This is a genomic window from Streptococcus mitis (assembly GCF_000722695.1).
GTDB lineage: Bacteria > Bacillota > Bacilli > Lactobacillales > Streptococcaceae > Streptococcus > Streptococcus mitis_O.
The window spans coordinates 576,189-691,531 of the sequence record NZ_JPFU01000013.1 but is presented as its reverse complement, the minus strand read 5'-3'; the positions used below and the strand labels follow the sequence as shown (position 1 = coordinate 691,531).

The 115,343-nt window shown below is 40.3% G+C and carries 89 protein-coding genes and 4 pseudogenes (2 of these 93 cut by a window edge); 79 read left to right on the top strand and 14 right to left on the bottom strand.

Features of this window, described 5'->3' with window-relative positions:
- The 3 genes from gatC to SK629_RS08480 form a co-directional block, all read right to left on the bottom strand.
- A protein-coding gene (gene gatC, locus SK629_RS08490) for an Asp-tRNA(Asn)/Glu-tRNA(Gln) amidotransferase subunit GatC (protein WP_000705419.1) crosses the window boundary here: on the bottom strand, nt 1-251 show its 5' portion. It extends 52 nt beyond the left edge of the window; the window shows 251 of its 303 coding nt (coding positions 1-251); it begins with the start codon at nt 249-251; the stop codon falls past the left edge of the window.
- A 381-nt stretch (nt 252-632) separates the two neighbouring features.
- Nucleotides 633-878, bottom strand: coding sequence for a DUF4160 domain-containing protein (locus tag SK629_RS08485; RefSeq protein WP_042901444.1), 246 nt, complete (start codon nt 876-878; stop codon nt 633-635).
- The gene (locus tag SK629_RS08480) at nt 871-1,122 is read right to left on the bottom strand and encodes a hypothetical protein (protein WP_042901443.1); all 252 of its coding nucleotides are present in this window, start codon (nt 1,120-1,122) and stop codon (nt 871-873) included. Before SK629_RS08480 ends, SK629_RS08485 begins: the two co-directional genes overlap by 8 nt.
- Nucleotides 1,123-1,345: 223 nt before the next feature.
- Between SK629_RS08480 and SK629_RS08475 the strand changes: the two genes are divergently transcribed.
- From SK629_RS08475 to asp5, 19 genes and pseudogenes are all read left to right on the top strand, one after another.
- Nucleotides 1,346-2,890: a peptide chain release factor 3 gene (locus tag SK629_RS08475; RefSeq protein WP_042901442.1), complete on the top strand. Its 1,545-nt coding sequence runs from the start codon at nt 1,346-1,348 to the stop codon at nt 2,888-2,890.
- Nucleotides 2,891-3,282: 392 nt separating this feature from the next.
- Nucleotides 3,283-4,494: a glycosyltransferase gene (locus tag SK629_RS08470; protein ID WP_042901440.1), complete on the top strand. Its 1,212-nt coding sequence runs from the start codon at nt 3,283-3,285 to the stop codon at nt 4,492-4,494.
- Between the two features lie 103 nt (nt 4,495-4,597).
- Nucleotides 4,598-5,875 (top strand): glycosyltransferase family 8 protein, encoded by a 1,278-nt coding sequence (locus SK629_RS08465; RefSeq protein ID WP_042901439.1) that lies wholly within the window; start codon nt 4,598-4,600, stop codon nt 5,873-5,875.
- 940 nt (nt 5,876-6,815) lie between these two features.
- Nucleotides 6,816-19,214 (top strand): accessory Sec-dependent serine-rich glycoprotein adhesin, encoded by a 12,399-nt coding sequence (locus tag SK629_RS08460; RefSeq protein ID WP_042901438.1) that lies wholly within the window; start codon nt 6,816-6,818, stop codon nt 19,212-19,214.
- Nucleotides 19,215-19,553: 339 nt separating this feature from the next.
- Nucleotides 19,554-20,726, top strand: a complete 1,173-nt coding sequence (locus SK629_RS08455; RefSeq protein ID WP_042901437.1) for a glycosyltransferase — start codon at nt 19,554-19,556, stop codon at nt 20,724-20,726.
- Nucleotides 20,727-20,779: 53 nt separating this feature from the next.
- A complete protein-coding gene (locus SK629_RS11020) occupies nt 20,780-22,066 on the top strand; it encodes a hypothetical protein (RefSeq protein WP_050492366.1) in 1,287 nt (428 codons plus the stop codon).
- Nucleotides 22,067-23,530 (top strand): glycosyltransferase, encoded by a 1,464-nt coding sequence (locus SK629_RS08445; protein WP_042901436.1) that lies wholly within the window; start codon nt 22,067-22,069, stop codon nt 23,528-23,530. It abuts the gene before it with no gap.
- Between the two features lie 100 nt (nt 23,531-23,630).
- A complete protein-coding gene (locus tag SK629_RS08440; protein WP_050492365.1) occupies nt 23,631-24,548 on the top strand; it encodes a glycosyltransferase family 2 protein in 918 nt (305 codons plus the stop codon).
- On the top strand, nt 24,541-26,289 hold the full coding sequence (locus SK629_RS11015) for a glycosyltransferase family 2 protein (RefSeq protein WP_050492364.1): 1,749 nt from the start codon (nt 24,541-24,543) through the stop codon (nt 26,287-26,289). Before SK629_RS08440 ends, SK629_RS11015 begins: the two co-directional genes overlap by 8 nt.
- Before the next feature lie 17 nt (nt 26,290-26,306).
- Entirely contained in the window at nt 26,307-28,061 is a 1,755-nt protein-coding gene (locus SK629_RS12690; protein ID WP_080710270.1) for a glycosyltransferase family 2 protein, read from the top strand.
- 607 nt (nt 28,062-28,668) lie between these two features.
- The gene (secY2, locus tag SK629_RS08420) at nt 28,669-29,886 is read left to right on the top strand and encodes an accessory Sec system protein translocase subunit SecY2 (RefSeq protein WP_042901435.1); all 1,218 of its coding nucleotides are present in this window, start codon (nt 28,669-28,671) and stop codon (nt 29,884-29,886) included.
- A gap of 9 nt (nt 29,887-29,895) precedes the next feature.
- Complete coding sequence (gene asp1 / locus SK629_RS08415; protein WP_042901434.1) at nt 29,896-31,476, top strand: accessory Sec system protein Asp1; 1,581 nt, start codon at nt 29,896-29,898, stop codon at nt 31,474-31,476.
- Nucleotides 31,460-32,991: pseudogene (gene asp2 / locus SK629_RS08410) on the top strand (accessory Sec system protein Asp2). Before asp1 ends, asp2 begins: the two are co-directional and overlap by 17 nt.
- A complete protein-coding gene (gene asp3 / locus SK629_RS08405; protein ID WP_042901433.1) occupies nt 32,988-33,428 on the top strand; it encodes an accessory Sec system protein Asp3 in 441 nt (146 codons plus the stop codon). The pseudogene asp2 and the gene asp3 overlap by 4 nt, the downstream one beginning before the upstream one ends.
- Nucleotides 33,421-35,793, top strand: coding sequence for an accessory Sec system translocase SecA2 (secA2, locus tag SK629_RS08400; RefSeq protein ID WP_042901432.1), 2,373 nt, complete (start codon nt 33,421-33,423; stop codon nt 35,791-35,793). The genes asp3 and secA2 overlap by 8 nt, the downstream gene beginning before the upstream one ends.
- An 11-nt stretch (nt 35,794-35,804) precedes the next feature.
- A complete protein-coding gene (gtfA, locus tag SK629_RS08395) occupies nt 35,805-37,316 on the top strand; it encodes an accessory Sec system glycosyltransferase GtfA (protein ID WP_042901431.1) in 1,512 nt (503 codons plus the stop codon).
- Entirely contained in the window at nt 37,309-38,646 is a 1,338-nt protein-coding gene (gene gtfB / locus SK629_RS08390; RefSeq protein WP_042901430.1) for an accessory Sec system glycosylation chaperone GtfB, read from the top strand. Before gtfA ends, gtfB begins: the two co-directional genes overlap by 8 nt.
- 1 nt (nt 38,647) lies before the next feature.
- Nucleotides 38,648-38,827, top strand: a complete 180-nt coding sequence (asp4, locus tag SK629_RS08385) for an accessory Sec system protein Asp4 (protein ID WP_042901429.1) — start codon at nt 38,648-38,650, stop codon at nt 38,825-38,827.
- A 4-nt stretch (nt 38,828-38,831) separates the two neighbouring features.
- Nucleotides 38,832-39,059: an accessory Sec system protein Asp5 gene (gene asp5 / locus SK629_RS08380; protein WP_042901428.1), complete on the top strand. Its 228-nt coding sequence runs from the start codon at nt 38,832-38,834 to the stop codon at nt 39,057-39,059.
- A gap of 154 nt (nt 39,060-39,213) precedes the next feature.
- On the opposite strand, the gene SK629_RS08375 is transcribed toward asp5, so the two are convergent.
- A complete protein-coding gene (locus SK629_RS08375) occupies nt 39,214-40,167 on the bottom strand; it encodes an aromatic acid exporter family protein (protein WP_042901427.1) in 954 nt (317 codons plus the stop codon).
- A 67-nt stretch (nt 40,168-40,234) separates the two neighbouring features.
- Nucleotides 40,235-41,440 carry a serine/threonine transporter SstT gene (gene sstT, locus SK629_RS08370; RefSeq protein WP_042901426.1) on the bottom strand — a complete coding sequence of 402 codons (1,206 nt, stop codon included), beginning with the start codon at nt 41,438-41,440 and terminating at the stop codon, nt 40,235-40,237.
- A gap of 151 nt (nt 41,441-41,591) precedes the next feature.
- On the opposite strand from sstT, the gene SK629_RS08365 reads away from it, so the two are divergent.
- From SK629_RS08365 to SK629_RS08240, 25 genes and pseudogenes are all read left to right on the top strand, one after another.
- Entirely contained in the window at nt 41,592-42,158 is a 567-nt protein-coding gene (locus SK629_RS08365; RefSeq protein WP_042901425.1) for a mechanosensitive ion channel family protein, read from the top strand.
- A gap of 51 nt (nt 42,159-42,209) precedes the next feature.
- A complete protein-coding gene (locus tag SK629_RS08360; protein WP_042901424.1) occupies nt 42,210-43,118 on the top strand; it encodes a magnesium transporter CorA family protein in 909 nt (302 codons plus the stop codon).
- Between the two features lie 14 nt (nt 43,119-43,132).
- Nucleotides 43,133-43,660, top strand: a complete 528-nt coding sequence (locus SK629_RS08355; RefSeq protein ID WP_000963748.1) for a YqeG family HAD IIIA-type phosphatase — start codon at nt 43,133-43,135, stop codon at nt 43,658-43,660.
- A gap of 2 nt (nt 43,661-43,662) precedes the next feature.
- The gene (yqeH, locus tag SK629_RS08350; protein ID WP_042901423.1) at nt 43,663-44,769 is read left to right on the top strand and encodes a ribosome biogenesis GTPase YqeH; all 1,107 of its coding nucleotides are present in this window, start codon (nt 43,663-43,665) and stop codon (nt 44,767-44,769) included.
- A 213-nt stretch (nt 44,770-44,982) separates the two neighbouring features.
- Entirely contained in the window at nt 44,983-45,294 is a 312-nt protein-coding gene (gene yhbY / locus SK629_RS08345; RefSeq protein ID WP_000060171.1) for a ribosome assembly RNA-binding protein YhbY, read from the top strand.
- Between the two features lie 52 nt (nt 45,295-45,346).
- Nucleotides 45,347-45,976: a nicotinate-nucleotide adenylyltransferase gene (locus SK629_RS08340; RefSeq protein WP_042901422.1), complete on the top strand. Its 630-nt coding sequence runs from the start codon at nt 45,347-45,349 to the stop codon at nt 45,974-45,976.
- On the top strand, nt 45,976-46,569 hold the full coding sequence (gene yqeK / locus SK629_RS08335; protein ID WP_042901421.1) for a bis(5'-nucleosyl)-tetraphosphatase (symmetrical) YqeK: 594 nt from the start codon (nt 45,976-45,978) through the stop codon (nt 46,567-46,569). Before SK629_RS08340 ends, yqeK begins: the two co-directional genes overlap by 1 nt.
- Nucleotides 46,570-47,070, top strand: a complete 501-nt coding sequence (locus SK629_RS08330; protein ID WP_042901420.1) for a cysteine hydrolase family protein — start codon at nt 46,570-46,572, stop codon at nt 47,068-47,070.
- A gap of 12 nt (nt 47,071-47,082) precedes the next feature.
- The gene (rsfS, locus tag SK629_RS08325) at nt 47,083-47,436 is read left to right on the top strand and encodes a ribosome silencing factor (RefSeq protein WP_042901419.1); all 354 of its coding nucleotides are present in this window, start codon (nt 47,083-47,085) and stop codon (nt 47,434-47,436) included.
- Between the two features lie 111 nt (nt 47,437-47,547).
- Nucleotides 47,548-48,288 (top strand): class I SAM-dependent DNA methyltransferase, encoded by a 741-nt coding sequence (locus SK629_RS08320; protein ID WP_042901601.1) that lies wholly within the window; start codon nt 47,548-47,550, stop codon nt 48,286-48,288.
- A gap of 9 nt (nt 48,289-48,297) precedes the next feature.
- On the top strand, nt 48,298-49,395 hold the full coding sequence (locus tag SK629_RS08315; RefSeq protein WP_042901418.1) for a nucleotidyltransferase: 1,098 nt from the start codon (nt 48,298-48,300) through the stop codon (nt 49,393-49,395).
- A 283-nt stretch (nt 49,396-49,678) separates the two neighbouring features.
- Nucleotides 49,679-49,933: a type II toxin-antitoxin system Phd/YefM family antitoxin gene (locus SK629_RS08305; protein ID WP_000388572.1), complete on the top strand. Its 255-nt coding sequence runs from the start codon at nt 49,679-49,681 to the stop codon at nt 49,931-49,933.
- 3 nt (nt 49,934-49,936) lie between these two features.
- On the top strand, nt 49,937-50,191 hold the full coding sequence (locus SK629_RS08300; protein ID WP_042901417.1) for a Txe/YoeB family addiction module toxin: 255 nt from the start codon (nt 49,937-49,939) through the stop codon (nt 50,189-50,191).
- Between the two features lie 202 nt (nt 50,192-50,393).
- Nucleotides 50,394-52,007, top strand: coding sequence for a ribonuclease Y (locus SK629_RS08295; RefSeq protein ID WP_000404936.1), 1,614 nt, complete (start codon nt 50,394-50,396; stop codon nt 52,005-52,007).
- Between the two features lie 133 nt (nt 52,008-52,140).
- Nucleotides 52,141-52,767 carry a guanylate kinase gene (gene gmk, locus SK629_RS08290; RefSeq protein WP_000775041.1) on the top strand — a complete coding sequence of 209 codons (627 nt, stop codon included), beginning with the start codon at nt 52,141-52,143 and terminating at the stop codon, nt 52,765-52,767.
- A gap of 24 nt (nt 52,768-52,791) precedes the next feature.
- On the top strand, nt 52,792-53,106 hold the full coding sequence (rpoZ, locus tag SK629_RS08285; RefSeq protein ID WP_000979235.1) for a DNA-directed RNA polymerase subunit omega: 315 nt from the start codon (nt 52,792-52,794) through the stop codon (nt 53,104-53,106).
- A 65-nt stretch (nt 53,107-53,171) separates the two neighbouring features.
- Nucleotides 53,172-55,568, top strand: a complete 2,397-nt coding sequence (locus tag SK629_RS08280) for a primosomal protein N' (RefSeq protein ID WP_042901416.1) — start codon at nt 53,172-53,174, stop codon at nt 55,566-55,568.
- A gap of 12 nt (nt 55,569-55,580) precedes the next feature.
- Nucleotides 55,581-56,516, top strand: coding sequence for a methionyl-tRNA formyltransferase (fmt, locus tag SK629_RS08275; protein ID WP_042901415.1), 936 nt, complete (start codon nt 55,581-55,583; stop codon nt 56,514-56,516).
- Nucleotides 56,509-57,821 (top strand): annotated as a pseudogene (gene rsmB, locus SK629_RS08270) (16S rRNA (cytosine(967)-C(5))-methyltransferase RsmB). The gene fmt and the pseudogene rsmB overlap by 8 nt, the downstream one beginning before the upstream one ends.
- Nucleotides 57,822-57,835: 14 nt before the next feature.
- Nucleotides 57,836-58,576 carry a Stp1/IreP family PP2C-type Ser/Thr phosphatase gene (locus SK629_RS08265; protein ID WP_042901414.1) on the top strand — a complete coding sequence of 247 codons (741 nt, stop codon included), beginning with the start codon at nt 57,836-57,838 and terminating at the stop codon, nt 58,574-58,576.
- On the top strand, nt 58,573-60,471 hold the full coding sequence (pknB, locus tag SK629_RS08260; RefSeq protein ID WP_042901413.1) for a Stk1 family PASTA domain-containing Ser/Thr kinase: 1,899 nt from the start codon (nt 58,573-58,575) through the stop codon (nt 60,469-60,471). The genes SK629_RS08265 and pknB overlap by 4 nt, the downstream gene beginning before the upstream one ends.
- Before the next feature lie 88 nt (nt 60,472-60,559).
- Nucleotides 60,560-61,318, top strand: coding sequence for a threonine/serine exporter family protein (locus SK629_RS08255; protein ID WP_042901412.1), 759 nt, complete (start codon nt 60,560-60,562; stop codon nt 61,316-61,318).
- Nucleotide 61,319: 1 nt separating this feature from the next.
- Nucleotides 61,320-61,769, top strand: coding sequence for a threonine/serine exporter family protein (locus SK629_RS08250; protein ID WP_042901411.1), 450 nt, complete (start codon nt 61,320-61,322; stop codon nt 61,767-61,769).
- 112 nt (nt 61,770-61,881) lie between these two features.
- A complete protein-coding gene (locus SK629_RS08245; protein ID WP_042901599.1) occupies nt 61,882-63,054 on the top strand; it encodes a hydroxymethylglutaryl-CoA synthase in 1,173 nt (390 codons plus the stop codon).
- Nucleotides 63,054-64,328, top strand: a complete 1,275-nt coding sequence (locus SK629_RS08240; RefSeq protein WP_042901410.1) for a hydroxymethylglutaryl-CoA reductase, degradative — start codon at nt 63,054-63,056, stop codon at nt 64,326-64,328. Before SK629_RS08245 ends, SK629_RS08240 begins: the two co-directional genes overlap by 1 nt.
- A 189-nt stretch (nt 64,329-64,517) precedes the next feature.
- Here SK629_RS08240 and SK629_RS08235 read toward each other — a convergent pair whose 3' ends face one another.
- Complete coding sequence (locus SK629_RS08235) at nt 64,518-65,483, bottom strand: LacI family DNA-binding transcriptional regulator (RefSeq protein ID WP_042901409.1); 966 nt, start codon at nt 65,481-65,483, stop codon at nt 64,518-64,520.
- Nucleotides 65,464-66,918 carry a sucrose-6-phosphate hydrolase gene (locus SK629_RS08230; protein WP_042901408.1) on the bottom strand — a complete coding sequence of 485 codons (1,455 nt, stop codon included), beginning with the start codon at nt 66,916-66,918 and terminating at the stop codon, nt 65,464-65,466. Before SK629_RS08230 ends, SK629_RS08235 begins: the two co-directional genes overlap by 20 nt.
- A 380-nt stretch (nt 66,919-67,298) precedes the next feature.
- Between SK629_RS08230 and SK629_RS08220 the strand changes: the two genes are divergently transcribed.
- Both SK629_RS08220 and scrK read left to right on the top strand, forming a co-directional pair.
- Entirely contained in the window at nt 67,299-69,182 is a 1,884-nt protein-coding gene (locus SK629_RS08220) for a sucrose-specific PTS transporter subunit IIBC (protein WP_042901407.1), read from the top strand.
- 149 nt (nt 69,183-69,331) lie between these two features.
- Nucleotides 69,332-70,219: a fructokinase ScrK gene (gene scrK / locus SK629_RS08215; RefSeq protein ID WP_042901406.1), complete on the top strand. Its 888-nt coding sequence runs from the start codon at nt 69,332-69,334 to the stop codon at nt 70,217-70,219.
- Between the two features lie 319 nt (nt 70,220-70,538).
- On the opposite strand, the gene SK629_RS08210 is transcribed toward scrK, so the two are convergent.
- Entirely contained in the window at nt 70,539-71,156 is a 618-nt protein-coding gene (locus tag SK629_RS08210) for a TVP38/TMEM64 family protein (RefSeq protein ID WP_042901405.1), read from the bottom strand.
- Between the two features lie 186 nt (nt 71,157-71,342).
- On the opposite strand from SK629_RS08210, the pseudogene SK629_RS08205 reads away from it, so the two are divergent.
- The 24 genes and pseudogenes from SK629_RS08205 to SK629_RS08090 form a co-directional block, all read left to right on the top strand.
- A pseudogene (locus SK629_RS08205) lies at nt 71,343-71,630 on the top strand (hypothetical protein); the annotation flags it as partial.
- A 114-nt stretch (nt 71,631-71,744) separates the two neighbouring features.
- Nucleotides 71,745-73,001 (top strand): hypothetical protein, encoded by a 1,257-nt coding sequence (locus tag SK629_RS08200; protein ID WP_042901404.1) that lies wholly within the window; start codon nt 71,745-71,747, stop codon nt 72,999-73,001.
- A 7-nt stretch (nt 73,002-73,008) separates the two neighbouring features.
- Complete coding sequence (locus SK629_RS08195; RefSeq protein WP_080710267.1) at nt 73,009-73,929, top strand: DUF4238 domain-containing protein; 921 nt, start codon at nt 73,009-73,011, stop codon at nt 73,927-73,929.
- A gap of 78 nt (nt 73,930-74,007) precedes the next feature.
- Nucleotides 74,008-75,579 (top strand): type I restriction-modification system subunit M, encoded by a 1,572-nt coding sequence (locus SK629_RS08190; protein ID WP_042901403.1) that lies wholly within the window; start codon nt 74,008-74,010, stop codon nt 75,577-75,579.
- Entirely contained in the window at nt 75,569-76,573 is a 1,005-nt protein-coding gene (locus tag SK629_RS08185; protein ID WP_042901402.1) for a virulence RhuM family protein, read from the top strand. The genes SK629_RS08190 and SK629_RS08185 overlap by 11 nt, the downstream gene beginning before the upstream one ends.
- A complete protein-coding gene (locus SK629_RS08180; RefSeq protein ID WP_042901400.1) occupies nt 76,573-77,817 on the top strand; it encodes a restriction endonuclease subunit S in 1,245 nt (414 codons plus the stop codon). The genes SK629_RS08185 and SK629_RS08180 overlap by 1 nt, the downstream gene beginning before the upstream one ends.
- 59 nt (nt 77,818-77,876) lie before the next feature.
- On the top strand, nt 77,877-78,458 hold the full coding sequence (locus SK629_RS08175) for a restriction endonuclease subunit S (protein ID WP_042901398.1): 582 nt from the start codon (nt 77,877-77,879) through the stop codon (nt 78,456-78,458).
- Between the two features lie 13 nt (nt 78,459-78,471).
- On the top strand, nt 78,472-79,704 hold the full coding sequence (locus SK629_RS08170) for an AAA family ATPase (RefSeq protein ID WP_042901397.1): 1,233 nt from the start codon (nt 78,472-78,474) through the stop codon (nt 79,702-79,704).
- Nucleotides 79,697-82,741 (top strand): type I restriction endonuclease subunit R, encoded by a 3,045-nt coding sequence (locus SK629_RS08165; protein ID WP_042901596.1) that lies wholly within the window; start codon nt 79,697-79,699, stop codon nt 82,739-82,741. Before SK629_RS08170 ends, SK629_RS08165 begins: the two co-directional genes overlap by 8 nt.
- A gap of 13 nt (nt 82,742-82,754) precedes the next feature.
- Nucleotides 82,755-83,240 (top strand): annotated as a pseudogene (locus tag SK629_RS08160) (N-6 DNA methylase); the annotation flags it as partial.
- Between the two features lie 204 nt (nt 83,241-83,444).
- Nucleotides 83,445-84,215, top strand: a complete 771-nt coding sequence (locus SK629_RS08155; RefSeq protein ID WP_042901395.1) for a Fic family protein — start codon at nt 83,445-83,447, stop codon at nt 84,213-84,215.
- A gap of 70 nt (nt 84,216-84,285) precedes the next feature.
- Complete coding sequence (locus tag SK629_RS08150) at nt 84,286-85,275, top strand: Fic family protein (RefSeq protein ID WP_042901595.1); 990 nt, start codon at nt 84,286-84,288, stop codon at nt 85,273-85,275.
- A 68-nt stretch (nt 85,276-85,343) separates the two neighbouring features.
- Nucleotides 85,344-85,748, top strand: a complete 405-nt coding sequence (locus SK629_RS08145; protein ID WP_042901394.1) for a YbgA family protein — start codon at nt 85,344-85,346, stop codon at nt 85,746-85,748.
- Entirely contained in the window at nt 85,732-86,097 is a 366-nt protein-coding gene (locus tag SK629_RS08140; protein WP_042901393.1) for a TIGR02328 family protein, read from the top strand. Before SK629_RS08145 ends, SK629_RS08140 begins: the two co-directional genes overlap by 17 nt.
- 184 nt (nt 86,098-86,281) lie before the next feature.
- On the top strand, nt 86,282-86,575 hold the full coding sequence (locus tag SK629_RS08135) for a helix-turn-helix domain-containing protein (protein WP_042901391.1): 294 nt from the start codon (nt 86,282-86,284) through the stop codon (nt 86,573-86,575).
- 596 nt (nt 86,576-87,171) lie between these two features.
- Nucleotides 87,172-89,421, top strand: a complete 2,250-nt coding sequence (metE, locus tag SK629_RS08130) for a 5-methyltetrahydropteroyltriglutamate--homocysteine S-methyltransferase (protein ID WP_042901390.1) — start codon at nt 87,172-87,174, stop codon at nt 89,419-89,421.
- A 102-nt stretch (nt 89,422-89,523) separates the two neighbouring features.
- Nucleotides 89,524-90,390 carry a methylenetetrahydrofolate reductase [NAD(P)H] gene (gene metF, locus SK629_RS08125; protein ID WP_000089956.1) on the top strand — a complete coding sequence of 289 codons (867 nt, stop codon included), beginning with the start codon at nt 89,524-89,526 and terminating at the stop codon, nt 90,388-90,390.
- 698 nt (nt 90,391-91,088) lie between these two features.
- On the top strand, nt 91,089-93,302 hold the full coding sequence (pnp, locus tag SK629_RS08120; protein ID WP_042901389.1) for a polyribonucleotide nucleotidyltransferase: 2,214 nt from the start codon (nt 91,089-91,091) through the stop codon (nt 93,300-93,302).
- A gap of 15 nt (nt 93,303-93,317) precedes the next feature.
- Nucleotides 93,318-93,935 carry a serine O-acetyltransferase gene (gene cysE / locus SK629_RS08115; protein ID WP_000539976.1) on the top strand — a complete coding sequence of 206 codons (618 nt, stop codon included), beginning with the start codon at nt 93,318-93,320 and terminating at the stop codon, nt 93,933-93,935.
- 11 nt (nt 93,936-93,946) lie between these two features.
- Entirely contained in the window at nt 93,947-94,831 is an 885-nt protein-coding gene (locus tag SK629_RS08110) for a GNAT family N-acetyltransferase (protein ID WP_042901387.1), read from the top strand.
- 82 nt (nt 94,832-94,913) lie between these two features.
- Nucleotides 94,914-96,257 carry a cysteine--tRNA ligase gene (gene cysS, locus SK629_RS08105; RefSeq protein ID WP_042901594.1) on the top strand — a complete coding sequence of 448 codons (1,344 nt, stop codon included), beginning with the start codon at nt 94,914-94,916 and terminating at the stop codon, nt 96,255-96,257.
- Nucleotides 96,250-96,636: a Mini-ribonuclease 3 gene (locus SK629_RS08100; RefSeq protein WP_042901386.1), complete on the top strand. Its 387-nt coding sequence runs from the start codon at nt 96,250-96,252 to the stop codon at nt 96,634-96,636. The genes cysS and SK629_RS08100 overlap by 8 nt, the downstream gene beginning before the upstream one ends.
- 3 nt (nt 96,637-96,639) lie before the next feature.
- On the top strand, nt 96,640-97,509 hold the full coding sequence (locus tag SK629_RS08095; RefSeq protein WP_042901385.1) for a helix-turn-helix domain-containing protein: 870 nt from the start codon (nt 96,640-96,642) through the stop codon (nt 97,507-97,509).
- Between the two features lie 112 nt (nt 97,510-97,621).
- Complete coding sequence (locus tag SK629_RS08090; RefSeq protein ID WP_042901384.1) at nt 97,622-98,752, top strand: ABC transporter ATP-binding protein; 1,131 nt, start codon at nt 97,622-97,624, stop codon at nt 98,750-98,752.
- A 95-nt stretch (nt 98,753-98,847) separates the two neighbouring features.
- Here the strand turns inward: SK629_RS08090 and SK629_RS08085 are convergent, their stop codons facing one another.
- The 5 genes from SK629_RS08085 to SK629_RS08065 all read right to left on the bottom strand — a co-directional run bounded on the left by SK629_RS08085 (nt 98,848) and on the right by SK629_RS08065 (nt 103,103).
- A complete protein-coding gene (locus SK629_RS08085; RefSeq protein ID WP_042901383.1) occupies nt 98,848-100,038 on the bottom strand; it encodes a ferric reductase-like transmembrane domain-containing protein in 1,191 nt (396 codons plus the stop codon).
- A 142-nt stretch (nt 100,039-100,180) separates the two neighbouring features.
- Complete coding sequence (locus SK629_RS08080; protein ID WP_042901382.1) at nt 100,181-100,840, bottom strand: amino acid ABC transporter permease; 660 nt, start codon at nt 100,838-100,840, stop codon at nt 100,181-100,183.
- 9 nt (nt 100,841-100,849) lie between these two features.
- Nucleotides 100,850-101,527: an amino acid ABC transporter permease gene (locus SK629_RS08075; RefSeq protein WP_000131137.1), complete on the bottom strand. Its 678-nt coding sequence runs from the start codon at nt 101,525-101,527 to the stop codon at nt 100,850-100,852.
- Between the two features lie 12 nt (nt 101,528-101,539).
- Nucleotides 101,540-102,334: a transporter substrate-binding domain-containing protein gene (locus tag SK629_RS08070; RefSeq protein ID WP_080710264.1), complete on the bottom strand. Its 795-nt coding sequence runs from the start codon at nt 102,332-102,334 to the stop codon at nt 101,540-101,542.
- 10 nt (nt 102,335-102,344) lie between these two features.
- Nucleotides 102,345-103,103 carry an amino acid ABC transporter ATP-binding protein gene (locus SK629_RS08065; protein ID WP_042901381.1) on the bottom strand — a complete coding sequence of 253 codons (759 nt, stop codon included), beginning with the start codon at nt 103,101-103,103 and terminating at the stop codon, nt 102,345-102,347.
- A gap of 176 nt (nt 103,104-103,279) precedes the next feature.
- On the opposite strand from SK629_RS08065, the gene recJ reads away from it, so the two are divergent.
- The 6 genes from recJ (at nt 103,280) to SK629_RS08035 (ending at nt 111,657) form a co-directional block, all read left to right on the top strand.
- On the top strand, nt 103,280-105,499 hold the full coding sequence (recJ, locus tag SK629_RS08060) for a single-stranded-DNA-specific exonuclease RecJ (RefSeq protein ID WP_042901380.1): 2,220 nt from the start codon (nt 103,280-103,282) through the stop codon (nt 105,497-105,499).
- Between the two features lie 176 nt (nt 105,500-105,675).
- Nucleotides 105,676-107,337, top strand: coding sequence for a ribonuclease J (locus tag SK629_RS08055; RefSeq protein WP_042901379.1), 1,662 nt, complete (start codon nt 105,676-105,678; stop codon nt 107,335-107,337).
- 67 nt (nt 107,338-107,404) lie between these two features.
- Nucleotides 107,405-108,184: an alpha/beta hydrolase gene (locus tag SK629_RS08050; protein ID WP_042901378.1), complete on the top strand. Its 780-nt coding sequence runs from the start codon at nt 107,405-107,407 to the stop codon at nt 108,182-108,184.
- Between the two features lie 62 nt (nt 108,185-108,246).
- Nucleotides 108,247-108,948 (top strand): M57 family metalloprotease, encoded by a 702-nt coding sequence (locus SK629_RS08045; RefSeq protein ID WP_042901377.1) that lies wholly within the window; start codon nt 108,247-108,249, stop codon nt 108,946-108,948.
- A 38-nt stretch (nt 108,949-108,986) separates the two neighbouring features.
- Nucleotides 108,987-110,834 carry an excinuclease ABC subunit UvrC gene (gene uvrC / locus SK629_RS08040; RefSeq protein WP_042901376.1) on the top strand — a complete coding sequence of 616 codons (1,848 nt, stop codon included), beginning with the start codon at nt 108,987-108,989 and terminating at the stop codon, nt 110,832-110,834.
- Nucleotides 110,824-111,657 (top strand): metallophosphoesterase family protein, encoded by an 834-nt coding sequence (locus tag SK629_RS08035; RefSeq protein WP_042901375.1) that lies wholly within the window; start codon nt 110,824-110,826, stop codon nt 111,655-111,657. Before uvrC ends, SK629_RS08035 begins: the two co-directional genes overlap by 11 nt.
- 179 nt (nt 111,658-111,836) lie before the next feature.
- Here SK629_RS08035 and SK629_RS08030 read toward each other — a convergent pair whose 3' ends face one another.
- The gene (locus tag SK629_RS08030) at nt 111,837-112,637 is read right to left on the bottom strand and encodes an amino acid ABC transporter substrate-binding protein (RefSeq protein ID WP_042901374.1); all 801 of its coding nucleotides are present in this window, start codon (nt 112,635-112,637) and stop codon (nt 111,837-111,839) included.
- A gap of 171 nt (nt 112,638-112,808) precedes the next feature.
- Here SK629_RS08030 and SK629_RS08025 point away from each other — a divergent pair, with 171 nt between their 5' ends.
- The 3 genes in view from SK629_RS08025 to SK629_RS08015 are tightly spaced (at most 53 nt apart) and all read left to right on the top strand, a layout consistent with a single transcriptional unit that may run on beyond the window.
- Nucleotides 112,809-113,414 carry a nitroreductase family protein gene (locus SK629_RS08025; protein ID WP_042901373.1) on the top strand — a complete coding sequence of 202 codons (606 nt, stop codon included), beginning with the start codon at nt 112,809-112,811 and terminating at the stop codon, nt 113,412-113,414.
- A 13-nt stretch (nt 113,415-113,427) separates the two neighbouring features.
- Nucleotides 113,428-114,828, top strand: a complete 1,401-nt coding sequence (pepV, locus tag SK629_RS08020; protein WP_042901371.1) for a dipeptidase PepV — start codon at nt 113,428-113,430, stop codon at nt 114,826-114,828.
- A 53-nt stretch (nt 114,829-114,881) separates the two neighbouring features.
- Nucleotides 114,882-115,343, top strand: the 5' portion of a protein-coding gene (locus tag SK629_RS08015) for a uracil-DNA glycosylase family protein (RefSeq protein WP_042901370.1). It continues 117 nt past the right edge of the window; only the first 462 of its 579 coding nucleotides appear in the window; it begins with the start codon at nt 114,882-114,884; the stop codon falls past the right edge of the window.

The following is a 115,343-nucleotide window of genomic DNA, read 5'->3' as shown; positions in this document are numbered from 1 at the left end:
TCTTTTTCAGGTACGTTTTTAAACAAGCGATCACGGTCTGTTCCTTCTTCGGCTACATCAGGGCGGAGTACAGTCTTGCGGTCGGCCATGGTCGTAGTTGGTGCGACACCAGTTGTGTCAACTTCGCCTAGCAATTCAACCATGTCAACAATTTTAGATAAGGTAGTCGCAAAGGCAGCAGTTTCTTCTTCAGAGAATCTTAATTTTGAAAGATTGGCAACGTGTGTTACCTCTTCTTGCGTAATTTTCATCTTGCATCCTTTCGTGAAATGATGATTTTTAGTCTGTTCTATTTTACCATATTTTCCTATAAATAAGGGAAGGAAAGATGAAAAAAGACATCTGGCAAGTCAAGAAAGAGATTTTTAAAGAGACAAAAAAATAGCCGTCCTAACTTTGGCGAGTTAACGAGCTATTTTTTTAGTTATATAATTACAGCCACCGTCTTAAACGGCTCTGTAGGATGTTGTTGACGCAACACCTTTTTCTATATTCATTGTAACATTTATTTAAAAAATTGCAAGGGGAGTAGGATGGTTAGTACCTAAGTGGGGCAATAGTTGAATAGTAGGCATTAAAATTGCTCGCTAGTTTTTGTTTGTTGTTGATTAGCAAACTAAGATTTTTTGATTTTAATATGCACTCTTTTGGTATTCATTCCATAAAGCCTGAAGTTCATCTGCATTTTCTAAGACATATTGCCTTATCATTTTTAGGTCTTTTGCTTTTGCTTTACCATCTCTCAGTTCACCGTTCAGAAACATTGAACCCACTTCTTCTCCGTGGATATAAAAGTGAATATGCGCTTTTTGACCTTTATGGTTATGTTCGTTAGGACGAATTTCAATACCATACTTTAAGAAAGAATATTTAGGCATGTAGTAATCCCACGTAGTCCTTCCATGTTTCAAGGTAGTTATCGCGATTTAACTTAATTTGCTTTTGAGCAAAACGAATATCATAGTCTGCCAAGTCCAAGTTTTCCAATACTTCTCCAGTTAGAATACTAAAGGTTCCAATTAATTCATCGTCATCATACATGCGCAAAATAGGGTTGTTTGGATTCTTGTAAATATCATCTTTTGTCACTTCTAAATTAGTTACACCAAATTCTTTGAACATGATTATATCTCCTTTTTGTTTTATTATATCATTTTTGCTAGAATTGTCACGATTTTCGATATATTTGACTACAAGGGAAAGCTTTTATTCAATATAAAATAGAAATTGAAAAAAATGCTAAAATTCGATATAATGGAGTGTTGAAAGGAATGGTAAAATCCAATGTAAAAATCATTCTTAGATATCGAAACAAGAAAAATAGAGAATCAAAGAAAGAGAACTTATGAATATTCAAGAAGAAATTAAGAAACGTCGTACCTTTGCTATCATCTCTCACCCGGACGCGGGGAAAACAACGATCACTGAGCAGTTGCTCTACTTTGGGGGCGAGATTCGTGAAGCTGGTACGGTTAAAGGAAAGAAAACAGGGACTTTTGCCAAGTCTGACTGGATGGATATCGAGAAGCAACGTGGGATTTCCGTTACTTCATCTGTGATGCAATTTGACTACGATGGCAAGCGTGTGAATATCCTCGACACGCCAGGGCACGAGGACTTCTCAGAAGATACCTATCGTACCTTGATGGCGGTGGATGCTGCGGTCATGGTGGTGGACTCTGCCAAGGGTATCGAGGCCCAAACTAAGAAATTGTTTGAGGTTGTGAAACATCGTGGCATTCCAGTCTTTACCTTTATGAACAAGCTAGACCGTGACGGTCGTGAGCCACTAGACCTCTTGCAAGAGTTGGAAGAAGTCTTGGGCATTGCTAGCTACCCTATGAATTGGCCGATCGGGATGGGGAAAGCTTTTGAAGGCTTGTATGACCTCTATAACCAACGTTTAGAGCTCTATAAAGGGGATGAGCGTTTTGCTAGTCTTGAAGATGGAGACAAGCTTTTTGGAAGCAATCCTTTCTACGAGCAAGTCAAAGATGATATTGAGCTTTTAAATGAAGCTGGAAATGAGTTTTCAGAGGAAGCAATCCTTGCTGGAGAATTGACACCAGTCTTCTTTGGTTCGGCTCTTACTAACTTTGGTGTGCAGACCTTCCTTGAAACCTTCCTCAAGTTTGCTCCAGAACCACATGGACACAAGAAAACAGATGGTGAAATTGTGGATCCTCACGACAAGGATTTCTCAGGATTTGTCTTTAAAATCCAAGCCAACATGGACCCTCGTCACCGTGATCGCATCGCCTTTGTCCGTATCGTATCAGGAGAATTTGAGCGTGGCATGAGTGTCAATCTGCCTCGTACTGGTAAGGGTGCTAAACTTTCGAATGTCACTCAGTTTATGGCTGAAAGTCGTGAGAATGTGACCAATGCCGTGGCAGGAGATATAATCGGAGTTTACGATACGGGAACTTATCAGGTTGGGGATACCTTGACAGTTGGGAAAAACAAGTTTGAGTTTGAACCGCTGCCAACCTTTACCCCTGAGATTTTCATGAAAGTTTCTGCTAAGAATGTCATGAAGCAAAAATCCTTCCACAAGGGGATTGAGCAATTGGTGCAAGAAGGTGCTGTTCAGCTCTATAAGAATTACCAAACAGGCGAGTACATGCTGGGAGCTGTAGGTCAACTCCAGTTTGAAGTCTTTAAGCACCGTATGGAAGGTGAGTACAATGCGGAAGTAGTCATGAGCCCAATGGGTAAAAAGACTGTTCGTTGGATTAAACCAGAGGACTTGGATGAACGGATGTCATCAAGTCGCAATATCTTGGCTAAAGACCGTTTTGACCAGCCAGTCTTCCTCTTTGAGAACGACTTTGCCCTTCGCTGGTTTGCGGACAAGTACCCAGACGTAGAGTTAGAGGAGAAGATGTAACTCAGTACCAACAATTGGAACTGAAGTTCCTAATTGTTGGACGCTAGCCGCTATTTTGCGGTCTAGCTAACTGCCTTACTAACTCATCGGCGAAAAATAATCGTTTTCGCCTCTTCGTGTCGTAATGTAAAAATTGTAAACCGCTATGGCGGCTTACCTAAACGCTCCACTAGGCAAAATCCACAAATATTATCGATTCGTAAAACTTTACGTCGTAACGGGTAGTGAGTGGTCTAGCTAACTGCTTTACTAACTATGTTTGGCAAATAGAATCGATTTGCCAAACTCCGTGTTGTAGTGTAAAAAATAGCCTTACCTAAACGCTTTGCCGTCATAATGGGAAGTAAGCTCCCCAAACATATGATGGGAATAAAAAAGAAATGAGATAGAGAATGAGAGAAGAGAAAAAAGCGATTGTCTTAGGTGCAGATAATGCTTATATGAATAAAGTTGAGACTACGATAAAATCCCTCTGTGTTCATCATGATAATCTTAAGTTTTATGTTTTCAATGATGACCTTCCGAGAGAATGGTTCCAATTGATGGAAAAAAGACTAGGGACTTTGAACAGTGAGATTGTGAACGTTCAGATTGACAGTAGTATTCTGAAAGATTATCGCCTACCCTTTGAGGGACTTTCTTACGCTGCCTTCTTTAGGTATTTTATCCCAAAGTATGTAAATGAGTCTCGTGTGTTGTATTTAGATTCGGATATTATCGTAAGAAAACCGATAGATGAGCTGTGGGGCTTGGACTTGACAGATATCCCCTTAGCAGCAGTTAGAGATGATTTTTATACACATATTTTTAATTCTGGCTTTTTGTTAATCAACAATGACATGTGGAGAGCAGAAAATGTCACGCAAGACCTGATTGAGTTAACCAACCAATACCATCAAACAGATTATGGGGATCAGGGGATTTTGAATCGTCTCTTTGAGAATCGTTGGAAAGAACTAGAGCCTATCTACAATTTCATGGTAGGTATGGATACTATAGCTGATTTTTATGGAAAAAGTGACTGGTACCCACATGCTGAGTTACTGGAAGCTTCTGCAAAAATGATTCATTATACAGGTGAGAAACCTTGGCAACAAATTACGCTCAACCGTCTGAGAGAAGAATGGTGGTTTTACTATGGTTTAGAGTGGTCGGATGTCTTATTAAGGAAATTTTCCCTAGAGTCAGGCTATAGAGGACTGGTGAAAAAGGTACGAGCTCGTACAGCGGTTGTGACTATAACATTAGAGATGCCCCATCTAGAATTTCTTGTGAAGAATTGTCCAGACGTAGAGTTTCATCTTTTGGCGCCTACCAATTTTGCAGGATCTATTATGGCTCTTCAGGGATACACCAACGTAAGACTATATCCAAATTGCACGCTTTACAATGTAGATAGTGTTCTTTCCCAATTGGACTTCTATTTGGATATCAATGCTGGTCGTGAGATGTTTGATGTGATAAGTAAAGCTAAAGCAAGACAACTTCCTATTTTAGCATGGGATACAACGAATCGTGATACAGAATCATACAGCCAAATCGTCTCTGAAGAGAATCCTCAAGAAATGCTTGAACTCATTGAAAAGCTGCTATCGAAGCGATAGTCTTTAAGATTAGACAAAATCCATGTGGCATTAGTAACTATGAGAGATTGGTCTAGGAAATGTTACCTTCTTATTGGGAGTAAAAAGTATAGAAAGGGAATTGATGAATCAATTACAGGAAAATCAACTGGCTAAAAAAGCTATTATTTTATGCTTTGATAGGCTGTATTGTGAACAAGCTATTGTAACCATTAAATCTTTATGCGCGCATCAACGCGGATTACGAATATATGTATTTAATAAGGGGGATATTCCGCAAGAGTGGTTTGCTGCCCTTCAAGGATGGTTGAAGCCCTTTGATTCGGAAATTGTCAATATTCGTTTACTAGAGGAAGAGTTAGCGATGAGGCATTTTAATCTTCAGAATAGCGCCCATATATCTGCTACGAAATTTTTGATTTATTATATCGCAGACTATGTTAAGGAGGATATAGCGCTTTACCTAGACTGTGATCTTATCGTAACAGGAAATGTGGTTCATCTTTTGGACTATGATTTAGATGGTTATTACATAGCGGCGGTTAATGATAGTGAACTGGATCCTAGAACAAATAAGGATGTTGAATGGGAACTAAACTCGGGTGTGATGCTTGTTAATATCAAACGCTGGAAACGAGAAAATGTTCGCGATTGGTTGTTAAACTTATCTGAGGAACACTATAAAGAAGTAAGAAATGGTGAACAGTCTATTATGATTATGGCCTTTGGTCAAGAATGGTTACCGCTCGATGACACCTATAATTTTTTTGTAGGATATGATGTTTATGATAAAAGTGAATATAGACTTTCTCGTACAAGATTAGTAGATAATCAATTACCTTTAGTGCTACATTATATTGGTAGTGAGAAACCGTGGGGAACGATGAGCCGTAACCGATTTACTAGTCTATGGTGGTTTTACTATGGCTTGGACTGGTCAACGATTTTAAATACTCATCTATTTAAACTAGCCTTGTCAGAATATAATCACTCAATACTTCGTCCGAGATTAGTAGTTTTTACTACTGTTGAGGAATTAGAATGTTTAGACGAGCTTGTTCAGAGTTTACCTGAGTGTGATTTCGATATTTTTGCCCCAACTATGATGAGTAATGTTTTACTAGCTTATGGCCAGTATCCCAATGTTCACTTTTATCAAAGCTCTTTTAATCCGATAAAGTATGACAATGTATTAGAGACTGCACTAGCAGTGCTAGATATTAGCCAAGGAATGATCTGGCAAGACCCTATGGATATTGCATTGAAACTGAAGGTAGCAGTCCTTGCTTTCCCTCAGACCAATCATGTTGGAGAACAGGCACAAGTTTGTGAAACATCGCAACTAATAGTGGATCAAGTAAAACAGCTGATAGCAGATAAGAAACATTTGAATATACTTTAGCCTATCGATAATCAGAGTCTAGCTATGAAACTCGGTGAACTCAAAAAATCCTTATGTTTATAGAACAAAAAAATTGCTCTTAATTATAAATATGAAAAAAGGACTGTTCTGCTAATCAGAATGTCCTTTTTGTTCACAGTAGATTTGAATGATATTGTCAAGTAGCGTTTTATACTTATTCGAAATCAAAAAGTAACAAAAACGGTCAACTATTTGTTCTAAATCTATTAATTAGCATTTCAGTCTTATCTTCAATCAAAATTAGTATTTTGAGCTGTGCGACATAAGTATATACATTGGAATTTCTATCTCTTATAACCTCTACTGTATTTTAGTAAAGTAATGAAAGAGTTTTTAGTTTAGACTTTTATATATATGTATTGAAAATCAAAAAACATAAAAAACGGATCATCTTAATGAAGACTTATGATATGTATCGCTTTAAGAGTTCATTTAAGGCCTCTATGAATGCAGTAATGTGTTGCTCAAAAACGTAACTTTAAGGAGAATATAAAAGAGATATTTCCATGATAGAACGTATATCTAAACTGTAAAAGCAAGTATTGAGACAAGGTAAAACATAAAAATATGATAAAATATTGAATCGAGAATGAAAAAGCATAAAAAACAAATCAAATTTTTATAAAATTTTTTTGGGAATTTCTATTAAAATTTTGTAACAAAAATTTAATATTTCTCAATTTAATAATATAAAAACGTTTAAAAACTTAATTTCAAAGTCAAAAAAGGGCTTGGAATAATACTTTTAAGTGTATTTATAAAAATACGTACAAACAACAAAAATATAAATGTAAATTACTTTTTTTTTTAGGTAAAAATGTTTTATATAATGTTGAAAAGTTTGAAAACAAACTGTATAATATAGAGTGGTATTTTATTGTTAAATACACATAAAAATGAATGGAAAGGAATCTAAAATATGTTTTTTAGACGCCAAAACGGTGAATATAGAGAGACGGATCGTGTGACCCGTTTCAAATTGATCAAGTCTGGTAAGCACTGGTTGCGTGCCTCGACCTCTCAATTTGGACTCTTTAAAGTTTTACGAGGCGGTGTAGACGCTGCTCAAGTTGTGACAGAGGTTGTGGAAGAACATAGCTCAAGTACTCTGACAGGCTTGGACATCCTGAGAGGAATAGCGGCAGCGGGAACGGTGCTTGGGGGAGCGATGGCTACCCAAGGACATGTATATGCAAATGAGAATGTAACGGTTGAAAAAGAAGTAGGAGGAGAAAAACCTCTTGCCCTGAGAGATTCAGCGGTTCTAGGAACAGTAAAAGATAAGACAGAAGAAGGAACTACAGCCTCTACTCAGTCAACTACTGCTGGTCAGTCAGAATCAACCTCTGCTAGTCAGTCTCAAAGTGTATCAGAGAGCGCTAGTCAGTCTCAAAGTGTATCAGAAAGTGCAAGTCAATCCTTAAGTGAATCGGCTTCTCTAAGTGAATCAGCTAGCCAATCAGCAACAATTTCTGAATCAAGCAAGCCTGTAACTGCTGAATCTGTAGCGACTGCTTCTTCAGAGACTGTTGCAGATCGTGCAGCTTCTACTCGTAAGGAAGAACCAGCAGCAAATACAGTTCTTACGGATGCTATCAATCGTAACCTGAATGCGATTGCTCACATCGGTCAGAGTTTAGATGCACCTACTTCTGTAGAAAATAGTTTAACGACAGCAACAACAGATGCAGCAGTTGCAGCATCTGCAAATGCAACGGTAACAAAAAAAGCTGAAGAAGATCGTAAAAAACTTTCTAAGATTTCAGCATCTATGGGTGAATTCCTAGCTAAGTCTATTGGTTTGCCAAATACAGACGCAGCAGTTGCCAAGGTTAATGATGCCGTAACAGCTATCGAAGAAGCTCTTAAAAATCCAAATGCTGATCTGGCAGCAGTTATCAAGCAAGCCAGAACAGCTGAAGCTTCTATTGCAAATGCGGTTCAACGTGCTACAAATGGAAAACGTAGTGCCTTGAATGGTAAGCAGATGGCACAGGGAGTTGGTTTCAGAGAAGTTGCGCCTGAAAATAGAAATCAAAACTTTGAAACCTCAACAGTTGGATATGTAGTATCGAAAGCTGATGCGACTGCCCATAACTCTAAGGCTAATATCTACAAAGAAGGAACTTTCCTTTATGCGACTGAAGGAAGACAGGGAAATGAGCAGGCACCAGGAAGAAGCAATATTGCTACTCGTGTTTTGGTTCAAGACATTAAAAAGAATGTCTACATGAAATCAACTCGCTCGGGTCAAACAACGAACTGGGAAGTTATTTTCAACGAGGGTGGAGAAGCACACGACAATCCATATTTCTACTTTACTGTACCAAAAGGTCATACCATTACACAGATGAATTTCTATCAAAAAGATAGAGCAAGTGGAGCATGGAATCTTTTGGGTACTGGTAATGGAGATTATGCCTTCCGTCACAATAGCAAGCAAGGTGATATGCGTTGGGCCGTAGGGAATGCCGATAATAACGGTGGCTCTTTCTACTATAACGATGCCAGTGGTGTTGGGCCAAACGGTGTCGGAAAAGGAAATCTAACATCTCTACATGACTTTGCTCATGAAAATCCAGCGGTGTTTTACCAAACAGATAAAATACCAGAGTCTGTGAAAAAAGCAGGTGATTTTGCTTTCCAAACAATCCAAGATGCAACCCAAAACATCTATGCTATTCACCCTAAAGGTTCTGCCCGTCTAGAAGGATACCGTATCACTTATACAACGACAAGTGCTACAAATACGAAAGACTACTATATGGCTGGTTTCCGTTCTTTGGAAAATTCACGTCATAGAAACTTCATGCAGATGAACGGTTCTCAAGAACGTTATTATTTGCAATTGAAGAACGGTGTGCCAAATACCTTCCTAAAATGGGGTCGATTGAACGATTTTACCAGACCTAGTGGTCTTAATCAGATAGCAGAGATTTATGACCGAGTAGATGGAAGAAAAACGGAACTTTTTAACGCAGCAGTCACCTATGCTATTAATGGACGTAATGACAGTAGCACTGCTATCCAGTATAACGCGAATGAACGTTCTGGTATTAAACTTTCAAAAGGGAACTATACTCTGAAAGCAAATGTTCGAGGAGTTAATGGTACTTATGATATTCCTTTCCGTATTGTAACCCAGGCCGATGTCTTTGAACCTGTTATTAATGAGGGACTTACTTCAACTCAAATTGCCAAAGGGACATCTCTACGTGACGCGGCGTCAGTTATTCAAGGTTTTGACAATGTATCGTCAACTGTTGATAGATTTGCGATGCCAGACGATATGGACGGGTACAAAACACAAGTAAACCAAAGCAATAGTGGGGCAGCAGTTCTACCAAACACGAACCGTGTTCCTTCTGGACAAAGTAATTCTCTTTCTAATTTAAATGTAACTTCTGTAAGCTGGGTAGGGAATGATAGAGAGTTTGGTACAGGCAACAATGAAGAAATGGCTGTTAAAGCAACTGTTAATGGGAAAACTGTCTACCTAACCTTGCCTGAAACAATGGATAAGAGCAAGTTGGGTTCAATCCTATCAGAAACTGAAAAACGAGAAGTCTTGAACAGTCATGGTTTGACTAATGCAACCTTTGCAACTGGTAAGGTCGGATTGACAAAACAAATCCAAGTTGTCTATAAAGATAATGAGGGTAATGACTCTATTGATACGAAAGATGTTTTCTTCGAGAATGTCGTAAAAGAGAGAACACCAGTAGCTCCTCAAATTGATACACCAGTTGATGGTAGTGTAACAATTACTCCACAGGCAAATACTGACCGCATGAAGGTTTCTTATACTCCTTCAGATGCCAATGCTCCTACTAATTTCAGTGTAAATAAAGTTGGTAATCAGTGGCAAACGACGGATACACTTCCATCAGGAGTAACGCTTAATTCAAGTAATGGTGTGGTCTCTATTGCAGAACCAGAAGTGAAAGACCTTAGTCGTGTTACTGCAACAGGCTACAACTTCAACTCTGACGGAGCGACATCTAATGGAACAGCCCTAGCACCAGATACAGTTGTTCCAACTATCAAAAATATCACTGCTAATAAAGGCGCAACGATTGAAGGGCACAAGATTATCGTTTACCGTGAAGAAGCCTTTGATGTTGATGTCAACTTGACGGATAACAGCGGTAAGTTGGAAAAAGTCAAGGTAGATGATAGACAGACAACGACCTTTGATTTATCAACTTCTTTTGCAGTGAGAAATGAAGCACGCATCACAGATCCTTCAAAAGGAACCAATGTTGCCTTTACAGATAAAAGCAATAACTTGGGACGTGCTGGAAATGCAACAGACGCTAGTCCCTACAAGGTAAATATTGCAGGTCAAGTTGGTAGGGGTCAAACTGTCGCTGACAATGGTTCAACAGGATGGACTCGTTATATTTCTGGATATGATGCTTCTAGTTTAACCAATAATAATGCTGCTAATAACGATACAAACAATGCTTATGTCCGTATCGAGGTTCGTAAGCAGTCAGATAAATATGTTCCTGTAGCTGCTACAAACGCCACATTGGACTTACCAGCAAATGGTCAAGTATCAGGCTACCAACCAGCAGAAGCATACATCACCAATAAAGCTAACTTGCCAGCTAAGGGAACAACTCCAGGAACTGCAATTAGCTACGCATGGAAGAATGGAGAAAATCCAACAGTTTCTAACGGACGCTTGACACGTACAGTTGTAGTAACCTATCCAGATGGTTCGACGGATGACGTGCCAGTTAACTTTACTGTAACTGATAGAGTGGCACCTAAATTGCAAGTCCAAGGTTATGACTTGCCAACCACAGAACCAGCAAATCCCCTCTTTACAGTTTACCGTGGTGCACAATTCAACCCAATCTTCAAAGCGTGGGATAACTCGGGTAACCTGAAGACTATGACCTTTACTGGAGATGCACTTCCTTCAGGTGTAACTGCTCAGGCCTTCGCAGCTCAAACAGGTAAAACAGAAAGCGCTAAATACAGTGTCCGTCAGATTTCTGGAACAGTAGCCAACAATGCAGACCTAGGTGTTAAAACAACCCGAATCAATGTTTCTGATGGAACCAACACTTCTACCTACTACATGAAATATCGTGTGGTAGATGTTGTCAAGAAAAACCTTTCTAATAACAACGAAGTTTTGACTAACGTTAATACGAGACTTGGGGATGCTCATAATTATCTGGCAACTACGAATAATGGAACAGTCCAAGATGATACCTTCTTCCCAACAGGTATGAACTTTGAATGGGTCGGCAATAGAGGGGCAATAGATGCTAACGAAACACTTAGCAATCCAGGTACATACACTCGTATCGCCCAGACGGTTTTCCCTACAGAAACTAAGAACCAAAACAGTGAAACACGTACAACCTTCGCAGTTGACAAACAACAAACGGTTGTATTTAAGGTGAAACCAACAGCTCCAAACGGTAATGTAAACAGTCAAAATGGTAATATTACGGTTACACCAAAGGCAAGTGAGACAACCACTAACCGTGTCAGCGTAACCTATACACCTACAGGATCGACAACAACTAGAACGATTGAAGCACAGAAAAACAATGGAAGATGGACGATTCCAGGTGCTCCTACAGGAGTGATAATCGATCAAAACACGGGTGTAATCACTCTTCCAGATAGCCTTGTTAAAGATGGTACAGATATAATCTCTAGAGCAACTGCGGATGGTGTTACTAGTGATACTGACACAGTACGTGCAATCGCCGTTGATACTACGCCACCAGTTATTAAAACATTTAAAAATAATGAAACAACTGAAACTACAAGATTTACTGTAACAGCAGGAGAGCCACTTTCTGATACAGATATCCAACTTAGTGTAACGGATGCAGGTGTAGGGGTCAAAGAAGGCTATCCAACAGTAACTAATCTTCCAAAAGGTCTTCGTTATGAAAATGGTAAAATCGTAGGAACACCAGCTGTAGATCAAAAAGGGAAAACACTGAATACTACGATTGCTGCACAGGATAAGAAAAATAATCCAGCAACCAAAGATATTTCCATCACTGTTCAAAGTCAGGCGGATAAGTATAGACCAGCAGCCAAAAACCAAACGGCAGATGGTGTTGGTAAATTCTATGCTGTTCAAGGCGAGACAGACTTGTCCCAACAAGATCCAAGAGACTTCCTTTTAGGTGACATCCCATCTAGTGCAACTGTAGTATGGAAAAACGTTGCAGACCAGACAGTAACTGACCCTACAACCAATAAAGTTGTACCGAAAGTATCTGAAGATGCAACAAACAAAACAGCTACTCTGGTTGTTACCTATGCAGACGGTTCGGTAGATGAAGTCAACTACAAGTATGATGTCTACAGAAAACTAGAAACCTACACAGAACACGGTTTGACAGGAACCTTCTACTCAGTATATGGCAAGACCAATAAACTGGGAGGTTTGACAAGTCAATATGTGAAGATTGGTGATTTACCAAGAGGAACGAAATGGGCCTACACTTACCAACGTAACAATGAAGGGGAACTAATCAACACAGGCTACAACAGTACCAACCTTGGTAATATCTGGCAACACGAGGATAAAAATGGAGTTCCAGGACGTCCTCACAGAACGACCTATACAGTAACTGCTCAATACCCTAACGGACGTTTTGGAACAGCAACGGCTTCAAATCCTGCCTTGACATCGACTGCTTCCTTCACCTTTAATGATTATAAATACGAGGCAAAACAGGTCTATGAAACAACTGCTGGTGACGTTGATTCCCTAAGATATATCATCGATGACGCTAAACAAGCTGTTCAGCCAACTACACAATCTCCAACAGCACCTGAAGCAACAACCTTTACTTGGAGAGGTGGAAAAGATCAGCTAGTAACAGAGATTGCTACTCCAGGTATCTATGCTCACAATGTAGATGTAGCCCTACCAGCTGATTCAAGTCCAGACAGAAGACATGAAGACGATCCTCGGGTTCTCATCAAGGTCAAACCACAAGCACCGACTATCAAGGCTGATACAGTAACAGAAAAAGGTGGCTTGCCAGACCAAGCAATCACGGTAGAAAATGCCCTTCCTGGCGCAACAGTTAACATGACTGTCGCTGGAGTAGCGCTTGCTCCGAAAACAGCTGGTCAAGATGGAACAGTAACCTTTACCAAGGAAGAGTTGGCAGCGGTATATTCAGCAAATAATGGTGTGCTTCCATCAGGAACCAACAATGTAACAGTCACTCAGTCAGTTACCAAAACAAATCCAACCAATAACCAGCCAGAGGCCTTGACATCAGCAACTGCAACTGCAAGTATCACTGGTGAAAGGGTAGCACCTCTCGTTAAGAGCAACACGGTTAAGGTATGGGATAAAGCAACCAATACATGGAAAGAACTGACACCAGTAACTGAAAACGGTTGGCCTATTTATACCTTCTATGCAGGTGATAAACTTCAATTTGAAACGAAATTTACGGATAATAGTGGTAAGGTTGTATCATCTGGAGTTCGTATAGGAGACAACACAGGTAATGTAACTACGAATATTCTGGCTGGTCAATGGGGTACGACAACAAATACCATGATTTCTGGTGCTACTACTGCAACAGAAGATAATCCAGCAACCGTAACAAATGTAACAAATGAAGGATCAGTTAAACCAGATCTCGCTTATCGAGATTGGAGTGTCACTCGTTCGATTACAGCGACCGATGCTCAGAACAACACTTCAGAGTTAGGTTCTACATTCCGTCTGAAACAAGGAAAACTGAGCGACAAGAACGCTAGCCTCAACCCAAGTCGTCTGCTTAAAGTTGCGAATACAGATAGCCTTACTGAACAAGACCAAACCGATATTAAGGCAGCAGTTCGCGCAGCGCATGATACAAGGGATGCTAGAGAAGCTGAGCGTATTCAAGACATTACCATCCAAAATGGTGTTGTAAGGGTTACCTACAAGGATACGACAACACGTGATATCCCTGTTACGGACCTAGCTGTTTCATTGAAGACACCTGTTATCCAAAATATGACTGAAAAAGGTGGTTTGCCAGACCAGTCAATTACGATTACAGATGTTAAACCAGGTGCAACTGTAACCTTGAATGTTGCTGTAGGAAATACGACACGTTCATACACCAAGGAAGTTCCTGAAGGTGTAACAGAAGTTACATTTGATAAGACAGACTTGGCTAATGAATATGACGCTAATGGTTTGTTGACTAAGAATGCGACCTTGACTGCTACCCAATCGGTTCCAGCAGGCGCGAATACAACTGACACCTTTACTTCAGAAGTTGGAAATGGTTCAATTACCAAAGAAAACCAAGCTCCAGAAGTTACATACACTCTTGAAATTAAGGATGCAGATGGTCAGTGGGTTCCAGCACCTAAGAAGACAATCATCCAAGGGCAACCAGATGGTTATGAAATCTTTGCTGGAGATGAATACCGATTTGTAGCTACTGCTAAAGATAATAGTGGTAAAGTAGATAAAATCGAAGTTTCAGATGGCATTTCAACTAAAACGAATTTTATTGACTCTAACTATGCATTGCGTGGAGAATTAGTGGGTGCAACTGTTCAGAAACCTACCTTCAATAATCGAGTAACTGATGCTACAGAAGCAACCCCTGCTACTGTAGAAACAACAGGTACATATAAACCAGACCAAGTTTGGAGACCAGGTAACGGTTTAAGAACAACGACTCCTGAATATACAGCAAACCGTTGGTCACGTAAAATTATCACAAGAGATGCTAATGGTAACGAAACACAGACGGAAACCTTTATCCTTGCTCAAGGCAAATTGAGAGATAAATTCCCAGCTGTTACACCTTCGACAGTACCAGTAACCAATGCAACTGCCTTGACTGAAGAGGATAAGAAAGCTGTCATTGCTGCGGTGAAAGCTTCAAACCCTGAAGTTGCAAATCGTATTAAATCAGGAGATGCTGGCTATAGCATATCTCCAGACGGTACTGTAACCATTACTTATAAAGATGGTACACAGAATACGGTGAAACCACTTGTATCAGATGTTGTATATAAATCAATGTCTGCAAGTGCTTCCACTAGCCAATCGGCTTCTCTTGCTTACTCAGAATCAGCCTCAACAAGCAACTCAGTAAGTGAATCAGCATCTAAACTTACATCAGAGTCAGCTTCAACAAGCAACTCAGTGAGTGAGTCAGCATCTAAAGTAGCTTCAGAGTCGGCTTCAACAAGCAACTCAGTAAGTGAATCTGCATCTAAACGTACCTCAGAGTCAGCTTCAACAAGCAACTCAGTAAGTGAATCTGCATCTAAAGTAGCTTCAGAGTCAGCTTCAACAAGCAACTCAGTAAGTGAATCTGCATCTAAAGTAGCTTCAGAGTCAGCTTCAACAAGCAACTCAGTAAGTGAATCAGCATCTAAAGTAGCTTCAGAGTCAGCTTCAACAAGCAACTCAGTAAGTGAATCAGCGTCTAAACGTGCTTCAGAAGTAGCTTCACAATCAGCTTCAACAAGCAACTCAGTGAGTGAATCTGCATCTAAAGTAGCTTCAGAGTCAGCTTCAACAAGCAACTCAGTGAGCGAATCAGCATCTAAACTTACCTCAGAGTCAGCTTCAACAAGCAACTCAGTAAGTGAATCAGCATCTAAACGTGCTTCAGAAGTAGCTTCACAATCAGCTTCAACAAGCAACTCAGTAAGTGAATCAGCATCTAAACGTGCTTCAGAAGTAGAATCACAATCAGCTTCAACAAGCAACTCAGTGAGTGAGTCAGCATCTAAACTTACCTCAGAGTCAGCTTCAACAAGCAACTCAGTAAGTGAATCAGCATCTAAACTTACATCAGAGTCAGCTTCAACAAGCAACTCAGTAAGTGAGTCAGCATCTAAAGTAGCTTCAGAGTCAGCTTCAACAAGCAACTCAGTAAGTGAATCAGCATCTAAACTTACATCAGAATCAGCTTCAACAAGCAACTCAGTAAGTGAATCAGCATCTAAACGTGCTTCAGAAGTAGCTTCACAATCAGCTTCAACAAGCAACTCAGTAAGTGAATCAGCATCTAAACTTACATCAGAGTCAGCTTCAACAAGCAACTCAGTAAGTGAATCAGCATCTAAAGTAGCTTCAGAGTCGGCTTCAACAAGCAACTCAGTGAGTGAGTCAGCATCTAAACTTACCTCAGAGTCAGCTTCAACAAGCAACTCAGTAAGCGAATCAGCATCTAAACGTGCTTCAGAAGTAGCTTCACAATCAGCTTCAACAAGCAACTCAGTAAGTGAATCTGCATCTAAAGTAGCTTCAGAGTCAGCTTCAACAAGCAATTCAGTAAGCGAATCAGCATCTAAACTTACCTCAGAGTCAGCTTCAACAAGCAACTCAGTGAGTGAGTCAGCATCTAAACTTACATCAGAATCAGCTTCAACAAGCAACTCAGTGAGTGAGTCAGCATCTAAAGTAGCTTCAGAGTCAGCTTCAACAAGCAACTCAGTAAGCGAATCAGCATCTAAACGTGCTTCAGAAGTAGCTTCACAATCAGCTTCAACAAGCAACTCAGTGAGTGAGTCAGCATCTAAACTTACATCAGAGTCAGCTTCAACAAGCAACTCAGTAAGTGAGTCAGCATCTAAAGTAGTTTCAGAGTCAGCCTCAACAAGCAACTCAGTGAGTGAGTCAGCATCTAAAGTAGCTTCAGAGTCAGCTTCAACAAGCAACTCAGTAAGTGAATCTGCATCTAAACGTACCTCAGAGTCAGCTTCAACAAGCAACTCAGTAAGTGAGTCAGCGTCTAAACGTACCTCAGAGTCAGCTTCAACAAGCAACTCAGTAAGTGAGTCAGCTTCTAAGAAAGCCTCAGAGTCGGCTTCAACAAGCAACTCAGTGAGTGAATCTGCATCTAAACGTACATCAGAGTCAGCTTCAACAAGCAACTCAGTAAGTGAATCAGCATCTAAACTTACATCAGAGTCAGCTTCAACAAGCAACTCAGTAAGTGAATCTGCATCTAAAGTAGCTTCAGAGTCAGCTTCAACAAGCAACTCAGTAAGTGAGTCAGCGTCTAAAGTAGCTTCAGAATCAGCTTCAACAAGCAACTCAGTGAGTGAGTCAGCATCTAAACTTACCTCAGAGTCAGCTTCAACAAGTAACTCAGTAAGTGAGTCAGCGTCTAAAGTAGCTTCAGAGTCAGCTTCAACAAGCAACTCAGTAAGCGAATCAGCATCTAAACGTGCTTCAGAAGTAGAATCACAATCAGCTTCAACAAGCAACTCAGTGAGTGAGTCAGCATCTAAACTTACCTCAGAGTCAGCTTCAACAAGCAACTCAGTAAGTGAATCTGCATCTAAAGTAGCTTCAGAGTCAGCTTCAACAAGCAACTCAGTAAGTGAATCAGCATCTAAACGTGCTTCAGAAGTAGCTTCACAATCAGCTTCAACAAGCAACTCAGTAAGCGAATCAGCATCTAAACTTACCTCAGAGTCAGCTTCAACAAGCAACTCAGTAAGCGAATCAGCATCTAAACTTACCTCAGAGTCAGCTTCAACAAGCAACTCAGTAAGTGAATCTGCATCTAAAGTAGCTTCAGAATCAGCTTCAACAAGCAATTCAGTAAGTGAGTCAGCATCTAAAGTAGCTTCAGAGTCAGCTTCAACAAGCAACTCAGTAAGTGAATCAGCGTCTAAACGTGCTTCAGAAGTAGCTTCACAATCAGCTTCAACAAGCAACTCAGTGAGTGAATCTGCATCTAAAGTAGCTTCAGAGTCAGCTTCAACAAGCAACTCAGTGAGCGAATCAGCATCTAAACGTGCTTCAGAAGTAGCTTCACAATCAGCTTCAACAAGCAACTCAGTGAGTGAGTCAGCATCTAAACTTACCTCAGAGTCAGCTTCAACAAGCAACTCAGTAAGTGAGTCAGCATCTAAAGTAGTTTCAGAGTCAGCCTCAACAAGCAACTCAGTGAGTGAGTCAGCATCTAAAGTAGCTTCAGAGTCAGCTTCAACAAGCAACTCAGTAAGCGAATCAGCATCTAAACGTGCTTCAGAAGTAGCTTCACAATCAGCTTCAACAAGCAACTCAGTAAGTGAATCAGCATCTAAACTTACCTCAGAGTCAGCTTCAACAAGCAACTCAGTAAGCGAATCAGCATCTAAACGTGCTTCAGAAGTAGCTTCACAATCAGCTTCAACAAGCAACTCAGTGAGTGAGTCAGCATCTAAACTTACCTCAGAGTCAGCCTCAACAAGCAACTCAGTGAGCGAATCGGCAGTTTCAGTAAGTGAGTCAGTGTCAGCATCAATTTCTAAATTGATATCAGAAGGAAATTCTGTAAGTACATCAGTGTCAGAATCAGTTTCTAGACTATTCTCAGAATCACTATCTACAAGTAAATTGCAATCAGAATCTGTATCTAAGTTCTTCTCAGAATCGTTATCAGGAAGCACTTCACATTCAACATCTGTATCTAAGTTCTTCTCAGAATCAGCATCACTTTCTACTTCAATTAGTACAAGTATTTCTGCTTCACCAAAATGTTCTTGTGTCGATGATTCAATAAGTACATCTGTATCTAAGTCAGCTTCAACAAGCAATTCAGTAAGTGAATCAGCATCTAAGGCAACTTCAGAGAAAGCTTCAGAATCAGCCTCAACAAGCAATTCAGTAAGTGAATCAGCATCTAAGGTAGTTTCAGAGAAAGCTTCAGAATCAGCCTCAACAAGCAATTCAGTAAGTGAATCAGCATCTAAGGCAACTTCAGAGAAAGCTTCAGAATCAGCCTCAACAAGCAATTCAGTAAGTGAATCAGCATCTAAGGTAGCTTCAGAGAAAGCTTCAGAATCAGCCTCAACAAGCAATTCAGTAAGTGAATCAGCGTCTAAGGCAACTTCAGAGAAAGCTTCAACAAGCACCTCAGTAAGTGAATCAGCGTCTAAGGCAACTTCAGAGAAAGCTTCAACAAGCACCTCAGTAAGTGAATCAGCGTCTAAGGTAACTTCAGAGAAAGCTTCAACAAGTACCTCAGTAAGTGAATCAGTGTCTAAGGTAGCTTCAGAGAAAGCTTCAACAAGCACCTCAGTAAGTGAATCAATATCAGTATCAGGGTCAACTTCATCAAGTGAAAACGTATCAAGTTCTGAATCAGCAAGCATGTCAGTTTCTGAGTCTACATCAGTCGCAGCAAATATGTCAGCTTCTGAATCAAGAACAGAATCAGAAGGCAATTCAAGAAAACAATTACCAAATACTGGTACAGAAGCATCTAAATCATCTGTACTACTTGGTGCTTTGGCAGCCATAACTGGTCTTGGATTGATTGCGAAACGTCGTAAAAATGATCAGGAAGATTAATAAGAATACCAATAAAAAGTTTCCTTATTAAGTAAAAATACTGAAAGAAAACCCTTGAAAAGTTTAACTTTTCAAGGGTTTTTGGTTGTCTTGTAAGAGAAAATGATGATATAATTTAGAATAGGAATGTTTTTCAATGTTTTATAATTTTATTTGATATTATCAAGACAAAATGATTTAGTATAAAGAAAGACCGAGATTTAAATTGAATCTATACTCTTTCACAATCTTTTTAAGCGTTTTTAACATTCTTCTACTATAGGTATGTAGTGCTCTTTGATGTTTATTGAGTTTGCAAATTAATAGAAAAATAAAAATAAATGGAAATAGGTAGATACAATGGGAAAATTAACATTTGTTTTAGCTGGTGATTATGGCTACATTCGATATATAGAAGCAACATTAAAATCAATTTGCTATCATCATGACACTTGCAAAGTGTATATTTTGAATCAGGATATTCCTCAGGAATGGTTTATCAGTGTTCGTGAAAAAATGAGTCAGAAACAGAGTGAATTAGTTGATGTGAAGTTGACAAGTGGATTGGTTTCAGAAACATGGAAGTTACCTCCGTTTGGAGCTCATATGAACCACATGTCTTTTGCGAGATACTTTATCCCACAATTTGTGGAAGAAGATAAGGTGCTGTATTTGGATAGTGATACAATTGTAACAAGATCATTGAATGAGCTGTTTGAAATCGAACTTGGTGATAAACTTTTGGCAGCGGCCAAAGTTATTTATGGATTAGAAGATAGATTTAATTCGGGTGTCTTGCTAGTTAATAATAAGTTGTGGAAAGAAGAAAATATTCAAGCGACTTTAATCGAAATCACTGATAGGGATCATGAAACATTGCCAGAGTCAGATCAAACTGTCTTTAATCGAGTGGCAGGGGAACGCTATATCGTCTTAGATGATACTTACAATTTCCAAGTTGGTTATGACCGAATTGCAGAGGAGAGACAGCAGTATTTTATTTTAGAAATGTCGACAGACCCATTGCCAGCGATTATTCATTATCTTTCAGGAGATAAGCCTTGGAATTTAAGGTCTTACTCTCGTTTAAGAGAAGTATGGTGGAGATATTCAATGATGGACTGGTCAGAGATTACGAATCATAAAACACCTAGAAAAAAACGTGACATATTTATTATGACTGATAGTCAGTCATTGGAACAGATTGATTATCTAGTGACTCATTTACCAAATTTCATGTTTCATATAGCAGCTAATACGTTAATGGGTGATGTTCTGAATTGTTTACGAAAATATGAAAATGTGAGATTATATCCAGCTATTTTAGATTGGAATCGCAATCGGTTGGTTGATGAGTGTGACATTTATCTAGACATCAACTATGAAGAAAAAAATCAACAAGTAATTGAAACTGCAAAACAAAAAGGAAAACCAATCCTAACATTTGATACGGTAGTGAATCCCTATCATGTGGATCAGGTATTCTCTAGTTCGGAACCTCAAAAGATGTGTGATTACATTCTATCTTTATAGGAATTATCATTTTAATCAGTTTATGATTATGGAGGAATAAAAGGGAGATATAGATGCTTTATCTAACAAAGCAGTATAATTTGGATGAGCAGCAATTTGTAGAAAATGTCCTTTCTTCTGGTATTGAGATTCATGTTGTAACCATGGAGTATACAGAACAGACTCAAGACTATATTCATTTTTTACCGATCCTACTTGCAAAGAAATCAGTATTAAATCAATATAAAAGTGAATCATTGATAGCTTTGAAAGTGGCGGTTCCTAAATATTGGGAAATTTGTATGGAAAAAGATTGCGCAACCATATGGGATAAAGATATTCAACGAGGTCAGATCTTCTACCGTCGTAAAGAATTATATACAGTAGACAAGGTTGAATGGTGGGATAATCAGGGAAAAGTTATAAGCTGCGATTACTATTTAGAAAATGGTTGGCGTTATAAACAGGAAATAATGGATGAATCAGAAAATAGTATCTCTGTTCATTATTATGATGCTCAAAATACTCTATTAATGATTAAAAATGTAGAGCGAGGCTTATATACTTTATTTAAAGATGAAATCACCCATATTTATACTGAAGATGAACTATGGCAGGCTTGTTTAGAGTTCTTTGATTTAGAAAATGAAGTGCTAGTTGTTGGAGATTTAGAAATAGCAGATTATTTAGATCGTCAAAAAATTTCTGCAGTTTATTCTTCTAAAGAACCGATTCAAATCCAAGAAGTAGAAGTCTATCTATCAAGAGTAGATAGACTCTATATTTATCATTATTCAGTATTTGAGTCCCTTGCTCCAAACGATAAAATTCATCATATCAGTCCCTTGTATCCTTTAAAAATGAATGTAAATCACCATCGTGCGCTCATCATGACTCACACACAAGAAATTGAAAAAATAGAGGAAATTGTTGAGAAGTTGCCGATGGTTGAGTTTCATATCGCTGCTCTTACGAGTATGGGACCTAGATTATTGGATCTTGGAATACGTGAAAATGTCTATTTACATCCAGGCATTAGCCAGGCAGAGTATGAAAGTTTGATAAATCAGTGTAGTTTGTATTTAGATATTAATCATAGTATAGAAATATTGAATGCTGTGGAAGAATCCTTGGAAAAAGGTTTGCTTTTATTTGCTTTTAAGGAGACCCAGCATAGGGGAGGTTTTATCTGTCCTGAGCATCTAGCTTCAAGTCAAGCTGTGGCTGATTTGATTGATGCTATAAAAAAAGTTGTCGTTTCAGAGGAAATGTATCATTTGGCTTTGCAAAAGCAATGGAAATGGCTTCGATCTTCTACTAAAGAAGATTACTATAGAGCTTTTCGAAAGGTGGAAAATTGAGTGACAGTTTATCTATTTGACTTATTAGTAGGATATGAACCAAATGGTGTAGATCGTTCTCAAGCCAATCGTGCTCGGATCTTTAAAAAGATGAATCTAGATGTTCGTTATATATTTTCTGTCCTTCCTCCAAGAGAAGATTTTCTTTATTTTCAACATATAGGGATTCCTCTGGATAAAATGATGATTGCTCCCTTTTACTTAGCTGGAGAAAAAGGTGTACAATCAACTATTACTAGTGAAGAGATGATTAGTAGACTGCACCTAGAGAATAGTCCGATAGTTGAGAGAGACCAGTATCAAATCGTTTATCAAATATCTGAAAATCATAGGCTATTTCTGAAATATGAGGATGGAATAGTTTATCAGGTTGATCATTTTTATCAAGATACACTCTATCAGAGAGACCATTATACTTCTCATTTGATATGTAGAGAGTGGTTTGACCAAGGGACTTATCAGTGGAGCAAAAGGTGTTTCTATAATTCTGAAAGTGAAGTGGTCTATGAAGGCTTCCAATCGTTAGGAAAAACACGGTATCGATTTGGTTCGGAATGGCTTGAAGGCGAATACGATTTGATGCAATATTTTATCCAATCCTTGTCCCTTTCTTCTGCTGATGTCGTCCTTATGGACAGGGTCTCTAGATTTTCCTTTTCACAGGCAATTTTAGAATATGGTAATCATGCAAAAATAGGAGTTTTTCTTCACTCTCTCCATCAATATAAGACGGGTGCGATGAATAATGAGTATCATTATTTATTTCAACATGCGACTTCTTTTGACTTTATGCTTGTTTCGACAGAAGCACAAAAAACAGACTTGGAGAACTATCTAAGAGAGATGGGCTTACCTAGCTGTCCGATTTGTGTGATACCAGCTGCTAGTATCGAAAGTATCGAGAGCAATGTAGAGACGATGGTTCCTTATTCGGCTATGCTTGCTGCTCGCTTAAACTATCGTAAACAAGTCGATATAGCGATTAAGGTAGGAGCAAAGGTCAAAGAGAAAATACCAGAATTTACTTTGGATATCTATGGTCAAGGGGAAGATTATCATAAATTGAACCAACTGATTTCAGAGCTAAATGCTGAAGATTATATAAGGTTACGTGGTTATCAAAATTTAAAAGAAGAGTATAAAAAACACCAGCTGTATCTCTCAACTTCTTCTTGGGAAACCTTGGGACTAACCTTACTTGAAGGGGTGGCTTCTGGTATGGGATTAGTAGGTTTAGATGTCCCTTATGGGGCACCTACCTTTATTCAAAATGGGAAGAATGCTTATTTAGTCCCCTATTCTGAAGGTCAAGATAAAGAAGAAAGTGTTGAAAGAATGACGAAGGCCGTATTGGAGTTTTTTGATTTGAATCAAAATGAAGTATCGCAGCATTCATATCGAATTGCAGCCTCTTATTTGGATGAGGTCATTGCAGAAAAGTGGAGAGTATTGATAGAAGATTAAATTTGTGCTTTTTAGCAAGTTATTTGTAAAAAGGACGAACCTGAAAAGATGGTTGAAAAAATAAGAAGCTTATTTAGTTGATAAGTATTAGGAAGATAACATGAAGAAATACCCTTTAATTAGTGTAATTGTACCTGTATACAATGTTGAACAGTATTTACGACAATGTATAGATAGTATTTTGAATCAGACTTACCCAGAGATTGAAGTCTTATTAATAAATGATGGTTCGACAGATGCTTCTGACGATATTTGTCGGGAGTATGTGGAACGTGATAATCGTATTCGTTATTTTGTTAAGGAAAACGGAGGATTGTCAGACGCTCGAAACTATGCTTTAGACAGAGCTACGGGAGAGTATGTAACCTTTGTTGATTCAGATGATTTTTTGATGGAGCAAGCTCTGGAAAAGCTGTATGCAACTAGTCTGCTTGGGGAATCAGACTTAGTAGTAGGTTTCTTTTGCTACTTTGAAGAACCTTATTTTCAATTCTTCACGCAGCACGACATTCCTAAACTACCTATCACTTTTATTGGTAATATTGATGCAGTTCAACAACTGGATGATATGGTAGATGTAAATTTCTTGCGTTTTTCAACTGCTTGGGGGAAATTGTATAAGCGCAGTTTATTTGAGGGTATTCGATATCCTTATGGGAAATACGCAGAAGATCAATTTACAACCTGGAAACTTTATTTAAAAGCAGAAAAGATAGCTGTAAGTAATCAGACTGTTTATGTGTATCGATACAATCCCAATGGTTTATCTAAAAGTTTTAATTTATCACATATGGATTATATTGATGCTTTGGAAGAAAGAATTCGTGAAACCAAAGATATAGACGGGATTAATATTGTAAAAACATATAGAATGTATGACTATGTGTTGAAAAGAAGATTATCAGAGTTGGAATTCTATGGATATGAAGAAGAAAGGGAAAAGTTGAAACATAAGATTGATCATCTTGATTTAGAAAACATTATCAATCAGCTAGAACTGGAGAAGCAAGATGAATAATGAATTGATTAGTATTATCGTTCCGATTTATAATACAGAGAAGTATTTACATGAGTGTTTGAATAGTATTCAACAACAGACTTATCCGTATTTTGAGTGCATCATGGTCAATGATGGCTCGACTGATTCATCAGGAATAATTTGTCAGGAATATGTAGAGAATGATAGTCGTTTTCGTTATTTTGAAAAGGATAATGGTGGTGTAGCTTCTGCTCGTAACCTAGGACTCGAACGTTCGGGGGGGGCGTACATTACTTTTATTGATTCAGATGATTGGGTTGAGCCGAACTATTTAGATGTTCTTTATACTGCTCTTAAAGAGAATGATACAGATGTAGCAATTTCTACTTATAAACGATTTGCTCAGGATGGTGTATTTTATTTGAGAAGTTATTCAAGGGAGGACGATGAATTTCTTAATATTGGGACAAGAAGTAGAGATTCTTTTTTAGAAATCCTTCCAAGATTGGGAGAGCTTGATCATAGTTTTTACTCTATTTCATCTAAATTAATAAAAAGAGAAATCATTGGAAATCTTTTGTTTGATGAACAAATAAGCTATGCAGAAGACTTGAATTTCTTCTTTTATTTATATCTTGGAGTTGAGTCAGTTGTTTATGTGAGAGACTATACTTATGTCTACAGAACACATGATGCTAGTACATCACAAAATGTTAATGAACTTAAAGCATTACAAGAGTTGGAAATCTATAAAAAGATGTTCCAACAAATTGACAGGATGGGACTACCAACTTTCCATTATTTTAAAAGAATGGAAAATGTAGTGACATATAGAATATCCGGTTTTCCAACATCAAAAGCAATTAGAGAATATGAATCATTTGTGTCAGAAGTTCGAGAAAGGGTTACTTATCAGCAACCATTAATTAGTCTAATCGTTCCGATTTATAATGTTGAGAACTATCTATGGAGCTGTTTGGACAGCATTGCTAAACAGACTTATTCAAATATAGAGGTTCTGTTGGTTAACGATGGTTCACCAGATGGTTCTGCTGCTATCTGTCAGGAGTTTGTTGCGAGGGATAGTCGTTTTCGTTATATTGAAAAGGAAAATGGTGGCTTGTCGGATGCTCGAAATGTTGGTATTGCGAGAGCAAAAGGGGAGTTTCTATCATTTGTTGATTCAGATGATTGGATAGAACCGACTTATGTAGAGGATTTGTACCGAGCAGCCTTATTTAATGATGCAGAAGTAGTTGTATCGAATTATAAAAAATTTGATGTGAAGGATAACTGTTACTGGATTCACATCTTTGATGATTATTATGAAACTCATTATAGTGGGGAGGAGCTCATCCAGCAACTACCCGCATTAGAACGTAAGGATTTCTCTTTTACAACAAGTTGGGGAATTTTATTTGCGCGTAGATTGTTTGATGCTATTTCCTTCCCTAAAGGGAAAACGATTGAAGATACTCGTACTAATTATCGTCTTTTTGCAGAGTCTAGCCGTCTAACCTATATCCATAAGGCTCTTTATAATTATAGAGTAGGAGTGGATAGTATTAGCAGTAGGATAACTGAAAAATTGTTGGTTGATGTTTTGGAATGTTTGATGGAACGGATGGCGGTTTATGCTGTTAAAGGATGGAATGTAGCGGATGAAAGAGAGAATGTGTTAACGAATTTAAAAATGCGTTACAATCAAGCAAAAGAAGCAGGACTTCAAAATACGGAAATTTTTAAACGATATACAGAATTTATAAGTTTATTAGAATAGTGAGAAATGAAATAAAGATGAATAATGAATTGATCAGTATTATTGTTCCAATTTATAATACAGAGAAGTATTTGCGTCAGTGCTTGGATAGTATTATCAATCAGACTTATGCTAATTTTGAAGTGTTACTCGTAAACGATGGTTCAACAGATTTATCTGGAATGATTTGTCAGGAATACGTAGAGAATGATAGTCGTTTCCGTTATTTTGAAAAAGAAAATGGCGGAGTATCTTCTGCACGTAACCTAGGACTCGAACGTTCGGGGGGGGCATACATTACTTTTATTGATTCAGACGATTGGGTGGAGTCAAATCATCTAGAAGCCCTTTTAAAAGGCATAAAAGAAAATAACACTGATATAGCTGTTTCAAAACATAAATCTTTTAATACAGAAGATGGTTTGTTTTATTTTCCTGCATATTCCAATCAAAGCCAAAATGATCTTTGTATAAAAAAGAAGCAAATACGTCCATTTTTAGAGTTATTTCCGAAATTAAATTACTTAACTCATGATTTTGCTTGTATTGCTTCAAAGTTATTTAAAAAATCATTAACCCAAAATTTATTCTTGGATGAAAAACTGACACAGAGTGAAGATTTAGATTATTTCTTTAAATTATATTTGCGAGCGGAAAGTATTGTTTATATAGATGAAGTAACGTATATATATGTACAACATGGTCAGAATGCGAGTCATCATCCTTCGGAAGCATCTGCTCTTTGCGACATAAAAGTACATTGGAATATGTTAGATTTTATAAATGAATTAAACATTCCTAATTATTATTATTTGGAAAGGATCAAGCATTTACTATCCTATTGGAAAGACAGTTTTCCAGATTCAAAAGACATTAAGGTGTATGAAACTATGGTAACCAATTTAGAAAATGATATTACTTATCCTCGTCCATTAATTAGTCTAATCGTTCCAATTTATAATGTAGAGAATTATTTACGGATGTGTTTGGATAGTATTGCCAATCAAACTTATTCAAATATAGAAGTTCTGTTGGTTAACGATGGTTCACCAGATGGTTCTGCTGCTATCTGCCAGGAGTTTGTTGCGAAGGATAGTCGTTTTCGTTATATTGAAAAGGAAAATGGTGGCTTGTCGGACGCTCGAAATGCTGGTATTGCTGAGGCGGAAGGAGAATTTTTATCCTTTATTGATTCAGATGACTGGATAGAACCGACTTATGTAGAGGATCTGTACCGAGCAGCCTTGCTTAATGATGCAGAAGTAGTTGTATCCAATTATCAAGAATTTCATCAAGAACGCAATGTTTATTTGATTCATCTCTTTGAGGATTATTATGAGAGTCATTATAGTGGGGAGGAATTAATACAACAACTACCCTTATTAGAACGTAGGGATCTATCATTTAAAACAAGTTGGGGAATTCTGTTTGCGCGTAGATTATTTGATATCATTTCCTTCCCTAAAGGGAAAATTATTGAAGATACTCGTACTAATTATCGCCTTTTTGCAGAGTCTTGTCGTTCGACTTATATCCATAAGGCTCTTTATAATCATAGAGTGGGAGTAGATAGTATTAGCAGTAGGGTAACTGAAAAGTTGTTGGTTGATGTTTTGGACTGTTTGATGGAACGGATGGCGGTTTATGCTATTAAAGGATGGAATGTAGCGGATGAAAGAGAGAATGTGTTAACGAATTTAAAAATGCGTTACAATCAAGCAAAAGAAGCAGGACTTCAAAGTACGGAAATCTTTAAACGCTATGCAGAACTTTTGTATTTATTAAGCGATTAAAGCTCCCTCTTATCCTATAAATGACAGCACTTGACTAGGATAAAACGATACTAATGTAGTCTGCAGGGATTATCTAAGAGTATCAAGACATCTCGTTTGAGCAACTGTGATATTTTGTAAATATAAAACATGCGTGGAAGTATTGGTATTGAATAAAGAAGCTAGAGCATGAATGGAGATATTCCTATCTTGTAGATACTTGAAAGCAGATTTATTCTGCTTTTTTTGATATAATAGAAAGACTGGAATTGTATATAGAGTTAAAATTTTTTAGTATAAAATTAAATTCTATTTATATTTTGACAACAAATCGTGTTGATGTTTAACTTGTTCTGCCTCAGTAAGTGCGAGCCAAGTATATTTTTAACAGAAATTTCCTGTCAAAGTGCTATCTTGGATAAACACTTTGACATTGTTTGTCTAGGGGACTTTGATAATAAAATAGTATTTTAGTTTTAACTTTGAAATGATAAGAGCTAGCGCTCAAAAATAAAGCGGAAAATGACTAAGGTTTCTAACATGATTTACTGGGTTATTTTCTATTCCTTTTCTACTGTGTAGTGGAAAGAATAAAAAATGCTATATTAATTTTATGTAAGGATTCGTTATGAAAAATATTTTTTCGTCTATAATAGTGAAAAAAGGTCTTGTGACCCTGTTTTTGATTTTTATTTATGTCTTGGGAAGTAGATTATCTCTTCCTTTTGTTAATGTGAATAGCAGAGATTTTTTAGGTGGTTCAACTGCCTATTTAGCTTTTTCTACAGCTATTTCAGGTGGAAACCTTAGGAGTCTTTCTTTGCTGTCGGTAGGTCTTTCTCCTTGGATGTCTGCGACACTTTTATGGCAAATGTTCTCCTTGTCTAAACGTTTAGGGATTACCTCTCTCTCAATAGAGGTGCAAGATAGAAGGAAAATGTACCTAACCTTATTTATTTCGATTATCCAGTCGTTGGCTATTTCCCTAAATCTCCCCATTCAGGAATCCTTTTCTCCAATTGTTATTACCTTTATGAATACTCTGTTACTGATTGCGGGTACCTTCTTCTTAGTTTGGTTGTCAGATATAAATGCCAGCAATGGTTTGGGAGGTCCTATGGTTATTTTGCTATCTAGTATGGTATTGACTATTCCACAGGATATGATTGAAACGTTTAAAGTTATCCATATATCTTATATCAGTATTCTATTATTAGTTCTGATGGGCTTCCTTTTCACCTATATTGTTTCCATTTTGTATCGAGCGCGCTATCGTTTACCTGTACATAAAGTTGGTTTGCATAGCCGATTTAAGAGATATTCTTATTTTGAGATAATGCTAAATCCGGCTGGGGGAATGCCGTATATGTATGTTATGACTTTTATGAGTTTACCTACTTATGTATTGCTTCTTCTACATGCTATATTTCCAAAAAATCCCATCTATATGGAGTTATCTGGTCAATATAAAATGGGTGAGCCACTATGGATTTATTTATATATAGGTATTTTATTTATTTTTAGTATTGCATTTGCATTTGTAAATATAAGTGGAGATCAGATTGCTGATCGAATGAAAAAGTCAGGTGAATATATCTATGGAGTATATCCAGGTGAGGAGACCAGTCGTTTTATCAACGGTCTAGTTTTCCGATTTTCTATTGTAGGAGGAATCATTAATGTGGTTATGGCGGGCTTGCCAATGTTCCTTGTTTTATCTGATGAAAAACTGTTGCGAGTGGCCATGATTCCTGGTTTGTTTTTAATGCTGAATGGAATGATTTTTAATGTAAAAGATGAAGTAAAGGCTTTAAGAATGAACGAAACTTATAAACCACTTATCTAGGAGGTTGCGATGTATTATTTTATTCCAGCATGGTATGGGACTGATAGACCATGGCATTTTGATTTAATTCCTTGGTATCGTACTTTTTTTAAACTTGAATTTGATGATACCTTTAATCAAATCAGATTATTACAGGATCAGGGCTTTCGTTCTCAACTGTTGATTTTGTCCTACCAACCTCATCTTCGATATTTTTTACATCGTCATAGTGTCTTGGAGACAGAAGCTTATTCTGTATTTGATGATATGCAAGATTTTTCTGTGGAAAACTCACAGATTTTAAGCCTTAAAGATATTGAATGGGATAGTGAGTGTGAATTTATTTATAGTCCATTTGCTATATTGGTGCAGAGAAAAGGTAGACTGTATGCACAGGTAGAACATGGTGTAGAAGGTTTTATTAGTCATATCCAATACTTCAATAGTGAAGGTCAACGTTCTGAACAGTTTATTATGGATGATAGGGGGCTAGTATCTAGTGTTATTTATTTTAAGGATGATGTAGCTTACTATCAAGATTATCTGAATACTAAAGGAATTTGGCAGTTTAGAGAGCACTTGCAGGATGGTGGACGTATTGAGATTAATCCAATATTTGGTTATCGATTTAAATCATTGACTTATCATAATATAGGCGAGGTAATAGAGGAATTTTTTGAAAAACGACTAAGTAAAATTTATAAAAAGAATAATTTATTTATTATTCCAGCCCATCAAGTTCACAATGATTTAATGATGAGAACTTTACCGGAAGAAAGTCATAAGATTTTGAGTCTCTTTATTGATCGAAATCCTCAAGATACATTTCCCGCTTTATTGCCAGTATTCAATAAGGTAGATTTTACCTTGGTAGATAGGGAAGATAGTCTTCATATTTTGAAAGAATTATATCCAGAGAATGAACAATATTTTAAACATTTGTCTCCTTTTGATACTCGCCTACGTTTGGGGCGTAGCCAGACAAGAAAAACCTCTTTTATTTACTATCAATTGAATTTTAAAGAGGGTATTGATGAAGAGGGGATATATCAAATATTAGATTTTGTTTCGAAAACAAAAGATGTGGAATTGATATTTGGTACCTTTGCGACGGATGAAGAACTACTAGAGCAGTTTGAAGATTTAATTCAGAAGATTATACAAGAGAGAATCGATAGTCAATCGTTGGAAAAAGATGCGGGTTATGGCGATTCAGAAAATCCTTTAGAGGATAATAAAGTAGAGGAACTGAGATATCAAGTCGTTAATATGAATGATGAACTGGATTTAATTAAAACCTTGGAATTTGTACGTTTAATTGTAGACTTAAGTAAACTTCCTCATCTTTATACTCAAATTGCTGGAATTAGTGCAGGGATTCCTCAAATTAATCGAGTGAAAACAGTTTATGTGGATCATTTAAAGAACGGATATCTTATTTCTGACTTATCAGAACTTCAAAAGGCAATCCATTATTATTTGGATACACTTAAGGAGTGGAATCAAGCCTTGATTTACTCTGTAGAAAAAATCAAGGAACATACGGGACAGATGTTTTTAGAAAAACTCCAAAATTGGATAGGAGAAATCACAGATGTCAAAGAATCTTAAAATCTTACAAATTGGAATTGATAACTGGAAACATTGTTTTGAAATTCCTGATAATATGGACTGGTATTATTTTTGTCCTGATTCTTCTCTTGCTTTGAGAAAAATGATGGAGATGGATGGAATTACTAGTTTTCATGTTGTTTTAATAGAGGACGGTCAGTATCTGAAAGATTTACTTCCGTTTATGAATAACATAGAACCTCATACTCTTTTATATAACCAAAATTTTGAAACGGCAGATTTGACCATTTCATCATTTCTAAAAAGATCTTGTGCTCAGGCTGTTGATTTTTCAGACCCTCAAACATTACTGGAAGATTTGTCGACTTCGCTGTTTGGTGGCGGATATGGCGATAAGTTGAAGCCGTTTATGTTGCAAGTCAATCCTGCTTTTAAGGGTTCGATTTCTTATCAAGGCTTTGAGCACTTAACATTGGAGGGATATTTTGGAGAAGAATTTTCTCAGTTAGCTTTTTGGAGTTATAACGTAATCCTAGAAGAGGAACTCCCTATTGAATTGTGGTTGGAGTATGAAAAAAGTGATGGGGTAGAATTTCAAGTTAGTATAAAAAAATAAAACAAGGTTCGGTGTCAGAAATTATAGAAGAGATAATCCTAAATGAACCTGATTTAGAAAAGGCATTCGTCATTCCGGGCGAATCCAAAGGTTATTTAGCAATTTCAATTCTAGCACGTGGTCAGGGGATTCTTCAATTAGGAAGTTTACACAGACGTTGGACTCGTAAGCAATTTGGGAAGTTTTTCTTGGGGGGAAATATCTTACACGATAGTAAGCGTGAAGAAATTAATTATTTCTTCCATCCTGGAGATTTTAAGCCTCCATTGAATGTATACTTTGCAGGGTATCGTTCTGCGGAAGGTTTTGAAGGATATTACATGATGAAAAATCTTGGATGTCCTTTCATCTTGTTTTCTGATCCACGTCTTGAAGGTGGTGCCTTTTATTTGGGAAGTGATGAGCTAGAAAATAAGGTAAAGGAAACGATTCTTCACTATCTAGATTATCTAGGATTTGATAAAAAAGATTTGATTTTGTCAGGTCTTTCTATGGGAACATTTCCATCTCTTTATTATGGTGCCTCCTTTGAACCTCATGCTATTATTGTCGGTAAACCTCTTGCCAATATTGGAACAATCGCTAGTCGTGGACGATTAGAAGCTCCAGGCGTATTTAATACAGCTTTTGATATTTTGCATCATCAAACTGGGGGAGTTAGCTCTAGACATATGCTGGAATTAGATCAACGTTTTTGGAATGTTTTTAAACAAGCAGATTTTTCAAATACAACCTTTGGTCTATCTTATATGAAAGACGAGGATATGGATAGCCGTGCTTATGAACAATTAGTTGATCACTTATGTAATACAGGAGCGAAAATACTTTCTAAAGGAACAGCGGGACGACATAATGATGATACGGATACCAATGTAGCTTGGTTTTTGCACTTTTATCATATGGTGTTAGAGGCAGATTTTGGGAGAGGTGATGAATGATTATCAAACAAAGACAAGGAATAGAGTGGGGAGAAGTTGGGGGAACATTTATGTACGGCACTCGGGTGACTTATCATAGCTACCAGCATGTCAGTCTCTATAATCCTTTGTTAACATCTGGAGAAATTCTGAGGAGCTGGTTTTCTAGTTTGAACTATCAAGGAGCTAGAACTCAAGTTAGTCTGCCTTTATTAAAACGAGAACAGGATTATCAAATGTGTATGAATTTCGATTGTCAACCAGAGCAAGGTTTATACATAAAAATTAGATTTTTTGATCGCTATGAAACTGTAATTGAGGAAAAGGTAGAAAAAGTTAAACAATTTATGTTTACTTACCCCCAAGAAGCTTACACCTATGAAGTGTCTCTTTTGAGTGCAGGTTTTGAGTCGTTAGACTTTTATGATTTTTATATCGAGGAGATGAATCGTGATTAAAAATTTTAGTCAAGATTTTCAGTTGAGGAAAGTCAAAAGGATCTTAAAAAAGATTAATGCCCTAAAAGGGGAAATGGAGTCTCTCTCAGATCAAAAATTAGCGGCAAAAACACTAGAATTCCGACAACGTCTTGCTAAAGGAGAAACGGTGGATGATCTTTTGGTTGAGGCATTTGCAGTAGTACGTGAAGCAGATAAACGAGTGTTAGGAATGTTCCCCTATGATGTACAGGTCATGGGAGGAATTGTTATTCATCAAGGTGATGTAGCGGAGATGAACACAGGTGAGGGGAAAACCTTGACAGCTACTATGCCCGTTTACCTCAATGCGCTGACGGGCAAGGGAACGATGGTTATTACAACGAATGAATATCTTGCCAAGCGTGATGCGGAGGAAATGGGACAGGTTTACCGTTTTTTAGACTTATCTGTTGGAATTCCCTTTACAGGTGATCCTAATGAAGAATACACACCTGAGGAAAAAAGACTTATTTATGAATCAGATATTATATACACAACCAATAGTGTATTGGGATTTGATTATCTGAATGATAATTTAGCTTCTGATGAGTCATCTAAATTTTTACGTCCTTTTGATTATGTAATCATTGATGAAATTGATGATATTTTACTTGATAGTGCTCAAACTCCTTTGATTGTTGCCGGTGCTCCGCGTGTTCAATCTAATCACTACGGTATTATTGATACGCTGGTAACGACCTTGGTTGAAGGTGAGGATTACATTTTTAAAGAGGAGAAAGATGAAGTTTGGTTGACCACTAAAGGTGCTAAGGCTGCTGAAAGCTTTTTAGGAATAGATCATTTTTACAAGGAAGAACATGCGGTTTTTGCTCGTCATCTAGTCTATGCAATAAGGGCTCATAAACTTTATACAAGAGATAAGGACTATATCGTTCGAGGGGATGAAATGGTACTGGTCGATAAGGGGACAGGACGTCTTATGGAAATGACCAAACTACAGGGAGGTCTCCATCAGGCAATTGAGGCGAAGGAGCATGTTAAATTGTCTCCAGAAACAAGAGCCATGGCTTCCATAACCTATCAGAGTCTCTTTAAGATGTTTAATAAGATATCGGGGATGACAGGGACAGGTAAGGTTGCAGAAAAAGAGTTTCTTGAAACTTATAATATGGCAGTTATTCGTATTCCAACCAATCGTCCGAAACAACGGATTGACTATCCAGACAATTTGTATGTAACGTTACCTGAAAAAGTGTATGCTTCTTTGGAGTATATCAAAGAATACCATGCTAAGGGAAATCCTTTATTGGTTTTTGTTGGTTCTGTGGAGATGTCCCATCTTTACTCATCTCTTTTATTACGTGAAGGGATTGCCCATAATGTTCTAAATGCTAATAATGTGGCGCGTGAGGCTCAGATTATCTCCGAGTCAGGTCAGATGGGGGCTGTGACAGTAGCTACCTCTATGGCAGGACGTGGTACGGATATTAAACTTGGTAAGGGAGTTGCAGAACTTGGAGGATTGATTGTAATCGGAACAGAGCGGATGGAAAGTCAACGGATCGATCTGCAAATTCGTGGCCGTTCTGGCCGTCAGGGAGATCCTGGGATGAGTAAGTTCTTTGTATCTTTAGAGGACGATGTTATCAAGAAATTTGGTCCATCTTGGGTGCATAAAAAGTATAAAGACTATCAGGTTCAAGATATGACTCAACCAGAAGTATTGAAAGGCCGTAAATATCGGAAACTGGTCGAAAAGGCTCAGCATGCCAGTGATAGTGCTGGACGTTCGGCGCGTCGTCAGACACTAGAATATGCTGAGAGTATGAATATTCAACGGAATATGGTCTATAAAGAAAGAAATCGTCTAATAGATGGTTCTCGTGACTTAGAGGATGTTGTTGAGGAAATCATTGCTAGTTACATTGATCAAGTGACCTCTTCAAATTATGAAAGCCGAGACTTGCTCTTCCACTTTATCGTGACCAATATTAGTTTCCATGTTAAAGAGATTCCAGATTATATAGATGTGACTGACAAGACTGCAGTTCGTAGTTTTATGAAGCAGGTGATTGATAAAGAACTTTCAGAAAAGAAAGAATTACTTGATCAACATGACTTGTATGAACAGTTTTTACGACTTTCTTTGCTCAAGGCTATTGATGATAACTGGGTAGAGCAGGTAGATTACTTACAACAATTGACTATGGCGATAGGGAATCAGCCGGCTGCTCAGAAAAATCCTATAGTAGAGTATTATCAGGAGGCTTATGATGGTTTTGAAACCATGAAAGAACAGATTCGGGCTGATATGATACGTAATCTTTTGATGGGACTTGTTGAAGTTACTTCTAAAGGTGAGATTATGACTCATTTCCCATAAGAGGAGAATATATGACAATTTATAATATAAATTTAGGCATTGGCTGGGCTAGTAGCGGTGTTGAATACGCCCAAGCTTATCGTGCTGGTGTTTTTCGGAAATTAAATCTGTCCTCTAAGTTTATCTTTACAGATATGATTTTAGCCGATAATATTCAGCACTTAACAGCAAATATTGGTTTTGATGATGATCAAGTGATCTGGCTTTATAATCATTTTACAGACATCAAGATTGCGCCGACTAGCGTGACAGTGGATGATGTCTTGGCTTACTTTGGTGGTGAAGAAAGTCACAGAGAAAAAAATGGCAAGGTTTTACGTGTCTTCTTTTCTGACCAAGGTAAGTTTGTAACCTGTTATTTGGTTGATGAGGACAAGGACTTGGTTCAACATGCTGAGTATGTCTTTAAAGGAAAACTGATTCGTAAGGATTACTTTTCTTATGCGCGTTATTGTAGCGAATACTTTGCTCCCAAGGACAATGTTGCAGTGCTATATCAAAGGACTTTTTATAATGAGGACGGAACTCCAGCCTATGATATTTTGATGAATCAAGGTAAGGAAGAAGTTTATCGTTTCAAGGATAAGATTTTCTATGGGAAGCAAGCCTTTATGCGTGCCTTTATGAAATCCTTGAATTTGAACAAGTCTGATTTGGTCATTCTCGATAGGGAGACAGGCATTGGGCAGGTTGTTTTTGAGGAAGCACAAGCAGCGCATTTAGCGGTAGTTGTTCATGCGGAGCATTATAGTGAAAATGTTACAAATGAGGATTACATCCTTTGGAATAACTATTATGACTACCAGTTTACCAATGCAGATAAGGTTGATTTCTTTATCGTATCCACTGATAGACAGAGAGAAGTTCTGCAAGAGCAATTTGCCAAATACACCCAGCACCAACCAAAGGTTGTTACCATTCCTGTAGGAAGTATTGATTCCTTGACAGAGTCAAGTCAAGGACGTAAGCCATTTTCATTGATTACGGCTTCACGTCTTGCCAAAGAAAAACACATTGACTGGTTGGTCAAGGCAGTCATTGAGGCTCGTAAGGAAATACCTGAATTAACCTTTGATATTTATGGTAGCGGTGGAGAAGATTCTCTGCTTAGAGACATTATTGCAACTCATCAGGCTGAGGATTATATCCAGCTCAAGGGGCATGCGGATCTTGCGCAGATTTATAGCCAGTATGAGGTCTACTTGACAGCTTCTACCAGCGAAGGCTTTGGTTTGACTTTGATGGAAGCAGTTGGTTCAGGTCTACCTCTAATTGGTTTTGATGTGCCTTATGGGAATCAGACCTTTATAGAAGATGGGCAAAATGGTTATTTGATTCCAAGTTCATCTGACCATGTAGAAGACCAGATCAAGCAAGCTTTTGCAGCTAAGATTTGTCAATTGTATCAAGAAAATCGTTTGGAAGCTATGCGTACCCACTCTTACCAGATTGCAGAAGGCTTCTTAACCAAAGAAATTTTAGAAAAGTGGAAGAAAACAGTAGAGGAGGTGCTCCATGATTGAACTTTATGATCGTTATAATCAGGAAAGTCGAGATTTACATGAAAGTCTAGTAGCTACTGGCCTTTCTCAACTTGGAGTGGTCATCGATGCAGATGGTTTTCTGCCTGATGGTCTGGTCTCTCCTTTTACCTATTATCTAGGTTACGAGGATGGAAAACCTCTCTATTTTAACCAAGTCCCTGTTCCAGCTTTTTGGGAAATTTCAGGAAATAATCAGTCTGCTCGTATTGAGGATGTGACACAGGAGAGAGCTGTTATTCATTATGCTGATGGAATGCAGGCTCGCTTGGTTAAACAGGTAGATTGGAAAGACTTGGAAGGTCGAGTACGTCAGGTTGACCATTATAATCGCTTCGGAGCCTGCTTTGCTACAACGACCTATAGCGCAGATAGTGAGCCGATTATGACGGTTTACCAAGATGTCAATGGTCAGGAAGTGTTACTTGAAAACCATGTGACGGGTGATATCTTATTGACCTTACCTGGTCAGTCCATGCGTTACTTTGCAAATAAGGTTGAATTTATTACCTTCTTTTTGCAAGATTTAGGATTCGATAACCATCAGCTTATCTTTAATACTCTAGCGACTCCTTTCTTGGTTTCCTTCCATCATCCAGATAAATCTGGTTCAGATGTTTTGGTTTGGCAGGAACCTCTCTATGATGCCATTCCAGGCAATATGCAGTTGATTTTAGAGAGTGATGATGTGCGCACTAAGAAAATCATCATTCCAAACAAGGCGACTTATGAACGTGCTTTAGAGTTGACTGACGAGAAATACCATGCTCAGTTTGTGCATTTGGGTTACCATTATCAGTTCAAACGTGATAATTTCCTTAGAAGAGATGCCTTAATCTTGACTAATTCAGATCAGATTGAGCAAGTAGAAGCAATCGTAGAAGCCTTGCCTGATGTTACCTTCCGTATCGCAGCGGTAACAGAGATGTCTTCTAAGCTCTTAGATATGCTTCGCTATCCTAATGTAGTCCTTTATCAGAACGCTAGTCCACAAAAAATTCAAGAACTTTATCAACTATCAGATATTTACTTGGATATAAACCATAGCAATGAGTTATTGCAGGCAGTGCGTCAGGCCTTTGAACACAATCTCTTGCTTCTTGGATTTCATCAGACGGTGCACAATAGACTCTATATCGCTCCAGACCATCTATTTGAAAGTAGTGAAGTCGCTGCTTTGGTTGAGAACATTAAATTGGCCCTTTCAGATGTTGAACAAATGCGTCAGGCACTTGGCAAACAAGGCCAACATGCCAACTATGTTGACTTGGTGCGATATCAGGAAACCATGCAAACTGTTTTAGGAGGCTAACATGTCAGAGGAAGATTTATTTTACAAAGACGTTGAAGGCCGCATGGAAGAGTTGAAACAAAAACCCATCAAGAAAGAAAAAGAAACCCGAGGGGAAAAGATTAGTAAAATTTTTTCACTCCTCTTGGGTTTAATGATTCTGATTGGTTTACTCTTTACTTTGCTGGGAATTTTGAGGTAGGCCTATGATTGACATACTGATTGTTTTAGCTATTATCCTATCTATTACTTTGATTGTATTGGTAACCATCCAACCCCGTCAAAATCAACTATTTTCAATGGATGCGACTAGTAATATTGGTAAACCAAGTTACTGGCAGAGCAATACTTTGGTAAAGGTGCTCACTTTATTGGTGAGTTTGGCCTTATTCGTTTTACTATTAACCTTTATGGTGATAACTTATACTCAATGAAAATCAAAGAGCAAACTAGGAAGCTAGCCGCAAGCTGTACTTGAGTACGGTAAGGCGACGCTGACGTGGTTTGAAGAGATTTTCGAAGAGTATTACAAATAAAAGAAAACTTCAGATACTCACCTTTTGTGATTGGTCTGAAGTTTTCTCTTTTTTACTGTCCATATTTTTGGTAAAAATCAACTTTCACCTGGATAAAGGTTTTGGCTTCACGTAGGAGTTGGAGGAGGGTGGCGCGAGTTTCAAATTCTTCTCTTGTCTTGGGCAGACTGCGATTACGAAAGACTTCTAGATAGCGTTCAATTTCATCTAGTAAATTAGAAGCAGGATTGGTTTGGCTTAGTTGGCCTGCAATTTTTGAAAAGAGTTGGGCCAAAATCAGGCTTTCACTGGCAGCAAGATGACAGGTGTTGATTTGCTGGGCCATATTTCGTAGGATACGACTTTGTCGCTGTCTCATCTCAAAGTAGTGGATATGGTAGTCGGTCTGGTGAAAGAGGTGGTCAGAGTGATCTAGGTAGACCAGTCTGAGGGCTTCTTCCAAAAGGGTATCCAATTCTTCAACCAGCTGTGCTCGGTTGCGTCCATCCCCTCTGGATAAATAATATTTGAAGCGCTGGAGGATATCTTTTAACTTTTCTTCAACCAGCGTGTAGTAGAGCTGGATTTCCTTCTCTCGTGAAGGCATATAGAGATTGACTAGTAGGGCAAACCCTGTACCGATAGCAAAGAGAAGAAATTCATTGACTAGAAGGTCTGGAGAGATTGATTTTTGTACCAAGAGATGGCTGACCAAAACGCTACTTGGTGTGATGCCAATTTCCCAGCCCATCTTGTAGGCTAGAGGAACGTAGAGAGCCAGATAGAGGCCAAGGCTCCAGATATGAAATCCGCTCAAGTGAAAAGCCAGAACACCGATAGCCAGAGCTAGAAGCATGGAAAAGAGTCGATTTTGTGCCAGTTTTAAAGTACTTCTACGGGTATCAGATAAACTTAAGAGAGCGATAATTCCAGCTGAGACAGCTGAGGAAAGATTAAGAAAGTAGGCAAGAAGGCAGGCAAGGCAGGTAGCTAAGATGAGTTTGGTCGTACGTTGGCTAATAGACATAAGAAATTCCTAGTAAGTTAGAATAAAAGTGGAAAAGACAAGACCTGAGCAGACTTGTCTTTATGAGTTATTTTTTACGGGCTGCTGCGTATTCGGCAACGGCAGTAAAGAGGACATCTGTAGAAGAATTAATAGCTGTTTCGCATGAGTCTTGGATGACACCAATCACAAATCCAACCCCCACAACTTGCATGGCAATATCGTTAGAAATACCAAAAAGGCTACAAGCAACTGGGATAAGGAGGAGGGAACCACCAGCGATACCAGAAGCTCCACAGGCTGAGATAGCTGCTACCACACTAAGGACAAAGGCTGTTGCAAAGTCAACAGGGATTCCAAGAGTATTTACTGCAGCAAGGGTCAAAATGTTAATAGTAATCGCTGCTCCTGCCATATTGATAGTAGAACCAAGTGGGATAGAAACTGAATAGGTATCTGGGTTGAGTCCAAGGTCATGGCAGAGTTTCATGTTTACAGGGATGTTAGCTGCAGAACTACGAGTGAAGAAGGCTGTTACACCACTGACACGCAAACATTTCCAAACGAGGGGATAAGGGTTTCTCTTCATAAAGAGGAAGGCAATCAATGGATTGACTACCAGAGCCACAAAGAACATAGTTGTCACCAAGAGGGCAAGCAAGATTCCGTAGTTGGCTAGGCTTCCGATTCCCTTATCAGAGATAGTTTTAAAGACAAGGCCTAGGATTCCAAATGGAGCTAGGTTGATGATCCATTCGACAATTTTAGAAGTCACATCGGCTATGGTGTTCAACAATTCTTTACTATTTTTACTGGCTTCTCTCATAGCAATACCGAAAATCACTGCCCAAGATAGGATTCCAATGTAGTTGGCTGTGACGAGAGCATTGACAGGGTTGTCTACGAGTTTAAGTAAGAGATTGCTAAGAACCTGACCTATACCATCAGGAGGCGTAACCTCTGTATTAGTACTATTTAAGGTAATTTCAACAGGAACGATGAAACTAGCAAAGACAGCCACAAGTGCCGCTGCAAAGGTTCCTACTAGATAAAGGAAGATAACAGTTTTCATATTGCTATCCTGTCCCTTTTGGTGTTTGGAAAGGGCATTGGCAACGAGGGCAAAGACCAAAATAGGTGCGATGGCTTTGAGACCACCAACAAAGAGATCTCCGAGTAGGCCGATTCCAGATACAGTAGGAAGTGTTAGTCCCAGGATTCCTCCAAAAAGCATACCAATCAAAATACGTTTGATTAGGCTTGCCTTATTCCAAGCATGAATGAGTTTTTTCATAATAACCTCCTTAGTTGTGTAATGTTTATGATTATAGTATAAATATGAACCAAAATCAAGAATTTTCTGTCTATTTTTGAAATTATTTTTGAATATTTATGGAGAATGACACTCTGTAAAAGTATGGTATAATAAATAAAAGGAGTTTTCTATGCAAGAATTTATTCAAACCTACCTCAATAAGCTTGATCTAACAGCGATTATTGAGAATATCTTAACCAAGCTACTTTCTCTGTTATTTCTATTTTTGCTCTTTTATATAGCTAAAAAACTGCTTCATACCATGGTGCAGAGAATTGTTAAACCTTCTCTAAAAATGTCTCGTCATGATGTCGGACGTCAGAAAACCATCTCACGTCTATTAGAAAATGTGTTTAATTATACCCTTTATTTCTTTTTACTTTACTGCATTTTGTCGATTTTAGGTTTGCCTGTTTCTAGTTTGCTGGCAGGTGCTGGGATTGCTGGGGTGGCTATTGGGATGGGAGCACAAGGTTTTCTGTCTGATGTCATCAATGGCTTTTTCATCCTTTTTGAACGTCAACTGGATGTGGGAGATGAGGTCGTTTTGACAAATGGTCCTATTACTGTATCGGGTCAGGTTGTCAGCGTCGGCATTCGAACAACGCAACTTAGAGGAGAAGATCAGGTTCTGCACTTCGTTCCCAATCGGAATATCACCGTCGTCAGCAATTTCTCTCGTACAGACCAGACCTGAAATGTTAGCAGATTTATGGTACAATAGAAAGAGTTTGGTAAAGGAGAGAAGATGTTTTTAGAAAAACAGCTGGGCAATGGTTGTACCTGGATTGACCTAGATTTGGATAAGTTGAAAAAACTAGAAGACCTTTCTGAAATCTACGGTTTGGACAAGGAAACCATTGAATACGCACTGGATAGAAATGAGCGTGCCCACATGGATTATCACCGTGAAAATGGGACTGTGACCTTTATCTATAATGTCTTGAACTTGAAAAAGGATAAGGCCTACTACGAAGCCTTTCCCATGACCTTTATCGTGGAACATCATCGCCTGATTACCATTAGTAATACCAAGAACGCCTATGTCATTGAACAGATGACCCGTTATCTGGAGAGTCATGACACGCTTTCGATTTACAAGTTTCTCTTTGCTAGTCTGGAAATCATCAGCAATGCCTACTATCCTGTCATCGAGCAGATGGACAAGAGTAAGGATGAGGTCAATGGCCTCTTGCGTCAGCGGACGACCAAGAAAAACCTCTTTGCCTTGTCTGACTTGGAGACAGGTATGGTTTATCTTACTGCGGCTGCCAAGCAAAATCGCATGTTGCTGGAATATATCCAAGGACATGCCCTCTATCGCAGTTTTAACGAAATTGAAAGAGAACAGTTTGATGATGCCATGATTGAGGCTCATCAGCTGGTATCCATGACAGACTTGATTTCTCAAGTCCTCCAACAACTATCAGCATCTTACAACAACATTCTAAACAACAACCTGAATGATAATTTGACAACCTTGACTATCATTTCAGTCTTGCTAGCGGTTTTGGCAGTCGTGACAGGCTTTTTCGGAATGAATGTTCCCCTACCTTTAACAGATGAGCCCCATGCTTGGCTCTACATCAGTTTGGCTAGTGCAGGTTTGTGGATTGTTTTGTCATTGTTACTAAGGAAAATTGCGAAAAAAAGTTAAGAAAAGGAGCCAGAATGGCGATTGAAAATTATATGCCAGATTTTGCTGTGGAAGCAGTTTATGATCTGACAGTCCCAAGCCTGCAGGCGCAGGGAATCAAGGCTGTTTTGGTCGATTTGGATAATACCCTCATTGCTTGGAATAATCCTGATGGGACGCCAGAGATGAAGCAATGGCTACATGACCTCCGTGACGCGGGTATTCGCATCATCGTGGTTTCAAATAACACCAAAAAACGAGTTCAACGTGCAGTTGAAAAATTTGGGATTGATTACGTTTATTGGGCTCTGAAGCCCTTCACATTTGGGATTGACCGTGCCATGAAGGAATTCCACTATGAGAAAAGTGAAGTGGTTATGGTCGGCGACCAGCTTATGACAGATATACGAGCAGCCCACCGTGCAGGTATTCGCTCAATCTTGGTCAAGCCCTTGGTCCAACACGATTCTATCAAAACGCAGATTAACCGAGCTCGTGAGCGCCGTGTGATGCGAAAAATCACTGAAAAGTACGGACCGATTACATATAAAAAAGGAATTTAACTATGGAAGAAATTCTCTGTATTGGTTGTGGAGCAACCATTCAGACGACAGACAAGGCTGGTCTTGGATTTACCCCCCAGTCGGCACTTGAAAAAGGTTTGGAGACTGGCGAAGTCTATTGCCAACGCTGTTTCCGTCTCCGCCACTATAATGAAATCACAGATGTCCAGTTGACGGACGATGATTTCCTCAAGCTCTTGCACGAGGTGGGAGACAGTGATGCTTTGGTAGTTAATGTCATTGATATCTTTGACTTTAATGGCTCTGTTATTCCAGGTTTGCCACGTTTTGTATCGGGTAATGATGTCCTCTTGGTCGGAAATAAAAAAGATATCCTGCCAAAGTCAGTTAAACCAGGAAAGATTAGCCAGTGGCTCATGGAGCGTGCCCACGAAGAAGGTCTTCGTCCAGTCGATGTCGTCCTAACTTCGGCCCAAAACAAACATGCTATTAAGGAAGTCATTGACAAGAGTGAACACTACCGAAAGGGCCGTAATGTTTATGTGGTTGGTGTAACCAACGTTGGAAAATCAACCCTCATCAATGCGATTATCCAAGAAATTACGGGTGACCAGAACGTGATTACAACTTCACGTTTCCCAGGAACAACCTTGGACAAGATTGAGATTCCGCTTGACGACGGATCTTATATTTACGATACGCCAGGAATCATCCACCGTCACCAGATGGCTCACTACTTGACGGCCAAAAATCTCAAGTATGTTAGCCCTAAAAAGGAAATCAAGCCAAAAACCTATCAACTCAATCCTGAACAAACCCTGTTTTTAGGTGGACTCGGACGCTTTGACTTTATATCAGGAGAAAAGCAAGGATTCACAGCCTTCTTTGACAATGAACTCAAACTCCATCGTACCAAACTTGAAGGCGCTAGTGCATTTTATGATAAGCACGTTGGAACACTTCTGACACCTCCAAATAGTAAGGAAAAAGAAGATTTTCCAAAACTAGTTCAACATGTCTTTAACATCAAGGACAAGACAGACCTAGTCATCTCAGGCCTAGGCTGGATCCGAGTAACAGGCACCGCAAAAGTCGCCGTCTGGGCACCAGAAGGCGTCGCCGTCGTCACACGAAAAGCAATTATTTAAAATGAAATCACTGAGCGAACAAAGTGAGCTCATAAAAAGATAGTTATTGCCGTGGTGTGATTGCCAATCGTTAGATTGGTAAGGGGCACAATTGAGACCTAGGCTCAATTGTGAGGTCAGGAAATCCATTTTTCAAAGATGAGATCTTTGAAAAATTAGTTCCGACTGTCCCTCACCACCTAAAATAACTATCAAAAAAACAAGGAAGAAATTATGTCATTAACATCAAAACAACGTGCCTTCCTCAACAGCCAGGCACACACCCTCAAACCCATCATCCAAATCGGGAAAAATGGTCTCAACGACCAAATCAAAACCAGCGTCCGTCAAGCTCTTGACGCCCGCGAATTGATTAAAGTCACTCTCTTGCAAAACACAGATGAAAATATCCACGAAGTAGCTGAAATCTTGGAAGAAGAAATCGGTGTGGATACAGTCCAAAAAATCGGACGCATTTTGATCTTGTATAAACAATCTAGCAAGAAAGAAAATCGCAAGATTTCTAAAAAAGTAAAAGAAATTTAACCACTATACTCCAAACAACTGTTTTTTACAGAGAAATAAAGGAGACTAGCCTATGACAATCGAATTATTGACTCCCTTTACCAAGGTAGAGTTGGAGCCAGAAATCAAGGAGAAAAAGCGCAAGCAAGTTGGAATTTTAGGGGGGAATTTTAACCCTGTTCACAATGCCCATCTCATTGTTGCGGACCAAGTACGGCAACAGTTGGGACTGGACCAGGTCCTGCTTATGCCTGAATACCAACCACCTCATGTAGATAAAAAGGAAACCATCCCCGAGCACCATCGTCTCAAGATGCTTGAATTGGCGATAGAGGGGATTGAAGGTCTGGACATTGAAACCATTGAGCTAGAGCGCAAGGGCATTTCCTATACCTACGACACCATGAAGATTTTAACAGAGAAGAATCTAGATACGGATTATTACTTTATCATCGGTGCCGATATGGTGGACTATCTACCTAAGTGGTACCGCATTGATGAGCTGGTCGACATGGTTCAGTTTGTGGGGGTTCAGCGCCCACGCTACAAGGCAGGGACTTCCTATCCAGTTATCTGGGTGGATGTGCCTCTCATGGATATTTCGTCCAGCATGGTGCGTGACTTCCTTGCCCAAGGTCGAAAACCCAACTTTCTCCTGCCTCAGCCTGTGCTGGACTACATCGAGAAGGAGGGGCTCTACTGATGTCCTATCAAGACTATATCAACTGCTCTCGCGAGGCTTTGTTGGAAAAAATGGCAGAGCTTCTACCCGAAAAACGCTTAACCCATTGCTTGGGTGTGGAGCGTGCAGCTATAGAACTGGCCCAGCGATTTGGTGTGGATACTGAGAAAGCCGGTCTAGCAGGTCTTCTTCATGACTATGCTAAAAAGTTGTCAGATCAGAAATTTCTAGACTTGATTGACCGTTACCAATTAGACCCTGACCTCAAAAACTGGGGCAATAATGTCTGGCATGGAATGGTGGGTATCTACAAGATTCAAGAAGACTTGGATTTGCATGATCCAGAAATCCTGCGAGCCATTGAAATCCATACAGTCGGGGCTGGTCAGATGACAGACTTAGACAAGGTCATCTACGTCGCAGACTATATCGAGCACAATCGTGCCTTTCCAGGTGTGGATGTGGCGCGTGAAATTGCTGAGCTATCGCTCAATAAGGCAGTGGCCTACGAAACAGCTCGTACTGTGGAGCATCTAGCTCATCAGGGATTTCCCATCTATCCCCAAACCCTTGAAACCTATAACGCCTTTGTGCACTATTTGAAAGAGGACTAAATGAAGACGGCTTTTATAATCATTGATGTTCAAAATATTTTAGTGGAAACTGGGTTCCAGACAAAAAGTCTATTGGAAAAAATTTCTTATTTACAAAACCAGGCTAGAAGCAAGAATATCGAAATTATTTATGTTCAACATATTGAGAACGCTGAAGCTCAAACATCAGAAGATTGGCAGTTATCTGAGCTTTTAAGCCGAAAACCTAATGAAAAGGTCTTTCAGAAGAAGTATAACAGTATTTTCAAAGAAACTGCTTTAAAAGAATACTTGGATAAACAGGGAATTGAAAAATTAGTTTTATGTGGTATGCAGACAGAATATTGTGTGGATACCTCTGTCAAAGTTGCCTTTGAATATGGCTATCAGCTTATTATTCCAGAAGGTGCTGTCACAACCTTTGATGGGAAAGACATTCCAGCAGAAACGATAAATGAATTCTATGAGGACATTTGGGAGGAGCGCTTTGCAGATGTCCTAGATTACAAACATATTTTCTAAAAAGAGGACTAAATGAACGAAAAAGAATTACTAGAACTAGTCGTGAAAGCGGCTGATGAGAAACGTGCGGAGGATATCCTCGCACTTGACGTACAAGATTTGACCAGCGTGACGGACTATTTTGTCATCACTAGCTCAATGAATAGCCGTCAGTTGGATGCTATCGCTGACAATATCCGTGAAAAAGTAGCTCAAGCAGGCTTTAAAGGCAGCCATATCGAAGGCGATGCAGCTGGAGGATGGGTCTTGCTGGACCTTGGTGCTGTCGTTGTGCATATCTTCTCAGAAGAAATGCGTGCCCACTATAACCTAGAGAAGCTATGGCATGAGGCAGACTCAGTAGATATTTCAGAAACTCTTGCTTAGAAGACGAACTCAGTTGCAGTCAACTGGGTTTTATTTGCTTATTTTAGAAGAAATTGATGGAAAGGTAAAGAGCGAGTGGTGTTTGCCATGGAGGCTCTTTGTATCATGATTATGGTAACTTATGAAACCTTTGCGGCGGTCTATGATGCGGTCATGGATGATAGTTTATACGATAAATGGACGGATTTTTCGCTACGTCATTTGCCTAAGACCAAGGAGAGAAAGAAACTCTTGGAATTGGCTTGTGGGACAGGAATTCAATCGGTGCGCTTCTCTCAGGCTGGTTTTGATGTGACTGGACTTGACTTGAGCGCGGATATGTTGAAGATTGCTGAGAAGAGAGCTGCTTCCGCCAAGCAAAAGATTGATTTTATTGAAGGCAATATGCTGGATTTGTCCAAGGCAGGTCAATATGATTTTGTCACGTGTTACTCGGACTCAATCTGCTACATGCAGGATGAGGTGGAAGTAGGGGACGTCTTTAAGGAAGTGTATAATGCCCTCAATGAAGATGGGGTTTTCATTTTTGATGTGCATTCGACTTACCAGACGGATGAAGTTTTTCCAGGCTATTCCTACCATGAAAATGCGGAAGACTTCGCCATGCTCTGGGACACCTATGAGGACGAAGCTCCTCACTCCATCGTGCATGAGTTGACTTTCTTTGTCAAGGAAGCAGATGGTTCCTTTAGTCGCCACGATGAAGTGCATGAGGAGCGGACTTATGAGGTCTTGACCTATGATATTTTGCTGGAACAGGCTGGTTTCAAGTCTTTCAAACTCTATGCCGACTTTGAGGACAAAGAGCCTACAGAAATTAGTACCCGTTGGTTTTTTGTCGCGCAGAAGTAGGAGATCACTATGACCATCACAGGCATTATAGCCGAGTTCAATCCTTTTCATAATGGGCACAAATACCTGCTGGATCAGGCAGAGGGGCTGAAAATTGTGGCTATGTCAGGGAATTTCATGCAGCGTGGAGAACCTGCTATCGTGGATAAGTGGACACGAGCCCAGATGGCTCTGGAAAATGGCGCAGATTTGGTAGTAGAATTGCCCTTTTTAGTCAGTGTTCAGGCAGCAGATTTTTTCGGCCAAGGAGCTGTGGATATCTTGGATAGGTTGGGTATTGATAGCCTAGTTTTTGGGACAGAAGAAGTTCTGGATTACCAGAAAATTACTGACTTATACACAGAGCAGGGTGCTGAGATGGAGAAATTTGTGGAAAATCTGCCTGATTCTCTTTCCTACCCACAGAAAACCCAAGCCATGTGGAAGGAATTTGTAGGTCTTGATTTTTCAGGCAATACGCCCAATCATGTTCTTGCTCTGGCCTATGTCAAGGCGGTTGCTGGACGAAACATCAAGCTGCATCCGATTCAACGTCAGGGCGCTGGTTACCATTCTGTGGATAAGGATGTGGACTTTGCCTCGGCGACAGCCCTCCGTCAGCACCAGAGAGACAAAGATTTCTTAGAACGCTTTATGCCTTCGGTTGACATCTTTGAAAATGCTAATAAGGTGAGTTGGGACGACTATTTTCCTTTGCTCCGCTATCAAATCTTGTCAAATCCCGACCTAACTACCATCTATCAGGTCAATCAAGAAATGGCTGTGCGCATTAATGAAGCTATTAAAACAGCCCAGTCTGTGGAAGAATTGGTCGAGTTAGTGACTACCAAACGTTACACCAAGGCGCGTGTCAGACGCCTTTTGACCTATATCTTAGTGCAGGCAAGAGAAAGTAATTTGCCAGAAGCCATTCATGTCCTTGGCTTTACCGAAAAAGGCAGACAACACCTCAAGTCTATGAAAGGGCAGGTCAATCTAGTCAGCCGAATTGGCAAGGAACCTTGGGATGCTATGACCCAAAAGGCAGATAGAATTTACCAACTAGGAAATCCAAGTATAGCAGAACAGAATTTCGGCAGAGTACTGATTAGAATAGAAACAAACTAAGTCTACTGAAAGGTAGGCTTTTTGAGATTTTTTACGAATAATACTCTTCGAAAATCTCTTCAAACCACGTCAACGTCGCCTTGCCGTAGGTATGGTTACTGACTTCGTCAGTTCTATCCACAACCTCAAAACGGTGTTTTGAGCAGCCTGCGGCTAGTTTCCTAGTTTGCTCTTTGATTTTCATTGAGTATAAATAGATAGAAAAGAAAATCTTGTACAAGTTCCTGACAATTTCTTTCTTTTTGTGTATAATAGTGGAAAAGAGGTAAAACGAGGTATGGTTATGGAAGCAGTTCTTTACTCAACATTCCGAAATCATTTAAAAGACTACATGAAAAAGGTAAATGATGAATTTGAGCCTTTGACGGTGGTCAATAAAAATCCAGATGAGGACATTGTAGTTCTTTCAAAGAGCGAATGGGACAGTATTCAGGAAACCCTGAGAATCGCTCAAAATAAGGAGTTATCAGACAAGGTTTTGCGAGGAATGGCTCAAGTTCGTGCTGGAAGCACTCAAGTCCATGTTATTGAGGAGTGAGGAATGCTACTCAAGTTTACAGAAGATGCCTGGGCAGATTATTGCTACTGGCAAACTCAGGACAAGAAAATGTTAAAAAGAATCAATAAACTAATCAAGGATATTCAACGTGATCCCTTTACAGGAATAGGTAAGCCAGAACCACTCAAGTATGATTACCAAGGAGCCTGGTCTCGCCGCATTGATGCAGAAAATCGCTTGATTTATATGATGGATGGAGATAGCGTGGCTTTCTTGTCCTTTAAAGATCATTACTAAGTCTACTGAAAAGTAGCCTTTTTCTCAAATCTTTACTAAACTAGGATTTCTAATAAATAGAGATTGTACTAATAAATTATAGTTGATTAAACACCACATTCCTCAAAACATATTCTATTTTAGGTTTGTGAAAATCACTTTTTTATGGTAGAATGTAAAGGAATGTATGTCATTCGGAATAACAATAAAATGAGGTAAAAACATGGAAATCATGTCGCTTGCGATTGCTGTTTTTGCCGTCATCATTGGTTTAGTCATTGGATATGTCAGCATCTCAGCCAAGATGAAATCATCTCAGGAAGCTGCAGAGTTGATGCTTTTAAATGCTGAACAAGAAGCAACTAATTTACGTGGACAAGCTGAGCGTGAAGCGGATTTATTGGTTAATGAAGCCAAACGTGAAAGCAAGTCTCTTAAAAAAGAAGCACTATTGGAGGCCAAAGAAGAAGCCAGAAAATACCGTGAAGAAGTGGACGCTGAATTCAAATCAGAACGTCAAGAACTCAAACAAATCGAAAGTCGTTTGACCGAGAGAGCTACTAGCCTTGACCGTAAGGACGACAATTTGACGAGTAAAGAACAAACACTTGAACAAAAAGAACAAAGTATTTCTGATAGAGCGAAAAACCTTGATGCGCGTGAAGAGCAATTAGAGGAAGTCGAAAGACAAAAAGAAGCAGAGCTAGAGCGTATTGGTGCCCTGTCTCAGGCAGAAGCACGAGATATTATCTTGGCACAGACAGAGGAAAACTTGACCAAGGAGATTGCCAGCCGTATTCGTGAAGCTGAGCAAGAGGTCAAGGAACGTTCTGATAAAATGGCCAAGGACATCTTGGTTCAAGCTATGCAACGTATCGCTGGTGAATATGTGGCAGAGTCAACAAACTCAACAGTCCATCTGCCAGACGATACTATGAAGGGACGCATTATTGGTCGTGAAGGTCGTAACATTCGTACCTTTGAAAGTTTGACAGGGGTCGATGTGATTATTGACGATACACCAGAAGTGGTAACCTTGTCAGGTTTTGATCCGATTCGTCGCGAAATTGCCCGTATGACTATGGAAATGTTGCTCAAAGATGGTCGTATTCATCCAGCTCGTATTGAAGAGTTGGTTGAGAAAAACCGTCAAGAGATTGACAATAAAATCCGTGAATATGGTGAGGCTGCCGCCTATGAGATTGGTGCGCCAAACCTTCACCCTGACTTGATGAAGATTATGGGACGTTTGCAGTTCCGTACTTCTTATGGACAAAATGTTTTGCGTCATTCGATTGAGGTTGCTAAGTTGGCTGGTATCATGGCGAGCGAGCTTGGTGAAAATGCAGCTCTTGCCCGTCGTGCTGGATTCCTTCACGATATTGGGAAAGCCATTGACCGCGAGGTTGAAGGTAGTCACGTTGAAATCGGTATGGAATTGGCTCGTAAGTACAAGGAACATCCAGTTGTGGTCAATACGATTGCTAGTCACCACGGTGATGTTGAAGCTGAGAGCGTGATTGCAGTTATCGTTGCTGCAGCAGATGCCTTGAGTGCAGCCCGTCCAGGTGCTCGTAGTGAGTCTCTTGAAAGCTACATCAAGCGTCTTCATGATTTGGAAGAAATTGCTAACGGCTTTGAAGGAGTACAAACTAGCTTTGCCCTTCAGGCAGGACGTGAAATCCGCATCATGGTCAATCCAGGACAAATCAAGGACGACAAAGTCACAATCTTGGCTCACAAAGTTCGTGAAAAAATTGAAAACAATCTCGATTACCCAGGAAATATCAAGGTAACCGTGATTCGCGAACTGCGTGCAGTAGATTATGCTAAATAAATAAGAAAGAGCAGTTGAAAAATTACTGCTTTTTTGTTACACTAGATAGAAAGACTGTAGAAGGATAGTTTGTACAAAATACTACTATCTGAAGGGAAATTTTATTTTTACAGACTGACTAAAAGGAGACACAATGGCAGACCGAGGCTTACTAATCGTTTTTTCTGGTCCTTCAGGGGTTGGAAAAGGAACGGTTAGAAGAGAGATTTTTGAGAGTTCTGAAAACCAATTTCAATACTCTGTATCGATGACGACACGCGCACAACGTCCTGGAGAAGTGGACGGTGTTGACTATTTCTTCCGCACTCGTGAAGAGTTTGAAGAGCTGATTCGTCAAGGGCAGATGTTGGAATACGCAGAATATGTCGGCAACTACTATGGAACTCCTCTGACCTATGTCAATGAAACCTTGGACAAGGGAATCGATGTTTTCCTTGAAATTGAAGTTCAAGGAGCTCTTCAGGTTAAGAAAAAGGTTCCAGATGCTGTCTTTATCTTCCTGACACCACCAGATTTGGATGAATTGCAAGATCGTTTGGTAGGACGTGGAACCGACAGTGCAGAAGTAATTGCCCAACGAATCGAAAAAGCCAAGGAAGAAATTGCTCTCATGCGTGAGTATGATTATGCGATTGTCAACGATCAGGTGCCCCTAGCTGCTGAGCGTGTCAAACGTGTGATCGAAGCAGAACACTTCCGTGTGGATCGTGTCATTGGTCACTATCAGGAGATGTTACCAAAATCTCCAACTACTCGATAAAATTTAGAAAATAGGTACAAGCAAATGATGTTAAAACCCTCTATTGATACCTTGCTAGACAAGGTTCCTTCAAAATATTCACTCGTAATCTTGGAAGCAAAACGTGCCCACGAATTGGAAGCAGGTGCGCCAGCAACTCAAGGTTTCAAGTCTGAAAAATCAACTCTTCGCGCTTTAGAAGAAATCGAATCAGGAAACGTTACAATTCACCCAGATCCAGAAGGAAAACGTGAAGCAGTGCGTCGCCGTATCGAAGAAGAAAAACGCCGCAAAGAAGAAGAAGAAAAGAAAATCAAAGAGCAAATCGCTAAAGAAAAAGAAGATGGTGAAAAAATTTAAGGTTGGGGGGACTCAATCTTATTTTTTCTATTACAAGAATGTACTGACAAGGAGGAGGTGAGAAGATGGCTATAGCTAAGATTATTGTGGATGTGCCCTTGATGCAGACGGACCAACCCTATAGTTATAGGATTCCGGAGGAATTTGAGGGAATGCTAGAAGTTGGGATGCGGGTTCATGTGCCTTTTGGTAAGGGCAATCGCCTGATTCAAGGGATTGTTCTTGGTTTGGAGTCCCAACCAGATGAAGAAGAGGTTAATCAAGATTTAAAAGATATTGCGGAGGTGCTGGATTTTTCTCCTGTTCTCACGCAAGAACAACTCTGGCTGGCTGAGGAGTTACGCAAATCTGTCTTCTCCTACAAAATCTCTATCCTCAAGGCTATGTTACCAGGATTTCTGAACTCCAGCTATGACAAGATTCTCTATCCTCTGGAAGGCCTAAGTCAGGAAGATCGAGAGCGTCTGTTTGGTTCAGAAGATTCACTTGCCTTTTCTTCTCTGGATTTAGGTAAGCAAGCAGAAATGATGCGTTTGACTAGAAAAGGCCTGCTTGGTCTAGAATATCAGGCGATTGATCAAAAGAAGATCAAGACCCAGTCCTGGTATGAGGTGAATCTTGCTCAATTAGAAGGTGTTGAGATTTCTACACGCGCCAAGAAAAAGTTGGAATTGAGAGATTACTTGCTGTCTCATCCTGAAAGTGCTTCCTTGGCTAGTTTGTTAGAGTCCTACTCGCGGGAGCAAGTCAACTTCTTTGTGGAACAAGGTGCTGTGACCATAGTCCAAAAGGAAGTCCAACGCTCGGCTGCTTATTTTGAAGGGATTGAAGCAAGTCAGCCTTTGGAGTTGAATCCAGAGCAAAGACAGGCGCGAGATGCGGTTGTCAGTGCGATTGGCAGTCATCAGCCTCCCTTCCTCCTTCAAGGGATTACAGGAAGTGGGAAGACCGAGGTTTACTTGCAGATTATCCAAGGGGCCTTGGACAAGGGCAAGACAGCTATTTTGCTGGTGCCTGAGATTTCCTTGACTCCGCAAATGACCGAGCGTTTTATTGCACGTTTTGGAGGCAAGGTAGCCATTCTTCACTCAGGCCTATCCAATGGTGAAAAGTATGACGAATGGCGCAAGGTCGAGCGTGGAGACGCTCAAGTTGTTGTTGGTGCTAGATCAGCCATCTTTGCTCCGCTGAAAAATTTAGGTGTTATGATTATCGATGAGGAGCACGAAGCGACTTATAAGCAAGACAGTAATCCCCGTTACCATGCCAGAGAAGTGGCCATTTTACGGGCCCAGTATAATCAAGCGGCTCTGGTGCTTGGTTCAGCAACTCCTAGTCTGGAAAGCCGTGCTCGGGCTGGAAAAGGTGTCTATCAACACATACGTCTGACGCAACGAGCCAATCCTCTAGCCACAATCCCTGAGGTTCAAGTAATTGACTTTCGAGACTATATCGGACAAAACGAGACGTCAAATTTTACGCCTCCTTTGCTAGAAGCTATTCAGGACCGTCTGGCTAAAAAAGAGCAGGTAGTTCTCATGCTCAATCGCCGTGGCTATTCTAGTTTTGTCATGTGTCGGGAGTGTGGGACCGTGGATACTTGTCCCAACTGTGACATTTCTTTGACCTTGCACATGGATACTAAGACCATGAATTGCCATTATTGTGGTTTTTCGAAGGATATTCCTCATGTTTGCCCCAACTGTAAGAGTCGCAGTATTCGTTACTACGGGACGGGAACTCAGAAGGCTTATGACGAGCTGACAGAACTCTTTCCCCAGGCTCGCATTCTGCGCATGGATGTGGATACGACTCGTAAGAAAGGTAGTCACCAAGCTCTCCTTGACCAGTTTGGGCGAGGAGAAGCAGATATCTTGCTAGGAACTCAGATGATTGCCAAGGGATTGGATTTTCCCAATGTGACCCTAGTCGGAGTGCTCAATGCGGATACAGCCTTGAATCTGCCTGATTTCCGTTCTTCTGAGAGAACCTTCCAGCTCTTGACTCAAGTGTCAGGACGCGCAGGTCGGGCTGAAAAAGCTGGTCAGGTCTTGATTCAGTCTTACAATCCGCAGCATTATGCTATTCGATTTGCCAAGGATCAGAATTACGAAGGCTTTTATGCCTATGAAATGGGAATTAGACGACAACTTGGCTATCCGCCTTACTATTTCACCATTGGTATTACCCTTTCTCACAAGAAAGAAGAAGTGGTTGTCAAACGTGCCTATGAAGTCATGAATATTTTGCGGTCAGGTTTGTCAGAGACCAGTAAGATTCTCGGGCCAACGCCAAAACCTATTGCTCGTACCCACAACCTCTATCATTACCAGATTTTGATTAAATACCGTTTAGAAGATGAGCTGGGGCCGACTCTAAATCAGGTTCTGGCCTTGACTCAAGAACGGGAAAATAGTGAGCTCCGTCTCAGCATTGACCATGAGCCACAGCAATTTTTATAAGAAGGAGAAGATATGACAAAATTAATTTTTATGGGGACCCCCGATTTTTCAGCAACCGTCTTAAAAGGACTTTTGACAGATGACCGCTATGAGATTCTAGCCGTTGTGACCCAGCCTGACCGTGCTGTTGGGCGTAAAAAAGTTATTCAAGAAACCCCAGTTAAACAAGCTGCCAAAGAGGCAGGACTTCCTATCTACCAACCTGAAAAATTATCTGGAAGTCCAGAGATGGAAGCTATTATGCAGTTAGGAGCAGATGGAATTGTGACTGCTGCTTTTGGCCAGTTTCTCCCAAGTAGACTCCTTGATAGCATGGATTTTGCAGTCAATGTCCACGCCTCCCTCCTTCCTAAACACCGTGGTGGTGCGCCTATCCATTATGCCTTGATTCAAGGTGATGAGGAAGCTGGTGTGACCATTATGGAAATGGTTAAGGAAATGGATGCAGGAGACATGATTTCCCGTCGTAGCATTCCGATCACAGATGAGGATAATGTTGGGACCTTGTTTGAGAAATTAGCTCTCGTAGGTAGTGATTTGCTTTTGGACACTTTGCCTGCCTATATTGCTGGTGATATCAAACCTGAACCGCAGGATCCGAGTCAGGTTACTTTCTCGCCAAATATCAAGTCAGAGGAAGAAAAACTGGACTGGAACAAAACCAATCGTCAACTCTTCAACCAAATCCGTGGCATGAACCCGTGGCCTGTTGCCCATACTTTTCTCAAGGGCGACCGCTTTAAGATTTATGAAGCCCTACCAGTAGAAGGTCAAGGCAATCCAGGTGAAATCCTCTCTATCGGCAAGAAAGAATTGATTGTCGCAACGGCAGAAGGAGCTTTGTCTCTCAAACAAGTTCAGCCAGCTGGCAAACCTAAGATGGACATTGCTTCCTTCCTCAACGGTGTTGGACGGACATTGACTGTAGGAGAACGATTTGGTGACTAAAGTAGAAACGGCTAGAAGTCTAGCTTTGGCAGTGCTAGAGGATGTCTTTATCAATCAAGCATACTCAAACATCGCCTTAAATAAGCATCTCAAGGGAAGTCAACTTTCGGCAGCGGACAAGGGCTTGGTGACAGAGATTGTCTACGGAACGGTAGCCCGCAAACTGACTCTGGAATGGTACCTGTCCCACTTTATCGAAGACAGAGACCAGTTAGACAGTTGGCTCTATGTCCTTCTTCTCATGAGTGCCTACCAGCTCCGCTATTTAGACAAAATTCCAGACCATGCTGTGGTTAATGAAGCGGTGGAATTGGCTAAATTCCGTAAAAAAGGCAGTGAAAAATTAGTCAACGCCGTCCTTCGCCGTATCCTGCGTGAAGGATGGCCAGATATTGCCAGCATCAAACGAAAAACAAACGTGATTCCATTGCCTATTCTCTCCCAGTTTGGCTAGTTGCCAAACTCAAGGAAGAATACGGTGAAGAGAGAGCACAAGCCATCTTTGAAAGCCTTTTGGTGCGAAATAAGGCCAGTATCCGAGTGACTGATTTAAGTCGAAAAGAGGAAATACAAGCCTTGTTGGAGGCCAGTGATTCATCCTTGTCTCCTTCTGGTCTGGTTAAGGAGCAAGGAAATTTTGCAGGTCATGATTTGTTTGCGGAGGGAGCCATTACCATTCAAGACGAATCTAGTCAGCTGGTTGCTCCGACGCTTGATTTACAAGGTGATGAGCAGGTCCTAGATGCCTGTGCGGCTCCGGGTGGGAAAACAGCCCATATAGCCTCTTATCTCACGACAGGTCAGGTTACGGCTTTGGACCTTTACGACCATAAGTTGGACTTAATTCAAGAAAACGCCCAACGTCTGGGAGTTGCAGATCGAATTCAAAGGCAAAAATTGGATGCCAGAAAGGTGCATGAGTTTTTTGGGCAGAATTCATTTGATAAGATTTTGGTGGATGCTCCCTGTTCAGGAATCGGTCTTTTGCGCCGAAAACCAGACATCAAATACAATAAAGAAACGGCAGATTTCGCGTCCTTACAGGAAATTCAGCTCGAAATATTAGGTAGTGTTTGTCAAACACTAGGCAAAGGTGGTATAATAACTTATAGTACCTGTACCATTGTTTCAGAGGAGAATTTTCAAGTCGTTGAGGCCTTTTTAGAAAGTCATCCCGAGTTCGAGCAGGTAAAACTAGAACATGAATGTAAGGATATCATGAAAGATGGCTGTATCCTCATTACACCTGAATTGTATGGAAGTGATGGATTCTTCATCAGTCAATTTCGCAAGATATCGGATTAGGAAGGAACTGACACATGGAAATTTCATTATTAACAGATGTTGGTCAGAAACGAACAAATAACCAAGACTATGTCAACCACTATGTCAATAGAGCTGGACGTACCATGATTATTTTAGCTGATGGGATGGGAGGTCATCGCGCAGGAAATATTGCTAGTGAAATGGCAGTAACAGACCTAGGTATAGCTTGGGTTGATACCCAGATCGATACAGTCAATGAAGTGCGTGAATGGTTCGGCAATTACCTAGAAATTGAAAATCAAAAGATTCACCAACTTGGACAAGATGATGCCTATAAAGGAATGGGAACAACTCTAGAAGCTGTTGCTATTATTGGCAATCAGGCTATCTATGCTCATATTGGAGATTCTCGTATCGGTTTGATTCGTGGGGAAGAATACCACCAGTTAACGAGCGACCATTCCTTGGTCAATGAATTGCTCAAGGCAGGTCAATTGACGCCAGAAGAAGCAGCAAGCCATCCACAGAAAAATATTATTACCCAGTCTATCGGTCAAAAAGATGAAGTTCAACCTGATTTTGGAATAATTACTCTTGAGCTAGGTGACTATCTCTTGCTCAATAGTGATGGTTTGACCAACATGATTTCAGGAAGTGAGATTTGTGATATTGTAACCAGTGATATTCCTTTGGCAGATAAAACAGCGACACTCGTGCGTTTTGCTAACAATGCAGGAGGTTTAGACAACATTACGGTTGCCCTTGTTTCTATGAACGAGGAGGATGCAGAATGATCCAAATCGGCAAGATTTTTGCCGGACGCTATCGGATTGTGAAACAGATTGGCCGAGGAGGCATGGCAGATGTCTATTTGGCCAAGGATTTAATTCTAGACGGAGAAGAAGTGGCAGTGAAGGTCCTGAGGACTAACTACCAGACGGACCCGATAGCTGTAGCTCGTTTTCAGCGTGAAGCGAGAGCTATGGCAGATCTAGACCATCCTCATATCGTTCGGATAACAGATATTGGTGAGGAAGACGGTCAACAGTATCTTGCAATGGAGTATGTTGCTGGACTAGACCTCAAACGCTATATCAAGGAACACTACCCTCTCTCTAATGAAGAAGCTGTCCGCATTATGGGACAAATCCTCCTAGCCATGCGCTTAGCCCATACCAGAGGAATTGTCCATAGGGACTTGAAACCTCAAAATATCCTCTTGACCCCAGATGGGACTGCCAAAGTAACAGACTTTGGGATTGCAGTAGCCTTTGCTGAGACAAGTCTAACTCAGACTAACTCGATGCTGGGTTCAGTTCATTACTTGTCACCAGAGCAGGCGCGTGGTTCGAAGGCGACTGTACAGAGTGATATCTATGCCATGGGGATTATTTTCTATGAGATGCTGACGGGCCATATCCCTTATGACGGGGATAGTGCGGTGACCATCGCACTTCAGCATTTCCAGAAACCACTGCCATCGGTTATAGCTGAAAATTCATCTGTGCCTCAGGCTTTGGAGAATGTTGTCATCAAGGCAACTGCCAAGAAATTGACAGATCGTTATCAGTCAGTTGCAGAGATGTATGTGGACTTGTCTAGTAGCTTGTCTTACAATCGTCGCAATGAGCCTAAACTGGTATTTAATGATACTACTAAGGCGGACACCAAGACTCTACCAAAAGTATCTCAGAGTACCTTGACATCGATTCCTAAGGTGCAAACACAAAGTCCGAAGCCACAGGTTGCGAAGCCGAGTCAGCAGGTTTCAGAAGACAATTACGCAACCAAGCCTGTTAAGAAACGGAAATTTAGAGTTCGTTATATGATTTTGTTGGCCAGCATTGTATTGGTGGCAGCCTCTCTGATTTGGATATTATCCAGAACTCCTGCAACCATTGCCATTCCAAATGTGGCAGGTCAGACAGTGGCGGAGGCCAAGGAAACTCTCAAGAAAGCCAATTTTGAGATTGGCGAGGAGAAATCAGAGGCTAGTGAAAAGGTGGAAGAAGGGCGGATTATCCGTACAGATCCTGATGCTGGAACGACTCGAAAAGAAGGTTCGAAAATCAATTTGGTTGTCTCATCAGGCAAGCAATCTTTCCAATTGAGTAACTATATCGGCCGTAAATCGACAGATGTTATCGCGGAACTCAAGCAGAAGAAGGTTCCTGAAAATCTCATCAAGATTGAGGAAGAAGAATCAAGTGAGAGTGAAGCAGGAACTGTTCTCAGACAGAGTCCAGCTGCTGGAACAACCTATGATTTGAGCAAGGCCTCAACGATTACCTTAACCGTTGCTAAGAAGGTAACCAGCGTTTCTATGCCAAGTTATAAAGGATCTAGTCTCGAATTTACTAAAAATAATCTCGTTCAAATTGTCGGTATTAAAGAAGCCAATATTGAAGTTGTAGAAGTGTCGACAGCTCCCGCTGGAACTGCTGAAGGTACAGTCGTTGAACAGAGTCCAAAAGCAGGTGAAAAGGTTGATTTGACGAAGACGCGTGTCAAGATTTCAATTTACAAGCCAAAAACACCGCCGTCAACGTCATCATCAGCACCAGCTCAACGTGGAAACCAAGGTTCTACTACAACACCAAGTCAGGGGAACCAACAAGGAAATCAACGAGGGAATGCACCTACTACTCAGTCAAGTAGTGAAGGCAACCACGAAAATTCACGTGATTAAACGAATCTTTGTCATGATTTCATGGCAAAGATTTTTTTTGACTCCAGATTTGTGATAAAATAGAAGGAGTTGATAAAGGGAGGAAAGCATGGAAGAATCAAGAGAATTAAATGCTGTTATCGATGTGATTATGCTAGCAGGGACCATTCTCCTTAAAAGTGGCTCAGAGATTCATCGCGTAGAAGATACCATGATTCGCATTGCGCATTCGCAGGGGATTGTGGATTGCAATGTTCTTGCCATGCCTGCCGCAATCTTTTTCTCGATTGAAAATACCAATATTTCACGCATGAAGCGCGTGACTTCCTCTTCTTATAATATTGAAAAAGTCTGTGATGTCAACCAGATTTCTCGTCATCTGGTTAGGGGGCAGATTGATTTAGAGACAGCCTTCAAGCAATTGACGACCTTGCAAGCTCAACCGCTTCCCTATACCAAGGTGCAGGTGACTCTGGCTGCGACCTTTAGTGCCCCTTTCTTTTCAGTTATGTTTAGTGGAAATATCTACGACGCACTTGGGGCAGGAGTGGCTACCTTATTTGGTTTTGCCTTTTCCCTTTATGTGGAGAAGTTTATCCGAATTCCCTTTGTGACAGCCTTTGCTGGGGCCTTCGTCTTTGGGATGATTGCCCAGTTTTGGGCTCGCTATACAGGATTTCCTGCAACGGCAGATTTGATTATAGCTGGTGCGGTTATGCCTTTTGTACCAGGAATTGCCTTAACAAATGCGGTTCGGGATATTATGACCAACCACATAAACTCTGGTATGAGTAAGATGTTTGAATCCCTGCTCATTACCCTTGCTTTAGGGGCAGGAACTTCTGTCGCCTTGGTATTGATGAACTAATATGACACTAACAACCTTTTTATTACAAGCAGTGGCAAGTCTTCTTGCTATTATTACCTTTTTAATCGTACTCAATGTTCAACGGTCTATGCTCTTACCAGGAGGGATTTTGGGCATGGCTGTCTGGCTAATCTATCTCTTGCTCAAGGAACCGACCAATGTCATTGTAGCCACCTTTATTGCGGCTATTATCGGTTCTTGTGTTAGCCAGATTTTAAGTATTCTTTACAAGACCCCTGCTGTAGTCTTTATCTTGGCAATCTTGGCACCCTTAGTTCCAGGCTATCTTTCTTATCGGACAACTGCCTTTTTTGTGACGGGGGATTATAGTCATGCCATTGCTAGTGCAACCTTGGTTGTCATGCTGGCTTTAGTGATTTCCATTGGAATGGCTAGTGGAACAGTGATTCTTAGACTTTATTCCTACTTACGAAAACAGCAAAATAATTAGAATAATAAGGGACTTGCTTTGGTGAATCAAGTCTTTTTTCTCTCTTTTACTGCTATTTGTGATAAAATAGTAATGAACGATTTTTTACATGAATGATAAAACAGAGGTAAATATGACAATCGGTATTGATAAGATTGGTTTTGCGACCAGTCAATATGTCTTGAAATTACAAGACTTAGCAGAAGCGAGGGGAATTGACCCTGAAAAATTAAGCAAAGGACTCTTACTCGAAGAATTGAGTATTGCGCCCTTAACTGAGGATATCGTGACCTTGGCCGCTAGTGCAAGTGACTCTATTTTAACTGAGCAAGAAAGACAAGAAATTGATATGGTCATTGTGGCTACCGAGTCAGGAATTGACCAGAGTAAGGCTGCGGCCGTCTTTGTGCATGGCTTGTTGGGTATCCAGCCTTTTGCTCGTAGTTTCGAGATTAAAGAAGCCTGCTATGGAGCGACAGCTGCCCTTCATTATGCCAAATTGCATGTGGAAAATTCTCCAGAGTCCAAGGTCTTGGTCATTGCCAGTGATATTGCCAAATACGGTATTGAAACTCCAGGAGAACCCACTCAAGGTGCTGGAAGTGTGGCTATGTTGATTACTCAAAATCCACGCATTATGGCCTTTAATAATGACAATGTCGCTCAGACTCGTGACATCATGGATTTCTGGCGTCCAAATTACTCAACAACCCCTTATGTAAATGGTGTTTATTCTACCCAACAATATTTGGATAGTTTGAAAACGACTTGGCTTGAATACCAAAAACGCTACCAGCTTACTTTAGATGATTTTGCGGCTGTTTGTTTCCATTTGCCTTACCCTAAATTAGCGCTGAAAGGCTTGAAAAAAATCATGGATAAGAACCTGCCCCAAGAGAAAAAAGACCTCTTGCAAAAGCATTTTGACCAGTCTATTCTCTACAGTCAAAAGGTGGGGAATATCTACACAGGTTCACTTTTCCTTGGACTTTTGTCTCTCTTGGAAAATACAGAGAGCCTGAAAGCTGGAGATAAAATTGCCCTTTATAGTTACGGAAGTGGGGCTGTGGCTGAGTTCTTCAGTGGTGAATTGGTTGAAGGTTATGAAGCCTATCTAGATAAAGACCGCTTGAACAAGCTCAACCAACGTACTGCCCTATCCGTCGCCGACTATGAAAAGGTCTTCTTTGAGGAAGTGGTATTGGATGAAACAAACTCAGCCCAGTTTACTGGATATGAAAATCAAGACTATGCCTTGGTTGAAATTATCGACCACCAACGCCGTTATAGCAAGGTTGAAAAATAATGAAGATAAGTTGGAATGGATTTTCTAAAAAATCATACCCTGAGCGCCTCGAGCTGTTACAAGCTCAGGCGCTCCTTAGTCCTGACAAGCAAGCGAGTTTGGATCAGGATGAACAGATGAGCGTGACTGTCGCAGACCAGCTGAGTGAGAATGTGGTGGGAACTTTTTCTCTGCCTTATTCGCTGGTTCCAGAGGTCCTCGTCAATGGTCAGGAATACACAGTTCCCTATGTGACAGAAGAACCGTCTGTGGTTGCTGCGGCTAGTTATGCCAGCAAAATCATCAAGCGAGCAGGTGGCTTTACTGCACAAGTCCATGAGCGCCAGATGATTGGGCAGGTAGCTCTTTATCAAGTTGCTAATCCTGGACAAGCGCAAGAGAAGATTGCAAACAAAAAGACTGAGCTCTTAGAACTTGCCAATCAAGCCTATCCTTCTATCGTTAAACGTGGAGGTGGGGCGCGTGATTTGCATGTAGAACAGATAAAAGGCGAAACAGACTTTCTCGTTGTTTATCTCCATGTCGATACCCAAGAAGCCATGGGAGCCAATATGCTCAATACTATGCTGGAAGCCTTGAAACCAGTCTTAGAAGAACTCAGTCAGGGACAGAGTCTCATGGGAATCCTGTCCAACTACGCGACCGATTCTCTGGTGACTGCAAGCTGTCGCATCGCCTTTCGCTACTTGAGTCGCCAAAAGGATCAAGGACGGGAAATTGCGGAGAAAATGGCTTTGGCTAGTCAGTTTGCGCAGGCTGATCCTTATCGAGCTACTACCCACAATAAAGGGATTTTTAATGGTATTGATGCCATTTTGATTGCTACTGGAAATGACTGGCGTGCCATTGAAGCAGGAGCCCATGCCTTTGCTAGTCGAGACGGGTACTATCAAGGTCTCAGTCGCTGGACGCTGGACCTTGAAAGAGAAGAATTAGTCGGTGGGATGACCTTGCCCATGCCTGTAGCAACCAAGGGTGGCTCTATCGGTCTTAATCCTCGTGTAGCCCTCAGTCACGAACTACTGGGAAATCCTTCAGCTAAAGAATTAGCTCAGATTATCGTGTCTATCGGTCTTGCCCAAAACTTTGCGGCCCTGAAAGCCTTGGTGAGTACAGGGATTCAGCAAGGTCACATGAAATTGCAGGCCAAATCCTTGGCTCTCCTTGCAGGTGCTAGTGAATCTGAGGTAGCTCCCCTAGTTGAGCGTCTCATTACTGATAAGACCTTTAACCTAGAGACAGCCCAGCGCTATCTAGAAAACTTAAGATCATAAAAAAACTCAGACTAATCGGTCTGAGTTTTCTTGTGCTTATACTCTTCGAAAATCTCTTCAAACCACGCCAGCTTCGCCTTGCCGTAGATATATGTAACTGACTTTGTCAGTATTATCTACAACCTCAAAGCAGTGCTTTGAGCAACCTGCGGCTAGTTTCCTAGTTTGCTCTTTGATTTTCGAAGAGTATCAAATACTTTTTCCAGGTAATAGGGTAACTGGTAAGAAGTAACCAGTTGTGGCTACTTCCTTGCCTTCAATCTTCTGCAAGAGGAGGTCAACAGTGAGGCAAGCTATCTCTTCCAAAGGTTGCTTGATAGTAGCTAGTTGAGGATAGTAATTCTCAACAAAGTAAGTCCCATCATATCCGATGACCTTGAGCTCTTCTGGGACAGAAATGCCCAGCTCCTGAGCGATTTTAATGACCAGAATAGCTGTCAAATCATCCGAAGCAAAAATGGCGTCTGGTTTTTGACGGGTCAAGATATTTTTGATTTCCATTTCTTTTCTGACGGGAGAAAAGTCACTGGAAACATTGATAATAGTAGCTTTTGGGAGAACAGATGCAAAACCAGCGTGGCGTAGTCCAGTTGGCGAATTGGAATTGTCGTTCCCTGTAATCATGATGATAGACTGGGCGCCTGTCTTGACTAAGGTTTGGGCTGCGAGAACCCCACCAGCGTAGTTGTCAGAGGAAACGACTGGAATGTCTGGCGATAGGTTTCGGTCGAAGGAAATAATCGGCGCTGTCACGCGATTGTAGTCTTCGATTCCCAAGTTGTGACTACCAGAAATGATGCCGTCTACCTGATTGGCTTCCAACATTTCGATGTATTCGCGTTCCTTCTCGGAATCGTGCTCACTGTTGCAGATGATGGTCTTGTAACCATTTTTGAAGAGTTGGTGTTCCAGCTTATCAATCAATTCTGCATAGAAAATATTGGAAATATTAGGGAAAATCAAGCCGATTAACTTAGCCGATTTTCCTTGCAGACTACGAGCTAGGTTGTTGGGTTTATAGCCCAATTCCCGCATGGCTTCATTGACTTTTTGGATGGTTTTCTCGGAGAGATAGCCCTTTTTATTGATAACACGAGAAATGGTAGTAGGGCTGACGCCTGCAAGTTTGGCGACATCAGTTAGTTTTGCGACCATAATCTAATTCATAGTAAGTTCCAGTTGGGTTTCCAGATTTGATCAGGATACCATTTTGGTCTGCATGTGGGAAGACACGACCGGAAAATACTTTTTCTCCTTTATTGATGAAAATTTCAAAGACAGAGTTATCGATGAAAATTGTAGCAGTAGTAGCTTGGTTATCGATTGGGCAAGAACGAGTTGTCCCAAATTCTTGGGCATACTGTTCACCAGCCTGGCTACGATCTACTGTCACTTGACCATTTACAAGGTCAAAGTTGATGGAAAGTCCCTTGCCTTCTTTATCAGCAAGTAAGACAATCTCGCTCTGGTTATTGGCTTCCAAGTTGAGCTCGAGTTCGTAAGTGTTCTTAGTTTGGGCACGGTTTGATAAGGCTTCTTCAGAAGCACGAAGGTCCTTGATAGCCGCGACTGGGTATTGGTAGAGTTTACCGTCTTTGATAGTCAGTTCTTTGACCAAAGAGAAGGTTCCTTGGTGGTCAAAACGGTCAGATGGATATGAAACATCAGGCAAGCCAAGCCAGCTAACAGCTAGAACACGTCCATCAGGAGCGTTGAAGGCTTGAGTTGCATAGGCTTCGAAACCATAGTCCATGTTTTGAAGTTGAGACACATCTACCATTTTGGCATTTTCAGGGTCAAAGGAAGCCCCAATCTTATACATATTTGGATAGATATTATTGTAGTCTAGAACATCCTTATCCAATCCTTGTGGGCAGTATAGAAGGACAGGTTGTTCTCCTACAAAGACCAGATTTGGACATTCCATCATGTAGGCAGTGCGATCGTTAGCAAAGTCAAGGTCGCCAACTACTTGCCAGTTTGTGTAGTCGTTGTCAATAGCCTTGTAGAGACGAACGAAACCTTTTTTCTCCAAGTCCTGTCCACCGACGATAGCATAGTATTGACCCTTAAAGTTAAAAATTTGCGGGTCGCGGAAGTGGTCAGTAGAGTCTGCTGGTTGGTCAATCAAAATCTTGTCAATCTTGGTAATCTTGCCATCCTTGTCCATCAAAGCCCCAATCTGGTATGGATGACGAATCCAGTTTTTATCGCGGACATTTCCTGTATAAAATAGGAATAGCTGATCGCCAAATTGCATGGCAGAACCAGAGTAGGCACCGTGGCTATCTAATGGAGTATCAGGCAAAACTTTGACTCCGGTTTCTGTGAAGTGAACCAAGTCCTCACTTTCCAATTGCACCCAAGATTTCAAACCGTGGGCTGCACCAAAAGGAAAGTTCTGATAAAAAACAATCCACTTTCCATCAAAGTAAGAAAAGCCATTTGGGTCGTTGAGAAGTCCTATTTTTGGCTCAACATGGTAATGAGTATGCCATGGAGATTGTGCCATATTCTCCTTTATATGTAGAATTTCTTCTTGCGTCCAATCTTGATAAAGTCTGTAACGACGCTCAGTTGTCCATTCCATTCATTCATTCCTCCAAAAATCTTATTACTTTTAATAGTAACCGTTTTCGATAAAAAATGCAAGCCTTTTATGTTAAAAAAGAGAAAAAACTGTCAAACGTTTATCATAAATCAAAAGCAGAAAATCAATCATCTATCTACAAAAAAATGAAAGAAAGTGAAGCAAAATCCTTTTAAACCAAGATTTTAAACTTATTTTTTCAAGGAATACCTGATAAAATAGTCAAAAACAATTAATCTAAAGCGTCTCCACTAAGTGGATAGAATATTTTTCTGCAAAACGCTTGACATATTTCTAAAACATGATAAAATAATAGTCGTAAGGGCGAATAAAATCGCTTTCAAACAAGAACAAAATTTTATATAAGGAGATTTTTGCAAATGAACAATCAGGAAATTGCAAAAAAAGTCATCGATGCCTTGGGCGGACGTGAAAATGTTAACAGTGTTGCCCACTGTGCGACTCGTCTTCGTGTCATGGTCAAAGATGAAGAAAAAATCAATAAAGAAGTGATTGAGAACTTGGAAAAAGTTCAAGGTGCTTTCTTTAACTCAGGTCAATACCAAATCATCTTTGGTACAGGTACAGTTAACAAAATGTACGATGAAGTTGTTGCACTTGGTTTGCCAACATCATCTAAAGATGACATGAAAGCAGAAGCTGCCAAACAAGGGAACTGGTTCCAACGTGCTATCCGTACTTTCGGTGACGTTTTCGTTCCAATCATCCCAGTTATCGTAGCGACAGGTCTTTTCATGGGTGTGCGTGGTCTCTTGACTGCTCTTGGAATGACACTGCCAGCTGACGTGACAACTTACACTCAAATCTTGACAGATACAGCCTTCATTATCTTACCAGGTTTGGTTGTGTGGTCAACCTTCCGTGTATTCGGTGGAAATCCAGCCGTTGGTATCGTTCTTGGTATGATGCTTGTTTCTGGCTCACTTCCAAACGCTTGGGCAGTCGCTTCAGGTGGTGAAGTAACTGCTATGAACTTCTTTGGTTTCATTCCTGTTGTTGGTTTGCAAGGTTCCGTTCTTCCAGCCTTCATCATCGGGGTTGTCGGAGCTAAATTTGAAAAAGCTGTCCGCAAGGTTGTTCCAGATGTGATTGACCTCTTGGTAACACCATTCGTGACACTTTTGGTCATGTCTATCCTTGGACTATTTGTCATCGGACCAGTCTTTCACGTTGTTGAAAACTACATCCTTATCGCGACAAAAGCGATCCTTAGTATGCCATTTGGTCTTGGTGGTTTCTTGATTGGTGGGGTTCACCAATTGATCGTCGTGTCAGGTGTGCACCACATCTTCAACTTGCTTGAAGTTCAATTGCTTGCTGCTGACCATGCTAACCCATTCAACGCAATCATCACAGCTGCTATGACAGCTCAAGGTGCTGCGACTGTTGCGGTTGGTGTTAAAACTAAAAATCCAAAACTGAAAACACTTGCTTTCCCAGCTGCTCTTTCAGCCTTCCTAGGTATTACAGAGCCTGCTATCTTCGGGGTAAACTTGCGCTTCCGTAAACCATTCTTCTTTTCATTGATTGCTGGTGCAATCGGTGGTGGATTGGCTTCAATCCTTGGACTTGCTGGTACTGGTAATGGTATCACCATCATCCCTGGTACAATGCTTTACATCGGTAACGGACAACTTCCACAATACCTTCTTATGGTAGCTGTATCATTTGCCCTTGGTTTTGCCCTTACTTACATGTTTGGTTACGAAGATGAAGTAGACGCAACTGCATCTGCAAAACAATCTGAAGTTGCTGAAGAAAAAGAAGAAGTTGCGCCAGCAGCTCTTCAAAATGAAACACTTGTAACTCCTATCGTTGGTGATGTTGTCGCTCTTGCTGATGTCAATGACCCAGTCTTCTCAAGTGGAGCTATGGGACAAGGTATCGCTGTGAAACCAAGTCAAGGTGTGGTATATGCACCAGCTGATGCTGAAGTTTCAATTGCCTTTCCAACAGGACACGCTTTTGGTTTGAAAACAACTGATGGTGCTGAAGTTTTGATCCACGTTGGTATTGACACTGTATCTATGAATGGTGAAGGTTTTGAAGCAAAAGTTGCTCAAGGTGATAAGGTTAAAGCTGGCGATGTTCTTGGAACATTTGACTCAAACAAAATCGCTGCAGCTGGTCTTGATGATACAACAATGGTTATCGTTACAAATACAGCTGACTACGCTTCAGTAGCTCCAGTCGCAACAGGTTCAGTTGCGAAGGGAGATGCTCTTATCGAAGTGAAAGCTTAGTCTTTTCTAGCTAAATGAAAACGAACAAATGACCTGTTTGTTCGTTTTTGCTTGAATGGTAAGATTTACAGAGGAAAATCTAAAAAATAGAGAAATTTAGACTTTTCAAATATGCTATAATAAAGAAAATAAAAAACAAGAGGTTTATCATGACAAAATTATATGGAAGCTTGGAAGCGGGCGGTACAAAGTTTGTCTGTGCTGTCGGTGATGAAAACTTTAACGTTGTAGAAAAAACACAATTTCCAACAGCAACTCCAATCGAAACAATCGATAAAACCATTGAGTTCTTCTCAAAATTCGATAATCTTGCTGGTCTTGCAGTCGGTTCATTTGGTCCGATTGATATTGATAAAAACTCAAAAACTTATGGCTTTATCACAACGACTCCAAAACCAAACTGGGCAAATGTGGACTTGCTTGGTGCCCTTCGTCGTGCCCTTAACGTGCCAATGTATTTCACAACCGACGTAAACAGCTCTGCTTATGGTGAAGTGGTTGCCCGTAACAATGCTGGTGGCCGTATCGAAAACTTAGTTTACTACACAATCGGTACAGGTATCGGTGCAGGTGTCATCCAACGTGGTGAGTTTATCGGTGGTGTGGGTCACCCTGAAATGGGTCACTACTATGTTGCTAGACACCCAATGGATATTGAAAAAGAATTCAACGGTGTTTGTCCATTCCACAAAGGATGTTTGGAAGGCTATGCAGCTGGTCCAAGTTTGGAAGCTCGTACAGGTGTTCGTGGGGAAAACATTGAACTCAACAACCCTGTTTGGGATGTTCAAGCCTACTATATCGCTCAAGCTGCGGTTAATGCGACAGTGACTTTCCGCCCAGACGTGATTGTCTTTGGTGGAGGGGTCATGGCTCAACAACACATGCTGGACCGTGTCCGTGAGAAATTTACATCTCTTCTCAATGGTTACCTACCAGTACCTGATGTGCGTGATTACATCGTGACACCAGCAGTTGCAGGAAATGGTTCTGCCACACTTGGGAACTTTGTTCTTGCAAAAGAAGTTTCAAAATAAAGCACAAAATCCGCTTGGGAAACCAAACGGATTTTGTGGCTGAAAACAATATTTTTGAGCCTTTCCTTAAGTGATTACGGACGGTAGCGACTTTCTTCGAAATTTCATACCTAAACTTTGAGCCTAATGTCTCAAAGTTTCGGAACATCTGAAACCATTAGATTTCAGGTGTTTCTATCACGGCGGAAAGGCTAGGTAAGTCCTCGCCTCACTATCGAAAAATAGGCATGATTTCTATACCAAAGTATATTTAGTATCAAGCTATAGTTAATCTACGCTCTAAAAAATCCGCTTGGGCAACCAAACGGATTTTTACGTGTCAAAGCATTTGCCAGAAAAAGTCGATAATATAGGTCAGACCGTAGGTATAAACCACGAGAGTAAAGGGCTTGGTCAGAATGATGATGGTCATATAGCGCTTGAAGGTCATCTTGGTCAAGGCAGCCAGCATACAGAGAAAGTCAGCAGGACTAACAGGCCAAATCATCATAAAGATAAAGAAACGGTCAAAACGATTGCCCTTATCCAGCCAACCGATATACTTGTCGTAGGTGCGCTTGCTGACGACGGACTGGACAAAAGCAGCCCCATAGAGGCGCACCAGATAAAAGATAATGGCACAGCCAATCACGATGCCGATATAGTTGTAGATGGTGCCAATGATGTGCCCGTAGATAAAGACTCCTGCCACCGAGGTCAAGGCCCCAGGAATGATAGGAACGACCGTCTGTAAAATCTGTAAAAAAATAAAGAGAGGTGGCCCCCAAATCCCTGCCTGCTGGATAAAGGCAGAGAGGGTTTCCTTAGACTGTAAAATCCCAGCCTGATAAGCCCAAATACAGAAAATCAAACTCCCAACCCCACCGACAATCGATGAGATGTTGATAACTTGCTGCAGAAGGGGAGAAACAGCTTTCATTTGTTTATCCTGTGACATGTAAACTCCTCATAGATAGTATATTTCTACTATACCATATTTTGGAGGAGAAAGGGGGAATGAGTCTTTTTGATGAGGAATGGATAGTAAATAGGTCTTCGATACTTAGAATAGGTCTGTTCCCTAAAGTTTACATGTATTCTAGGTTTAGAACAATCGTAATTCCATAAATTTAAAAGCATTCTACTGTTGACGGTGGTGGTCAATTCTCAAGAGGAATATGACCAAGTGGAAAGTAAGGCGCGTGCTTCCAAGTCTGCCAAGGAAGTTGGCACGACCAGACAACTCCGAACTGAACTTTCAACTAGCTACGACCATACCGCAGCCAGCGCAGAAGCCTATCCTGAAAAAGAACACTTGACTCAACTCTTCAAGGAACTCAATGGCATCCGAGATAGCAAACGCCGTCTCATCACTAGTAGCAAGAAAGATAAAAAGACCAAATCAGCAGAACCAGGCCAAGCAGCAGGATAAAGACAACCCCTTAGAAGCGGATTTCTAAGGGGATTTTTTGTGGTTTCGTGGTATAATTTTAGTAGGAAAATTAAAGAGAGAAAATAGATTCGATGTAAGATAGAAAGGAAAAGAATGCAGATACAGTTAATAAATTATAATGGACGTAATGAAAATGATTATAGTGTAACGGAGTGTAATTCATTTGGACATGCTCATTCTTTAGATTCCTATGATTTAAATATTATTGATTTGACTAGTTCGTCAATTTGGTTAAACCATTCTTCTATTACGGATTTTGAAACGCTAAACTGCGATAATGACTTTCAAACACTATTAACTAGTGTTCGTCACTCATTTAAGACAAAATTCTTATATATTTTACCTCCAAATATTAGATTTAAAACGGAATATACCTCACCAATTAGAGGAACAGGCAAAGAATTTTTGGCTAGGGAGCAACTTAAAGATATTATCAAGTATTTGGTTTATAATTTAGAAAAAGTTATACCAATAGATATTGATTTATATTACGAAAAAACTCATACAAATTTGTCAGGTATCAGACTATCAGCTGATTTCTATTTGAACTCAGAAATGGGGGAGAATTATTATGACGGTTATAATCTACCAGAGGATATGGTCTATTCGGACGGAAGCGAAAAATTAGTATTTGTATCACATGGTAAGTATTCATTAACGACCCTACAAGCTAAAAATAATGATGAATTATCAGTCTTAGTACAAAGTGTTTTGATGGATGAAACCGAAGAAGAGGCGCCTGACTGGTTTCAAGAACTACATTTTTTTGATGATATTAAGCAAAATGAAGCTATACAAATAGAAAATAAAAAGATTGAAGAGTCTAATGATAAAATAAAAATTTCAAAAGAAATTATTCGTGAAAATAAACGTTTTGAATCAATTTTATTTAAATCAGGATCGGAATTAGAAGTAATTTTGACAGAAATGTTAGAAATAATGTGTGATGTTCAAAGTGAATTTGAAGATAGAAAAAATGAAGATTATTCTTTCGAGAAAAATGGGATTCATTACATTTTTGAATTCAAAGGTTTAACAAAAGATGTAAAAAAATCAAATATTTCACAATTAGTGACTCACGGACATATTTATGAAGAAACAAAAGAAGTTGTTCCAGACGTAATTAAAAAGATAATCATAGTAAATCGATTTAAGGATATAAAACCTGAGGAACGGCTACCTGTTAGCAATAATGTTATTGAAGTAGCCTGCAATGCAGCTAATAATGTGTTGATAATAGATAGTCTTATTTTCTTAAAAATGTTTGAACAGTTTAAAACAGGAAAATTAAGTTCAGAAGATATACTATCTCGTTTCCGAGAAGTCAGCTTGTGTGAACTAGATAGATAGAAGGAATATGATTAAATCAAATATTAAACAGCATGTTGTTCCTAAAAGTTATTTAAAACGATTCAGTAAGAAAAATCTTAATAATAAAGGCTATAATATAGCAGTTAAACAATTTAAACTTAATAAAATTTTTATAGATTCAGTTGATAATGTGGCGTTTAGGAAAAACTTTTATGACGTTAGTGATAAAAAAGATTCTAAATATTGGGAGAAATTTTTCTCTAGCGAGATTGAACCGTTATATGGACCAGAGATGACTAACATAATTGCTTCACTAACATTATCTCAAAAAAAGAATGATGTTTTAACAGTTTCTCAGATTCGCTCGTTATCTAAAATGATCACTTTTCAAGTGTTAAGAGTTCCAGGATTTTTAGAACGTAGGTTTGAGAATGGGAAAATTATGTTTGATGAGACAATCAACGAAACATCCGAACAGTTTGAATTACATCCTGAAATAATAAAAGGCAGATTAGAAGATGTTGTAAATAATAAAAATGACTTTATAAGAGATATGACTATTCCATTAATTGCAGAGATAGATAGACTGGAAAAACTTTCTAAGGTATTGGTTGATAAAATTTGGTTAGTTTATTTCAATAATTCTAGTATTCCATTTATTACAAGCGACTCTCCAGTTGTGATGTATAATTTTATTAGAAATTCAGTTTCATATGCTGACAACGGTGTAGGAAGAGATGATACATTTATCTACTATCCATTGTCCAGTAAAATCCTTATTAAGATAGTACCAAAGAAGTTTTTTGGTAGAAATATGAAAAATTTGAATAATACACTAGGATTTTTTTCAAATCATGATATTACTTTTATAAACTCAGTTAATAATCTTCAAGCTAGACACGCTGAGAGACAGATATTTGTTCATCCAGATTCTATAGACTACTTAAAAACTATTTCTTATTCATAACCTAAATAACGCATTATTTTCGTTTTCTTAAAATATGATAAAATAGAAAAGACAATACATTAAATAAGGGAAGTAAAAATGGCAAGTAAAGAAAATACAGAACGCAAGGAACTGCATCGTAAAATTTGGGCGATTGCGGACGATGTGCGTGGAGCTGTAGATGGTTGGGATTTTAAGCAATATATCCTAGGAATCCTTTTCTATCGCTTTATTTCAGAGCATATGGCAGACTATTTTGACCGCGCTGAGCATGAGGCTGGGGATCTAGAATTCCGTTATGCTGAATTGAGTGACCAAGAAGCTGAGCAAGATTTCAAACCAGGAACAGTTGAGGATAAGGGATTTTTTATTCTTCCGAGTCAACTATTTGAAAATGTTGTCGAGAATGCCTCGCAAAATGAAAATTTAAACGAAGACTTGGCCAATATTTTCCAAGCTATTGAGAAATCAGCGATTGGCTTCAAATCAGAGGATGATATCAAAGGTTTGTTTGATAACTTGGATACACGAAGCAATATCCTTGGTGGAACTGTTCCAGAAAAAAATAAACGACTTTCTGACATTCTAAATGGTATCAATAGCATTAACTTTGGTAACTTTGAGGAAAATGACATCGATGCCTTTGGGGATGCTTATGAGTTCTTGATTTCCAACTATGCAAGTAATGCAGGAAAAAGTGGGGGTGAATTTTTCACACCTCAGACAGTCTCTAAACTACTAGCTCGTCTAGTGATGGTCGGAAAGGACAAGATTAACAAGGTCTATGACCCAACATGTGGTTCAGGCTCTCTCCTTCTTCAAATGAAAAAACAATATGAAGACCATATTCTAGAAGATGGATTTTTTGGTCAAGAAATTAACATGACCAACTATAACTTGGCTCGTATGAATATGTTCTTGCACAATATCAACTACAATAACTTTGATATTAAGCGAGGAGATACCCTTTTAAATCCTCAGCATTTAGAAGAAAAGCCATTTGATGCTATCGTTTCTAACCCTCCGTATTCTGTCAAATGGGTGGGAGATGGAGATCCAACTCTAATAAATGATGACCGCTTTGCGCCAGCTGGTAAGCTAGCTCCTAAGTCAAAAGCTGACTTTGCCTTTATCATGCATAGTCTCAATCACTTGTCCAATAAAGGTCGAGCAGCTATTGTATGTTTCCCAGGTATTTTCTATCGTGGTGGAGCTGAAAAGACCATTCGTCAGTATCTAGTAGATAACAACTTTGTTGAAGCGGTTATTTCCCTTCCAGACAATCTCTTCTTTGGAACTTCTATTGCGACCACGATTTTAGTTCTAGCGAAGAATAAAGTTGAAAATAAAACACTCTTTATTGATGCAAGTAAAGAATTCAAAAAAGAGACCAATAACAATGTCTTGACGGATGACAATATTGAGCACATTATTGAATTGTTTACTAATTGTCAAAGCGTAGACTATAAAGCGGCTCTCGTTGATAATGATGTGATTGGTTCAGAGCAGGATTACAACCTGTCTGTATCAACCTATGTCGAACAAGAAGATACACGTGAGAAGATTGATATTGATATGCTCAATCAAGAAATTGCAGAAACTGTAGCCAAGATTGATTACTTGCGTGCAGAGATAGACAAGATTGTAGAGGAATTGAGCCATGGCAAATGATGTGATTCTCTATAGAACTGATGACGGAGAGTCTGCTATTGAACTCCACTTGGATAATGGAACGGTTTGGCTGACCCAACAAGAACTAGCTGAGCTCTTTCAAACTTCTAAGCAAAACATTAGTAAACATATCAAGGTAATATTTGAAGATGGTGAATTAGATGAAACAGTGGTTGTCAACTATCAGTTGACAACCACTCGTCACGGTGCAATGGCTGGTAAAACTCAGTCAAAAAAAGTCGCCTACTATAATCTTGATATGATTTTAGCGATCGGCTATCGAGTGCGTTCCCCACGTGGCATTCAGTTCAGACTCTATGCTTCGACAATCTTGAAAGAGTATCTGATTAAGGGCTTCGCTATGGATGATGAGCGTCTGAAAAACTTGGGTGGAGGCTCTTACTTTAAAGAACTTCTTGAAAGAATCCGAGATATACGCTCAAGTGAAAAAGTCTTTTACCGTCAGATTTTAGATCTTTTCGCAACATCAAGCGACTATAATGCAAATTCAACAGAGGCAAAGAAATTCTTTGCGACGGTTCAAAACAAGATGCATTATGCTATTCACCACAATACTGCGAGCGAACTCATCTACAATCGTGTTGATAGTGAAAAGGAGTTTATGGGCTTGACTACTTTTAAGGGAGACCTTCCTACTTTATCCGAGGCAAAAGTTGCCAAGAACTACCTGACAGAAAAAGAACTCCGTGGACTTAATCAGCTTGTATCAGGATATCTAGACTTTGCTGAAAGACAGGCAGAGCGAGAAGAAGTCATGACTATGGCTGACTGGGTAACACACGTAGATCGTATCCTTCAGGCTACTGGAGAAGACTTACTGGACAATAGTGGCTCTATCTCTCGTGAACAGATGGAGCATAAGGTGGATAAGGAATATAAGAGCTACCAAGCCAAGACCCTTAGTCAAGTTGAAAAAGATTACCTCAAGGAAATAAAAAGTATTGAAAATCTAGCCAAGGAAGGAGGTAAGTGATGAACATCCTAGAAGAAATCCAGAACTGTCCCGTTGAGTGGAAAGAGTTGGGGGAAGTGGTTGAATTTCATAGAGGGAATGGGTTGCAAAAGAAAGACTTTGTTGATGAAGGAAAACCTGTAATACATTATGGTCAAATATATACAAAATATAAATTTTCGACAAAAACCACGGTATCTTTTACTGATGATAGTGTATTTTGTAAGTTAAGAAAAGCGAAGCCTAATGATATTATTATGGCGACGACGTCAGAAAATGTAGAGGATGTAGGGAAATCCATTGTATGGGAGGGAGATGAGGAAATAGGAATCTCTGGAGATTCCTATGTTTTAACGACTAATCAGAATTCAAGGTATATCAACTATTATTTTAGAACTTTTCAATTTCAAAAGCAGAAAGAGAGAAAAGTGACAGGGACTAAAGTAATTAGAATTAATTCTAAAGATATGGAAAAATTTTTAATTCCCATCCCTCCTCTAGAAATTCAAGAAAAAATCGTGCAAATACTTGACAAATTTACCGATTATGTTACAGAATTGACCTCAGAATTGACCTCAGAATTGACCTCACGTAAAAAGCAATATTCTTTTTATAGAGATAAACTGTTATCATTTGATGATGAGGCTTATCAGGTTGAGTGGAAGACACTCCTAGAGGTTTCTAAGAAGATAACATCAGGAGGCACACCAGATAGATCAAATAGTTTATATTATGGAGGTTCAATTCCTTGGCTTAGAACTCAAGAGGTAGATTTTCGGGAGATTTATGATACAGAATTAGGCATAACGGAAGAAGGATTAGCGAATTCATCAGCTAAATGGATTGAAAAAAATGCGGTTATAGTGGCTATGTACGGAGCAACTGCTGCGAAAGTAGGTATTGCCAAAATTCCATTAACAACAAATCAAGCATGCTGTAACATTGAGATAGATGAAAATATAGCAAATTATCGTTATGTTTACTATTGGTTGACTTATAATTATGAGACCTTGAAATCAATGGGACAAGGATCGCAATCAAATATTAATGCTGGGATAATAAAATCCTTCAAAATCCCAGTGCCATCTCTTGAAATCCAGTCCCGTATTGTTCAAGTTTTAGATAACTTTGATACGGTTTGTAACGACTTAAACATCGGACTTCCCAAGGAGATTGAACTACGCCAAAAACAGTATGAATATTTTAGAGAAAAACTCTTGACATTCGTCGCCGAAGGCGAGTACACTGAGAGTAGAGTAGAGTAGAGTAGTGGGACAACTCCGCTATTATCAAGCTTTTACAGTGGGTATTTGGTCCAATTCGAGTGAAGTTGGGAGTAATTTGTGATTTTGTAAGAGGAAATGGACTTCAGAAGAAGGAGTTTACAGAAAATGGGAAATCTGTTATTCACTACGGACAGATTTACACTAAATACGATTTTATAGTTGTTGAAACTCTTTCTAAAACTAGTGAAATAGTATTCGAAAAGTTAAAAAAAGCCTATCCTAATGATTTGATAATGGCAACAACATCTGAAAATGTTGAAGATGTTGGGAAATCAATTGTTTGGGAAGGAAAAGAAGAAATTGGAATTTCTGGAGATAGTTATATCATTCGTACGAGTCAAAATTCACGGTACTTGAATTATTGGCTAAGATCGATTTCGTTTCAATCTCAAAAGGAAAGAAAAGTGACCGGGACAAAAGTTGTCCGAATCAATTCGAAGGATATGGAAAAATTTAAAATTGTTCTGCCCCCTCTCACTGAACAAAAAAGAATTGTCTCCATTCTTGACAATTTCAACACCTTAACCAACTCTATTTCTGAAGGTCTTCCAAAAGAAATCGAACTAAGACAGAAACAGTATGAATATTGGAGAGAACAATTACTCTATTTTAATGAATAAGGAAAAATGAATAATGGCGTATGATAAGGTATTTAATACATTGGAAGATGTTGCAGATGATCTGATTTCAAGTGATAAGAAGGTGCATTTAATTTATGCTTTTAATGCTACAGGGAAAACAAGGCTATCTACAATTTTAAAGGATAAATTAAATATCTCGGAAAATGAGAAAGAGTCAAAGGTAAAGAAAATACTTTATTTTAATGCCTTTACAGAAGATCTTTTTACTTGGGAAAATGATTTAGAAAATGATGAAAATCGTTATCTTAAATATGATAAACGTACCTATTTTGGTAATTTTTTGGAAAACCAGCAACAATTTGATCAAGTTATTATAAATTTTCAGAAATATGTCGGAGATTTAATAGCTCCTATTTTTGAGGATATTGAAGAGCAGGTTGTTGATAAATTTGGTAATCCAGTTATTGATATTATTGGGGGACAACGTTTACCAAGAGTAAAAAGTAATTTCAAAAGCATTCGTTTTACTGTAGATGGTGAAACGGTCAAAATTTCTAGGGGAGAGGAAAGAATTTTTGTTTGGTCTATATTCATTACTCTCTTAGAACTTATTATTGAAGAATTGAGCGACTCAGAAATTGACTCTGATTTTCAAAATTTTAATTATATTTATATAGACGATCCAATTTCTTCATTAGATGATAACAACATTATTAATTCCGCAATTTTTTTAAAGGATGTCATTGCAAAATCTGGAAATACAGATTTAAAGTTTATACTTTCTACTCACCAACCACTTTTCTACAATGTATTATATAATGAAATCAGATTTGAAAGAAGAATTAAGAAAACCTGCTTCTATGTAATGAAAAAAGAGATTGAAAACAACGATGAAATAAAATATATCTTGACTGATGTTGAGAAGGATTCTCCGTTTGGTTATCATCTAAAGGTAAGAGAAGAATTACGTAAAGCTGTAGACAGTGGACGAGTAGAAAAATTTCATTATGCCTTGTTTAGAAATCTGTTAGAAAAAACAGCAACATTTTTAGGTTATGGTAGATGGGAGGAGGTTTTATTAGGATTAGAGGTCGTTGGTGAGGAGATTACCAAAGAAAATATAGAACCATATGCTCAAAGGATTGATTTATTTACTCATAATCGTCAATCGGACTTAGAGTTTAGAGAATTGCAAGAACGAGAAAAAAATACCTTAATAGAATTATTCAATAGTTTTGAGATAAAATATAAATTTAACCAAAAAGAGGAAAATGAAAATGGTTGATTATTCAAAAGTACATGAAGTAATTGCGGAAACAAATGAAGGGATTCTCTTGGCTGAGTATCAACCAGAGTATCGCACGGATAGAGAATTTCAGTCTGAGGCAGATTTGGAAAGACAATTGCTTATGGATTTGGTCAATGGTCTCAATTATGAACGATTGGATATCCATACTTCTTCAGATCTTTTAGCGAATGCAAAGGTTCAAATTGAAAAGCTTAATAAGGTGAGCTTTACGGATGCTGAATGGCAACGTTTTGTAGTCGAGTATTTAGATTGTCCCAATGAAGGTTTGGTTGAAAAAACACGAAAAATCCAAGAAAATCATATCTATGACTTTGTTTTTGATGATGGACGGATTAAAAATATTTTCATCCTTGACAAGAAAAACATTCACAACAACAGTATGCAGGTCATCAACCAAGTGATGCAAGTGGGGAGTCATACCAACCGTTATGATGTGACAATTTTAGTCAATGGTCTTCCGCTAGTTCAGATTGAATTGAAGAAGCGGGGAGTTAGTCTGCAAGAAGCCTTTAATCAGGTTCACCGTTATAGTAAGGAAAGCTTTAACAGCGAAAATTCTTTGTATAAGTATGTTCAGATTTTTGTGATTTCGAATGGTACTTATACACGCTACTTTGCAAATACAACAGCTCAGAATAAAAATCACTATGAGTTTACCTGTGAGTGGGCAGACCGTAAGAATAAGACCATTCACGAATTGGAAGATTTTACTGTTACTTTCTTAAGCAAGCGTGTCCTCTTGGAAGTTTTGACCAAGTATTGTGTTTTTGATGTGGATAATACCTTGCTCATCATGCGTCCTTATCAGATAGCAGCAACTGAAAGTATCTTGCGCAAGATTCATTCTTCCAATGAAATGAAGAATTTTGGAACCATCAATGCTTGTGGTTATACCTGGCATACGACAGGGTCAGGGAAAACCTTGACCAGCTTTAAGACTGCGCGCTTAGCGACAGAGTTGGACTACATTGACAAAGTGATATTCGTTGTAGATAGAAAAGACTTAGACTATCAAACTATGAAGGAATATCAAAAATTCCAACCAAATTCAGTCAATGGTAGTAACAATACAAAAGAACTACAATGCAGTATCGAAGAAAATGATGATCGAATCGTTGTCACAACTATTCAAAAGTTAAATAAGTTTATCACTGCAAATCCTAATCATGAAGTCTATGCTAAGAAATGTGTCTTGATTTTTGACGAGTGTCATCGTTCTCAGTTTGGGAAGGCTCAAAAGCGCATTAAGAAGGCTTTTAAACAGTACGCCCTATTTGGATTTACAGGGACACCAATTTTCCCAGAAAATAGTTTGACGGGTGAAACAACGCAAGAAGTTTTTGGAGAACAGCTTCATAATTACGTTATTACGGATGCTATTCGGGATAAAAAAGTCTTGAAGTTTAAGGTTGATTACAACTATATCAAGCCTGAAATTAATAAGTACAGGGATGCGGAAAAGGCGGTCGGTCGTGAGGTCGATGAGAAGAAGTTGAAAAAGATGGAAAAAGAACTTCTTCTTCACCCAGAACGGATCGCGACCATTACCGAATACTTACTTCGCGTGTATAATACAAAAACACACCGAAATCAACACTATACTCATAAACAAAAACAATTGTCTGGATTTAATGCTATGCTAGCTGTACAAAGTATTGAAGCAGCAAAATTATACTATGAAGAACTCCAACGACAGCAAGCAGCTTTACCAGAGGCTAAGCGTTTGAAAGTTGCGACTATCTTTAGCTTTGCACCTAACGAAGAACAGTCAGCTTATGGAGAAATTCAAGATGAAGAGCTAGAACCTCAAGATACAGCCATGCCTCTATCTTCTAAAGAGTTTCTTTCTAGAGCGATTGATGATTATAATCACATGTTTAAGACCAACTTCTCAGCTGATGGGAAGGAGTTTCAAAATTACTATCGTGACCTTTCTAAACGCGTTAAATCCAAGGAAGTAGATTTGCTGATTGTGGTCGGTATGTTCTTAACGGGATTTGATGCCCCGACTATGAATACACTCTTTGTCGATAAAAATCTACGTTATCATGGTTTGATTCAGGCATTCTCGAGAACTAATCGAATTTTTAACAAGGTTAAACCTTTTGGGAATATTGTTTGTTTCCGTGATTTAGAAAAGGCTACGCAGGAAGCTATTAAGACTTTTGGAGACACAAATAAGCTTGAAATTATTTTGGAAAAAAGCTTTAGTGAATACATGGATGGTTTCGTGGATCAAGTAACGGGTATCGAGGTCAAAGGATATACTGCGGTTTGTCAGGAAATTCTGGAAAGATTCCCGAACCCGCAAGAAATTGAAACAGAGCACGATAAAAAAGAGTTTGTTAAGTTATTTGGTGAGTTACTGAAGCTTGATAACGTCCTTCGAAATTATGATGAGTTTCAAGAAATCGATAAGCCTATCTCTGAAGGTTATCTTCAGGATTTAAGAAGCACTTATGTGGAAATTCGAGATGAATTTTTGAATCTTAAAAATTATGAAAAGACCAAGACTTTGGACGTTGACCTTTCAGATGTTGAATTTGAGATTGAACTCCTAAAAACAGATGAGATTAACCTAGACTATATCTTGGCATTGATTGTTGAAAAATCGAAGAATTCTGAGTCTAAAGAAATAATGAAAGCAGAAGTTAGTCGTGTGATTCGTTCTAGTATCGATATCCGTGCCAAAGAAGAGTTGGTTATCGGGTTTATCAATGACACCGATTTGCAAAAATTGAAAGACCATGATGGAATTATCAATGCTTTCTACGAATATGGCAAGGAGCACAAGAAAATCGCGATTCACGACCTAGCCGAGGCTGAGAAACTTGTAGCTGATTATCAATTATTCATAGACAAATCAATTCAACGAGGTTATGCTGAAAACAGTGGGACTGATTTGGATTCGATTATTCCACCCACTTCTCGTAGACAGGGAGCGCGTGAACGGAAAAAGCAAGAAGTTTTGCGTAAGATTCAGTTGTTAGTAGAGACTTATTCAGGTATTTAAGGATTAGTGAAATAAGGCCTTGTTAGAAGAAGGAGCCATTGATACGGTAATTGGTCTTCCAGCCAATATCTTCTTTAATACCAGCATTCCGACCACGATTATCATTCTCAAAAAGAACCGTACCAATCGTGATGTCTACTTTATCGATGCCTCTAAGGAGTTTGATAAGGGGAAAAACCAGAATATCATGACGGATACTCATATCGAGAAGATTCTGGAAGCCTACAAGTCACGTGAAGAGATTGACAAGTTTGCCCATCTGGCAAGTTATGAAGAAATTGTCGAAAATGACTATAACCTCAATATCCCTCGCTATGTAGATACCTTCGAGGAAGAAGAAGTCGAACCACTGACAGATATCGTTGGCAAGATTAATAAGACAAATGAAGCAATCCAAAATCAAACCGCTACCCTACTCGAAATGCTCGGTCAACTATATGGAACCACACCAGAAGCCGATGATGAACTCAAAAAGTTTTTGAAAGAGTTTGAAGGGTAAGATGTAGTTGATTTATTCGCTCATATTTAAGATAAAACTTTATCTAGGCTGATATAGTTGCTATTTTCTAACATTAGCGAGGAGGGGCTTTCTTCAAGCACGATAGAACAGAGAACTGTGAACTTGTATAAGGAGCTTAAAGATTTAATATGGTAGAATAGAGTGTATAGATTTTACTTGAAGCTTTGTCTAGAAAGGAAAACCATGACACCGACTTATGAAATTGATAATCCTAGACTCTCTTATCAGACCAAATTAGACCTATGGGAAACGGGATTTGGTTTACAAAAGGTAGATGACCTAGAGCCGTCTCCGTATATGAGAGAACTAGCAGAGCAAAATTCTCAAGGAAAGTTGACTTATCAAGAAGTTTATGACCAAGTAACGACTTATCACCAAGAGAAGGATGATAGCACAAGAGAAGCAGACCTTGTTGCCATGAGAATTGTGGAACTCTTGTCCTCTAATGCCTTTAAATTTGCTCCAACAACATTAAAATTGATTCATAGAGAGCTTTTCTTTGGTCTCTTGCCACATGGCATTCCCTTGGGAGAATATCGCTCTTACAACATTACAAAAAGTGAGGCTGTTTTAAATGGAGACAGTGTCATATATGATGATTTTCGCACGGTAGTAGATAGTTTGACCTATGATTTTCAGCAGGAAAGTCAATTTGACTATCGAGGAAAATCCGATATCGAAGTAGTGCAACATATCAAGACTTTTATTTCAGGTATTTGGCAGATTCATCCTTTTGGAGAAGGAAATACTCGAACGATAACAGTATTTTTGATTAAGTACCTTAGAACTATGGGATTTCAAGTAGACAACAAACCCTTCCAAGAAAATGCAAAGTATTTTCGAGATGCTCTTGTTCTAGATAATGCGAAGCTATTCCAGAAAAAAACAGAATATTTGGCACGATTTTTTGAAAATCTCTTATTAGCTGGGCAACATGATTTAGAAATAGACTAAAGAGATGAACGTTTTCTTTGCTCAAGGCTTAGAAGATTTAGAATGTTTTCGAGTAGAAAGAAGGAAGACGATGATACCCAACTATAAAATAACAGAAGAAATATTGAATCTCGTGCAGAAGATTTCTGAGTTGGCGACTCAACTTTCTTTCGAAACGAGAAAATTACACCTACGCAAGGAAAATCGGATTCGTTCTATTCAGTCCTCTTTAGCTATTGAGAATAATAGTCTTTCTCTGGAGCAGGTGACTGATGTCATAGAGGGGAAAAGAGTTCTAGGCCCTCTTAAGGATATCCATGAGGTCCAAAATGCTTATGAAGCTTATGAGAAGGTTTTTCGCTTAAATCCATACAGTATAGATGATTTTTTACTGGCTCATCGATTGCTGACACAGGATTTGGTCAAGCATCCTGGACAGTTTCGATTAGGCGATGTGGGTGTTTTTGATGGATCAGGGAAAGTTGTTCATCTTGGAGCGCGGCCACAGTTTGTTCCTAAGCTGGTATCGGACTTATTTTCTTGGGCTAAGTCTAGCCACATATCTGATATTGTCAAATCTTGTATCGTGCATTTTGAGTTAGAAATTATTCACCCTTTTGAGGATGGGAACGGTCGTATGGGGCGGATGTGGCAGAGCCTAATCTTGAGTAGATGGAATCCTTTATTTGAGTGGCTTCCTGTAGAGTCTGTTATTTACCGACATCAGTCAGGGTATTACCAAGCTTTAACAGAGAGTAATGAGGTTAATGATTCTACAAAATTCATCCAATTTATGCTTGAAGCGATTTTAGAAACCTTGCTGGATTATAGTCATCAAAAAAATGATAGTACGGAAAAGTCGGTTAAATTACTTTTGAAACCACGTGAGCTAGCTATTTTTGAAAAAATAGAGTCTTATCTTGTAGAGAATTATCAGATAACAACTGCAGTTGCACAAGAACTAACAGGTTTGAGTGCGGCAACCATGCGTCGTTATCTCCAACTATTTGTAAATCAAGGTTTATTAGAAAAATCAGGCTCTACAAAAAACACTCTTTATTCGCTCATAATTCGCTCATAATTCGCTCATTTTTAAGATACAACTTTGTTTCCATATTTCCTGGAAACTGATAAAAATCAAGGGGAAAGATGGAACAAACTAACCAAAAATCCCAGTGCCAGCAACTCTGGGCTAGGAACAAATATCTCGTTTTGAGCCATTCCAGCAATATTTACAATGAGATTCGCCAATACTTGAAGAATGAACAGGTGGAGGTGAGTCTGGTTCAAGAGATGATTGACCGTGCCTGTCAAATCCCAGAACACAGGGGTCAGGTTTGCAATGCTTTTCAGCATATTTGGGGCTATTTCAAAAAGAAAGCGACAGATGTTGAGCGCAAAGACTATATGCTCTTGCTGGATCGCTACCGTTTTGGTCATGCTTCCAAGGGAGACTTGATTGCTAAGACTCGAGAGTTGCTTAATCGCTATCCCAATACCTACTTGCAACATTCGACTTTACTGAAAGGAGACTCCCATGAGACTTTGGCATGAGGCTTTGATTTCACAACTTCCCCGTCCTCAACTTTTGGGACAACACCGAGAATGCTGCGCCCTTCGTGGTAATGGCTGGGGCAGAAATCATGCGACGGTGGACTATGTCTTTACCCACTCGCCTTATCGTCTCTATGCTTATCATCGCTTGATCATGGAGGAGATGGCTAACCGTGGTTACAATGTCAGTCCAGAGTGGCTGGACAAGAACTACCGAGGTAAGACCTGCTCTCCTTATGAAGATTTAGTAAAGGAAAAGTTGACTAGTCCTATATATAGTGAGCATGACCATGCCTACTATGAGGAGTGTCTGGCTAATCTCCGAGAGAAGGGGATTGAGCTGAAATAATAGTAAGGATTGCCTTCAATTTATAACTCTTCTCGTAATTTTTTCGAATAATAAAGATGAGACCTTTAGAGTTTTTCTAAGGTCTTCTTTTTATGAGTGTTCAGATTTACTTTTAATAACTTTTGAGTTATAATTTTAAAAAACCAAGCGTGAGTTGAAGGACTTAAAAAAAGAGGGTTAAGTGATGAAGAATAGTGCTATTGGGAGTAATTGGAAGGATGTCCGATCTGAACTCTTTACCAAGGAGGAAATTCTTGAAAGTGATATGCGAGTGGCTATCGTGAGTGAGTTGATTGAAGCCAGACATGAGCAAGGAATCAGCCAGAAAAAGCTAGAAGAACTTAGTGGAGTAAGCCAGCCTGTCATAGCTAGGATGGAAACAGGAAAGACAAGTCCTCAGTTGGACACAGTCTTAAAAGTCCTAGCTAGTTTAGGAAAGACACTAGCAGTCGTCCCACTTGAACAGAGAAAGAGTTGATAGGAAGAGGTTGGAAAACTTTAACAAATTTAACAGTTATAGTGCCTCAAGTGTATAATATAGAAAAATTATGCTTTATTTATATCAAGTGCGAACGAAGTGAGCTTTTAGCGGATATTTCCCGCTATAGTGGTATTCTAGATAATAATTTATTATTATCTAGAACGGAATTTTTGAGAGTAAAATAGTTCGGGGAACTATTTTAGCCTGAGCATAGAAATGAAAAGGCGAAGTGCTCAAAAATTAGGGATGAAATTACTTGGTTGGCTAAAATCATCCACTGGCTAATTTTACCTCCCGTCCGCACTTTTTCAGGGAAATATCAGAATTACAAAAGAAAAATCAACCTATAGTCTTTTCTAATAACAAGTCATAGTCACGTATAAGAATTACTAATCACATGTTTGAGCGTTCTAACAAAAATACAGCTAAAAACAAGCTATACAAAGGATTTGAGGCATTTGCCTCAGATCTTTTTCTTTTGTCTAAAATGGAGGTATAGTTTCAAACTATATCAAAGCCTAATTTTTTACAATTATACAGATGATTTCTTTTCTGTTAAGATAGTTTCAACAACAAATTTTGGAGGACACATCATGTCAACTACAATCATCGGTTTCCCTCGTTTGGGCGAATTCCGCGAATTAAAATTTACAACTGAAAAATACTTTAGAAAAGAAATCTCAGAAGAAGAACTTCTTGCAGCAGCAAAAGAATTGCGTGTTAAACACTGGAACATTGTCAAAGAAAAAGGTATCACTGAAATTCCATCAAATGACTTTTCTCACTATGACAACTTCCTAGATGCAGCTTTCCTCTTCAATGTGGTGCCTGCTTCAGTTCAAAACTTGGACTTGTCTGACCTTGAGCGCTACTTCGCTTTGGGACGTGGTTACCAAGGAGAAAAAGGGGATGTTCGTGCCCTTCCGATGAAAAAATGGTTCAACACCAACTACCACTACATCGTTCCTAAGTTTGAAAAAGACACTCAAGTTAAACTTGCAGGTCACAAAATCTTTGATGAGTTCCAAGAAGCCAAAGAACTTGGATTGAACACTCGTCCTGTTCTTGTAGGTCCATTCACTTTCCTTCAATTGTCAGACTTTGAAGAAGGTGTGAAAGCAGAAGACTTCGTAGACAGCTTAGTGGCTGCTTACCAAGAAGTTTTTGCTAAATTGGCTGAACTTGGTGCGACTCGCATCCAATTGGATGAAGCTGCTCTTGTAAAAGATTTGACAGCTGAAGAAAAAGCTCTCTTCTTGAACCTCTACAACAAACTCTTGGCTGATAAAAAAGGTCTTGAAGTCTTGCTTCAAACTTACTTCGGAGACGTTCGTGACGTTTACGCTGATCTTGTAAACTTGCCAGTTGATGCTATCGGTTTGGACTTCGTTGAAGGTAAGAAAACTCTTGAATTGGTTAAAGGTGGTTTCCCAGCTGATAAGACTCTCTACGCAGGTATTGTCAATGGTAAAAACATCTGGCGTAACAACTACGAAAAGAGCTTGGCTATTCTTGAGCAAATCCCAGCTGAAAACATCGTTTTGACTAGCTCATGCTCACTTCTTCATGTGCCATTTACAACTGCTAATGAAGAATTTGAACCAGCTATCTTGAACCACTTTGCTTTCGCAGTTGAAAAATTGGATGAAATCCGTGATTTGGATGCTATCCGCAACGGTCAAGGTTCAGAAGCTCTTGCAGCTAACAAAGAACTCTTTGCGACTGAGCGTGTTGGTGTCAATGCAGAACTTCGTGCGCGCATCGCTGGTTTGACAGACGCTGACTACACTCGTTTGCCAGCCTTTGCAGAACGTGAAGCCATCCAAGAAGAAGCTTTCAAACTTCCAGCTCTTCCAACAACAACTATCGGTTCATTCCCTCAAACAAAAGAAGTTCGTGCTAAACGTTTGGCTTACCGTAAAGGTGAATTGTCTCAAGAAGAGTACGATGCTTTCCTTGCTGAAACAATTGACGAATGGATCAAATGGCAAGAAGATATCGACTTTGATGTCCTTGTTCACGGTGAATTTGAGCGTAATGACATGGTTGAGTACTTCGGTCAAAACTTGTCAGGTTACCTCTTCTCTAAAAATGGTTGGGTACAATCATACGGTATGCGTGGGGTGAAACCACCAATCATCTGGGGTGATGTAACTCGTCTTAACCCAATCACTGTTAAATGGTCTAGCTATGCACAAAGCCGTACAAACAAACCTGTTAAAGGGATGTTGACTGGACCTGTTACCATCCTCAACTGGTCATTCCCACGTGAAGACATCTCTATCAAGGATTCAACTCTTCAAATCGCCCTTGCTATCAAGGATGAAGTGCTTGACCTTGAAGCTGCTGGTGTGAAAATCATCCAAATCGACGAGGCTGCTCTTCGTGAAAAATTGCCACTCCGTCGTAGCGACTGGTACGAAGACTACCTTGACTGGGCAATTCCTGCCTTCCGCTTGGTACACTCAACAGTAGCGCCAGACACACAAATCCACACTCACATGTGTTACTCAGAATTTACAGATATTATCCCAGCTATCGACAACATGGATGCGGACGTTATCTCATTTGAGGCTAGCCGTTCAAACCTTGAAATCTTGGACGAACTCAAAGCGAAAAACTTCCAAACAGAAGTAGGACCTGGGGTTTACGATATCCACTCACCTCGTGTGCCAAATGAAGGCGAAATCGACCACACAATCGAAGCCATCCTTGCTAAAGTGCCAAGCAAGAAAGTTTGGATCAACCCTGACTGTGGTTTGAAAACACGTGGTATTCCAGAAACAAAAGAAAGTTTGATCCGCCTTGTTGAAGCAGCTAAAGCTGCGCGTGAGAAATTGTAAGATAAGGATTTCTCAAGAAGCACTGTTTGGTCAATCTGCCTGTTTCACTTGGGTTCTAGGAATCCAGCTAACGAAAAAATCAACTAGAAAAGGATAATGACTATGTCACGCCAAACACCGTCACTCTCATTTGAAGTGTTCCCTCCAAACCCAGCCGTGGGTAATGATAAAATTATTTCTGCTCTTCAAGATATGCAGGAGTTGGCTCCCCACTTTATCAGTGTGACTGCCAGCAATAATAAATTTAATATCAAGGAAACGACGGTTCGTTTGGCTGACTTTATCCAAAATGACTTGGCGATTCCGACTATTGCCCACTTGCCAGCTATCTATTTGACCAAGGACAAGGTGGCTGAAACTATTGCTGATTTGGACAAGGTTGGGGTGCAGAAAATCTTGGCTCTTCGTGGGGATATTATTCCTGATGTGGAGCCACAAAAGGATTTCCGCTACGCCACTGACTTGATTGAGTTCATCAAGGAACAAGCTCCTCACTTTGATATTGTTGGTGCTTGTTATCCAGAAGGGCATCCAGATTCACCAAATCAGATTTCAGATATTCAAAATCTTAAGAAGAAAGTGGATGCAGGTTGTTCGAGCCTCGTGACTCAGCTTTTCTTTGACAATGAGCGCTTCTATGATTTCCAAGACAAGTGCATCTTGGCTGGGATTGATGTTCCTATTCATGCAGGGATTATGCCGATTCTGAATCGAAATCAGGCTCTCCGCCTCTTGAAGACTTGTGAGAATATCCATCTTCCACGCAAATTTAAAGCCATCTTAGACAAGTATGAGCATGACCCTGAGTCGCTCAGAGCAGCAGGACTTGCCTATGCGGTGGACCAAATCGTGGACTTGGTAACTCAGGATGTTGCAGGTGTGCATCTCTACACTATGAACAATGCAGAAACAGCAAAATACATCCACCAAGCAACCCATGCTTTGTTTAATCATCAGTCTCTAGGATAATAAAAAGCAAACCATTCTTCTCAGGTGAGGGGAATGGTTCCTTTTTAATGGTAAAGACCGCACTTTTTAAGAAAAATATGATAAAATAGACTCTGTACGTACTTGATACAAAGATGAGGGTATTTAGGTTGTAGAAGTTTGTTTAAAGTTGATTATTTTTTAAACAAAATCTGATAATGTGTGTCTCAAAAAACACGAAAGGAGTGAGTATTTAAAAGATATTTCACGCTATCGTGGTATCTTAGATGATAACAATATTATTATCTAAGACGGGATTTTTGAGAGTAAAATAGTAAAGATACTTAATTGAATTTTGGCCTCATTTCTTAGGAAAAAAATAAGCTTACTAGCACTCATCGAGTGCGGTGTCACCTTCCTATTTTTCTACAGAAATGTTCGGCAAGCCGAACCGTCCAAAATATCTTGATCAATTGAACCCGGCCGAAAAGCTGTGTAAAAAGATAAACTGTCTTGTCTTCATCGAAGACTTCGTCAGTTTCCTATTTTTACTTTGCTTTTGACGTCCTTGGTATCTTGAGTAATTGAACTCGCCTACAACTCTGTGGAAAAAGATCAATCTGCCTAGGAGCAGTCGCTCCGTCGTCCGATTTCCTATTTTCCTTTGAGTTGCTTAACGGCTTAGTATCTTGATCTTTGTAGGCAAGACGTATAATATTATCAATCCAAAGGGGATTAAAATGACAAAACAAGTGTTTCAAACGACTTTTGCGGGTCGTGAGTTAATTGTAGAGACTGGTCAGGTTGCCAAGCAAGCAAACGGCTCTGTTGTCGTGCGTTACGGTGAGTCAACTGTCTTGACTGCAGCCGTTATGTCTAAGAAAATGGCAACTGGGGATTTCTTCCCTCTTCAAGTCAACTACGAAGAAAAAATGTATGCGGCTGGGAAGTTTCCTGGTGGCTTTATGAAACGTGAAGGACGTCCTTCAACAGATGCGACTTTGACAGCGCGTTTGATTGACCGTCCAATCCGTCCTATGTTTGCGGAAGGTTTCCGTAATGAAGTGCAAGTGATTAACACAGTACTTTCTTATGATGAAAATGCCTCTGCACCTATGGCAGCTATGTTTGGTTCTTCTTTAGCGCTTTCTATCTCAGATATTCCATTTGACGGACCAATCGCTGGGGTACAGGTTGGCTATGTGGATGGTCAAATCATCATCAACCCTACGCAAGAACAAGCAGAACAATCTCTCCTTGAATTGACAGTAGCTGGTACCAAACATGCCATCAACATGGTAGAGTCTGGTGCTAAAGAATTGTCAGAAGAAATCATGTTGGAAGCTCTCCTTAAAGGGCACGAAGCAGTTAAAGAATTGATTGCCTTCCAAGAAGAAATCGTTGCTGCAGTTGGTAAGGAAAAAGCAGAAGTGGAATTGCTTCATGTGGATGCTGACTTGCAGGCTGAAATCATCGCAGCCTACAACAGCGACCTCCAAAAAGCGGTCCAAGTAGAAGAAAAATTGGCTCGTGAAGCTGCAACTCAAGCAGTTAAGGACCAAGTTACTGCCGTTTACGAAGAAAAATATACAGACCACGAAGAATTTGACCGCATCATGCGTGATGTGGCTGAAATCTTGGAACAAATGGAACACGCTGAAGTGCGCCGCTTGATTACAGAAGATAAGGTGCGTCCTGACGGTCGTAAGGTCGATGAAATCCGTCCTTTGGATGCGGTTGTTGACTTCCTTCCTCGTGTGCACGGTTCAGGTCTCTTCACTCGTGGACAAACTCAGGCTCTTTCAGTCTTGACCTTGGCTCCGATGGGTGAAACTCAAATCATCGATGGTTTGGACCCAGAGTACAAGAAACGCTTTATGCACCACTATAACTTCCCTCAATACTCTGTAGGGGAAACTGGACGCTACGGTGCGCCTGGTCGTCGTGAAATTGGTCACGGTGCTCTTGGTGAGCGTGCTCTTGCTCAAGTCTTGCCAAGCTTGGAAGAATTCCCATATGCGATCCGCTTGGTAGCAGAAGTCTTGGAATCAAATGGTTCTTCATCTCAGGCGTCTATCTGTGCGGGAACTCTTGCTCTTATGGCTGGTGGTGTGCCAATCAAGGCACCAGTAGCTGGTATTGCCATGGGACTTATCTCAGATGGGAATAACTACACAGTCTTGACAGATATCCAAGGTTTGGAAGACCACTTTGGAGACATGGACTTTAAGGTTGCAGGTACTCGTGACGGGATTACAGCCCTTCAAATGGATATTAAGATCCAAGGGATTACTGCAGAAATCTTGACTGAGGCTCTTGCTCAAGCCAAGAAAGCGCGTTTTGAAATCCTTGATGTGATTGAAGCTACCATTCCAGAAGTTCGTCCAGAATTGGCTCCAACTGCTCCGAAAATTGATACCATCAAGATTGATGTGGACAAGATTAAGATTGTCATCGGTAAGGGTGGAGAAACCATCGATAAGATTATCGCTGAAACAGGCGTTAAGATTGATATCGACGAAGAAGGAAATGTGTCTATCTACTCTAGCGACCAAGATGCTATTAACCGTGCCAAAGAAATCATTGCTGGTTTGGTTCGTGAAGCGAAAGTGGATGAAGTTTATCATGCTAAGGTTGTTCGTATCGAGAAATTTGGTGCTTTTGTCAACCTCTTTGACAAGACAGATGCTCTTGTTCATATCTCTGAGATGGCTTGGACGCGTACCAATAATGTCGAAGACTTGGTAGCCATCGGAGACGAAGTCGATGTTAAGGTTATCAAGATTGATGAAAAAGGACGTGTGGATGCTTCTATGAAGGCTCTTCTTCCTCGTCCACCAAAACCTGAACGTGATGAAAAGGGTGAGAAGTCTGAGCGTCCTCACCGTCCACGTCATCACAAGGACCACAAACCTAAGAAAGAATTTACAGAAATACAAAAAGATTCAGAATAAGAAAAGGAGAAATGTATGGGATGGTGGCGCGAAACCATTGATATCGTAAAAGAAAATGATCCAGCGGCCCGCACCACTTTGGAGGTTTTGCTGACTTATCCAGGTGTCAAGGCCTTGGCGGCCCACCGTCTCTCCCATTTTCTCTGGAAGCATGGCTTCAAACTCCTGGCTCGTATGCACAGTCAGTTTTGGCGCTTTTGGACTCAGATTGAGATTCATCCAGGTGCTCAGATTGATTCAGGTGTTTTCATCGACCACGGCTCTGGTCTGGTGATTGGGGAGACAGCGATTGTTGAAAAAGGTGTTCTCCTTTATCACGGAGTGACTCTTGGGGGGACTGGTAAGGATGTTGGCAAACGCCATCCGACCGTTCGAAAGGGAGCTCTCATATCCGCTCATGCCCAAGTTATCGGTCCAGTGGAAATCGGTGAAAATGCCAAGGTCGGTGCAGCAGCAGTCGTTGTGGCAGACGTACCTAGTGATGTGACGGTTGTCGGTATTCCAGCTAAGATTGTTCGCCTTCATGGTAAGAAAGACGAGCCGGTCATTCACGAAGTCGAAGAAAAACGAGAGTACTACGTTAATAAACTCGAGCAGGCTAAAGAAGCCAGTCACAGATCGTCTGGGCTGTAGAGGATGTCTATATGATTCAAGCAAGAAACAAGTTAAGCCAAGAGGAGTTATCTGAGGCGAAAAAACTAATTAACTGTTGCCAAAACTATGACGGTACCTATCGTGATCCCTATCTCTCTAACATGCTTAATTTTGACCCAAACATGCCCGCCTTTTTCCTTTATTATGAAAAAGGCGAACTTGTTGGTCTCTTAACTGTCTATGCTGATGACCAAGATGTGGAAGTAGCGATCCTGGTCCACCCCAATCATCGTCGTCAAGGCATTGCGCGGGCTTTGTATGGAAGTTTTGAGAAAGAAACGGCATCTTATCCAATTGAGTCTGTGACTTTTCAGACAGAGCGTGTTTTTCTAGACCGTTATCCTGATTTTGTCAGCAACTGGGGATTGGTCGAAGACGAGGATACAGAAACCTGGTTAGGTAAGGATAGAAGACCTTATCCGTTAGAAAAGCTTTCCAATCTTGAAGTTTTGTTAGCAGATCGTTCCTATCAGGATCAAATTAGTCAGTTAAAATTTCAGGCATTTTCAGAGGAACATGAATCTAGAGAAGTTGTGGATAGATATGTCGCTGAAGCTCTGAAGGATCCAGAAAGTCGCCTATATATTTTGTTAAAAAACGGTCATGTTATTGGAACTTGCACGGTTGATTTATCGACTAATACGAATTACTTCTACGGTTTAGCAATATCAGAACTTGAACGTGGAAAAGGCTATGGAAGCTACTTGGCAAAATCTCTTGTCAACCAACTAATTGAGCAAAATGATAAGGAATTTCAGATTGCAGTGGAAGATAGCAATGTAGGTGCCAAACATTTGTATGAAAAAATTGGCTTTGTCAAACAGACCCAGGTGGTTTATCTGAATGAGAAAGGAGCAAGGGATTCCGAAGTCTAGAGACATTCGGACTGAAATTCAATTGAACTATCAGTGATGAGACTAACTGTTCTTGGATTTTGGATTTCCTGACTATTATTTTATGATTAAAATCTATGACACCATGTCTCGTGATTTGCGAGAATTTGTCCCAATTGAGGACGGTAAGGTTAAGATGTATGTCTGTGGACCAACGGTGTACAACTATATTCACGTGGGGAATGCCCGTTCAACGGTGGCCTTTGATACCATTCGTCGTTATTTTGAATACCGTGGCTACGAGGTTGCCTATATTTCCAATTTCACGGATGTGGATGATAAGATTATCAACCGTGCTAAGGAAGAAGGGATCACGCCTCAGGAGGTTGCGGACAAGTACATTGCTGCCTTTCGTGAGGACGTGACGGCTTTGGGCGTCAAGCCTGCGACTCGCCATCCGCGTGTGGTAGAGTTTATGGCTGACATTATCCATTTTGTGGAAGACTTGATCGAGAAAGGTTTTGCTTACGAGAGTCAAGGGGATGTCTACTTCCGTGTAGAAAAATCCCACAACTATGCCAAATTAGCCAATAAAACCTTGGAAGATTTGGAGCTAGGTGCATCAGGTCGTACTGATGAAGAAACAGCTCGCAAGGAAAATCCTGTAGACTTTGCACTATGGAAAGCTGCTAAACCTGGCGAGATTTCTTGGGACAGTCCTTGGGGACCTGGTCGTCCAGGCTGGCATATCGAGTGTTCGGTCATGTCGACAGAGATTTTGGGAGATACCATTGATATCCACGGTGGTGGAGCCGATCTCGAGTTTCCTCACCATACCAATGAAATTGCCCAGTCAGAAGCCAAAACAGGCAAGACTTTTGCCAATTACTGGATGCACAATGGTTTTGTCAATATCGATAATGTCAAGATGTCCAAGTCCTTGGGCAACTTTATAACCGTACACGATGCCCTCAAAACTCTTGACGGGCAAGTACTTCGATTCTTCTTTGCGACTCAGCATTACCGTAAACCAATCAACTTTACGGAAAAAGCAGTGCGAGACGCTGAGACAAATCTCAAGTATCTCAAAAATACTTACGAGCAACCATTTTCTGGGACTGTAGATATTCAAGAGTTACAGGCCTTTAAAGATAAGTTTGTGGCTGCAATGGATGAAGATTTTAACTCTGCTAATGGTATTACAGTTGTCTTTGAAATGGCCAAGTGGATTAACTCTGGCAACTATGATGCAAGTGTTAAGCAGGCTCTTGCGAATATGTTAGAAGTCTTTGGAATTGTCTTTGTTGAGGAGGTTTTGGATGCAGAGATTGAAGACCTGATCCAAAAACGCCAAGAAGCGCGTGCCAATCGTGACTTTGCTACAGCGGACCAAATCCGTGACCAATTGGCTGCTCAAGGAATTAAGCTCCTTGACACCAAGGATGGAGTGAGGTGGACACGTGATTGATGTCAATCTCATTAACGGGATTGCGCTAGCCTTTGAGGGGGATGCGGTGTATTCTATGTATATTCGCCGTCACCTCATTCTTAAAGGCATGACCAAACCCAATAAACTCCACCAAGAGGCGACCAAGTATGTGTCAGCCAAGGCTCAGGCACACTTGATTTCCCTTATGTTGGAGGAGCAAGTCCTGACGGAAAAAGAAGAAGAAATCTATAAACGTGGCCGCAATACCAATAGCCACACAAAGGCTAAAAATGCCGGTGTGGTGACTTATCGCATGTCCACAGGTTTTGAAGCAGTCATGGGCTATCTCCATATGACTGAAAATCTGGAACGTCTTGAGAGCTTGATTTCGTGGTGCATCCAAAAAGTGGAGGGCTAGGACATGATGGCAAAAGAACTACAAGACTGGTTTCCTGAAGCTCAGATTTCAAACCAACCAGTAAAGAGAGAGGGCTATCTCACTTTCCCTTTAGCTTCTCAGCAGTGGATTTTGCTGGAGGAAGCTGGACTTAGCGAGCGTGAAAAGCAGTTGGTTGCTCTTTTGACTCAGCAAGAGCAGGCTCGTTCGCTCAATCCTTGGTATTCTTATCTGATTGAGGGCAAGGGACAGGCACCGAAAACTTTTAAAAAGATTCAGTTGGTTTATTGCCATCTTTCCTATTTTCAGCAGGAAAATCTAGCTTCTTGGCTAGATATGATGCGGACTCTTTTTCCCAACTGTCAGACAGTGCTTCAAGTTGGAGCTCAGGACTATGTTTTCGTGCTTCAACAAGACAAATACACCTCTGTACGAGCTATCTTAAGTGATACGATTGAAGCGGTTGAGTATGACTTTGGATTGCGTCTGTCTATCATGTTAGGCCAGGTTTGGTCTCAGGCTGGACATCAAGCCCTATCAGACTTAATCAAAGCGGAGCGAGATTTGTTTAAGATCTGGTGGCGTCAGGGTCACCAAGGAGTTCACACTTTTTCGCAACTCTATCTCTGGAGTCTTGGGGAAGGGCTTGTGGACTTGAAGACAATCAAGGACTGCCTGCACCAGATGATTTTGGATCAAGACCAGATTCAGGAAATCATTCTCTCTCTTTGGGAAAATAGTGCTGTTCTCACTAAAACAGCCCAGCAACTCTATCTGCACCGCAATTCTCTCCAATACAAGATTGATAAATGGGAAGAATTGACAGGCCTGCAGTTGAAGGAATTGACCGACCTGACCTTGTGTTATCAGTTGATTTTACCAGATATTCTCTAAAGTTTTGTGCAAGTTGCACAGAACTTTTTTATTTTTTTGGTCACCTTGCCATAGAAAAGTAAAGCGTTTTCATATATAATAAAACTATCAAAAGACAAAAGGAGTTCACCTCATGGTAGAATTAAATCTTAAAAATATTTACAAAAAATATCCAAACAGCGAACACTATTCAGTTGAAGATTTCAACTTGAACATCAAAGACAAAGAGTTCATCGTTTTCGTAGGACCTTCAGGATGTGGTAAATCAACTACTCTCCGTATGATTGCAGGTCTTGAAGACATCACAGAAGGTACTGCTTCTATCGATGGCGTGGTTGTCAATGATGTGGCTCCAAAAGACCGTGATATCGCCATGGTATTCCAAAACTACGCTCTTTACCCACACATGACTGTTTATGACAACATGGCTTTCGGTTTGAAATTGCGTAAATACAGCAAGGAAGATATCGATAAACGTGTTCAAGAAGCAGCTGAAATCCTTGGATTGAAAGAATTCTTGGAACGTAAACCAGCTGACCTTTCAGGTGGTCAACGTCAACGTGTTGCCATGGGTCGTGCGATTGTCCGTGATGCAAAAGTGTTCTTGATGGACGAACCTTTGTCAAACTTGGATGCTAAACTTCGTGTATCAATGCGTGCTGAAATCGCTAAAATCCACCGTCGTATCGGGGCTACAACTATCTACGTAACTCACGACCAAACAGAAGCGATGACACTTGCAGACCGTATCGTTATCATGTCAGCAACTAAGAACCCTGCTGGTACAGGTACTATTGGACGTGTAGAACAAATCGGTTCTCCTCAAGAAGTTTACAAAAACCCAGTTAACAAATTCGTTGCAGGATTTATCGGAAGCCCAGCAATGAACTTCATCAACGTGAAATTGGTTGGTAGCGAAATTGTTTCAGACGGTTTCCGCTTGAAAGTTCCAGAAGGTGCTTTGAAAGTTCTTCGTGAAAAAGGCTATGAAGGTAAAGAATTGATCTTCGGTATCCGTCCAGAAGACGTGAATGCAGAGGAAGCATTCCTTGAAACATTCCCAGAATCAGTTGTAAAAGCTACTATCTCTGTATCAGAATTGCTTGGTTCAGAATCTCACCTTTACTGCCAAGTTGGTAAAGACGAATTTGTTGCTAAAGTTGATGCTCGTGACTACTTGCAAACAGGCGCAACAGTTGAACTTGGATTTGACTTGAACAAAGCCCACTTCTTCGATGTAGAAACTGAAAGAACAGTTTACTAAGATAAATGAAACTCAAAACACTGTTAGAAATCTGGCAGTGTTTTTTGCGGTTGTGTAGAAAAAACTCCTGGGAAATTCCAGGAGAGTATGAGTGCTTATTTGAACTTGAATCCTTCGTAAATAAGCTCTGCTTTTGGATTTTGTTTCTTGATCTGTTTGGCAAGTGACTTCATCATAGAAAGAGGACCACACATATAGATGCTTGCATGTTCAGGCATTTCTTCTTGCTCAAAATTAAGATAGCCATCTTTCCTACTGTCTACTAGATGGAGTTTAAAATTAGGGTTTTTCTGAGCATAGTTACGGAGCAAATCTAGGTAGACTGCATTTTCTTCTCCATGGAAGCTATAGTAGAAGTGAACCTGTTTATCTAAAATAGGATGTTCACGGATGTAAGAGATAAAGGGGGTAATCCCAATGCCTCCAGCAATCCAAACCTGATTTTCTCGTCCTTCTTCTATGATCATGTGTCCGTAAGCTCTGTCTAGGGTTACTTTGCTACCGACTTGAAGATTGTCATAGATATTCTTGGTATGGTCGCCTGAATTTTTGACAGTAAAGTAAATAGTTTGGTCGTGACCTCCTGAGATGGAAAAGGGATGCGGAGCACTTTCAAAACCTTCTTGGAAAATCTTTAGAAAGGCGAATTGACCTGATTGATAGTTGAAAGGTCTGCTAAGATGGATTTGAATTTCTCTAGTATCGTGATTTAAGCGTTTGAGATTGGTAATTTTCCCTAGATAGGGAAAGGAAATCTTTTGATAAAGGAAGATGATGTAAAAACCAGCTAGTAAGCCTAAAAGGGCATAGCTACCAACAAGAAAACTTAGAAGATTAAATGTGAGGAGGCGATTGCCCATCATCATGTAGACGTGAAAGAGTCCAAAAATATAGGCCAGGTAAACCAGGCGGTGAATCCAGCGCCAAGCTTCGTATTGGATGTATTTGCCTAAATAGGCGACAAGGATGATACTGACAAAGATATAGAGAGCAAGATTGCCAAACTGAGCGGCTAAGCGAGAGCCCCACAAACCGCCCATACTAAAGTTATGAAAGATGAGTAGGATAATGGAGAGAAAGGCTGTGAATTTGTGGACAGTATAGACCTTCTCCAAACCGTGAAACCAGTTTTCTAGTAGTGGGAGACGAGTGGCTAGGATAAAGGTCAGAGATAGGCTTGTTAAAGCTAGTCCTGGAATCATGAATTGGGGAGAAGTGCTCATCCAAGTCAAAATAGTCAAGACAAAACTAGCTATGATAAAAAGTATTCCTTTGAGTGATTTCATAGAAAATTCCATTTCATTAAGATTTTGATTTGTTGTAAATAAATTTGTTACATTTTATCATAGAAAAAGTATGGTGTCAAATTGAGATCTATAAATGTTTACTATCATAAAAAACTCTCCAATTGAACTGGAGAGTGGCTGTTTATTCTGCGGCTTGTTGCCAACGTTTTGCTAGCATATGTGACAGGCTAGAGATTGCTAGGTTAAAGCTGAAGTAGATGAGGGCAATCAGGATATAAAGACTGAAGACCTGCTCTGGTTCGAAATAACGGCCCATGAGAATTTGGCTGGCTCCAAAGAGTTCTTGTAGGGCGATAACAGAGTAGAGAAGACTGGTATCCTTAATCACGGTTACAAACTGAGAAATGATGGCTGGTAACATTTTGCGGATTGCTTGTGGGAGAATGATGTGATAGAGGATTTGCGCAGAGGTAAATCCTTGCGACATTCCTGCTTCGTACTGGCCCTTGTCCACAGCATTGAGGCCACCTCGGATAATCTCAGCCAAGGCTGCTGAGGTAAAGAGGGTAAAGGCTGTAATACCAGCTGGAGTGGATTTCATCTTGAAAACTAAAAAGATAGTAAAGATCCAGAGAAGGTTGGGAACGTTGCGCACAAACTCGATGTAAATGCTGGAGATGATACGCAAGACAGGATTTTTCCCATTTTTCATGACAGCTAGAACCGTACCGATAAGGGTAGAGAGGATGATGGCAATCAGAGAAATATAGAGGGTCAAGCCAAATCCTTTAAAGATAAAGATTAGGTTATCTGGGGTCAAAACTTCTAAAATGGATTCCATAGTAACCTCCTAAAGCGAATAGGCTTTTTTGTTGGCTTGCTCCATTTTGCGACCAAACTGGGCAACAGGGAAGCAAAGAGAGAAGTAGAGCAGGGCAGCGCCTAAAAAGGCTGGAATGTAGTTTCCGTTAAGAGCCGACCAAGACTTGGTCACAAACATCAAGTCTACTCCAGAAATGATAGCGACTGTAGAGGTGTTTTTGATGAGGTTGACGATTTGGTTGGTCAAAGGAGGGAGAATGATACGAAAGGCCTGAGGCAAGATAATCAAGCGCATGGCACTGATATAGGTAAATCCTTGTGACAGGGCAGCCTCCATTTGACCGCTAGGAATAGACTGAATCCCTGAGCGAATAACCTCGGCGATATAGGCGCCGTGATAGAGACCCACGCAGAGGACAGCCGTCCAATAAATCGGAATCATGATGATATGGTCACTGATAAGAGGTAGGCCATAAAAAACGATAACAAACTGCACCAAGAGGGGAGTGTTTTGGTAAAACTCCACAAATATGCGAGCCAAAATTCTCAATATCGGACGTTTACTGGTTGACATGGCTCCGAAGAAGATGCCTAAAACCATGGCGAGGATAAAGGATCCGATAGCTAGGGCAAGAGTGAAGAGGAAACCATTGAAAAATTGTCCAAAATCCTGAAAATAGGCTGTCCAAGATGATAAATCTGTCATGGGGTGTCCTCCTTATTCTGCGGAATGGCTAGATGGTTTGAGCTTGTAACGGTCATAAAGTTTTTGCAAACTGCCATCCTTGCTCCATTTGGTGACCAAGTTATCAAGATAGTTGTTGAGCTCTGTATTTGATTTCTTGGTAACGATACCGTAGTCAGATGGCTTGAAACTATCATCTAGTAGTACTGTGCGTTTGCTGATGTAGCCAGACAGAATCGAGCGGTCAACGGAAAAGGCATCGATACGATGAGCATGCAGGGAAGTAATCAATTCTGGGTAGGAACCAAGTTCGACGAATTTAAACTTCAGACCTTTCTTTTTACCCAGTTCAGTAATCAGGCGTTGGGTGATAGAACCTTGGGCGACTCCGATGGTTTTGCCGTTTAGGTCCTCAATCTTTTTGATTTTGGCAGATTTATTGACCAAAAAGCCAGAAGCGTCCGTGTAGTAGGGACTGGTAAAGTTGTAGAGTTTTTTGCGTTCGTCTGTGATGGTGAAGGTCGCGATATCCATATCGACCTGTTCATTGTCTAGAAGGGGTCCGCGAGTTTGCGCTGTAACTGGCACATAACGAACCTTGACCTTGAGCTCATCAGCTACCATCTTGGCCAAGTCCGTTTCGATACCAGAATAGGTCCCTGTCTTGGGATCCTTGTAGCCAAAATTGGGAACGTCTTGTTTGACACCGACAACTAGCTCGCCTCTCTTTTGAATATCTGCGACAGTGGTATCAGCCTGAACTGGTTTTGCAGCAGCAAGGCTGAAAAGGCTAATCAATAATGCGGATAAAAAGAATTTCTTTTTCATAGGCGCCTCCTTATTTGACTTTGTCACTTTCATGGTTGATGATTTTGCTGAGGAATTGTTGGGCACGTGGTTCGCTTGGATTCTCAAAAAAGTCATCGACATCTGTCGTATCCACCAAAACTTCTCCGTCAGCCATAAAGATGATGCGGTCCGCAACTTCACGGGCAAAGCCCATTTCATGGGTCACGACAATCATATTCATACCCTCGTGAGCCAATTTTTGCATAACAGCCAGAACGTCGCCGATAGTTTCAGGGTCAAGGGCAGATGTTGGCTCATCAAAAAGGAGGAGTTCAGGATGCATGGCAAGACCACGAGCGATGGCAATTCGTTGTTTTTGTCCACCAGATAGCATGGCTGGATAAGAATCTTTTTTGTCCCACATATTTACAAATTCCAGATATTTTTGGGCCGTTTTTTCAGCTTCTTTTTTATCAATTCCTAGAACTTTTATGGGTGCAAGTGTTACGTTTTCTAACACTGTTTTGTGTGGATAGAGGTTGAAATGCTGGAAAACCATACCGACTTCCTTGCGAAGCGGTACTAAATCTTTCTGGCTGGCACCAGCAACTTGGTGACCATTTACTAGAAGACTTCCCTTGTCGACAGCCTCCAAACCATTGATGGTGCGGATAAGAGTAGATTTACCAGAACCAGAGGGTCCAAGGAGGACAACGACTTGTCCTTTTTCAAAACGGAGATTGATGTCGCGGAGTGCGTGGTAGTCTCCGTAATATTTTTCGACGTGTTCAAATTCTACTAAAGCCATAAGGAATCTCCTTTGTGTTAGATTTTATAACACGATTCTACACCAAAAGAATGGCCTTGTCAAATCATATCTGAAAAAATTCACTAAAATTTTATAAAAAAGCAATCTGGATAGAGAAAACGTCTAAATCATGTTATAATGAAGCAATAGAATTCTTAGAAAGAGTGGATGTCTTTTTGATAACACCTACTTATGAATGGCAGTTTGCCCCGCAGGTTGAAGATGCGGATTTTACAAAGATAGCCAAGAAGGCTGGACTGGGTCCTGAAGTGGCTCGGCTATTATTTGAGAGAGGGATTCAGGATGAAGAAAGTCTGAAGAAGTTTTTAGAACCTTCCTTGGAGGATTTGCATGATCCTTATCTGCTCCATGATATGGACAAGGCAGTGGCTCGTATTCGTCAGGCCATTGAAGAAGGGGAAAATATTCTCATCTATGGAGACTATGATGCGGATGGCATGACTTCGGCTTCTATTGTGAAGGAAAGTTTGGAACAGCTTGGCGCCGAGTGTCGGGTTTACCTACCCAATCGCTTTACCGATGGCTATGGTCCCAATGCCAGTGTTTATAAATACTTTATCGAGCAAGAAGGGATTTCCTTGATTGTGACGGTGGATAATGGGGTTGCTGGTCATGAAGCCATTGAAATGGCCCAGTCTATGGGAGTGGATGTCATTGTGACCGACCACCATTCCATGCCTGAAACCCTGCCAGATGCTTACGCCATCATCCATCCTGAACATCCAGATGCAGACTATCCTTTCAAATATTTGGCTGGTTGCGGAGTGGCTTTCAAGTTAGCTTGTGCCCTTTTAGAGGAAATCCAAGTGGAACTGCTTGATTTGGTTGCTATCGGTACCATTGCTGATATGGTTAGTTTGACAGATGAGAACCGTATCTTGGTTCAGTATGGTCTGGAAATGTTGGGGCATACTCAGCGTATTGGTCTGCAAGAAATGCTAGACATGGCTGGGATTGCTGCCAACGAAGTAACAGAAGAAACGGTTGGTTTCCAGATTGCTCCTCGTTTAAATGCCTTGGGGCGCTTGGACGATCCCAACCCAGCTATTGATTTGCTGACTGGGTTTGATGATGAGGAAGCGCATGAGATTGCCCTTATGATTCATCAGAAAAACGAAGAGCGTAAGGAAATTGTCCAGTCTATCTATGAAGAAGCCAAGACCATGGTGGATCCTGAGAAGAAGGTCCAGGTCTTGGCTAAGGAAGGCTGGAATCCTGGGGTTCTAGGAATCGTGGCTGGTCGTTTGTTAGAAGAACTAGGACAGACAGTCATCGTTCTTAATATAGAAGGTGGTCGTGCCAAGGGAAGTGCTCGTAGCGTGGAAGCGGTCGATATTTTTGAAGCCCTAGATCCCCATCGAGACCTCTTCATCGCCTTTGGTGGTCATGCTGGTGCAGCAGGTATGACGCTGGAAGTTGAGAAACTTTCAGATTTATCTCAGGTCTTGGAAGATTATGTCCGTGAAAAAGGTGCAGATGCCGCTGGCAAGAATAAGTTAAATCTAGATGAAGAGCTGGATTTGGAGACTTTGAGTCTTGAAACAGTCAAGAACTTTGAGCGCTTGGCACCTTTTGGTATGGACAATCAGAAACCTATCTTTTATATAAAGGATTTTCAGGTCGAAAGTGCTCGTACTATGGGGGCAGGCAATGCCCATCTCAAACTGAAAATCTCTAAGGGTGAAGCGAATTTTGAAGTGGTAGCCTTTGGCCAAGGTAGATGGGCAACAGAATATGCTCAAACCAAGAATCTAGAGCTGGCAGTCAAATTGTCTGTCAATCAATGGAATGGTCAAACTGCCCTGCAGTTGATGATGGTGGATGCGCGTGTGGAGGGTGTTCAACTTTTTAACATCCGCGGGAAGAATGCAGTCTTGCCAGAAGGAGTTCCAGTCTTGGATTTTGCTGGAGAATTACCGAGTCTAGTAAATAGTGAAGCTGTTGTCGTAAAAACCATTCCTGAAGATATTACTCAGCTGAAGACCATTTTTCAGGAACAGAATTTCTCTGCCGTTTATTTCAAAAATGATATTGATAAGGCCTACTATCTGACAGGCTATGGGACTAGAGAGCAGTTTGCTAAATTGTACAAGACCATCTACCAGTTCCCAGAGTTTGATATTCGCTACAAGCTGAAAGATTTGACTGCTTATCTCAATATTCAACAAATCTTGCTGGTCAAGATGATTCAAGTGTTTGAAGAACTAAGCTTTGTGACCATCAAAGATGGGGTCATGACAGTCAATAAAGAAGCGCCAAAGCGGGAGATAGGAGACAGTCAAATTTACCAAAATCTCAAACAAACCGTCAAAGACCAAGAAATGATGGCGCTGGGTACCGTGCAAGAAATTTATGACTTTTTGATGGAGAAATAGTAGCAGATTGGAAAGAGTTGGGCAACCAGCTCTTTTTTGAAAACAAATCTTCATTTTGAAAATCATCAAAAAAATGGTATAATGGTAGGAAAAGATTCGGCTAAAAGTAATAGTGCTTTTAGAATAAGAGGGTAAGCAACCCTATAATCAAGATAAATTAAGCTTTCGGAGGAAAAATGAGTAATATCAGTTTAACAACACTTGGTGGTGTGCGTGAAAATGGGAAAAATATGTATATCGCTGAAATCGATGGGTCTATTTTCGTTTTGGATGCAGGTCTAAAATACCCTGAAAATGAACAACTAGGGGTGGATGTGGTCATTCCCAATATGGACTACCTTTTTGAAAATAGCGATCGTATCGCTGGGGTCTTCTTGACCCACGGCCATGCGGATGCCATTGGTGCTCTGCCTTATCTCTTGGCTGAAGCCAAGGTACCTGTATTTGGCTCTGAGTTAACCATTGAGTTGGCCAAACTTTTTGTCAAAGGAAATGACACAGTTAAGAAATTCAATGATTTCCATGTTATCGATGAAGATACGGAGATTGATTTTGGAGGGACTGTGGTGTCCTTCTTCCGTACGACCCACTCTATTCCAGAAAGTCTGGGTGTTGTCTTGAAGACAGCTGAAGGTAGTATCGTTTATACAGGTGACTTCAAATTTGACCAGACAGCTAGTGAATCCTATGCGACAGACTTCGCTCGTTTGGCAGAAATCGGTCGTGATGGAGTTCTGGCTCTTCTTAGCGATTCAGCCAATGCAGATAGCAATATCCAAGTGGCTAGCGAAAGTGAAGTTGGGGACGAGATCACTCAAACCATTTCGGACTGGGATGGTCGTATCATCGTTGCAGCAGTAGCCAGCAACCTCTCTCGCATCCAGCAGGTGTTTGACGCTGCGGATGCAACAGGTCGTCGTGTGGTTTTGACAGGATTTGATATTGAAAATATCGTCCGTACTGCTATTCGCCTTAAGAAATTGTCTCTAGCTAACGAGAGTCTTTTGATTAAGCCAAAAGATATGTCTCGTTTTGAAGACCATGAGTTGATCATCCTTGAGACAGGTCGAATGGGTGAGCCAATCAATGGTCTTCGCAAGATGTCGATTGGTCGCCACCGTTATGTGGAAATCAAGGAAGGTGATTTGGTCTATATCGTAACCACTCCATCTATCGCCAAAGAAGCAGTTATGGCGCGTGTGGAAAACATGATTTATCAAGCTGGAGGGGTTGTCAAACTGATCACTCAAAGCTTGCGTGTGTCAGGGCACGGAAATGCGCGTGATTTGCAGTTGATGATCAATCTCTTGCAACCCAAGTATCTCTTTCCAATTCAAGGGGAATACCGTGAGTTAGATGCCCATGCTAAGGCTGCTATGGCAGTTGGGATGTTGCCAGAACGCATTTTTATCCCTAAAAAGGGAACCAGCATGGCTTATGAGAATGGAGACTTTGTCCCAGCTGGAGCGGTTTCGGCAGGGGATGTCTTGATTGACGGGAATGCTATTGGTGATGTTGGAAATGTGGTTCTTCGTGATCGTAAGGTCTTGTCAGAGGATGGTATTTTCATTGTAGCAATTACCGTTAACCGTCGTGAGAAGAAAATTGTGGCCAAGGCTCGTGTTCACACGCGTGGATTCGTTTATCTCAAGAAGAGTCGCGATATTCTCCGTGAAAGTTCAGAATTGATTAACCAAACGGTAGAAGACTATCTTCAAGGAGATGACTTTGACTGGGCTGATCTTAAAGGGAAGGTTCGTGATAATTTGACCAAGTACCTTTTTGACCAAACCAAGCGTCGTCCAGCTATTTTACCAGTAGTTATGGAAGTAAAATAATCGTTGAAATAAACAGAGAGAAAGTCGAATTTCGGCTTTTTCTTATAGAAAAATAGAGGAAAAAATTATGGCAGTAATGAAGATTGAGTATTACTCACAAGTTTTGGATATGGAGTGGGGAGTGAATGTTCTCTATCCTGACGCTAATCGAGTGGAAGAACCAGAATGTAAAGATATCCCTGTCTTGTACCTTTTGCACGGGATGTCTGGCAATCATAATAGTTGGCTTAAGCGAACCAACGTAGAACGCTTGCTTCGAGGAACTAACCTTATCGTCGTCATGCCCAACACCAGCAACGGTTGGTACACCGATACCCAGTATGGTTTCGACTATTACACAGCTCTAGCAGAGGAATTACCACAGGTTCTGAAACGCTTCTTCCCTAATATGACTAGTAAGCGTAAAAAAACCTTTATCGCTGGTCTTTCTATGGGAGGCTATGGCTGTTTCAAACTGGCTCTTGCTACAAATCGTTTCTCTCATGCAGCTAGTTTTTCAGGCGCCCTTAGCTTTCAAGATTTTTCTCCTGAAAGCCAAAATCTGGGGACACCAGCTTACTGGCGAGGTGTTTTTGGAGAGATTAAAGATTGGACAGCTAGTCCTTATTCTCTTGAAAGTCTGGCTAAAAAATCGGACAAAAAGACCAAGCTTTGGGCATGGTGTGGTGAGCAGGATTTCTTGTATGAAGCCAATAATCTAGCAGTGAAAAACCTCAAAAAATTAGGCTTTGATGTGACCTATAGCCATAGTGCTGGAACTCACGAGTGGTACTACTGGGAAAAACAATTGGAACGTTTTTTAGCAACCCTGCCAATCAATTTCAAATTAGAAGAGAGATTGTCATAATTTAGTTTTCTTTCAGCTTGTTTTAGTAAAATAGACTTTATTTGCTAGAAAGGTGGAGAGATATGCGTTGGCTTTTTCGTTTGATAGGGGCTTTCTTTTATTTTATTTGGCGTTTGTTTTGGCGCCTGGTTTGGATAGTTGTGCTCTTATGTACGCTTGCTTTCGGACTTCTCTGGTATCTGAACGGGGATTTTCAAGGAGCGCTAAAGCAAGCAGAGCGGTCAGTAAAAATTGGTCAACAAAGTATCGACCAATGGGAAAAAACAGGGCAACTGCCTAAGTTGAACCAGACAGATAGCCACCAGCATTCTGAAGGAAGGTGGCCACAGTCTTCTGCTCGTATTTACCTGGATTCGCAGATGGATTCACGCTTTCAAGAGGCTTATTTAGAAGCGATCCAGAATTGGAATCAAACTGGTGCTTTTAACTTTGAACTTGTGACTGAGTCCAGCAAGGCAGATATCTTGGCTACGGAGATGAATGACGGAGATACTCCTGTGGCAGGAGAGGCGGAAAGTCAGACCAATCTCTTAACAGGGCAATTCTTATCCGTAACGGTGCGGTTGAATCATTATTATCTATCCAATCCTGACTATGGCTATTCCTATGAGCGCATTGTCCATACGGCAGAACATGAGTTGGGGCATGCGATTGGCTTGGACCATACAGATGAAAAGTCTGTCATGCAACCTGCGGGTTCCTTTTATGGTATCCAGGAAGAAGATGTTGAAAGACTTCGAAAATTATATGAGACCAATGAGTAGGGGACTATCTTTCCCTACTTTTTTGCTATAATGGAATTATGAACAACTTGATTAAATCAAAACTAGAACTCCTGCCGACCAGCCCTGGTTGCTACATTCACAAGGATAAAAACGGCACCATTATCTATGTAGGAAAGGCTAAAAATCTGCGTAACCGCGTGAGGTCTTATTTCCGTGGAAGTCATGATACTAAGACAGAGGCTCTGGTGTCTGAAATTGTGGATTTTGAATTTATTGTTACGGAGTCTAATATTGAGGCACTTCTCCTAGAAATCAACCTGATCAAGGAAAATAAGCCTAAATACAATATCATGCTCAAGGATGATAAGTCTTATCCTTTCATCAAGATTACCAATGAACGCTATCCTCGTTTGATTATCACTCGTCAGGTCAAAAAGGACGGAGGTCTCTACTTTGGACCTTATCCAGATGTGGGAGCAGCCAATGAAATCAAGCGGCTACTGGATCGGATTTTCCCTTTTCGCAAGTGTACCAATCCACCCTCTAAGGTCTGTTTTTATTACCATATCGGTCAATGTATGGCCCATACCATTTGTAAGAAGGATGAAGACTATTTCAAGTCTATGGCTCAGGAGGTTTCTGATTTCCTAAAAGGGCAGGATGACAAAATCATTGATGAGCTCAAGGGTAAGATGGCAGCAGCAGCCCAGACTATGGAATTTGAGCGTGCAGCGGAATACCGTGACCTGATTCAGGCCATTGGAACTCTTCGGACCAAGCAACGGGTCATGGCAAAAGATTTGCAAAATCGTGATGTCTTTGGTTACTATGTGGACAAGGGTTGGATGTGTGTTCAGGTTTTCTTTGTTCGTCAGGGCAAGCTGATTGAGCGGGATGTCAATCTCTTTCCCTATTACAATGATCCGGATGAGGACTTCTTGACCTATGTGGGGCAGTTTTATCAAGAAAAATCTCACCTGGTTCCTAATGAGGTACTAATTCCGCAGGATATTGATGAAGAAGCTGTTAAGGCCTTGGTGGATAGCAAGATTCTCAAACCCCAACGTGGAGAGAAAAAACAGTTGGTCAATCTGGCTATAAAGAATGCTAGAGTCAGTCTAGAGCAGAAGTTCAATCTGTTAGAAAAATCTGTCGAAAAGACCCAAGGGGCTATTGAAAATCTAGGACGTTTGCTCCAAATCCCGACTCCAGTTCGCATTGAGTCCTTTGATAACTCCAATATCATGGGGACCAGTCCTGTTTCAGCCATGGTAGTCTTTGTCAACGGAAAACCTAGTAAGAAGGATTACCGTAAGTATAAAATTAAGACTGTGGTTGGACCAGACGACTATGCCAGTATGAGAGAGGTTATCCGCAGGCGTTATGGTCGAGTTCAACGTGACGGTTTGACTCCTCCAGATTTGATTGTCATCGATGGGGGACAAGGTCAAGTCAATATCGCCAAACAAGTCATACAAGAGGAACTGGGTTTGGATATTCCCATTGCAGGTTTGCAAAAAAATGACAAGCACCAAACCCATGAATTGCTCTTTGGAGATCCGCTGGAGGTGGTGGAGTTATCTCGCAATTCTCAGGAATTTTTCCTCCTCCAACGCATTCAAGATGAGGTGCATCGCTTTGCTATCACTTTCCACCGCCAACTGCGCTCCAAAAATTCCTTTTCATCACAATTGGATGGCATTGAAGGGCTGGGACCTAAACGTAAGCAGAATCTCATGAAGCATTTCAAGTCTCTGACCAAAATCAAGGAAGCCAGTGTGGATGAGATTGTCGAAGTCGGTGTGCCTAGAGCTGTTGCAGAGGCTGTGCAGAGGAAGTTGAACCCGCAGGAAGAAGTGGAATTGGCTCAAGTGGCGGAAGAAAAAGTAGATTATCAAACAGAAGGAGACCATCATGAACCATAAAATCGCAATTTTATCAGATATTCATGGCAATACGACGGCGCTAGAAGCAGTGATTGCAGATGCTAAAAATCAAGGAGTCAGTGAATACTGGCTTCTGGGAGATATTTTTCTTCCTGGTCCAGGCGCAAATGACTTGGTCGCTCTGTTAAAGGACCTTCCTATCACAGCCAGTGTTCGAGGCAATTGGGATGATTGTGTCCTTGAGGCCTTGGATGGCGAATATGGTTTGGAAGATCCGCAAGAAATCCAGTCAATGCGCATGACCCAGTTTTTGATGGAGCGAATGGATTCTGCAACGATTGTCTGGCTACGAAGCTTGCCTTTGCTGGAAAAGAAAGAAATTGACGGACTGCGCTTTTCTCTTTCTCATAATTTACCTGACAAAAATTATGGGGGTGACTTGTTGGTTGGGAATGATACAGATAAATTTGACCAACTGCTAGATGCGGAAACGGACGTGGCAGTCTATGGTCATGTCCACAAGCAGTTGCTTCGTTATGGCAGTCAAGGACAACAAATCATCAATCCAGGGTCGATTGGCATGCCCTATTTTAACTGGGAGGCGTTAAAAAATCACCGTGCCCAGTATATCGTGATAGAGGTTGAAGATGGGGAATTGGTCAATATCCTATTTCGTAAAGTCGCTTATGACTATGAAGCGGAGTTGGAATTGGCCAAATCCAAGGGACTTCCCTTTATCGAAATGTATGAAGAGCTACGTCGTGAAGATAACTATCAGGGGCACAATCTGGAATTATTAGCAAGCTTAATAGAAAAGCATGGGTATGTAGAAGATGTGAAGAATTTTTTTGATTTTTTGTAAGAGTTCCCTAAGATAACCAATGCAAACTAAAAACGATTGGCTGGTTCAATCGCTTTTAGTATATCTTATACTCAATGAAAATCAAAGAGCAAACTAGGAAGCTAGCCGTAGGTTGCTCAAAGCACAGCTTTGAGGTTGCAGATAAAGCTGACGTGGTTTGAAGAGATTTTCGAAGAGTATTATTGTAATTGAGATTTATCTGGGAGATAAGAACCACCTAGATAAGTATTGCTAAGTTTTTCAAGGGTTCCGTCTTGATAGAGTTCTTTGAGCGCTTTATCAAATTTCTCTTTAAACTCTTTTTGGTCGCTTGAGAAAACGATATAGTTGTTGGGGCTATCGGCAGAAGGTAAATCAACGACTGCGAGGTCTAAGCCACGGTCCTTGATGATCTTTTGAACGGATACCTTGTCAAAGACTAGGAAATCAAATTCACCGTTAGAGAGGTCTAGGATTCGCTTACCGATATCCTCGCCAGAAAAATCGATAGTAGCGGGATTGTCAGTGTGTTTTTGATTCCAGTTATTGATGAATTGAGCGTTTGAAGTTCCAGTATCCTCTTGTGTTGTTTTGCCAGCAATTTGGTCAAGAGAAGTCAAAGGATTTTTCTTGTTGCTGACAAGGACGAGGGGATTGTTCGAAATTGGAAGTGAGTAGAGGTATTTTTCAGCACGCTCTTTTGTGTAACTCAAGTTATTGGCTGCAGCTTGATAGTGACCGGAATCAAGTCCTGGGAAGATGCTCTCCCAGGCAGTTCTTTGGAATTGAATCTCGTAGTCACTGAGTTTCTCATCCACTGCCTTTAGAACTTCAATATCGAAGCCTGTCAGATTTCCCTTATCTTCGTAGTCAAATGGCGGCACATCGCCAGCTGTAGCAACGACGATTGTCTTTTGGGAGTTAGTCTCTTTAGGTGTAGCTTGATTTCCACAGGCAACCAAAAATGGGAGGATGGCTAGTAATAGGCTAAATTTTTTCATAATGTCTCCATTCAAATGTAAAGTTATCTGTTAGTTTATCAGAAACTTTCCCGATGAACCAATATATATTTTTTATGGCTGTGATAAAAAAACTTAATCATGAAAAATCCCTGCAAGCTCTTTCAAATTATGGTAGAATGGAAGCAGTAGAATTAGAAAAGGAAATCTATTATGAAATTTCTTGAATTAAACAAAAAACGTCATGCGACCAAGCATTTCACTGATAAGCCTGTGGATCCTAAAGATGTGCGTACGGCTATCGAAATCGCAACCTTGGCACCAAGCGCCCACAATAGCCAGCCGTGGAAATTTGTGGTCGTTCGTGAGAAAAATGCTGAATTGGCAAAGTTGGCTTACGGTTCAAACTTTGAACAGGTATCATCAGCGCCTGTGACCATTGCCTTGTTTACAGATACGGACCTTGCCAAACGTGCCCGTAAGATTGCCCGAGTTGGTGGCGCTAACAATTTCTCAGAAGAACAACTTCAATACTTCATGAAGAATTTGCCAGCTGAATTTGCACGCTACAATGAACAACAAGTTAGCGACTACCTAGCCCTCAATGCAGGTTTGGTTGCCATGAACTTGGTTCTGGCTCTTACAGACCAAGGAATCGGATCAAATCTTATTCTTGGTTTTGACAAATCAAAAGCCAACGAAGTTTTGGACATCGAAGACCGTTTCCGTCCAGAACTCTTGATTACAGTGGGTTACACAGACGAAAAATTGGAACCAAGCTACCGCTTGCCAGTGGATGAAATCATCGAGAAAAGATAGAAAGAAGAAAAAAATGACAGCAATTGATTTTACAGCAGAAGTAGAAAAACGCAAAGAAGACCTCTTGGCTGACTTGTTTAGCCTTTTGGAAATCAACTCAGAACGTGATGACAGCAAGGCTGATGCTGAGCATCCATTTGGGCCTGGGCCTGTCAAAGCCTTGGAAAAATTCCTTGAAATCGCAGACCGTGATGGCTATCCAACTAAGAATGTCGACAATTATGCAGGACACTTCGAGTTTGGTGATGGAGAAGAAGTTCTCGGAATCTTTGCCCACATGGACGTGGTGCCGGCTGGTAGCGGTTGGGACACAGATCCTTACACACCAACTATCAAAGACGGTCGCCTTTATGCGCGTGGGGCATCAGATGACAAGGGTCCTACAACAGCTTGTTACTATGGTTTGAAAATCATCAAAGAATTGGGCCTTCCAACTTCTAAGAAAGTTCGTTTCATTGTCGGAACAGACGAAGAATCAGGCTGGGCAGACATGGACTACTACTTCGAGCACGTAGGACTTGCGAAACCAGACTTCGGTTTCTCTCCAGACGCTGAATTCCCTATCATCAATGGTGAAAAAGGAAATATCACAGAATACCTCCATTTTGCAGGTGAGAATACAGGTGCAGCCCGTCTTCACAGCTTCACAGGTGGATTGCGTGAAAATATGGTACCTGAATCAGCAACGGCAGTTGTTTCAGGTGACTTGACTGACTTACAAGCTAAACTAGATGCTTTTGTTGCAGAACACAAACTCAGAAGAGAAATTCAAGAAGAAGCTGGTCAATATAAGGTGACCATCATTGGTAAATCAGCCCATGGTGCCATGCCTGCTTCAGGCGTCAATGGTGCAACTTACCTAGCTCTTTTCCTTAGCCAGTTTGACTTTGCTGGACCAGCTAAAGATTACCTTGATATCGCTGGAAAAATTCTTTTGAACGACCACGAGGGGGAAAATCTCAAGATTGCCCATGTGGATGAAAAGATGGGTGCCCTTTCTATGAATGCGGGTGTCTTCCGCTTTGACGAAACAAGTGCTGACAATACGATTGCCCTCAACATCCGTTATCCAAAAGGAACCAGCCCAGAGCAAATCAAGTCAATCCTTGAAAACTTGCCAGTTGCTTCTGTTAGCCTTTCTGAACATGGTCACACGCCTCACTATGTGCCAATGGAAGATCCACTTGTCCAAACCTTGTTGAATGTTTATGAAAAACAAACTGGACTTAAAGGTCACGAGCAAGTCATCGGTGGTGGAACCTTTGGTCGCTTGCTGGAACGCGGGGTTGCCTACGGTGCTATGTTCCCAGACTCTATTGACACCATGCACCAAGCCAATGAATTTATCGCCTTGGACGATCTCTTCCGAGCAGCAGCAATCTATGCTGAAGCTATTTATGAATTGATCAAATAAAACGATAGAAGTCTGAGATTGTATGCTTGGACTTCTTTTTGGAGGGAAAACAGATGTCTCAAATTGAAAGAATCAAGCAGGCTATTATGTTAGATCCACAGAATGCCAGCTATACAGAGCGTGGTATTGAGCCTCTCTTTGCAGCGCCAAAGACTGCTCGCATCAATATCATCGGTCAGGCACCTGGACTTAAAACTCAAGAAGCAGGCCTTTACTGGAAAGATAAGAGTGGTGACCGTTTGCGGGATTGGCTAGGTGTGGATGAAGATACCTTTTACAATTCAGGTTATTTTGCTGTTTTACCTATGGATTTCTACTTTCCAGGACATGGCAAGTCGGGTGATCTTCCACCTCGTAAAGGTTTTGCAGAAAAATGGCATCCGCAGCTCTTGCGAGAATTGCCCGATATTCAGTTGACCCTCTTGATTGGGCAATATGCCCAAGCCTACTATTTACAGGAGAAAGTCAGTGGCAAGGTGACAGAACGAGTAAGACATTACCAGAACTACTTGCCA

Coding starts and splice junctions, on each gene's coding strand:
- SK629_RS08485 (WP_042901444.1), bottom strand. CDS start 878: ATGCCTAAATATTCTTTCTTAAAGTATGGTATTGAAATTCGTCCTAAC.
- SK629_RS08480 (WP_042901443.1), bottom strand. CDS start 1,122: ATGTTCAAAGAATTTGGTGTAACTAATTTAGAAGTGACAAAAGATGAT.
- SK629_RS08475 (WP_042901442.1), top strand. CDS start 1,346: ATGAATATTCAAGAAGAAATTAAGAAACGTCGTACCTTTGCTATCATC.
- SK629_RS08470 (WP_042901440.1), top strand. CDS start 3,283: ATGAGAGAAGAGAAAAAAGCGATTGTCTTAGGTGCAGATAATGCTTAT.
- SK629_RS08465 (WP_042901439.1), top strand. CDS start 4,598: ATGAATCAATTACAGGAAAATCAACTGGCTAAAAAAGCTATTATTTTA.
- SK629_RS08460 (WP_042901438.1), top strand. CDS start 6,816: ATGTTTTTTAGACGCCAAAACGGTGAATATAGAGAGACGGATCGTGTG.
- SK629_RS08455 (WP_042901437.1), top strand. CDS start 19,554: ATGGGAAAATTAACATTTGTTTTAGCTGGTGATTATGGCTACATTCGA.
- SK629_RS11020 (WP_050492366.1), top strand. CDS start 20,780: ATGCTTTATCTAACAAAGCAGTATAATTTGGATGAGCAGCAATTTGTA.
- SK629_RS08440 (WP_050492365.1), top strand. CDS start 23,631: ATGAAGAAATACCCTTTAATTAGTGTAATTGTACCTGTATACAATGTT.
- SK629_RS11015 (WP_050492364.1), top strand. CDS start 24,541: ATGAATAATGAATTGATTAGTATTATCGTTCCGATTTATAATACAGAG.
- SK629_RS12690 (WP_080710270.1), top strand. CDS start 26,307: ATGAATAATGAATTGATCAGTATTATTGTTCCAATTTATAATACAGAG.
- secY2 (WP_042901435.1), top strand. CDS start 28,669: ATGAAAAATATTTTTTCGTCTATAATAGTGAAAAAAGGTCTTGTGACC.
- asp1 (WP_042901434.1), top strand. CDS start 29,896: ATGTATTATTTTATTCCAGCATGGTATGGGACTGATAGACCATGGCAT.
- asp3 (WP_042901433.1), top strand. CDS start 32,988: ATGATTATCAAACAAAGACAAGGAATAGAGTGGGGAGAAGTTGGGGGA.
- gtfA (WP_042901431.1), top strand. CDS start 35,805: ATGACAATTTATAATATAAATTTAGGCATTGGCTGGGCTAGTAGCGGT.
- gtfB (WP_042901430.1), top strand. CDS start 37,309: ATGATTGAACTTTATGATCGTTATAATCAGGAAAGTCGAGATTTACAT.
- asp4 (WP_042901429.1), top strand. CDS start 38,648: ATGTCAGAGGAAGATTTATTTTACAAAGACGTTGAAGGCCGCATGGAA.
- asp5 (WP_042901428.1), top strand. CDS start 38,832: ATGATTGACATACTGATTGTTTTAGCTATTATCCTATCTATTACTTTG.
- SK629_RS08375 (WP_042901427.1), bottom strand. CDS start 40,167: ATGTCTATTAGCCAACGTACGACCAAACTCATCTTAGCTACCTGCCTT.
- sstT (WP_042901426.1), bottom strand. CDS start 41,440: ATGAAAAAACTCATTCATGCTTGGAATAAGGCAAGCCTAATCAAACGT.
- SK629_RS08365 (WP_042901425.1), top strand. CDS start 41,592: ATGCAAGAATTTATTCAAACCTACCTCAATAAGCTTGATCTAACAGCG.
- SK629_RS08360 (WP_042901424.1), top strand. CDS start 42,210: ATGTTTTTAGAAAAACAGCTGGGCAATGGTTGTACCTGGATTGACCTA.
- SK629_RS08355 (WP_000963748.1), top strand. CDS start 43,133: ATGGCGATTGAAAATTATATGCCAGATTTTGCTGTGGAAGCAGTTTAT.
- yqeH (WP_042901423.1), top strand. CDS start 43,663: ATGGAAGAAATTCTCTGTATTGGTTGTGGAGCAACCATTCAGACGACA.
- yhbY (WP_000060171.1), top strand. CDS start 44,983: ATGTCATTAACATCAAAACAACGTGCCTTCCTCAACAGCCAGGCACAC.
- SK629_RS08340 (WP_042901422.1), top strand. CDS start 45,347: ATGACAATCGAATTATTGACTCCCTTTACCAAGGTAGAGTTGGAGCCA.
- yqeK (WP_042901421.1), top strand. CDS start 45,976: ATGTCCTATCAAGACTATATCAACTGCTCTCGCGAGGCTTTGTTGGAA.
- SK629_RS08330 (WP_042901420.1), top strand. CDS start 46,570: ATGAAGACGGCTTTTATAATCATTGATGTTCAAAATATTTTAGTGGAA.
- rsfS (WP_042901419.1), top strand. CDS start 47,083: ATGAACGAAAAAGAATTACTAGAACTAGTCGTGAAAGCGGCTGATGAG.
- SK629_RS08320 (WP_042901601.1), top strand. CDS start 47,548: ATGGTAACTTATGAAACCTTTGCGGCGGTCTATGATGCGGTCATGGAT.
- SK629_RS08315 (WP_042901418.1), top strand. CDS start 48,298: ATGACCATCACAGGCATTATAGCCGAGTTCAATCCTTTTCATAATGGG.
- SK629_RS08305 (WP_000388572.1), top strand. CDS start 49,679: ATGGAAGCAGTTCTTTACTCAACATTCCGAAATCATTTAAAAGACTAC.
- SK629_RS08300 (WP_042901417.1), top strand. CDS start 49,937: ATGCTACTCAAGTTTACAGAAGATGCCTGGGCAGATTATTGCTACTGG.
- SK629_RS08295 (WP_000404936.1), top strand. CDS start 50,394: ATGGAAATCATGTCGCTTGCGATTGCTGTTTTTGCCGTCATCATTGGT.
- gmk (WP_000775041.1), top strand. CDS start 52,141: ATGGCAGACCGAGGCTTACTAATCGTTTTTTCTGGTCCTTCAGGGGTT.
- rpoZ (WP_000979235.1), top strand. CDS start 52,792: ATGATGTTAAAACCCTCTATTGATACCTTGCTAGACAAGGTTCCTTCA.
- SK629_RS08280 (WP_042901416.1), top strand. CDS start 53,172: ATGGCTATAGCTAAGATTATTGTGGATGTGCCCTTGATGCAGACGGAC.
- fmt (WP_042901415.1), top strand. CDS start 55,581: ATGACAAAATTAATTTTTATGGGGACCCCCGATTTTTCAGCAACCGTC.
- SK629_RS08265 (WP_042901414.1), top strand. CDS start 57,836: ATGGAAATTTCATTATTAACAGATGTTGGTCAGAAACGAACAAATAAC.
- pknB (WP_042901413.1), top strand. CDS start 58,573: ATGATCCAAATCGGCAAGATTTTTGCCGGACGCTATCGGATTGTGAAA.
- SK629_RS08255 (WP_042901412.1), top strand. CDS start 60,560: ATGGAAGAATCAAGAGAATTAAATGCTGTTATCGATGTGATTATGCTA.
- SK629_RS08250 (WP_042901411.1), top strand. CDS start 61,320: ATGACACTAACAACCTTTTTATTACAAGCAGTGGCAAGTCTTCTTGCT.
- SK629_RS08245 (WP_042901599.1), top strand. CDS start 61,882: ATGACAATCGGTATTGATAAGATTGGTTTTGCGACCAGTCAATATGTC.
- SK629_RS08240 (WP_042901410.1), top strand. CDS start 63,054: ATGAAGATAAGTTGGAATGGATTTTCTAAAAAATCATACCCTGAGCGC.
- SK629_RS08235 (WP_042901409.1), bottom strand. CDS start 65,483: ATGGTCGCAAAACTAACTGATGTCGCCAAACTTGCAGGCGTCAGCCCT.
- SK629_RS08230 (WP_042901408.1), bottom strand. CDS start 66,918: ATGGAATGGACAACTGAGCGTCGTTACAGACTTTATCAAGATTGGACG.
- SK629_RS08220 (WP_042901407.1), top strand. CDS start 67,299: ATGAACAATCAGGAAATTGCAAAAAAAGTCATCGATGCCTTGGGCGGA.
- scrK (WP_042901406.1), top strand. CDS start 69,332: ATGACAAAATTATATGGAAGCTTGGAAGCGGGCGGTACAAAGTTTGTC.
- SK629_RS08210 (WP_042901405.1), bottom strand. CDS start 71,156: ATGTCACAGGATAAACAAATGAAAGCTGTTTCTCCCCTTCTGCAGCAA.
- SK629_RS08200 (WP_042901404.1), top strand. CDS start 71,745: ATGCAGATACAGTTAATAAATTATAATGGACGTAATGAAAATGATTAT.
- SK629_RS08195 (WP_080710267.1), top strand. CDS start 73,009: ATGATTAAATCAAATATTAAACAGCATGTTGTTCCTAAAAGTTATTTA.
- SK629_RS08190 (WP_042901403.1), top strand. CDS start 74,008: ATGGCAAGTAAAGAAAATACAGAACGCAAGGAACTGCATCGTAAAATT.
- SK629_RS08185 (WP_042901402.1), top strand. CDS start 75,569: ATGGCAAATGATGTGATTCTCTATAGAACTGATGACGGAGAGTCTGCT.
- SK629_RS08180 (WP_042901400.1), top strand. CDS start 76,573: ATGAACATCCTAGAAGAAATCCAGAACTGTCCCGTTGAGTGGAAAGAG.
- SK629_RS08170 (WP_042901397.1), top strand. CDS start 78,472: ATGGCGTATGATAAGGTATTTAATACATTGGAAGATGTTGCAGATGAT.
- SK629_RS08165 (WP_042901596.1), top strand. CDS start 79,697: ATGGTTGATTATTCAAAAGTACATGAAGTAATTGCGGAAACAAATGAA.
- SK629_RS08155 (WP_042901395.1), top strand. CDS start 83,445: ATGACACCGACTTATGAAATTGATAATCCTAGACTCTCTTATCAGACC.
- SK629_RS08150 (WP_042901595.1), top strand. CDS start 84,286: ATGATACCCAACTATAAAATAACAGAAGAAATATTGAATCTCGTGCAG.
- SK629_RS08145 (WP_042901394.1), top strand. CDS start 85,344: ATGGAACAAACTAACCAAAAATCCCAGTGCCAGCAACTCTGGGCTAGG.
- SK629_RS08140 (WP_042901393.1), top strand. CDS start 85,732: ATGAGACTTTGGCATGAGGCTTTGATTTCACAACTTCCCCGTCCTCAA.
- SK629_RS08135 (WP_042901391.1), top strand. CDS start 86,282: ATGAAGAATAGTGCTATTGGGAGTAATTGGAAGGATGTCCGATCTGAA.
- metE (WP_042901390.1), top strand. CDS start 87,172: ATGTCAACTACAATCATCGGTTTCCCTCGTTTGGGCGAATTCCGCGAA.
- metF (WP_000089956.1), top strand. CDS start 89,524: ATGTCACGCCAAACACCGTCACTCTCATTTGAAGTGTTCCCTCCAAAC.
- pnp (WP_042901389.1), top strand. CDS start 91,089: ATGACAAAACAAGTGTTTCAAACGACTTTTGCGGGTCGTGAGTTAATT.
- cysE (WP_000539976.1), top strand. CDS start 93,318: ATGGGATGGTGGCGCGAAACCATTGATATCGTAAAAGAAAATGATCCA.
- SK629_RS08110 (WP_042901387.1), top strand. CDS start 93,947: ATGATTCAAGCAAGAAACAAGTTAAGCCAAGAGGAGTTATCTGAGGCG.
- cysS (WP_042901594.1), top strand. CDS start 94,914: ATGATTAAAATCTATGACACCATGTCTCGTGATTTGCGAGAATTTGTC.
- SK629_RS08095 (WP_042901385.1), top strand. CDS start 96,640: ATGATGGCAAAAGAACTACAAGACTGGTTTCCTGAAGCTCAGATTTCA.
- SK629_RS08090 (WP_042901384.1), top strand. CDS start 97,622: ATGGTAGAATTAAATCTTAAAAATATTTACAAAAAATATCCAAACAGC.
- SK629_RS08085 (WP_042901383.1), bottom strand. CDS start 100,038: ATGAAATCACTCAAAGGAATACTTTTTATCATAGCTAGTTTTGTCTTG.
- SK629_RS08080 (WP_042901382.1), bottom strand. CDS start 100,840: ATGGAATCCATTTTAGAAGTTTTGACCCCAGATAACCTAATCTTTATC.
- SK629_RS08075 (WP_000131137.1), bottom strand. CDS start 101,527: ATGACAGATTTATCATCTTGGACAGCCTATTTTCAGGATTTTGGACAA.
- SK629_RS08070 (WP_080710264.1), bottom strand. CDS start 102,334: ATGAAAAAGAAATTCTTTTTATCCGCATTATTGATTAGCCTTTTCAGC.
- SK629_RS08065 (WP_042901381.1), bottom strand. CDS start 103,103: ATGGCTTTAGTAGAATTTGAACACGTCGAAAAATATTACGGAGACTAC.
- SK629_RS08055 (WP_042901379.1), top strand. CDS start 105,676: ATGAGTAATATCAGTTTAACAACACTTGGTGGTGTGCGTGAAAATGGG.
- SK629_RS08050 (WP_042901378.1), top strand. CDS start 107,405: ATGGCAGTAATGAAGATTGAGTATTACTCACAAGTTTTGGATATGGAG.
- SK629_RS08045 (WP_042901377.1), top strand. CDS start 108,247: ATGCGTTGGCTTTTTCGTTTGATAGGGGCTTTCTTTTATTTTATTTGG.
- uvrC (WP_042901376.1), top strand. CDS start 108,987: ATGAACAACTTGATTAAATCAAAACTAGAACTCCTGCCGACCAGCCCT.
- SK629_RS08035 (WP_042901375.1), top strand. CDS start 110,824: ATGAACCATAAAATCGCAATTTTATCAGATATTCATGGCAATACGACG.
- SK629_RS08030 (WP_042901374.1), bottom strand. CDS start 112,637: ATGAAAAAATTTAGCCTATTACTAGCCATCCTCCCATTTTTGGTTGCC.
- SK629_RS08025 (WP_042901373.1), top strand. CDS start 112,809: ATGAAATTTCTTGAATTAAACAAAAAACGTCATGCGACCAAGCATTTC.
- pepV (WP_042901371.1), top strand. CDS start 113,428: ATGACAGCAATTGATTTTACAGCAGAAGTAGAAAAACGCAAAGAAGAC.